Genomic DNA, 111,614 nt, shown 5'->3' on the forward strand with positions numbered 1-111,614 from the left:
GGATGTGAGCCTGCTGATACTCCAGCTCTGCAAGCAGAACGCCTAGCATGCTATTGAGTTCGTCCACATCACCAATGGCCTCGATACGAGGATGGTCCTTGCGGACGCGGCTGCCGTCTGCCAGACCTGTTTCGCCTGTGTCACCGGTTCGGGTGTAGATTTTTGACAGGCGATAGCCCATGTACAAGCTCCTTGGTATCAGTTGTTGCCTGCCTCCGGCTGATTGAGCGGCAAGCGCAGGGTAAAGCAGGTGCCTTCACCAGGTCTGGAATGGACCTCCATTTGACCCTTGTGGTTGTTGGTAATGATGAAATAAGACACGGACAAACCCAGTCCGGTCCCTTGTCCCACTTCCTTGGTGGTAAAGAAGGGTTCGAAGATCCGCTTGCAAATTGATTCCGGAATCCCGATCCCATTGTCCTCAACCTGAATTTCTGCCCAATCTCCTCGGCGGTATGTACGCAGCACCACACGGCCCGTTTCGCCTTCTTCTTCATCATCCCGTTGATGAATGGCCTGGGCCGCGTTCTTCAACAGATTGAGGAGAACCTGCTCAAGTTCATTGGCAATAACCGGTACGGGGCCTAGATCCGGGTCAAATTCACACTGGATATTGAGTGCGCGGAAGTCGAAACCTTCTGCCAGGTCAAAATCATTGCCAGCAATTTCGATGGCCTGGTCGATCAAGGAGGGCAGGTCGCAGGCGACCATCTTGCGGTTGCTTCGACGACTGAAAGCCAGCATGTGACTGACGATTTTGGCGGCACGGCTTCCTGCCTGATGAATCCCATCAAGAAGACGGGGGATTTCCCGTCCCTTCAGGTAGCAGTTCACATCCTCCAGTCCCACGCCGCATTCTGCTGCCTGATCGATATTCTTGGGAAGCTCTGGTGAAAGTCGGCGGCGGATATTCTGAACGTTATGCAGGATGGCACCGAGCGGATTATTAATTTCATGCGCCATGCCCGCAGCCAATCCACCGACCGAGAGCATTTTTTCGGACTGCACCATCAGCTCTTCCATGTTCAGGCGCTGGGTGATGTCATCGATTCGGATGACGACTCCGCGTCCGGCACCGCCCATGAGTGGATAAAAGGTCAGCGTGTAATGTCGGGGAGCGTCAATCAGCGCCCAGGTGACACGCTCTACTTTTTCCACACGCATATGTTCGGCCGCGCGACTTAGCTGGGGAAGAAACGGTTTGATTGAGGGGAAGGCCAGAAAAATAGGTTGATTCAACGCCTCATCCAGATTGGTGCCTGAGAGGTTGGTTGCCTCCTGGTTCCACTGCGTCACATAGAACTGTTCATCGACAGCAATCAGTGCCGATGGCATCGAGTCGATGATGCTGTTTAGGTAATTTTGAAAGCCGGTGAGCTTTTTCTCGATCTTGCCCCGTACCTGAACTTCCAGTTCGAGCTTTCGGTTCGAGCGACGTGTTTCTTCGGCCAGGGTTTGAGCCTGAAGCACTGCGGACTGGGCGTCATCACGGGCGCGTTTGAGCTGTTGCTCGCGGCCCTCGATGCGGGTCAGCATCGTATTGAAAGCATCTGCCAGCCGACCTATTTCGTCGTCACTACCCTTGCCAGCGCGCAGCGAGTAATTTTCCTCGCGGGTAACCTGGCGAGACAGCTCTTCCAACTGAAGGATCGGCCGGGTGATCAACAGACGAATCTGTCTGGCCACAACAAACCAGAGCAGGAGACTGAACACCAGAATGGCGATGCTGGCGGTCAGCGTTCCGGTATAGAAGGCCCCGGGTAACTCGCTGCTGGCGACCAGCAGCAAATGGCCGGAGCGGCCATCTTCTTGAGGAAGGTCGATCAGCACATTCGTACGAAACTCACGCAAGCGCCAGTTTTCAAGGCTTGTGTAATGCGTAGGCAGCTTTAGCAACGTGCCATTTTGTATTTCGGCAAGTAGATGCCCGTCCTGGTTGTAAATGGCAGCCAGGCGGAGCGGGCTGTAATTGTCGAGTCGATGCAGAAGCGCTTCAGCCCGCTCCTTGGAGCTCAGCGCCTCCTGGCTCAGCGTGGGGATTGCCAGCAGCCTGCCAACCGTTTGCAACGCCTGGGGCGTCATGTTTTCCTGGGAAATCCAGTAGGCTGCAGAGATGAAGGTAATGTTAGCTACCAGCAACACAGCGCTTAACAGTACAAGAAGCGCAGCCAACAACTTCTGGCCAACCGGAAGATTTCTGAGTCGCTCGCGCAGAATCATGGCTTACATCGCTGCAATAGGATCTGAAAGGGTAGCCTGCGCTTAGTCTACCGGCAATCCATGGGTCTCCAGATGATCGATCAAGTGGCGATGGAGTTGCTCAAGGGCGCCCAGCTTGAGTCCATGGCGCTGAGCCTCTTGCAGCGCATGGCCAAGCAAAAAACTGATTTCCGTACGACGTCCATGAGCAACGTCCTGAAGCATCGATGAGGTGTTGTCGGCAGTCGCATCAATTACAGCCAGCACCGCTTCCTGAAGGCCAGGGGCAAGGTTTCCGTGCCCGACTGCCTCCAATAACGCGTCCAGTTCAAGGGTGAGGGCTTTGATCTCGCCAGCGTAGGCGTTGAGCTCACCATTACGGCATTTATGGAGCACCGTTAAGGGGTTGATGGCACAGTTGATGGCAAGCTTGCGCCAGAGTTGCCCCATGATTTCTATTGACCACTGGACCGGTATGCCCGCCTCGTTGAGCTCATCCAGCCACTCCGGTACATGATCGGGATGAGCCGGATCACCCAGCCAAGTGTGGCCTTTCCCAGCCTGGACGATGCTGAAATCGGACTCACGGAAGGCGCCTTCCGTGCTGCTTGCAAGTATGCAGCGAGCCCGCGGTATACGCTCGACTACGCGTTCCTGGCTGCCAATGCCGTTCTGCAGCAGAACCACTTCAGCGCCAGGAATGAGGCGGGATGCCACAGCTGCGACGGCGTCCTCCGCATCGTAAGCCTTGCAGGCCACCAGCAGGCGTCGGATGGGGGAGGTCTCTTGAGGTGTTTCGGCAGGCAATGGGTAAAGGCTGTCCTGCTCACCCTCACGTAAGGAGAGCCCACCGGCTGCCCGGTATTGGGCCAGGCGCAAGCGGTCTTTGAAGATCAGGCGTACCGGGATGCCTGCGCGAAACAAGCGCGCTGCCCATAACCCTCCCAGACTTCCAGCTCCCAGAATGTGCCAGCTCATGACGTTATACCTCGTTAGCAAAAATAGAAGGAACCCATGTTTCACGTCCGGGCAGGATGGAATTCCGGGTAATCGACCACAGTCGTTATAATGGCTGCCCCTTTTTGATCGTCAAGCCAGTCGCATCAAGTCAAGCGCCTGGCCTACATGGAGATATGACATGCCTTCTTTTGATGTAGTGTCCGAACTGGATAAACATGAAGTGACCAATGCGGTTGAAAATGCCATGAAGGAACTGGATCGCCGCTATGACCTACGCGGAAAGGGCTCCTTTGAGTTCAAAGAGCTTACCGTCACGCTAACGGCGGAAGCGGATTTTCAACTTGAGCAGATGCTGGAGATCCTGAAAATGAATTTAGCCAAGCGCAAGATCGATGTGCAGTGTCTGGAAGTTAAGGATGCTTATGCCTCTGGCAAAAGTGTCAAGCAGGAAGTTGTACTGCGTGAAGGCATCGATAAGGAGCTTGCCAAGAAAATCGTTGCTACCATCAAGGACAGCAAGATCAAGGTTCAGGCCGCAATCCAGGGTGAGCAGGTCCGCGTGACTGGCAAGAAGCGCGATGAGCTTCAGGAAACCATTGCCATGTTGCGCGGCCAGGAATTGGGCATGCCGCTGCAGTTCAATAATTTCCGTGATTAGCCCTTCTGCAAGACTTGGCGTCCCGCGTGACGGGAACCTTCTTAGTACCGGTACGTCGCACTTAGCGTGACCAACTGCTATAGGCCGATCATCTTCCATTGATTTAAGGAGAATCCAACGATGGATCTAAGTGTGCAGTTCGACCGACTTCTTGCTGCTTCTGAAGCCTGGCTGCCGGTCATACTGCAGTACATAGGGCAACTGCTACTGGCTCTGATTACCCTAGCTATTGGCTGGTGGGTTATTAATAAAGTAACAGACAACATGTCCCGCCTATTAAGGGCTCGTCGCGTTGATGCCGAGCTGCTCGGTTTCGTAGGCAGCTTGGCCAATATTGTTCTCAAAGTACTGCTCGCCGTCAGTGTGGCTTCCATGATTGGCATTGCCACGACCTCCTTTGTGGCCGTGATTGGTGCTGCAGGTCTGGCTGTCGGGCTCGCGTTGCAAGGCAGCTTGGCAAATTTTGCAGGTGGTGTGCTGATCTTGATGTTCCGCCCTTACCGCGTGGGCGAATTCATTGAGGCCCAGGGTGTAATGGGAACGGTTGATTCTGTGCAGATCTTTCATACGATCCTGTTAACGGGGGACAACAAGACAGTTACGATCCCGAACGGAACACTTTCTAATGGCATCATCACTAACTACTCACGCCAGGCCAAGCGTAAGGTGATTTTTGATGTGGGCGTGGACTATGAGGCGGATCTGCAAAAAGGGCGGGAGGTTCTGCTCAAGTTAGCTGAAGATGCACGTGTCCACCGTGATCCAGCACCAGAGGTGGTTGTTTCTGCCTTGGGTGATAGTGCAATTACACTGTCTCTGCGCTTCTGGACTAACAGTGGGGATTACTGGCCGTTGATGTTCATGCTGAACGAGCAGGTCCGGGATCGACTTGGCGAAGTTGGTATCGGAATCCCTTTTCCCCAGCGTGTTCTGCATATGGTTTCAGAGAAAAAAGAGGCTGCCTAAGCGAAGCCCGCCTACTGGCGGGCTTTTTATTACGGTGGAGAAATACTTGGCTCTCCAGTGGTTGTTTGCCGACTGGACTGGCTTCGCTGCTTTAGCCAGAGCACTGCAATCAGAATCAGTGTTGGAATTCCTAATAGGGATGTGATCATGAAGAATGAAACATACCCCACATGCTCAACCATGCTTCCAGAGTATCCGCCTAGCAGGCGTGGCAATAAGAGCATAAGCGAGCTTAGAAGCGCATATTGAGTCGCAGAGAAGCGAAGGTTAGTCAGGCTCGACAGATAGGCAATAAAGGCGGAGGACGCTAACCCAGCACTGAAATTATCGCAACAGATCGCAATCACTAGCAGCATGGTGTTAGCGCCTGTTGTAGCAATCAGGGCAAACAGCAAATTGGTCAACGCTGAAGCAAGACCGCCCAGGAAAAGAATCGGAAGAATACTTATCCGCGCTGTTAATACGCCACCCGCTGCGGCGCCAAGCAGGGTCATGACTACCCCAAATACCTTGCTGACGGTGGCAATAGTCTCTTTGCTGTATCCCACATCAATATAAAATACACCCGCCATTACCCCCATAACGGTATCGGATAGGCGATAGGTCGAAATTAGACCCAGCAGCATTAGGGCCTGCCATCGATAGCGCTGTATGAACTCGCTGACCGGTGTCAGAACAGGTCCCATAAGCTTGCGTCCCGAACTGGATAAGCAAAGCGCTGCGATAAGAAGGTACATAAGGCCGCGAGGCCAATAGCCTCCAAAAAAGGATTTGCAGCCACCCGTTACGGCAATACATAACACGATCAATACGATGACCGAGACTGCTTGGTGTGCAAAGTCAAAGCGTGGCACTTCGTCTGCATTACAGGCGGTCTGATGCAGATCCATAGGTTGGCGGACTTTTTCAAGTAAATCCTTGATGGGCTCATAGATCCGACGACCCCAAGGAGATATGCAACCAATAATAAACAGGGCATAGAGCAGTGCGCGTGGCCAGGCAAAATCAATAATTGCGTTGATCATGGCCGGAATGGAAACCAGCATTACCAACACAAGGGTCACAGACAGTAACTGGTGATTAAAGCCGAATCGAGAATCAGCGAGGCCCATGGGAGCGGCCAGCGGGGGTTCTCGAATCAGAAGGCTGGTAAGCAGCCCAGGCAATACCAGTAAGGCAAACAGCATATAAGTAGTCGCCCAGGCGGACTGACTGTAATTCAAGACACTTGAGCCTAATATTTCAGCCAGGAACAAGGCGCCAGCACTTGCTAGGAGCGAGGCTATTCGGTAACCCGTCATATAACAGGCGGCCAGCGCAGCCTGATGCGAATCTTCGGCAATCTCCAGCCGATAGGCGTCTACAGCGATATCTTGCGTAGCCGAAGCGAACGCTACCATTACTGCCAGTGCAATCATGGCGCTCAAGTCATATTGAGGATTACATAAAGCCATGCCCAGTAGTCCGACTCCCACCAATGCCTGTGATAGCACAAGCCAGGAGCGTCGACGGCCCAGACTGCCAATGACCGGCAGGCGCCACTGATCGAGCATGGGCGACCATACCCATTTGAAGGCGTAGGCAAGACCGATCCAGCTGGCATACCCGATGGTTTCACGCGAGACGCCAGCCTCCCTCAACCAGACGGACAGGGTCGAGAAAACCAGCATCGTCGGAAGGCCTGCGGCAAACCCCATCAGCAGCAAGGCCAGACAGGCAGGGGACTTGTACGTGGCGAGGGCTTCTCGCCAGAAGTTTCTGATCATGCGAACCGGTATTTACAAAAACACACACTCTACTCGCAAGCTTGAAGTGGATTCCACCTGTGCCGACGCATGTCCACCCGATCATTGTGAAAAATGATGCCTTCAGCCCGTAATCGCTGTCGTTGCTCGATACCCGAAAGGGAATCGGACGGTAAGCTGATTCGACCATCTGCCCCGATCACTCGATGCCAGGGAAGGGTGGTCCCTTCCGGCAGACGGGAAAGTGTCCGTCCCACCCATCGAGCCGCACGGCCCAGGCCAGCCAGTTCAGCTAACTGACCGTAGCTGACGACCTTTCCAGGCGGTATTTCTGCCATGACGCCGAAAAGCGCTGCCTGGCGAGTCTCGGGTGTGTCTGAATGTTGGAAAAGGGAGTAAGGCATAGGACTGAACTCGACGTATTTCAAAAAACAAGCAAAGAAATGCTGGGCCAGTGGAATTTGTTAATGAAAATCAGTCATATGCGCTTGGCGTGAAAAGGTTGCTCAACCTCACCCGCGATTATTTCTGCTTTCTTAACAAGGGCCGGACAAACATAACCGGTTCATATCTCTACAACGGCGTCTTTTATGTTGTCACGAACTCTCTTTTGCCTTGCCGCTTTTTCAGCCCTTTCCAGTACCGCTTTTGCGGACACGGTATGGCTGAAAAATGGTGACCGCTTGACCGGGACGATCAAGCTTTTAGACAGCAAGAAGCTACTGTTGCAGACCGATTACGGTGGCTCCATTCCCTTGTCCTGGGACAAGGTGGCTACGCTGCAGCGCGATCAGCCCGTGCTGGTGCAGCGTGGTGAATACGAGGAGGATGTCGAGGTCAAGAGCCTCAAGCCTGCCGGCCAGGGTCAGGTCATTGTCGAAACGGCAGAGCAGGGCGCGCAGACCGTACCTCTGGCCAGCATCAGCCAGATTGTGCCACCAAAGCCGCTCCTGCATGACTTTACCTGGAAGGGCAACATCGATGCGGCATTGAATTACAAGCGTGCCGACAAGGATACAGACGACTACGACATCGACTTCAAGACCCAGGCTCGGCACGGTATGTGGCGTCACAATGCCCAGGGCAGTTACGACCGTGAAAAGAAGGACGGAGCGGTATCCACGGATAACTGGTCGCTTCAGTACGCGCTGGATCGTTTCTTCAATGAAAAGTTTTTCTGGCAGGGACGGCTGTCCTACGACAGGGACAAAGTTGAAGACATCGCTCGCCAGCGTAACGTTGGTACAGGCCCGGGCTATCAGTTCTGGGATAACGAGCTGGGATCCTTCTCCCTGACAGCGCTGCTGGATCGCGCCGACTATCAATACCGCGATGGTGACAAGGACAGCTTCTACTCCGTGTCAATGAAGTGGGACTACAACCGTTACGTATACGGACAGACGGTTCAGCTATTCACTACTGGTGAAGTAGGACGCCCGCTGGACAATACCGCGGACTTCAGCCTGGATACGGATTTAGGTCTGCGCTACAAGGTCACCAACTGGGCGTCTCTTAACCTGAAGGCGTCAAAGCAGCTGGTCAGCGGGGCCAAGGGAAGTCTCAACGAAACCCAATACAGCGCAGGTATTGGCGTAACGTGGTAACTGCTTGTGCTAGGGCGCCCTTGTGGCGCCTTATCCAGCCAGTAGTCAGCTGACTCCTCATCAATCCATACCTTGTAACACTCCTTTCTATTGCGTAGAAGCCCGTGTCGTCTGGCCTTGAGTGTCTATTGATAGCGTGATTCCACACGCAAGGGTTGAATTAATCCCTGGTCAACGCCACCTTGGAGTTTTGGTAGGTTCGGCCTTGGAGGCCCCAAAGGACACTGCGATGCGCAAATTCCTGTTTCTGTTTTTACTGTTTCCCCTGTTGGAACTGGCAGTCATGATCAAGATTGGCAGTTCCATTGGAGTCGGCTGGACGTTGATCCTGCTGGTCCTGAGTACTCTCATTGGTATTGGCATGCTTCGGGTGGCCGGCTTCACGACGCTTTGGCGGGCTCGTATACGTATTGCCATGGGTGAAGTGCCTGAGAAAGAGATCATGCAGGGACTGACGATGGCCGTCAGCGGCTCCTTGTTTGTCCTACCCGGCTTTATCAGTGATGTGCTGGCGCTGCTAGTGCTGTTACCCATTACACGCAAGTTACTGATAGGGTCTGTAATGGCGCGGATCAATGTGCGCGGAGGTGGGCAGACTTATCAGCACAGACCGGGTGATTTTCATCAAAATCATCAGCGCCCCGAGGCCCCTCGCGTGATTGAAGGTGAGTACGAACGGCGAGATGATAAGAAGCCGTTTAATCACTGAATTAGAAAAATTTTTTTGCTCTGCCCCTTGAAATGATTTTCTACAACCTCATGTAGCGGACACCGTAAGGTTCTTGCCATTGGCAGGCTGAATTCGCACCTTGCATTGCAGGGTGCACCCGGCGAAGCCGGTTAAAACAAAACAGCCGGTGGTCTTCACCGGTAATTGGAAACGCTTACATATTAGGAGATACGACTATGAAGCTTCGTCCTCTGCATGATCGCGTCGTGATCCGTCGCAGCGAAGAAGAAACCAAGACTGCTGGCGGCATCGTGCTGCCGGGCTCGGCTGCCGAAAAGCCGAATCGTGGTGAAGTCGTTGCGGTAGGAACCGGTCGCGTTCTGGATAACGGCGAAGTTCGCGCTCCAGCTGTAAAGGTTGGCGACAAAGTAGTATTTGGTCCCTATTCCGGCAGCAACGCCATCAAGGTTGATGGTGAAGAACTGCTGATCATGGCTGAGTCCGAGATCCTGGCTGTACTGGAAGGCTGATTGCCGATCCCTGTTTCCACCGAATTCGTTTAGAGGAAAAAGAACATGGCTGCTAAAGAAGTCAAATTCGGCGACTCCGCCCGCAAGAAAATGCTGGTCGGCGTAAACGTTCTGGCTGACGCTGTAAAGGCAACACTGGGCCCGAAAGGTCGTAACGTTGTTCTGGACAAGAGCTTTGGCGCTCCGACCATCACCAAAGATGGCGTTTCCGTTGCCAAAGAAATCGAGCTGAAAGACAAGTTCGAAAACATGGGTGCTCAGCTGGTCAAGGACGTTGCGTCCAAGGCTAACGATGCAGCTGGTGACGGTACTACCACTGCTACCGTTCTGGCTCAGTCCATCGTGAACGAAGGCCTGAAGGCTGTTGCTGCCGGCATGAACCCAATGGATCTGAAGCGCGGCATCGACAAGGCAACCATCGCCATCGTTGCTCAGCTGAAAGAACTGTCCAAGCCTTGCGCCGATTTCCGTGCCATCGCTCAGGTAGGTACCATTTCCGCCAACTCCGACGAATCCATTGGCAGCATCATTGCTGAAGCCATGGAAAAAGTAGGCAAGGAAGGCGTGATCACTGTTGAAGAAGGTTCCGGCCTGGAAAACGAACTGTCTGTCGTAGAAGGCATGCAGTTTGACCGTGGCTACCTGTCTCCTTACTTCATCAACAAGCCGGACACCATGTCCGCCGAGCTGGACAACCCGCTGCTGCTGTTGGTTGACAAGAAGATCTCCAACATCCGCGAAATGCTGCCGGTGCTGGAATCCGTTGCCAAGGCTGGCCGTCCGCTGCTGATCGTTGCTGAAGACGTTGAAGGCGAAGCGCTGGCTACTCTGGTCGTCAACAACATGCGTGGCATCGTCAAGGTTGCTGCTGTCAAGGCGCCTGGCTTCGGTGATCGCCGCAAGGCCATGCTGCAGGATATCGCCATCCTGACTGGCGGCACTGTGATCTCTGAAGAAGTAGGCCTGAGCCTGGAAAGCACCACTCTGGAGCACCTGGGTCAAGCCAAGCGCGTTGTTATCAACAAGGAAAACACCACTGTTATCGACGGTGCTGGCGTTCAGGTTGATATCGAAGCTCGCGTCAAGCAGATCCGTGCTCAGATCGAAGAGACTTCTTCCGATTACGACCGCGAAAAACTGCAAGAGCGTCTGGCCAAGCTGGCTGGCGGTGTTGCTGTGATCAAGGTGGGTGCGGCAACTGAAGTTGAAATGAAAGAGAAGAAGGCTCGCGTTGAAGACGCCCTGCACGCAACCCGTGCAGCCGTTGAAGAAGGCGTGGTGCCTGGCGGTGGCGTAGCCCTGGTTCGTTCCCTGCAGGCCATCGAAGGTCTGAAAGGCGACAACGAAGATCAGAACGTAGGTATCGCTCTGCTGCGTCGTGCTGTTGAAGCACCTCTGCGCCAGATCGTTGCCAACGCGGGTGGCGAGCCAAGCGTCGTAGTTGACAAGGTCAAGGCCGGTGAAGGCAACTACGGCTTCAACGCTGCGACTGGCGAATACGGCGATATGATCGAGATGGGTATTCTTGACCCGGCTAAAGTGACTCGTAGCGCCCTGCAGGCTGCTGCCTCTATTGGCGGTCTGATGGTAACTACCGAAGCCATGGTTGCTGATATCCCAGAAGACAAGGCTGCTCCGGCAATGCCTGACATGGGCGGCATGGGCGGTATGGGCGGCATGATGTAAGCCACCCAGCTACCTAGCTGAAAAAGCCCGGCCTAATGGTCGGGCTTTTTTATAGGCAATACTTAAAGCGCAGACGGGGCGGGAGCAGTCTTTTCTGGTGAGGAGGCCGGACGGTAAAGCATCAATCGGTAAAAAGCCAGGCACACCAGCCAATCAAAAAGTGCCGTCCATATGTTATGGGAAAGAAAGTGAGCCCCTTGCATCATCCGTCCGATGGAAAAGATACAGCCCAGCGCGAAGGCTGCAGCCAGCGCAGCGCGTGCCAGCCGTGCACGGCGATCGCGTAAAAAGAAGTAGAACGCAAACAAGGTAAAACCACTGGAAGCATGGCCGCCGGGCCAGCACAAATTGTTCTTGTTGGTCGCGGGACGCTCTGACAATAACGGGGAGTAAACCTGGTCACCTCCATACTGAACCAGGCTCCAGGGGCAGGGGACGTCGGTCAGCTTTTTCAGTGGCATGACAAGCGCTGTACACGTACCCATTGCAAGCACCAAGTATCCCAACGACTTGCGCCAGGGTTTCAGAGGTGTCCAGAAAAAGCTCAGGATCAAGCCTGCAATGGCAATAATACCGATCAGGATAACCAGCTGTTTGGCCCGATCATGCAGAACATCCTCAAGAAAGGCACTGTGTCGCCCAATAAACCCTGTGCCTGGATCATAGAATGCATCGGCCAGTGCAAAGTCGAGGCGTGTGGGCTCAACACTCAATAAAAGAATCATTACTGCCAAAGGCAGACCCAGAGCCCAGAAAAAGTTGAGCGGGCGAGAGTAAGCAGAAGCGTTCATGGGTATCCTAGAAGGAGAGAGGCAATTGTTTACAGGGAAGGCAGTTTCTATCTGAGCAGATGAAACAGGGCGCTCCTGTACAGTGCGCTGTGCCTTGTCATGCCCAGGTGAATGGGTAGTGAAAAAGATGTTAAACAGGCCTGCTGCGACCGCGCGAGGCTATGAGGTGAGTTCATGCGTATTCTGGTGGTTGAAGATAACCGCGATATCTTGAGTAATCTGATGGATTACTTGAGTCTCAAGGGATATACAGTCGACTGTGCCCAGGATGGGCTCTCAGGCCTGCACTTGGCGGCAACCGAGCATTATGATCTGTTGATTCTCGATATCATGTTGCCGGGAATCGATGGGTACACGTTATGCCAGCGCTTGCGTGAGGATGCCCGGCGCGATACTCCGGTTATCATGCTAACGGCGCGAGATCAGTTGGATGACCGTCTCAAGGGGTTTCGCTCTGGCGCAGACGATTACCTGATCAAGCCTTTCGCCTTGTCGGAGTTGGCTGCTCGGATCGAAGCGGTGATGCGCAGGACGCGTGGAGGAGGCAGGCGGCAGCTCCAGGTGGCTGATCTTGTTTATGATCTCGACACGCTGGAAGTTAGCCGTGGGGGTAAATCGCTCAAGCTAAATCCCATCGGTCTCAAGCTGCTTGCGGCGCTCATGCAAAAAAGTCCGCATGTGATTCGGCGAGAAGTCCTGGAAGAGACGCTTTGGGGAGATGACTGCCCTGACAGCGATAGTCTGCGCAGTCATATTCACCAGCTCCGCCAAGTTATAGACAAGCCCTTTGAAACGTCCTTGCTCCATACGGTACATGGTGTGGGCTACCGCCTGACGAACGATAGCGATGGAGTATAAGCAGAGCCTTTTACGCCGGATCATCATTGCGTTTGTGTTGATGACCGTAGTGGTGGGCAGCCTGTTCTCCTTTGGTATTGTTGAGGTTGTACACCTGGTTGAAGAACAGCTGATCTCCGAAGACATGAGCAACGAGCTGAATCGCATGTTGCGACGAGACATGCGAAACGGTGGTCAGCCGGTGCTGGATCCTGGCATGAAGCTCTACTACGCGCCGGAAAATGAGCCACAGTCATTGCCGCCGGATTTGGTGGGGCTCAAGCAGGGCTTCAGTGAGGTCAAGGAGGGCGGTCGGTACTACTATGCCTGGGTTCGGTTCCAGGATGGGCGGCACTACATCCTTTTGCAGGATCAAAGTGATTTTGAGCGACGGGAAAAGGCTCTTTACCGGGTCGTGCTCAAGGGGTTTTTGCTCAGTGTGGCGTTGTCAGGCCTTCTCGGCTGGTTGCTGGCGCGCCGAGTCATTGCTCCGGTCAGTCGTCTGGCTCGTCAGGTTCGACATCGTGACCAGATGCTGCTGATGGCTCCTCCATTGGCCCCGGATTATGCCAATGATGAAGTAGGGGAATTGGCAGCGGCGTTTGACGACGCATTAGGTCAGTTGCGTGATGCGCTTACCCGAGAGCAGTTGTTTACCAGTGATGTGAGCCATGAGTTGCGAACACCACTGATGGTGATTGCCACATCATGTGAGTTGCTGGCTGAGGATCCAGGCCTGGGCCCCAGAGGCAAGGCACAGCTGCAGCGAATGGTGAGCGCTACCGAAGAAATGCGGGATCTGGTGCAAACCTTTCTCCAGTTGGCCAGAGCACAGCGCGACGGGGCGGTCATTGCGCCTCGCAGTTCGCTCAGAACGATTGCCGATGAGCTGGTGCTGCAGTGGCAGGGAGCAATCGAGGCCAAGGGGCTAACCTTGAGGTATGAACCTGGGGGTTATGAACATCAGCAGACCTACAACGCCCCATTCCTGCGGTCTGTCATGAGTAATCTGCTGCGTAACGCACTTCATTACACGGATGCGGGTGAGATTCGCCTGACGTTGGAGGAAGCTGCTTTTACGGTAGAAGACACGGGCAGCGGCATTCCTGAAGCTCAACATGATGAGGTCTTCAAGCCCTTTGTACGAGGTAGTGCAAGACGTGGCGAGGGGTTAGGGCTTGGCCTCTCACTGGTCCATCGTATCTGCCAGTTGCAGGGATGGAAAGTTGCATTGACTAATCGTCAGCCAAACGGCTGCTGTTTCCGGGTTGAGTTGGCATTGCCTGAAAGCGGCAAAAACGATTGACGTAATTTTCACATGACCTTGACCCTGATTTAACGGTGCGCTCCATAAGGTGGCTTCATCTGACTTATGGAGTGCCGCCATGAAATCCACGATTGAGCTTCCCTTCTCCGAGAAGTATGACCGCGCGCATGCCGAGCAGTATTTCAAGAAACACCAGGATGGCATGGCTCGCCGCTTGTCTCATTGGCGAGATGAGCAACTTGCCCGCCGCGCCCTGAGGTTGGCGGGACAGCCCAATTTAGTCCTGGATCTACCATGCGGCGCCGGTCGTTTCTGGCCGCTGCTCGCGGAAAAGCAGAATCGGGTCATTATTGGCGCTGATAACTCAGCGGATATGCTGGCCGTGGCATGTGCCTCCCAGCCCAAAGAGATAGTCCAGCGTGTGCGTACCTTGCAAACATCCGCTTTTGCTATCGATCTTCCTGATAACGCAGTAGACAGTATTTTCTGCATGCGCCTGGTGCATCACATTGCTGATAGCGCAGACCGCTTGGAAATGTTCAAGGAATTCAATCGTGTAACACGCGATACGGTCATTCTGTCATTATGGGTGGACGGTAATTTCAAGGCATGGCGCCGCAAGCAGCTAGAAGCCAGGCGGCAGCTCCGCAACAAAAGTACGGGTTATCAAAATCGCATTGTTCTAAATGCCGAGCAGGTCGAGCACGAATTCGTACAGGCTGGTTTCAAAGTCGAAAAGCATCTTGATTTCTTGCCGCATTACTCAATGTGGCGTGTTTATGTTTTAAGAAAGGTTTGATTATGTCCGATATGTCTTTCCCACTGGGTACAACGTCGTCCAAGGGTACAGAGCGTTCCTTTGAAAACTGGTGGGGCATGTCGGGAGAGTGGGTCGAGGCGCCTAACGAGCGGCGGGGTGGAGAAAGCGGCGTCCAACGTATCCAGATCAATGACGGTACCATTGCCTATGCCAAACGTCAGGTAGGGCATATCTATCGAAGTCTGCGTCATCCGTTTGGGCGGCCAACGGCCCTGCGTGAGCGAGATGCCTTGACTTCTATCGCTGCGCTGGGCGTGGGCGTACCGGAGCTCTTGTTCTGCGAGGCTCGACGGGATGACCAAGGCTGGCGCGCACTGCTGGTAAGTGCCGAACTCGATGGGTATGTATCGCTGGAAGACTGGTACGCCAGCGGTGCCCAGACGCGGTATGACCAGGCGACCCGCAATATATTCCTGAAACAACTTGGCGCTATGTTGGCTCGGCTGCATAAGGCGCGCTGGCAGCATGGCTGCCTGTATGACAAGCATGTGTTCTTGCGCGTCCGTGAAACACAAGGCGAGGTTGATTTCGATGTGGCATTACTGGATCTCGAAAAATGCCGCCGTCGTTTCTCAGCGCGTCGCGCCGCTCGGCGGGATCTTCTGCAACTTAAGCGCCATTCGTCGCTCAGTCATGCGGACTGGCAGACCTTGGTCTACGGTTACCAAGCAGTATTTGGCAGGGTCATCAAAGGGTTGCAGCCATGAACTTAACAATCACAAGAACTTTGCTTTTAGTGGGTGCCCTCGGCGTTACAACAGTGGCGTTTTCGGCCTGGCACGAGCCGGGTGCAATGGTAGTCCAAGGACATGAAGGAATCTCTTATTGCCAGACTCCGGCCAACGCACGAATGGTTAAAGCGGTTCCGTCCGATGAAAACCTCATGCTGTTCTTGTATGGGATGACCCAGCGCGCGGCAGGCGCTCATTGATATTTAACGCTGCGAAGTACGGGAAAAGGGTTTTTATTCATTCAGAGCTCGGGCATGCTGTGGATGTTTGATTTGATTACCTCGAGCGAAACCTATGGCTGATGGTATTTTTTCCCGGTGCAGCGTTCAAAGCCTTCTGGATACGGACTTTTATAAGCTCACTATGATGCAGGCTGTCCTGCATAACTATCCCAATGCGGAAGTCGAGTGGGCATTTAAATGTCGAAACAATGAAGATCTTCGACCCTACGAGGCCGAGATTCGCGCCGAGATCGAACGGCTTGCCGATATCAGTATCAGTGATGAGCAGTTGGCGTTCCTCGAGCGTATCCCTTTCATCAAGCCCGACTTTATCCGCTTTCTTCGCCTGTTCCGCTTCAATCCGCGCTATGTGCATATTGGTGTTGAGAACGGTGCGTTCAGCCTGCGCCTGCGAGGCCCGTGGCTGCATCTGATCCTTTTTGAAGTGCCGATCCTTGCGTTGATAAGCGAGGTGCGCAACCGCAATCGCTACCCTGAGCAGACCTTGGAGCAAGCCCGTGAGCAGCTCTATCGTAAATTTGAGTGGCTGAAGCAGGAAGCCAGTCCGGCCGAGTTGGCCGATTTCAAAATGGCGGACTTCGGGACGCGCAGACGCTTCTCGTTTCCGGTTCAGGAGATGGTGGTCAAGGCGCTGCGAGATGATTTTCCCGGGCGTTTCGTAGGGACCAGCAACGTGCATCTGGCCCTTAGCCTGGGCGTAACCCCCCTGGGTACCATGGCGCATGAGTGGTTCATGGCACACCAGCAACTAGGGCCAAGACTGATCGACAGTCAGATCTCTGCACTGGACTGCTGGGTGCGTGAATATCGTGGACTTCTGGGTATTGCCCTGACCGACACTGTGACCATGGATGCCTTCCTTCGCGATTTCGATCTGTATTTTGCGAAGCTGTTCGACGGCCTGCGCCACGACTCTGGTGATCCACTGACATGGGCCGAAAAAGCGATCAGGCATTACGAAAGCCTGGGCATCGACCCGATGAACAAGACCTTAGTGTTCTCCGACTCGTTAAACTTGGAAAAGGCGCTGAATCTTTACCGAGCCTTGAAGGGCCGAATCAAGGTGAGCTTTGGTATCGGCACCAATTTTACGTGTGATTTGCCGGGCGTTGCGCCAATGAATATTGTGCTCAAAATGACATCCTGCAATGGTCAGCCCGTCGCCAAGATCTCTGATGTGCCTGGCAAGACCCAAAGTGAAGATCAGGATTTTGTTTATTACCTGAAGCACGTTTTTCGGGTTGCTTCCTGAGTGAAAGGCTTGATGGGTACGCAGTACCCATCAATGCAACAGCAAATGGTTATCCCACAGGCCGGAAGGCAGTTCGAGTGGCTTCATCACGATCTGTGTCTGTCTGCAGTCATAATGGCGGCAGCGGCCCTGACCTGAAGTCACGACAAACCCGCTTGCCGCTGCGCCTACGCCTGCACAATCTGGTAGAGGTGCGTCCAGCCGCAGCATGCCACTGTCCAGGTCCCAGATAAAAAAACGATTGCCTCGAGGGGCTGTCAGGGCAACCAGTCTCAATTCGTCATGTACTGCTACGCTTGCCGTGTATTGGACCATGGATTGACGCTGCGTCTCTGCCACCGGAAAGGCTTTGAAGGCTTCTCCGGGACGCTTGATTCCGAGCATGGCGGCTGCGTCGGTGGCTGCGCCCATATATTGCTGACAGGCCAGAATGGTGCCGTCCTTTGCAATGGCCAAGTGGCGAACGCTGTTCATCTGCAGGTCCAACGTCTCCTTGGAAAGGAGCTCACCTGAGCGGCTCATCAAGACCAGGCTGGGTTCCATGGCATCCAGGTTCATTTCTACCCGGCTTTCAGCCTCGGTGCGAATTCCCCCGTTGGCAACAACAAACGTCTCTCCATCCGGCATCCAGGCTACTTCATGGGGGCCCAGACCATGGGTGCTTAGCTCATGGGAGCGAATCAGGGCTCCATCACTGAAGCGATAGGCACTTAGCAGGCCACGGCCAGGGTCCGTCGTGTCGTTCTCGGTAACGTAGAACCACGTGCCCTCTGCGTGGAAAACCCCGTGCCCATAGAAATGACGATTTGCAGGCGAGTCGAGCGTCTGGACAAGTTTTCCATCGCGCAGGTCGATTACATAGCTCTGCGTACCTGGGCGGCGAGCCACGAAGACAGCAAAGGGCTCGCTGGGGTGCGTGACGATGGCATGGCATCGTTGCGCAACCTCGGTGACGAAAACAGCCTTACCGGTGAGGCGATAGCCCACAGCAAAGTGGCGGCCATCTACATCGTCCCGGGCAGAAAGCAGCAAGGGTTGCTGGGACCCTGACGTAAACGTCCAGCGACCCAGGCGTTGCAGGTTATGGAACAGACTACTCAACAGAGTGGACATGACGGATACCCAATGTCGTTACTCAATCACCATCGTTGGCGTTGAACCCTAACTGGATGCCAAGGGCCTTAGCCAGCTCGCCTTCATGCAGACGATGTACGGTATTGAGGCTGTCATAAAAAGCGTTCAGTTTGGCGACGCCCGCCTCGTTACTGAGCCAGGACTTCAGCGGCTGTTGTTGCAGCTCTGCCAGCTGTTTGCTGCTCTCGGCATAAGCGGTATCGATTTTATCAGCCAAGGGTTTTTGTTCCTTGGGCAACAAGACACGTAGCCCTTTACCGTCTACGCCATTCCACAGCGCCTGAGCGCCAGCAAGGCTCGCGGCAATACTGAGAAGCGACGATTCGCTACGCCAGGCTTCAGCCTGGTACGGCTGTGGAATACCTTTGCTTTGTCTACCCAGCGGAACGCCCAGCTTTTTCTTCAGGCTGTCTAGCGCTGTGACCTGTACCCGCAAAAGGTCAGCAATAGCTTCCTGAGCATCGGCATAGCGTTGATTCGGGAATTTGGAGAGCTGTGCCAGCATGCCATCCGTTTCCTTCCACCGGGTAAGGATACGCTGTGCCAGCTCCTGCTGGTGCTCGGCAATGGCTGTCAGAAGCGGACAGTAGCGTGCCCTCTGTTCTGCATTAGCTAGTTCGATATTGCTGTCGAACAGAATGTATTCATACGCCGTCAGACCCTGGACGACAACGCTGGCTTTGTCCAAGGTGGCCTTATCAACCTGAGGATTACTCTTGAGCAGCTGTTCCACTTGGCGGGCGACCAGGTTTTTCTTGTCGGGGTAGAACTGCACTTGCCAAGCCGTATTATTTTCGGCCAGCGGGCCGATCAACAGCGGTTGCAGTTCGGCCCAAGCCTTTTGTGCGTTGAAAAAGGCTTCACGAGCCTTGCCAAGTTCTTCCTTGCCGGAGCAGAAGGCTACGGCGCTGCTCGCCAATGCCCGATCGGTCTCCACCCAGCGAGCGTATGCCGGTAGCAGGACCTGCTCGGCCAGGGCGGCGCTGGTCTGGGCCTGTTGATTCTGTGGCGAGCAGGCACCGAGTGCCAGGGCAAGCCCGGTTAGCAAAAGCCGAGGGCGGAACATGCAACGCTCCTTATAGCGAATTCAGAAACTCAAGCAGGGCAGCACGCTCTTCGGCGTTGAGCCCCAATACGTTTTGCTTGGCCGCCTCGGCTTCTCCGCCATGCCAGAGAATGGCTTCAAGCAGGTTGCGAGCACGACCATCATGTAAAAATTGCGTATGACCACTGACTTTTTGTGTCAGGCCTATTCCCCACAAGGGGGGAGTACGCCACTCACGACCACTGGCCAGAAATTCGGAGCGATTGTCGGCGAGTCCTTCGCCCATGTCATGCAATAAAAGATCGCTGTAGGGGTGAATGGTCTGATTGGCCAGTTCAGGGACCGTAGCGTTGGCAGCCGTCTGGAAGGTGGGTATGTGACAGGCAGGACATCCCGATGCGTAAAACAGGGTCTTGCCTTGCAGCACGGATGGTTTGTCGACTCCACGTCTGACGGGAACTGCAAGGTTGCGCGTATAAAAGAGCACCATGCGGCGAATATTGTCGCTGACTTCCGGATCACCCCCATTAGGTGCATGCTTGCAGGCTGTCTGAGCCTCTGTGCAATCGTCATTGGGGACCAGGCTGGTCGTCAGACCCATGTCGCCGGAAAACGCCGTGGCGTTCTGTTGGTCAAGTGTGGGCTGGCCTGCCTTCCAGCCGAAGCGGCCCAGCATGGTCTTCTGTTCAGCAAAGCTCCAGACCCAGTTGGCTCGTCCAGAAATACCATCCCTGTTGTCATCATTGGGGGCGGCATTCTTGAGGATGTCACTTTCCGATATGGCTTCCAGAAGGCCCAGACCAATCATGGGTGGCGCTACACGTGCGGAGAACTGGGCTTGTGGATGAAACGGACCGTACCCGAGACTTTCTATGCGCAGCGTAGGCTTTCGCAGGGTGATGACGGTGCCATCCTTAAATGTGACCGGTACGTCCGCGTAATCGAACCTGATCTTGCCCTCTGGCGGTACGCCAGGAATGGCATTGTCCTGTAGCTGTCCGCCATAGGTGGGTTCGGGTACAACGCCCAGTCTTTTCAGGGTCTCCTGATCCTGCGGTCCGCCGGGTATGGATAGTCTGACCAACATGGTGAAGGCATTGGTTGCGTGCGGGCCCGGGGGATGACCACGTCCGTCGCTCAGGTGGCAGCTCTGACAGGCGTTGATATTGAACAATGGACCTAGACCATCTCGCGCTGTTGTGGAGGAGGGCGCGATGACCCAGGGATTGCGAAAAAAACTGTTACCTACGCTGAAATCCAGACGCTGAGCGGGCGTCAGGTTGTTGGAGGGAAACGAAAAGGCATTGGCGCTCTGGTCATTGACGCTGGTTGTACCCGCCGACAAGGCCTCGCCCGGTTCTGCGTGGGTAAAGTGCGGTGAGTCATCACAGGCACTGAGGAACGAGACGAGAAGCGCCAGGGGGGCCAAACGAAGGGGAGCTAGTGTCATCAGAGCCAAACGGTATCGTTAAATGATCGACCTGAACGTATCGAAGCCACGGCAGGTAGGGCCTGCCGTGGCTTCGTAAAAACGCCGTGCCCTTGGGGCGGATCAGAATTCGTGATCGGCGTTATCGGGCTTCAGGTCTTGGATGCCCAGCTTGGCCGCGGCCTGTTCGATGGCTCCGGTCTGCTTGACCAGGGCCTGAATGGCGTCACGGATCTTTTGCTGGTCGGCGGTGTTATCCGGAGCGATCATCTGGTCGTAATGAACACCGTCCTTCTCTGCACGATCAACAATGGCCTGCATCTTGGCCTGGGTATCGTCGAGATCAGCCTTGAGCGTGGCATCGGCTTGCGGGTCAGCCTTGGCAACCAGTTCGGAAAGGCTTGGGCCTTTCACCTCTGTACCGTCGATACGCTTGTACTGGCCCAGATAAACATTGCGAATGCCCAGTGCATCGTAATAAAGGGTGTGATGGGTATCGTCGCTGAAGCAGTCATGCTCGTCTTCAGTCGAGTTGGCTTCCAGAGATACCTTCATACGCTCGCCGGCCAGTTCTCCCAGCGACAGACTGCCCATGCCGAACAGCATCTTGCGGATTCCAGAATCTGCACTTTCCTGCTCCAGCGTCGCGCGGTAGTTATCAGGTACGCCCGGTTTCCACTGACCAGCCATGTACTCAAGGTCGCTAACCAGGAGATCAGTTACCGCTTTCAGGTACGCGCGACGGCGATCGCAGTGACCACCCGTGCAGCCATCCCCTGCAAGATAATCCGTTGCGGGGCGGTTGCCTGCACCGGGGCCTGTCCCGTTAAGGTCCTGACCCCACAGCAGAAATTCGATTGCATGGTAACCCGTCGCCACGTTGGCTTCCGAGCCGGCCAGCTCATTCAGACTGGCCAGCTTTTCACCAGTAATGTCCTTGACGTCAACCTTGTCTTCACCAATCTGAATCTCTTCGTTGGCAATGATGTTGGCAGTAGCAGCCGGGTTACCGGTCGCATGTTGATAATCGGATGCAACATAGTCGATCAGGCCTTCATCCAGAGGCCATGCGTTGAGCTGACCTTCCCAGTCATCCACAACAGGGTTGCCAAAGCGGAAGGCTTCTGACTGGGAATAGGGCGTGCGCGCTGCCATCCAGGCCTCTCGAGCCGCCTTTAGTGTGGCGTCGGAAGGGGAGGCCAGGAAGGCATCGACGGCTTTCTGCAGATTCTGACCCGCTGTAAAGGCGTCGCTGAACACAGCCTCGGCAATGTCAGCGTAATTCTTGATCACGGCCTTGGCCGCGGCTTCATCCGGTTTCGCCGCCTGTGACGTTGTCGCTGAGGTGGCTGCAGGGGCTGCTGCTTGATTGGCGGGTGCCTGTTCTTTCTTGTCGTCACCACAGCCTGCCAGGGAAATGGCGATAGCGAGGAGGCTTACGCTCGCCCAATGCATACGGGTCATTCCGGAATCCTTTTCTAAAATAGGGTGCTCATTACATGAGTCAGGAGAAAAGCCGGATAATAATGCGAAAGATTTTCATTTTTGAAAACCCTTTTCGCCAAGGGTCAGTGCTTTACTGGCATAACCCGTGAAATGGGCAGGCCTTGAATACGCGCCTCGATAAACGCGGGGATCTGATCGGCGGGAATTGGCCTGCTGTAGAAGTAACCCTGACCCTCGTCACAGCCTTGCTCCACAATGTAGGCCTCCTGCAGGTCGGTTTCCACACCTTCGGCGATAAGCTCTTTGTTGAGGCTTTTGCCCAGTTGGATGATGGCGCGTACTAGGGGAGCGTCGTCTTTTTCGTCGCTCAGATCCTGCACGAAACTCTTGTCGATCTTGATTTTGTCCAGAGGCAGTCGCTTCAGATAAGCCAGAGAGCTATAACCGGTGCCGAAATCATCCAGTGCTATCAGCGCGCCGACTTCCCTGAGACGACGCAGCGTTTGCACGGCAGTGTCCACATCTTCCATCAGTGCCGTTTCAGTAACCTCAAGCTCCAGCCGCTTAGGCGGAATCCCGTGGCGTAACAGGAGCGATTGTATAAACGCAGGCAGATTTTCCTGTTGTAGCTGCACAGCTGACAGGTTGATGGCCATGCGTAGGGAGGTGTAACCGCTTGCGTACCAGGTATGCAGTTGACTGCAGGCCTGCTCAAGCACCCATTCTCCGAGAGCTACGATGCTGCCAGTGCGCTCGGCCAGGGGAATGAATACATCGGGTGGAATGAATCCGTGGATAGGATGATTCCAGCGCAATAGGGCTTCCACTCCACTAATCCGTTGGCTCGCATAGTCAATCTGAGGTTGGTAGACCAGATAAAACTCCTGGCGTCTCAGGGCTTCACGAAGGTCCTTTGCCAAACCGCGCCTGAAGCGGATGTCCTGATCCACACTGGCCACGTAGAACTTGTAGCCGCTATGACCCTGGGTTTTTACCAGGGCCATCGTCTGCTCGGCGCGCTGCATCAACTGGTCGGCGGTCTGGCCATCCTCCGGGTATAGCGTGATGCCGATCGAAGCGCTCAGGTGGGCTTGATACTGTTCGACACTGAATGGCGAATCGAGCGCATCCATAACAGCATGGGCCAATTCAGCGGCTTCGTCGGGTTGCTTGATCAGCTTGATGAGCGCAAAGCGATCCCCCCCAAGCCGCCCAAAACCGTCTACTCCCGGGCAGCCCGCCCGCAGTCGGGTTACCAGTTTGAGCAGAAGCCTGTCACCCACCTGATAGCCGTATTGCTCGTTAATGCTTTTGAAATCATCAAGGCCCAGGCATAGCACGGCTACGCTCAGGTTTTGTCGATCCGCCTCGGAAAGGGTCCACTCAAGCTGACCATGAAAGGCTTGTCGATTGGAAAGGCCGGTCAGCAGGTCATGCTGACTGATCCGTTGAAGGTTGCTGATGGCCTCTTCACGAAGCGCAGTGTTTTGCTCGATCGAGGCAAGTAGCTGGTTGGCAGTGTTTATCCAGCGGCCTAGCTCGTTCTGCTCATGTCCTTTGAGGAGGGGGAGAGGTTTGTGGCCTGGCAGACCGGGTTTGATCGCCGCCAGATGGTTGAGCAGTCGGGAAAGGGGGCGCGTCAGAACCCAGTGATAGACCAGATAAAGCGCCAGCACCAGAATCAGGACGCGAACCAGTAACGAGACGAGGATAAAGGCTGAGTTCTTTAAAAATTTCTGCCCGTAAGGGGCTGTGTCTACAGTGATACGCAAGTCGCCATAATACTCCTCAACCGGTGGCTCGCCTGTAAGACGGATGCTGAAGCGTTGCTCTTTGCCAAAGAGCCTATCAGTAAGCAGGTGTGTCGAGCCGCTGAGCAGTGGGCGAGCGTGCTCTGATAAGGGCTGCTCGCCGGGAGCGCCAATGTAAGCCTCACGAATGGAGGGATGCTTGAACAAGCCACGGGTAACGTGTTCGGCCATGGTGTCATCCAGGCGATACATGGCCTGGGTGGCAGGGTCCCTGAACATGGACAGCGTCTGGCGTGCATCCGTCTGGATCTGATCACGTACCTGTCTGGCCTCATAGGCGATCTGTACGATGCCCAACAGCAGTCCGACGAGCAAGGCCGTTGGTAATGCTACAAGCAGCAGCTTCAACGACAGGCTATGCCGAATGCTCAGTTTCACTCCGTGCTCCTTTCCATGGATGGCTTTGCCATCCTATGTCTACTACAGGATAAAATGTGTAATAACCGAGTCTAGCTGTCTCTTCGCAAAAGTAGGCATGACTTAAAAACAAAACCCGGCGAAAAGCCGGGTTTTGTCGAGAGATACCAGGATCAGGCGGCGAAGTTTTTCGCTACGAAGTCCCAGTTCACCGTGTTCCAGAAGGACTCGAGGTACTTTGGACGCAGGTTGCGATAATCGATGTAGTAGGCATGTTCCCACACGTCGATGGTCAGCAAGGGCTTATCACCCGAAGTGATGGGGTTGCCAGCACCGATGGTGCTGGCCAGCGCCAGGGAACCATCCGCCTTCTTGACCAGCCAGGCCCAGCCGGAACCAAATGTGCCGATGGCCGTCTTGGTCAGCTCTTCCTTGAATTTGTCAAAGGAACCAAATGCCGTTGCGATGGCATCTGCCAGGGCACCCGTAGGCTGGCCGCCACCGTTAGGCGCCATGCAGTTCCAGTAGAACGTGTGGTTCCATACCTGGGCAGCGTTGTTGAAGATGGCGCCAGAGGACGTCTTGATGATGTCTTCCAGGCTTTTGCCTTCGTACTCAGTGCCGGGCACCAGGTTGTTCAGTGCGGTGACATAGGTCTGGTGGTGCTTGCCGTGATGGAATTCCAGCGTCTCGGCGGAAATATGCGGCTCGAGGGCGTTCTTCTCATAGGGCAGCGGCGGCAATTCGAAAGCCATGGTTATCTCTCCATAATGTTTCGTCAGGGCATTGCACGGCAATGGTCGACCGATCAGGCGCCGGTCTAACCTGCGGTAAGGCCTTAGGCTCAATACCGCGGCGGGGGATCATAGCACTCGCTTCGTTAGCTCGCCATGTAACAAACCCGACAGAAAGTCTTATGGCTTGTAAAGGATGAGCTGTATGGCCGTGATCAGCATGACGGTTCCAATCGCCATATCGATCATGCGCCATACGCGCGGTCGGGTCAGGTAGGGTGCCAGCTGCGCCGAGCCGATTGCCAATGTGAAGAACCAGAGAGCAGACGCGCAGCCTGCACCGACCGTAAAAGCCAGTGGTGCCGGTTGCTGGTTGCCTAATGCTCCGAGAACCAGAACGGTATCCAGATAAACATGAGGATTCAGGAGCGTAACGGCCAGTGCAATGCCTAGCGTCTTACCCAATGAGCGGGGTGCCGCCGCTGCGCTATGCAGTGACTGTGACGTAAGTGCTCGTCTGTAGGCACAGATGCTGTAATAGAGCAAAAAGATAATACCAGCCCATTTGAAGACGCCCATCAGCCAGGCATTCCCGGCAAGTAAAGTGGCCAGGCCAAACACGCCAATGGTTACCAGGCTGATATCGAAGAACAGACAAAGCGCGGCCACAGGCAGGTGATGTTCCCTGCGCAATCCTTGGGCAAGGATGAATGTGTTCTGCGCACCGATGGCTATGATCAGACCGCCCATGGTCATGAGTCCTGTCAGATAGCTCTGCCACATCTTATTGGCCCGCCAGCGTGAGTAGGGCAGCCATGGCGCGTGCTTGGTCCGCCTCTGCGACGAAGAGGTGATCATGGTAAAAGCCGGCGACTACATTGCAGCTGATGCCCTGCTGTGCCAAGGCGTTCGAAAACGCGGCAGTCAAACCAACAGCCTCCAGTGCGGAGTGAACGTTCAGGGTGATCCAGGCAGCTACGTAGGTATAGGAGAGCGCCAGGCGGTCAGCATCTTGCCTGGTCAGGACAACGGTCAGGCCTTCCTGCTCCCTGAAGGTTGCCAAGGGGATTACGTCCTGAGGCAACGTCTGTTCATGTAACGAACAAAACACGTATTGGCCTGGATTGAGCACAGGCTGCATTTGGCTCAGCAAAAGCGAAAGATCATGAATGGCGTGAGACATCGGTGTTCTCCAGAAAGGGATGGCCAGTCTGGAGAGAAAGCCTGTATAAGAAAAACAAATAGTGCTGATCAGTCATTAGGAAAACTGATGTTTGATTATAAACTTTTGGCTGCGCTCGCCGCTGTCGTAGAGCAGGGCGGTTTTGAGCGCGCGGCACATGTACTGGGATTGTCCCAATCTGCCGTCTCACAGCGAATCAAGCTGCTGGAAGCCCGCATTGGGCAGCCTGTCATTGTGCGTACATCGCCACCCACCTCTACTGATGTAGGGCAAAGGCTTCTAAACCATGTTCAGCAGGTGCGATTGCTTGAACGCGACCTCCATAGTCAGGTGCCGGGGCTTGATGAAGCCAGGACGGTGGAGCGTTTGCGGGTCGCCATCAATGCCGACAGTCTGGCTACTTGGTGGGCGGCCAGTATCGGCCCCTTCTGTACCAGACAGGGGATCCTGCTGGATCTGGTTGTCGAGGATCAGGAGGTGGGACTCAAGCGTATGCAGGCCGGGGAGGTAGCCGCCTGCGTCTGTGCCAGTGCACGTCCGGTCGCCGGTGCCCGGGCGGTATTGCTGGGCGCCATGCGTTACCGGGCAGTCGCCAGCCCCGCCTTTCATGCACATTACTTGTCCGAGGACGTAACGGCTGAGCGCCTCGCTCAGGTGCCTGCAGTCGTCTATGGGCCGGATGATCAGCTTCAGCATCATTTCCTGGCACGGCTGGGCTTTACTGGTCATTTCGATCATCATCTATGTCCTTCTTCGGAGGGCTTCGTGAAAATGGTCGCCAACGGGCTTGGCTGGGGGTTGCTTCCCGAGCTGCAAACCCAGGCGGAGCGCGAGCGAGGCGAATTAATTGATCTGGTGCCGGGGCAGGTGATCGATGTGCCGCTGTACTGGCATTCCTGGCGTAACGGTGGTGATTTGCTGACGGCCTTGACTCGACATCTGGAGAGCCAGGCAGCCTGTTGGCTGGTAGCGACTTGACGGGGAGATCTGATGCGAATTCTGGTGACGGGCGCGAGTGACTACATTGGTGCACGCCTCGCCCTGGATCTATTGGCGGACAAGCATTTGGTGCGTATTCACGGTCAGCCGGGAGCTATGCTCGATGCCTTGGTAAAGCAGGGCGCTGAATATATCCCGGGGACCCTGACCGACACGGAGCAGGCGCGGCGCCTGTGTGATGATATCGATGCCGTTGCACATTGTACCGATGGCGTAGGCGATCTTTCGGCGCAGGCCATGGACGCCAGTTTTTCCTTTATCGAGGCCTGCCTGCATATGCGGGTCTCGCGCCTGGTCTATCTATCTTCCAGCCATGTTTACGAAGCGGGAGGGGAGGCGCTCAAGGAGGATGCCGTACCTGCCAAGCCGCGGACAGTCGAGGCGCAGCGGCGCTTGCAGATCGAGCGCCTGGTTTTTACAGCAGCAGAGTTCGGGTTGGACGTCATTGTGTTGCGCCCTGCGCAGATTATTGGGCTGCCCGATAACGCTTGGGCGCCAAAGCTTGTTCAGCTCAACCGTCAAAAACGTTTGCGTCAATTGGGTAACGGTCTCAATCGCTGGGACTTCACTAGCATGAACAGCCTTTGCACAGCCTTGGGTGTTGCACTTATGACCGAGCACCCAGACGCGCTGAACAAGGCTTTCAACTTGAGCGAGGGGCAATCTCAGCCGGTATGGGACGTGGTGAATTATCTGATGCGCCGTCTGAAGCTTCCGGTTCTGGGGCAGGCCACGGCTCGCATTCAGCCAAAGGTTCTGCTGCAAGATATGCTTGCTGCAATCAAATCCGCCAGAAAAGAACGTGAACCCGATCCTCTGCACCTGATGGATCGCAATTTTACACTGGATATCAATCGGGCCCGCGATATCCTGGGTTTTCAACCCCAGACCACGGTCTGGAAAGCTTTGGATGAATATATTGAAAACCGCTCCGCAAGGCGATAACGCCAGACTGCCAGCGCTGTGATGGCATTTGTATACTAGCTTTTTGAGAGCAAGCCCCGTGCCTGTCGGCTCATGCTTTTTTCACCAATGAAGGTCCGCCATGCGAAACGATTCATTTGATGAACTCGACAATGTACCCAGCCTGACGCCTGACAAGGACCTTAGCGAAGACTTTGGGCGTGCCAGCCACGGTCGGCATCATCGCCATGCGCCTGTGGAACAGGGGCGGGAAGTCGAGGCCCATGTCGCGGCTAATCCCCAAGAGCCATTACGGGCTTCGCGTGGAGCCAAACCGGTCCGCGTTCCGAGCACAGGTCCTCTATGGGCATTGATTGCGGCCATGATCATTGCGTTGGCGGGGCTGGGTTGGTGGAGCCATCAGCAAATTCAGCTCATGCAGGAGCAGGTCGTCGCGACCCAGGAGAACTTTGCACGAATCAGTGAAGAGGCTGCCGGTCGGCTTCAGGATATCTCGGGCAAGCTGGTTGCCAGCGAGTCAAGCGGGACGTCCAGTCGAGAGTCCTTGTTGTTGCGGCTGAAAAATATCGAGACCAAGGTGGCAGACGTGGCCCGCCAGCAACAGGCAGCGGTGGATGCGCAAAGTGCCCTGGACAAGCGAATCGACCAGCTGGCTGCTGACTTCAAGACGCAGCAGGGCAACGCCTCGGATCTGAATGGCCGCGTAGCGGCGTTGGCTGATGAGCAGGCTGGCCTGAAAGCGGCGCAAGGGGATTTGAAACGCTTCAGTGATCAGATCGATTCGCTCACGGCGCAAAACAAGAGTTTGCAGACAGATATCGCCGCGCTCAAGAAACGGGGCGACCCTTCTGGCGCTATCGAAAACCTGCAGCAGGATCTTCTTGTACTGCGCAGTGAGCTGGACTCACGTAGTAACAACAGTGGACCGGATTCCGCTTCGTTCGATGCGTTCAGGGCCCAGACCGTGCGCAATATAAGTACGATTCAGACCCAGCTGCAGAACCTTCAGCAGCAGATTAACACTCGCCGCTGACATTCTTCAGACATGAAAAGCCCCGCCAGAGCGGGGCTTTTTTTATTACAGCCGGGGGTAGTCGATATAACCTACAGGGCCAGGTACGTAAAAGGTTTCCGGGTGAGGCTCGTTCAACATGGCCTGACGGGCAAAGCGCTCCGGCAGGTCAGGGTTGGCTATAAACGGAACACCAAACGCCACAGCGTCGGCGGTTCCACTTTCCAACCAGGCATTGGCGCTGTCATGGGTGAAGCGTTCATTGGCGATAAAAACGCCGCCAAAAGCGTCCTTAAGTTGTGGACTAAGGCTGTCATCAGCTTCAGCCTCACGGGCGCAGATAAAGGCAATGCCGCGCTTGCCCAGCTCACGGGCCAGATAACCGAAGGTCTCGGCCGGATTTTCGTCGCCCATGTCATGCAGGTCACACCGAGGCGAAAGGTGAACGCCTACACGATCGGCGCCCCAGACATCGATACAGGCATCGGTCACTTCAAGCATCAGGCGAGCCCGGTTTTCAATGGAGCCACCATATTGATCGGTACGCTGGTTGGTGCTGGTTTGCAGGAACTGGTCCAGCAGATAACCATTGGCCCCGTGAACTTCTACGCCATCGAAACCCGCTTTTCTGGCGTTCTCGGCACCCTTGCGGTAAGCCTCGACGATACTGGCAATCTCTTCGGTTTCCAAGGCACGCGGGATGACGTATTCCTGCTTGGGACGGACCAGGCTCACATGACCTTTGGCGGCGATGGCGCTTGGAGCCACCGGCTTTTCGCCCTGGAGGTAAAGCGGTGCGGAAATACGACCTACGTGCCAGAGTTGCAGCATGATGCGCCCGCCTGACTTGTGCACGGCTGAAGTGATCTTTTTCCAGCCCTCCACTTGTTCGTCGGACCAGATGCCCGGGGTATTTGGATAACCCACGCCCATTGGGTCGACGGAGGTGGCCTCGCTTAAAATCAGACCAGCCGACGCACGCTGCGCGTAGTACTCGGCCATAAGGTCGGTAGGGACGCGATTATCATCTGCGCGACAACGAGTCAGCGGTGCCATGACGAAGCGGTTCGGCAATTCCAGTGCGCCGATTTTGATCGGATCAAACAGGTTGGGCATGGTAACGACTCCGTAGGTGAATCATTGGCTGACAGCCAAGCCGCTTTTCCGGGCATGGCTAAAGGTCAGTAGGGTCAGAATCAAGGCAATCAGGGCCAGTCCCCCGGCAGCCAGCGGAACGCTGGTCAGGCCCAGTCCATGGGCGATAACGCTTCCTCCTACCCAGGCGCCCAGCGCGTTGCCAACGTTGAAAGCGCCAATGTTCAAGGTAGAAACGAGGTTGGGTGCGTCCTTGCCAAAGGTGACCACGTTGATTTGAAGTGCGGGAACCGCTGCAAAGGCGCAGGCTGCCCATAGGAACAGGATGATCTCGGCAGCGACCATGCTATGACTGGTCCAGGCCAAAAGGGATGACACGACGGCCATCGCGATGAAAATACCTATGAGCGTTGTGGACAGACGCCAGTCTGCAAGGCGTCCACCCAGGATGTTGCCGAAGGTAAGGCCTACACCGATCAATAGCAGCGTGCTGGTTACACCGTACTCTGACAGACCTGTTACATCAGTAAGCAGCGGTGTGATGTAGGTGAAGAGGGCAAACATCGAGGCAGAGAACATCACTGTCATCGAGAGGGACAGCCAGAAACCGGCCCCCTTCAGCGCCGCCATTTCACGGCGCAGGTCGGTTTTTTCCTGTGGCGCCTTGCTGGGCAGAACGAACCAGAGACCTGCCAGCGCAAGGACACCAATGAGGGAGACGGCCGCAAAGGTTGAACGCCAACCGGTTGCCTGTCCTAGTGCTGTGCCCAGCGGTACGCCAAGAACGTTCGCCAGCGTAAGGCCTGTGAACATGAGAGCGACGGCAGAGGCCCGGCGGTTCGCTGGCACCAGACTGGCCGCTACCACCGAGCCGATACCAAAGAAGGCGCCGTGGCAGAGTGCCGTGATGACGCGAGCCAGCATCAGGACGTTGTAGTCTCCGGCTAAGGCGCAGAGCACATTGCCAATGATAAAGATGCCCATCAGAACGAGCAGGGCCATCTTGCGTGGCCAATTAGCCGTCACCATCGCCATGAAGGGCGCACCGATTGCAACACCCAATGCATACCCGCTGACGAGCCAGCCGGCAGACGGGATGCTGACATGAAGGTCATTGGCTACATTGGGCAGAAGCCCCATGATCACAAACTCGGTGGTGCCGATGGCAAAGGCGCTAAGCGCCAGCACTAACAATGAAGCGGGCATCGCATCTCTCTATGTTAAGGCGGAAAAATCAGAGCTCTCGGCCCAGCTGCTCGACGAAGGCATTGATCACTGCTTCGTTACGCTTGTAGAAGACCCATTGGCCAACACGCCGGGTTGTAACGAGGCCGGTACGCTGAAGCGTGGCCAGATGAGCCGAGACTGTGGATTGGGAAAGTCCCGTTTTCTGATCGATAAGGCCTGCGCACACGCCAATCTCCAACGGGTGGTCCTGTTGGATGAAGTGTTTTTCCGGTTCACGCAGCCAGGCCAGAATGTCTCGTCGGACGGGGTTGGCTATCGCCTTGATCAGATCATCGATATCCATAATGTTCGTATATCGGTTTATCGGAATAAGACGAACCTTATATCGAAATGACACGATATACAATGTTGTTTAGCTACCTAATGTCTGATGCAGATACGCTGATTGTTCAAGAAGGTGCGTCGGCATCTGGTCGTACACTACCGTTTAGCGGTTTCGTCCAGAGAGGGGCACGTTTATCGACTAGTCTTGTGCGGTCGTTCAGCCGTTTCGCTGAAGCGAATTGATTATTCGTCCTGATACCGGTAAACCGCTCTTTCGCCATGGGTTCATTAGGACTTTCATGCGAAAGCATGACTGCTCATGGCTAGTCTTTCTGTGAAAAGAGCAGTTTTCACAGGTCCGTTAGAAGTTGGAGAAGTTCATGGCGTCTATGAAGCGTCCTTTGATTCTGGCACTGGCCGGTGCGCTACTTGCAGGGTGTGCATCCAGTAATCCTTACGAAAACCAGGGCGGTAGTGGCGGATCCCGTACCGCGACCTATGGCGGCCTGGGCGCATTGGCGGGTGCTGTCGCCGGCGCAGCCATTGATCATAACCATCGCGGCAAGGGCGCTTTGATTGGCGCAGCGGCGGTAGGCGCAGCGGCAGCGGGCTATGGTTACTATGCGGATCGTCAGGAAGCCGAGCTGCGTCGTCAAATGCAGAACACTGGCGTAGAAGTACAGCGCCAGGGTGATGACATCAAGCTGATCATGCCGGGCAACATCACGTTTGCAACGGATTCGGCCGATATCGCTGGCAATTTCTACAAGCCGTTGAACGATCTGGCGACATCCTTTAAGCAGTTCGATCAGAACAGTGTCGAAATTGTGGGCTATACCGATAGTACAGGTAGCCGTGCTCACAACATGGATCTGTCCAATCGACGTGCCCAGAGTGTAGCGAACTACCTCGTCGCTCAGGGTGTCGATGCTTCACGTGTTAGTACGCGTGGTGCCGGGCCGGATCAACCGATCGCGACCAATGCGACCGCTGATGGTCGTGCTCAGAACCGTCGTGTCGAGGTCAATCTAAGGCCGTTGCCTGGTGCAGTGACCCAGTAAATGCACCCTCCGTGATGCTACCGTTTAGCGGAATCTGGTAGCGTCACGGTTTGGTCAAGAAAATGGCGCTGTATTTTTGTTGTTCTGGATAATAACCTTATCGCCAAACCTCGGTTCTATTAGTGGCATGCAGTAGAGCCTTGCCGAGTGCTCGAAGGGAGGAGTTGTATTCAGTGCAGTACGAACTGAAAGGAGGCGACACGGAAAGTCCAGTTCCTAGTATCAATCAGGGGCCTGTACTGCTCGTTGTCGATGACCGGGTAGAAAACCTCATGGCCATGCAGGCGCTGCTTGAAATAGAGGACTGGCGTGTCTTGACCGCCAACTCGGGTGAGCGTGCCTTGAGATACTTGCTCGATGAGCCTATAGATCTCGTACTGCTGGATGTGCAAATGCCCATCATGGACGGCTTCGAAGTCGCTCGGATGATACGCGGCAATCTGCGCACCCGCTTTACACCAATCATATTCGTCTCTGCCGAGGCTCACTCTTACGAGGCTGTTCTACGAGGCTATGCTACCGGTGCGGTGGATTACCTGCTCAAGCCGGTCGATCCCAACATTCTGCGGCACAAGGTGCGCTCCCTGCTCGAACATGAGCGCAATCGTCGCGAACTCCTGCAGCTGAGTCAGCAGCTGGAGCTTGCCAAGGCATTCAGTGACTCCCTGCTCGATAATGCGGCAGAAGGCATTCTGGTCGTTAATGAGCATGGCCTGATCACATTTGCCAATGCGGCGATTGCCCGCATGCTCAAGCGTCATATCAGCGATCTCGTGAATTCCGAGTTCATGGCTCACTTGAGCAATCCTGATTTAGGGGATAGCTGGGCCGACTCGACGTTCATGGAGCACTATGAAAGACGTGAAACCTATCGCCTGCATGATGCCAGTCTGTGCACATCCCGAGGCGGCATATTGCCGGTGACTCTTTCCTGTGCGCCTCTGCCGCGGATGCAGCGCGCCATGGTGATGATTGCACTCGACATGTCCATGATGCGCGAACTGCAGGATCAACTGGAATCGCAGGCGGTTACCGATGCCTTGACCGGTTTGCTCAACCGGCGGGGCTTCAACCAGACCCTGGAGGCAGCACTGGCTCGTACGGGGCGTAACGGCAAGCGCATGGCCGTTCTCTACATTGATCTGGATGGCTTCAAGAAGGTGAACGACTCGCTTGGTCATGAGGCTGGCGACCGTGTGTTGTGCATGATTGCCGAACAGCTCAAAACCTGTATGCGTCCTTACGATGTACTGGCGCGTATGGGCGGTGACGAATTCACCGCGTTGCTTGATACCTTGGATCATCCCGAGGATGCCGCCCGGGTCGCCGAAAAGCTGCTTGAGCTGATGACCAAAACGCACACTGTTGACGGTGTAGAGGTCAGCTTGGGCGCAAGCATTGGGATCGCGAGCTATCCCGAGTGTGGTCATAGTGTCGACGGATTGCTGCGCTCGGCCGATATCGCCATGTATGAAGCCAAGCGAGGTGGCCGCCAGCAATACCGCTTTTTCTCACCGGAGATGAATGGCCGTGCACGCTCGCGCCTTATGCTGGAGGAGAGCGTCCGCAATGCCATCGATAACAAGGATTTCGTGCTGGCTTATCAGCCTCAGGTATACCTGAAAAACGGCAAGCTGCGCGGCTTTGAGGCCTTGTTGCGGTGGGAGCACAACGTGGCGGGCAAGGTTTCACCGAACGTCTTTATCCCGCTGCTGGAAGAGACTCGGCTGATCAATCGCATCGGTGATTGGATCTTTCGCGAAGGCGCTATGAAGCTGCAAAGCCTGTCCGAAGTCTACGGCAACGGGCTTTTGCTGAGCATCAATTTGAGTCCTGTCCAGTTCGGCATGCCGCAGTTGGCTGAAAGCCTTCGGCAGATCATCGACAGTTATGGTTTGCGACCCGATCAGCTCGAGATTGAGGTAACCGAGACGGCTCTGATGCATGACATTGATTATACCCGCGCTCAACTGGCACAACTGCGCGCGCTTGGTGTTCGAACAGCCGTGGATGATTTTGGTACGGGGTATTCTTCACTGGCCTACCTGCGTCACTTCGAACTCGATACCTTGAAGATCGACCAGTTGTTCATTGCCAATATGCTCGACTCGCCACGCGATGCTGCGATCGTCAGCACTATTCTTGAGCTGGGACGTAACTTGGGGCTTGAGGTCGTGGCAGAGGGTGTCGAAACACTGGAACAGCGGGAGTGGTTGCTTGAGCACGGTTGCGAGATCATGCAGGGCTTTCTGGTTTCCAAGCCGCTCAATTCCGATGTGACCCAGCATTTTCCTGATCGCGTGGACTGGAGCAGTCGTCGTCCCGACTACTCGCTATAGAAGTGTCCTTGCTCACACTCCTCATGTGGGCAGGGAACTCGCCGTTGTGATGGGTGCCGTATAAGCCATACCGTGATTGGATCAGGTCCGGTCGGGTCTATCGCTGCTCAGTCTTTTGGATAGAAGGCGCTCGCAAGAGGCTCATGTCAATACTGTGCGGCAAGGTCCTGGTGAGCCGGACAAACTCTCAGGAGAGCTCATGCGCGCATTTATCCTAGCCCTCACAGTGGCCTTCAGTCCTTTTGTCTTCGCGGATTGGCAGGTTGAGTCAAGCTACTCTCGTGTCAGCTTTGTAACCGTGAAGCGCGGCAACATGGCTGACGTTCAATTTTTTTCCACCGTAACGGGCGTGATCGATCAGCATGGTAGTGCTCGATTGGCGCTTCCATACGAGTCACTGGACAACACCCTGGCGCTACAAACCGAGCGGATGAGAGAAACTCTGTTCAAGGCAGATCAGTATCCGGAAGCGGTCATTACCAGTCAGATCGATCTGCCTACCTGGGAGCAAATGCCGGTAGGAAGCATTCGCCAGGAAAAGCTGGACTTCGAGCTTGAAATCAACGGCCAGAAGCAGCGCTTGAAAGCGGATGTTTCGGTTACCCGAATCGGGGAGACACTGGTTCAGGTCAGTACTTTGCAGCCGGTATTGATCAAGGCGATTGACTTCAGTCTGATGGAAGGACTGGACAAGCTCAAGGAAATTGCCAGCGTCCCCTCGATTACACCTGAGGTGCCCGTTTCTGTGCTGTTAACCCTTCGCCACGTGCCTACCCCTACCTGAGTAGCGGGCTTTCCAGGAGCGTCATCATGCCAGGTGCGGTGTATCCATGGCGCGAACAAAATGAATATGAGCTGCTGGTTGATGGCGGGTGTTTTTTTCCTGCCATGCTGGAAGCCATATCCAAAGCCCGGTATAGCATCGACATCGAACTCTATCTGGTAGAAAAGGGCTCGTGTGCAACTGCCCTGATGGAGGCCTTGATTGAGGCGGCGCATCGGGGAATACAGGTGCGTTGTCTTTTCGATGGTTTTGGTACGCTCAAGATGGACGACATGCACCGGACCCAGTTGAGCGAAGCGGGCGGTCAGGTGCGTATCTATAATCCGGTAGGTCTCTGGCGTGGCTGGCGCAACCTGTACCGTGACCATCGCAAGCTCCTGATTGTGGACGAGTCGCAGGCCTTTGTGGGTGGAAGCGGGGCAACCAATGACTTCTGGACGCCAGGGGAGGAGCTTTGCCAGTGGCATGAAGTGATGGTGAGCATGCGCGGGCCGTTGGTGTCCGACTGGATGAGCCTGTTCCAGCGCCAATGGCAAGCCTGCCATCAGCGGCATGCTTGGAAGCCTGAGGCCAGCCGTGGTCGTATTCTGGTTCCAAGACCGCCGCAGGCAACTTCGGGTCTTGGGCGGGTGGCCTATGCTGATGCTCGCCAGCATCGGGACATTGTACTGTCCCTGGTTCGAGCCCTGATTGTTGCCAAGAAGCGTATCTGGTTTGCTACGCCATATTTTCTACCGTCCTGGCGGGTCAGGCGAGCCTTGCGCAAGGCTGCTCAGCGAGGCGTCGACGTGCGCCTGATTCTGACGGGCCGGCATACGGATAATCCTCCCGTCCGTTTTGCCGGGCAGCGCTATTATCCGCGCCTGCTCCGGGCGGGCGTGAAGATCTATGAATATCAGCCGCGGTTTTCCCACCTCAAGATGGTTCAGGTCGATGACTGGGTCAGCGTAGGCTCATGCAATTTCGATTACTGGAATCTTCGGTTCAACCTTGACGCTAACCTGGAAGCCATTGACCCGACGCTGAGCCAGGCCGTCAGCGAGTGCTTTCTAGCGGACTTCCAGCAAAGCCGCGAAATCACGCTACAGGATTGGCGCAACCGTCCTTGGTGGAAACGCTTGCGTGAACGTCTGTGGGGCACGCTGGACCGTCTGGTGCTGACCGTTCTGAGCAAGCGTAAGTCTTGAGTAAAGCAAGCCTTGCATTTTTTTAAGGCGATACACTACGCGCCTTGCAGTAAGGAGTGAGCGTAATGCTCAAAATAGAAAAACAACGATTCATTGGGCTTGAGTGGCTTCGCTTCCTGATGGGTCTTTATGTGGTCATCTACCACACCATTCATTTTTATCCCGAACGCAAAACCGTTCCGTTGCTGGACGAACTGACCAGTATGGGTTTTTTTGCGACCAGTACCTTCTTTGTTCTGTCCGGGTTCTTGCTGGCGCACGTCTATCTCACTGATAACCAGATGCGAGAGCCTGCCAAGAGTTTCTGGGTTAAGCGATTCTCCAATTTGTATCCGATTCATATATTCGCGCTGCTGTTTTCCATAGTCGTCGTAACCTGGATCGGCTTCATGGACATACCGCCTGATGGAGCCAAGGCCAGCGTCCGGTTCGTGGTTTACGACACCAACGAGGTGCTGGCCCGAACCAATCCGGAACTGTTCCAGCACTACATGACCAATCTGGAGCTTGCATTCAATGGGCTGCTGCAGATTACGATGCTGCAGGCCTGGAATCCCTACTACCTCACCTTCAATGCGCCGCTCTGGTCCATTTCGGCGTTATTCTTTTTCTATCTGGTCTTTCCCTATGCGGCGCCGCGCCTGATGCGTGCGCGCAACAAATGGGGTGTGCTTGCCATCATAGGCCTGTGCTACCTGATTCCTCCTGTTCTGGTGATCTGGAGCCAGGATTACGGCATGCCGTATACCGGTTTGCTGCAACGAGTCCCATTGCTGCGCCTGCCGGAGTTTCTGGCTGGCATCGTGGCGTATGGCCTCTTCCGTCAGCAAAGTGAGCGAGGCGCGCAGCCAAGCCGGGCCATCCGCCTGGTGATGACCGGCTATCTGCTATTGAGTTTTGCAGTGGCCACCGCGCTGTTTACCCATGGTCCCAAACTCTGGTACTTCCTTCTTCATAACGGTCTGTTACTGCCGTCTCAATTGATACTGGTCTATCTCAGCGCATTGGCGCAGGAACCAAAGAGCGAATGGCTTAAACACTGGTCGCCCCGGCTGGGTGCGGCGTCATTGTCCATGTTCGCACTGCATGTGCCATTGTCAGGACTGTTCATGACGCTCGAGAAATGGATTATGGGTGACTTCCCGTTGTGCTTTAGCAACTGGAGCGCGTGTATCGAGGCTGCCGGTCACGTAGAGAACGCCATTGAGGTTTACGGACTCTTCCTGCTGTTTGTGATTTTCATCTGTGTGATTTTCCAGGAGCAGGCCGTGGCACCTACCCGGCGATGGTTGATCAGGCATTTGTTGCCCAAGGTAGAAAAGACCAGGCAACTGCCTACATAGCGCACAGGAAATTTTCAGGCGCCGGGTCTGCCAGGGAACTGCAGGTGGACCCTCTGCTCGAAGAACAGTCGAACCCACCTTTGGAAGGAGACTGCTATGGCGGCAAAGAAAATTCTCATGCTGGTAGGTGACTTCATCGAAGACTATGAAGTGATGGTGCCTTTCCAGGCGCTACAGATTGCCGGACACCAGGTGGATGCTGTCTGTCCAGGCAAGGCATCCGGCGATACTGTGCAAACCGCCATTCATGACTTCACAGGTGAGCAGACCTACAGTGAAAAGCCGGGCCATCGCTTTACGCTCAATGGAGACTTTGCCAAGGCACGTGTAGACGACTATGACGCTCTGGTCATTCCTGGAGGGCGGGCACCCGAGTATTTGCGCGTCAACGAACAGGTGCTTGAGCTGGTAAGGGGATTTTTCAAGGCTGACAAGCCCGTTGCTGCACTGTGTCATGGTCCCCTGATCCTGGCAGCGGCCGGCGTGCTCAGGGATGGCGTTGAGTGCAATGCCTATCCGGCGTGTGCGCCTGATGTCAAAGGGGGCGGTGGAACCTATATTGAATTACCCATGGACGGTGCTCATGTCAGCGGCAAGCTGGTAACCGGTCCGGTGTGGACCGCTCATGTGGAGTGGTTGCGCAAGTTTCTGGAGGTGCTCGGTACACGTATCGAGCCTTGAGTCAGTGGTGCAGATGCAATAAAGCCCGGCTGTACCGGGCTTTATTGTTCATCCTACAGGCTTAGGAAACTTCAACCGCCAGACTTTCAGCGATTTTCTTCTGCCAGATTTGCGGGCCGGTGTTATGCACGGACTCACCATTGCTATCGACCGCAACGGTGACCGGCATGTCCTTGACCTCGAACTCATAGATCGCTTCCATGCCCAGCTCCGGGAAGGCCAGGGTCTTGGAGGCCTTGATCGCCTGGGCCACCAGATACGCTGCACCGCCTACGGCCATGAGGTAAACCGCCTTGTTGTCCTTGATCGCTTCAATGGCGATCGGGCCGCGCTCGGATTTGCCGATCATGCCGAGTAGACCCGTTTGCTCAAGAATCTGACGGGTGAACTTGTCCATGCGGGTAGCCGTGGTGGGGCCTGCCGGACCTACGACTTCGTCGCCAACCGGGTCGACCGGGCCAACGTAGTAAATGAAGCGACCCTTGAGGTCTACGGGGAGCGTCTCGCCCTTGTTCAACATATCGACCATGCGCTTATGCGCAGCATCGCGGCCGGTCAGCATCTTGCCGTTGAGCAACAGGGTCTCGCCTGGTTTCCAGGTCAATACTTCTTCAGGGGTTACCGTATCCAGGTTGACGCGACGTGCAGAAGGGCCGGCTTCCCAGACAATTTCCGGATAGGCATCCAGCGGCGGAGCTTCCAGGGCAGCGGGGCCAGAGCCATCCAGAATGAAATGGGCATGGCGTGTCGCTGCACAGTTCGGAATCATGCACACCGGCAGCGAGGCCGCGTGAGTCGGATAGTCCTTGATCTTGACGTCCAGGACTGTGGTCAAGCCGCCCAGGCCCTGAGCGCCAATACCCAGCTGGTTGACCTTTTCGAATAGCTCCAGGCGCAGCTCTTCGATACGGTTCTGCGGGCCGCGGGCTTTCAGTTCATGGATATCGATTTCCTCCATGAGCGATTCCTTGGCCAGAACCGCTGCCTTTTCGGCCGTACCACCGATGCCGATACCCAGCATGCCGGGCGGGCACCAGCCTGCACCCATGGTCGGAACGGTTTTCAAAACCCAGTCGACGATAGAGTCGGACGGGTTGAGCATGGCCATCTTGGATTTATTTTCGGAGCCGCCGCCCTTGGCTGCAACATCAACCTCAACCTTGTCACCAGGAACGATGCTGTAGTGGATGACAGCCGGGGTGTTGTCCTTGGTGTTTTTGCGCGCACCGGCCGGGTCGGCCAGGATGGATGCACGCAGGACGTTTTCCGGCAGGTTATAGGCGCGGCGAACGCCTTCGTTGATCATGTCGTCCAGGCTCATTGTGGCGCCGTCCCAGCGCACGTCCATGCCAACCTTGACGAATACGGTCACGATACCCGTGTCCTGGCAGATCGGACGGTGGCCGGTCGCACACATGCGCGAGTTGATCAGGATCTGGGCCATGGAGTCGCGTGCGGCAGGGGATTCCTCACGCAGGTAGGCCTCGTGCATGGCCTGGATGAAATCCACGGGATGGTAATAGGAGATGAACTGCAGGGCATCAGCAACGCTCTGGATCAGGTCATCCTGCTTGATCACGGTCATGTACGCGCTCCTTATTAGGCTATCAGTACTGCGCGGTTCTCGTGTCTCGTCCGTGGCGTCGTTTTGGAAGCAGGCGAAAGTCGTCTGATCACGAAAAGCAGCGTCCGGGCGCGCAGGTCCGGCTTCCAACACTGAGAAAAGAAGTCCAGACACCACGTCTAGGGTGTAGCCGACACGACAAAGGCGGGGCAGTATAGCGCTATGAGACGCTTGAGCGAAGCCGACCAGCTGATAAGGAAATACGTCACAGAAACAGGGTAAACTGCTGGCTAATTGCTATGCCATGGATCAGGTGTCGTCACCATGCGGGATCTTACTGTCACGCGCAGCATCAATGCGTCTGCCATCGGTCATCAGGTATTGCCTCTAACCGTGGTTGTGCTGGCATTGCTCCCATTGCTGCTGTCTACGGCTGTGGGGTTCTATTCATCTTCCATCGCCTCGTTTTTTGCCGACACGCTAGGCTTTCTGGCGGGGGTCGCCGTAATGACGGGAGTGATTGTCTGGGGCGGTGGCAAGCATCTGAAGGCCTTACCGCTTGAGCCCTATATTATCGTCTCGATTCTGTTTCTGACGTATTCCCTGACCCATATCGTGCATTTGCGCGGTACCTTTCTGGTGTCTTATGTACTCGTATTGATGCTGGGTATATTTCAGATACGACTGGCGGCGTTTGTACGCTGTGCGCTGCTGGCCTACGGTGCCTATGTAGGGTTGTGCCTATGGATAAACCTTGAGCCACAGGACAGCCGGACCGTCAGAATGATGATTGTCCAGAGCATCATATTAGCCATTGTTCTGGTTTCCATGGTGCTGTTTGCTCGCTACCACCACCGTATCCGCTACCAGCTCAACGCTCGGCGGGACGATCTGGAGCGGCATCAGGACAACCTGCGCCATGTGATGCGTCAGTTGGAAGCTCAGGTGATTACGGACGAGCTGACGGGGCTGCGTAATCGCCGTTATTTTCTGCAAATAGCCAGTGAGGCGCTTCATCGGTTGGGGCATGGCCGAATGCACGGGCTGGCATTGATCGACATGGATTTTTTCAAGCAGATCAATGATCAGTTTGGGCACGGAATAGGCGATCTGGTGCTTAAAACGTTTGCCGAGGTAGGCGAGGCCTGCTTGCGAGAGCAGGACGTCCTGGCGCGTTATGGCGGAGAAGAGTTCGTCCTCCTGCTGCCCTTTAGCGATCCGCAGCAGCTGGTAGTCTGCTGTGAGCGTTTACGTGAAGCCTTTTCAAGGACGGTTTTCGAGCACGCTGATCTGGGCACCTTGACCGTTTCGATCGGCATGAGCCTCATCATGACTGGACGTACCCTTGAGGAGTCGTTACTGCTGGCTGATCAGGCGTTGTATCGTGCCAAGCGTAATGGGCGTAATCGCTGTGAAGTTTCATGGGAGAGCTGACGTGCCTAAGCTTGAGGTAGGAGCATCGGTCTGGACAGTCGAGTCGGATCGCACTCTGCTCGACAGCCTGCTCGACGTAGGCCTGGCGGTACCTTTCAGCTGTCGGGCGGGCAGTTGTCACGCATGTCTGGTTCGGTGCCTTGAGGGGCATGTTGCAGACGCGCAGCCGGAAGCGCTGCCTCCTGAACGGCGAGCCGAAGGATGGCGGCTGGCCTGCCAGTGCCGCATTGTAGGTAATATTCGAGTATCGATTTTCAACCCTGAGGAAGATGGGATTCCTGCGACGCTGACGGCTGTCGATTGGCTAGGTGCAGATGTGGTTCGCTTACGTATGCAGCCGGAGCGTTCCGTACGTTATCGACCGGGGCAGTCCGTAGTGCTCTGGCTCAACGGTATTGCTCGCTCCTATTCCATAGCCAGTTTGCCTGGCAAGGCACCTTGGCTTGAGTTTCACATCGACTGCAGCCGTCCGGGCCAATTCAGCACTGCCGCACGCCGAATGAAACCAGGTGATCAATTGTGCCTGGGGGCATTGAATGTCAGTGCGCTGCACTATCCGGCAGAACAACCCGATTCTCCGTTGCTGCTGCTGGGTTCTGGCTCAGGATTGGCGCCGCTTTGGGGCATTCTTCGTGAAGCGCTGGATCAGGAGCATGCTGGGCCAATCACGGTAGTACACCGCGCGCGCGAGGCGTCTGGGCATTACCTAAGGCCAGCATTGGATAGATTGGCCGCCGAGCAACGCACTCTAAGTGTCGAGTACCTGGATGAAAAGGGGTGGGGGCCGTGGCTCAAGACTTTGCGGCTATCCAGTCGGCGTACGGTCGCGTTGGCTTGTGGCAGTCCCGCATTTGTTGAGGCTGTGTCCCGTCGATTATTCATGGCAGGGCTTCCGCGGGGACAATTGCTGGCAGAGACCTTTGCATCCAAGGCTCTCTAGCATTAAAAAAGCCGCCCGAAGGCGGCTTTTTTGTGAGCAATAATCAGACGAGCAGATCACCGACACGGTACATCTTCATGGTGTTGGTGCCGTCACGCTTGGTGTAGCTATCGCCCTTGGTCAGGATGACCCAATCGCCACGCTCCACGATGCCGCGCTTGAGCAGTTCGTCTACGGCATTCTGGCTGACTTTGTCGGCCGGCATTGACTTGGGATCGAACGGAATGGTGTAGACGTTGCGGAATAGTACAGTGCGCGCCTGTGTTATGCGGGATGAAGCAAACGAGAAAATCGGAACGGAGGATCGTAGGCGAGACATGATCAACGGGGTATAACCGCTGTCGGTCAGGCTGATGATGGCCTTCACGCCCGGGAAGTGGTTAGCCACATAGATGGACGCCAGTGCGATACTTTCGTCCCAACGGGTAAAGGTTTGCCCCAGGCGATGGCTGGACAGCTTGCTGGTAGGCTGCTTTTCAGCACCGATACAGATGCGGGCCATCGCCTTGACGGCCTCAACCGGGTACGCACCGGCAGCCGTCTCGGCGGACAGCATCACGGCGTCGGTGTTGTCGAGTACGGCGTTGGCAACGTCAGACACTTCGGCGCGTGTCGGCATCGGGTTGGTAATCATCGACTCCATCATTTGCGTAGCCGTGATAACCGCTTTGTTGAAGCGGCGCGCATGGGAAATGATGCGTTTCTGGATGCCTACGAGTTCGGCATCGCCGATCTCGACGCCCAGGTCACCACGGGCCACCATGACTGCGTCACTGGCCTGAATCAGACCGTCCAGTGCTTCGTCATTGGCTACAGCTTCGGCGCGCTCGATCTTGGCCACCAGCCAGGCCTTGCCACCGGCTTCTTCCAGCAGGCGACGGGCTTCATGCATATCTGCCGCATCACGTGGGAAGGACACCGCCAGATAGTCCACTTCCATGGAGCTGGCAAGCTTGATGTCTTCGCGATCCTTGTCGGTCAGGGCCGGTGCGGTCAGACCGCCGCCGCGACGGTTGATGCCCTTGTGGTCCGACAGCGGGCCGCCGATCAAAACGACGGTATGCAGTTCATTGGCCGTTACGCCTTCGACGCGTAGTACCACGCGGCCGTCATCGAGCAGCAGCTCATCGCCGACATGGCAATCGGTCACGAGGCCCGGATAGTCGATACCAACGACCTCCTGGGTACCGGCATCACGTGGATGGGCCGTGGACAGACGGAAGGTGTCGCCTTCCTTGAGCTGGATGCGCTTGTCAGTGAATTTGGCGATACGGATCTTGGGCCCCTGAAGATCGCCCAGCAAGGCCACATGGCGGCCATGCTTGGCAGCCAGTTCGCGTACCAGCTGACCCCGTGCACGGTGTTCATCCGGGGTTCCGTGAGAAAAGTTCAGGCGGGCCACATCGATACCGGCAATGATGAGCTGCTCGAGCACCTCAGGCGAATTGCTGGCTGGGCCAAGGGTGGCAACGATTTTGGTACGGCGATAAATCATTCAGGTTTTCCTTTCAGATGGTTTCAACCGTGATCGGCAATGAAACGGGCCGAATCTGACGTTTGGCTTCAAAGGCTACTGTGCATTGTAGCCTTGCTGAGCGTCCAGGCACATGAAAGGTTTCATCTCCGTGCAGCAATCCTGAAAAAGTAATGCTTGAATTAACCGGTGAGCTGCGCTTCAGGCCTGGACGAGCCTGCCGATAACCCGGCAACGGAGGATCAATCATGCGTCATATCTTATTTTCGCTCGTCGTCGTGTCGCTGGCCGGCTGTACGGGTGCGTCCATGAATCGTCATATGGACAAGGCTTACGATGCCTATACTGAAGGTGACTGCGATCAGGTCATGCTGGAGCTGTCCCAGGCCGAACGCAAGAGCCGGGCTCGCCCGTGGGTTCAGCCGGAGATTTCCATGCTGCGTGGTCAATGCCTTGAGCGGCAGCGTTTGTATGTCGATGCGGTGGAAACCTATCGCTTCATCGAGAGGCGTTACCCCAGCAGCGAGTATGCGTACCGGGCTCGGGCCAGAATCGATACGCTCACCCAGCTGGGGCTCGATGGTTCCAGACCGGTAATCGTTCAGCCGCAGCCGCTCAAGCCGGTGCTGGCCAAGTAAAGATGCCCTTTCGCATGCTTCTGGTTATGCTTGTGGTCTGATGGGTGCCGACTGGAGCGGCATCAGACTGCAGTGACTTCCGGGATGGGTCCATGAAACAGAATCGTCATATCGAGCGCCATCAGTTACCGTACTTTCTGAAGGTGTTCAATCGTTTCACTGACAGGCCCATGGGCTATCTGGGTAATATTTCCCTGGACGGGATGTTGCTCATTAGCCAGCTACCGCTGCTGGTTGGGGCCAGATTCGAATTGCGTTTGAAGGTGCCGGGTCAGGACGGGCAGTTGCACTTCATTGACTTCGATGCCAACTGTCAGTGGAGCCGGGAAGACGTAACGCCAGGATATTACGATTCAGGCTTCTCGATCTCGGCGCCACCGCATGAGTTCACCGAGCTGGTGGAATCGCTGCGTAACTATTTCAGCTTTCACCCCATGCAGCAGTCCGTTTAGGCAGACGAACGCTGCAAGGCTTAGTCAGAGGGTTCCGGCACGTTTCCAGGTGAGATACTGATTGACCAGTTCAGGGCCTAGGGCGGCCGGACGTGTATCGATGAGCGCAACACCTTGGGCCGACAGGCGCTCGTGCAGCGACTCCCTGGCCTGGCGGTAATCCATGGCCCCACAATATTCCAGCGCATCCTCGTAGGTTTCTATCACCTGCTGCATCTTCGTATCCAGGATATCTTCACGCAGGCTGGCAATCAGCATGCGGTGCTGGCGACCGAGATGGCCAAGGGCAAGCCTTAGATCATCGTCATCTTCATCACGCAGGTTGGTGACCAGAACGATCAGTGCACGGCGACGCTGGCGGCTGAGAAGCTGCTGGGCGGCTGAACTGTAATCGGCAGGGGTCAGTGTAGGCTTGAGGTCATAGACGGCATTGAGCAGTCGGCCCAGCTGCCCATGGCCTTTGGCAGGCGCCACGTGCCGTGGTTGCTCATGAGCAAAGGTGCTGATACCTACGGCATCGCCCTGGCGAAGGGCAACGTGGGCCAGAAGCAGGCACGCATCCAGAGCCTGGTCGAAATGCGACAGCTCACCGTCCTGGCTACGCATACGCCTGCCGCAGTCCAGGAGCAGCAGGATCTGCTGGTCCCGTTCCTCCTGATATTCGCGGGCGATGGGCATTTTCTTGCGTGCCGTGGCTTTCCAGTCCATCTGCCGCAACGTATCGCCCTGGCGAAACTCTCGCAGCTGATGAAACTCGAGCCCCAGGCCTCGTCGAGGTTTCTGCCTGACACCCAGTTGACCCAGCCATTGCTCGCCTGCCAGAGGCGATGAGCTATAAAGGCGGGCAAAGTCCGGGTAGACCCGTGCGTCTCCAGGGTGCTCCAGCCGGTAACGGCGCTGCCAGAATCCCAGTGGGCTGGGCAGGATACAATCACAGGCCGGAAAGCGGATATGCCCTCGCTCCAGAGGCCTGATCCGGTAGTGCGCCTCGGTCTGCTGGCCGGGCTTTAGAGTCATCTCCAACGGTAGATGCTCGTGGGCCATGGAGGCGGGGATATGGTCGAACAGCGTGACGCAGCATTCGCGGGGATAGGAATGATGCAGCGTAAGCTGAACGTCGCTCCAGCGTCCCAATGATAACTGCCCGGGTAGCGTACGCTTCAGAATGGGAGGGGCTCGTCGATAGGCACTGACAGCATCGCCCCCGGCTATCAGCAAAAGCGCCAGCAAAGCGCCCCACCAGACAGCATGTAGCGTGTCAGCCACGGAGAGGCCCAGCGCCTCGAGCGTACCGAGGAACAGTGCTATCCCAAGCAGTCCGGTCAGGATCAGCAGAAAACGTCTGGAGGGCTTCATAAAGGCGCGAATCAGAGGCGAGGGGCTGGGGATTGATCAATGATCTGCCGCAGCACCTGATCAACTGTAATGCCGTCGATTTCAAGTTCTGCCGACAGTCTAATCCGGTGGCGCAAAACGGGCAGGGCACACTGCTTCACGTCATCGGGCAGAACGAACTCGCCACCCCGCAGCAGGGCTCGCGCACGCGCGCCGCGGAGCAGGGCGATAGAGGCACGAGGCCCGGCGCCCAGCATGATGCCGGGCCAGTTACGGGTTGAGCGTGCCAGCCGCACGGCATAATCCAGCACTTGATCGTCCACCGGCAGGTCCGCTGCAATTTTTTGCATGGCCATGATTTCCTTGGCTTGCAGTATTGGGCGCAGAGGCGTGACATCCAGCATGTCGCTGCGTGTGGAGCGAGTGACCTGTCTGACCAGGGCACGTTCGTCTTCTTCGCCGGGATAGTCGATATAGAGCTTGAACATGAAACGGTCCAGTTCCGCCTCTGGCAGCGGATAAGTGCCTTCCTGCTCTATCGGGTTTTGGGTGGCTAATACCATGAAGGGTTGAGGAACCGGCAGCGCTCGGCCTTCCAATGTAATTTGCCGCTCCTGCATGACTTCCAGCAGTGCCGCCTGGGTTTTTGCTGGCGCACGGTTGATCTCGTCGGCCAGCAAAAGGTTGGTAAAGGCAGGTCCCTTGCGTAGCTTGAACTGCTCCGTCGCCAGGTCATAGATGGCATGACCTGTGATGTCGCTGGGCATGAGGTCCGGTGTGAACTGAATACGTGCAAAACTGCCTTCGAAACAGCGAGCCAGCGCGCGAACCAGCAGGGTTTTGCCCAGTCCGGGTGCACCCTCGATCAAGACATGTCCTCCAGCCAGCAGGGCGGTCAGAACATCATCAATTACTGTGCTCTGGCCTATCAATGCCTTGTTGAGGGCTTGCCGCAGCGATTGAGCGAGGCTGCTGGCGCGTTGACGCTGTGCCGTATGATCAGGGGGCGTGGGAGTCGCAGTAGGCTCGGTCATGGCGTATTTCCTTGAGTAGGCCGCGAGGGGAGTGCACCGCGAGTCATAGTGCCTTCCTAATGCGTTGCAAATGTGCAACGCGGCGCGTGAAGTCGATTGGAGACAGTTTCTCTGATGTCAGCGGACGCATGCTCTGGCTGATCTCATGCGCAGACAAACGAGCCAGGCGGCCTAGAAGCTGCCATTGCTCGGCAACAGGGAGGCGTTCGAAGCCGGGATGACGGCGTCGGGCGTGCTGCTGAATATCTTTCTGCAGCAACGTGATCAGGCTGGCCAGCCCAGCATGTCGGCGAATGAATTCGGCGCTGGCCCGCAGGTGCTCACTCAGCTGACGGCGCCCGGTGGCGGGACTTGGTAGCAGGGGTCCCAGGCGCTGCGCTGACTGCCATAGCCAGAGCGCCAGAAGCAGGGCTGCGGCGGCCAGCGTTTCAGGAAAGTAGCGTGCCATGAGCGTAACAAGGCTTTCCTTGTCGGCGCGGTATAGCAGCGTGACGTCACTGTCCTGGGTGATATACCAGAGCAGCCAGGCATTGTCATATTCGCCTATATGGGCGTTTTGCCAGATCCAGGGGTCCGTCATGACGGTAATCAAACCGTTGCCCCATGGCAGCTGCATCATGTGCGTAGCGGCTTCGCTGTTGGCCCAGGACTGGGCCAGATTCCTGGAGTCGTACAGATGAAACTCATCATCGAAACCGATATAGGCTGGCTCCTTTTCGTTTTCCAGATAAAGCTTGGTCAACGGAGCCCATTTTTCGGCAGGAGCGGGTTCAGCGTCCTGCTGATCCGTCTCCTCATCCTCCAGGTCGCGCGTCAGCAACTGCTGCACACCGATGGCGTCAAGCAGGAAGTCGCCGCTTTTTTTGCTCTGCTCATCCCACAGCTGCTCGGCTACGAAAACGACATGTCCACCTCGGCTGGCCCAGTCCAGGACCTGCTGACTCTGGGCGGGTGACATACGGTCTCGTTCTGCAAGCAGCAGCAACGTATGGCCTATCGAAGGCAGCCCATTCAGCACCGTAAAAGAGTCACTGTGTTGAATGGTAATGGACCGCTCCTTCAGAAAGCGCTCGGCAGCCAGATAGGGGTTGTTCCGGGCCTCTGGACTGGGCCCTGCATCTTTCAGCGTCTCTGTCAGGGTGATGTACTTCCAGGCCCACAACCCGGTCAGCAGCAGGACGGCCACCATCAGAATAATCCACAGCGAATGCCGACGCGTCATGCAGACACCTGCGGACCAAACAGATGACGCCATTGGTGACAGAGCGCCTGAAGCGTTTCCTGGGAAGGCATGCGATGGCCATAGGCAAGCGCCTGCCATTGGGTCGTCACACCGTGCAGATAACCGACCACATCGGCGTTGGGTATTGATCTGCCAAGTTCAAGGATTTCGCCTTCGGTATGCGCCTCCTTCAAGGGCAGATGAAAGTCATGCAAAAGACGGCTCAGCAGGCCGCGATAAAGCAACCCCAGTGCGCTGCGAGGGTCGTGTTGCCAGAGACGCTCGGCTTCGCCAGGGATATCGGAAGGTAAACTGGTCGGGGCGACTTCCAGACCAAACAGCTGACGAGGCGTGTCGACAGGTCTGGCAGGTTTGGTGGCGATTCGCCGGGTAAAGAGGGTTAGCCAGACGCGGTAACGCCAGAGCAGCACGCCAAGCCCTGCAATCAGTAACGTCCATAACAGGATCTCAATGAAGCGGGCCGCATGGGCAATAAGTGTTTCGAGGTCCCGCCAGTGGAGGCCATTGGATGACGTCACCGAGGCCTTGTTTTTGTCCTGCTGGCCGACGTGCCATTCCAACTGGGTGCGCTCATTCCTGAAGGGCGGGCTCGCCAGTATGACGCCGATGTGCTGCCGGGCAACCTGACTGTTCAAGGGCTGGTTCAGCAGGCGAGGCGCATCCGGGCCGGCTGCTTCCTGAGGTGGCAGTGGGCAGATCGCTGCAGCTGACGGCTCATCTGCCAGGACGGGCGGCGGCGAAAGCAAAGCGCTCATGGCTCCGATCACAAGCAGCATGGGTATCGCACCTGTCAGGCGCTGGCGCAGGCGTCGAAAGGCCAGCTCAATGTCCCAGGCTTCCAGCGCTGTACGCCGGTTCAGATAAAGACTGAAGCCGCACGCCACATACACGGGCTCCCATACAAGCAGAACCAGTGCATATAGCAAATTTGTAAGGTGCTCCACCCAGAGCAGGCCATGAGCCTCGACATCGATCAGTTTGAACCAATCGAGTTGCTCGACGATCTGCGAGGGAATGAAGAGATAAATCAGGCCCAGAAGACCGAGATAAAGGGCCATTTCAATGTGCGCACCGGTAAGGGTCAACCAGAAGGCGGCCTGTGTATCTTGTTGCGTCAGGACCCGAACACGAGCCTGACGTGATGCGCCGGACAGGCCTTCAAGCTGCTGTACGGGTAATAGAAAGCTGCGCTTGGGCGTAAAACGTCTCCATAGAAGGCTGGGCAACAGCTGTACGCTCAGCAACCGTGGATAAGCCATCAGCGCTTGTCTGGCCGTAATCGTTTCGCCAAAGAGCGCTCGGGACAAAATATGCAGGGGTAGCCGCTCGAACAGTGGCTTCAACCACCAGAAAACCAGCATGGCGATGGAAGGATAATTCCAGAGGGCGGCGCTCAACAGGGCCAGAACAGGAAGGGTGAGCAGTGCCCAGCTGGTCATCAAGATATGCAGGTGTTCACGGGCGAGTCTCACGCCAAGATCCAGAGCTTCCCAAGGGCTACGGGGGCGGATAACCGCCTGGCTTTCACTCAGGCGCATGTCGATTTCTTCCTGCCAGCCCGAAATAACCTCCAACGGCCAGCCACAACAGCGCACCTGCGCTGTACTTGAGAGTAGGGCTGAGTGCAGCGCTTGAGGACCAATAGGCCTCGACAAAGGCGGCCAGCGTTAACAGTACAAAGACACCGGCAATCATGCCAACACAGGGTTTGGCGGCATGTCGCAGGGCATCGCTGCGGCGCAGCCGGCCCGGCGCCACCAGCGCCCAGCCCAGCTTCAGGCCTGCCGAGCCGGCCAGCGTAATCGCTGTCAGCTCAAATGCGCCGTGCCCTACCACGAAGGGCCAGAAGGTAGAGCCTGAGCCCAGTTGCGTCAGGTAACCTGCCACCGCACCGATGTTAAGCCCATTGAACAGCAGAAAGAACAGTGTCCCCAGGCCATACAGCAACCCGCCTGCAAATGTCTGAAAGGCGATTCCTATATTGTTGCGAATGTAATAGCCGAACATTTGCCAGTCCTGACTGCTGGCCCGCTCGGGCAAGGCTCCTATGCGCTCGGCATCCGGCCTGTACATACTTTCCATGTTGGCAACCTGGGCGGGGTCCAGCAGGCTGTAGACTAGATCAGGTATGTAATAGACCAGTAAACCCATTATGAGAAGGCTGCCATAGAAGAGGGCGCTTGCTACAGCGACCAGGCGCCATTCTGCCCGGACCAGTCGAGGAAAATCTGCCAGCAGGAAGCCGAGCAATCGCTGCCGAATATTGCCCGGATGGCGATAGATGAGCTGGTGGCCACGCAACGTCAATTGGTGCAGGTGCCCAATCAGCTGGGGGCTGTAGCCACGTGCCTGAGCAAGTGCCAAGTGCTGGCACAGACGACGGTAGCTAGCAACAAATGCCTTGCTGTGTTCGAGCGTTGAAGTCGGGGTGCGTTTTTCCAGCGCAGACAACTGCTCACTGAAGCGAGCCCACTCAGCCTGGTAGCGCTGTTCGAAAGGCGCCTGCCTCATACGTGAGCCCCTAGCAGGGCTTGTGCAATTCGGTTCAGGCGCTCAGTGGCTTCGCTGCGGTTTACCCCCAGAGGCTCTGCCAGTAGTGCAGCCAGCTCGTCTCGACGGGATAGAGATAGCCCGTTCTGACGCTCGGCAAACGAGAGAATGGCCTGCTGCTCTATTAACCCCAGCGCAAACGGGGGAGACAATGGAATGAAGTCCTGTAAGGTAAAGCGCTCGTGTGGTTGCTCTTGGTGAACGACCAGGGTGCCTGCCACCAGATCTCCCAAGCGTTTGAAGCTGGGATGTAACAGGCTGCTCAGGATACCCATGGCATAGCCGAAGGGGAGAAGATCCACGACGCGCAAAAGATTGCGTAGCAGCGAGCCGGACCAGCCCACCGGGGTGCCATCATCATTCAAAACGCGCAGTTTCATGAGCTGCTTGCCTGGTGAGCGGCCCTGGTTGAGCACTTCAAACAGCACCATGTACCACCAGCTGATCAGAAATGTCAGCAGCGCGATCAAGCCAACCCCGACATGGCCCAGAAAGCCGAGCACAAGGTAGGCAAGCGCCATGATAGCGCCTCGAATAGCCAGGTCGATGGCATACGCCAGGGCGCGAGGTATGACGCTGGCAGGACGCAACATCAGGTCGATGGCTTCCGGGGTTTCGACGCGTAACAGCGTATCGAGTGGAAGTGGCATGGGTACAGGTGAGCCTTCTCTAGTGTGGGTCGGCACAAGAGGTTGCTCGGTGTTCACACAGTGTCATTGGATGAGAACCCCTACGCAGACTGGAACGACAAAAATAACCAGTCGGCAGGCAAGCGCTTCAGCACATTATCACTCCTTTGATAAGGTCATCACCCACGCCTGGTGCGTCTGTGCACGTTAACGCAGCTTGGCTATCCTGACGCACGGCTTGGAATCCATGGGTATCATGAATTCAATGACATACATACGGTCGCAGCCTGCGACATGATAAGCCTAGCGACCCATCAGGCGTATAGGCAACTGAAAAATCCAGAGTGCTCGACTCGAGGCGCTGATAGCTAGGAGAGCTTTGTCGTGAGCCGCACCATATTCTGGTATGACTTCGAAACCACAGGAACCAATCCACGCTGCGATCGCCCACTACAGGTGGCCGGCTTGCGAACGGATGAGGACCTTAACATTGTTGGCGAGCCGCTCAACCTGTATTGCCGCTTGGGCGACGATATCCTGCCGCATCCGGCTGCCTGCCTGATTACCGGCATTACGCCTGAGCGCCTCGAACGCGAGGGGCTTCCCGAGGCCACCTTTATGGCCCACCTGCATGCTCATATAAGCCAGCCGGGTACATGTACGGCTGGTTACAACACGCTGCGCTTTGATGATGAAGTGACACGGCATAGCCTGTATCGAAATTTCTACGATCCGTATGCGCGGGAATGGCAGGGCGGCAATACCCGCTGGGATCTGATCGATTTGCTACGTGCGGCCTATGCCTTGCGGCCGGAGGGCATCGAGTGGCCTCAGGATGAGGGGCGGGTGACCTTGAAGCTTGAGCGTCTTTCCCAGGCCAACGACTTAGAGCATGGTCAGGCACATGATGCTCTGTCGGATGTACACGCTACGATACAGCTCGCTCGGCTGGTACGTGACCGGCAGCCACGGCTGTATCATTTCTTGTATCAGCTCAGACACAAACGTTCAGTGTTGGAGCACATTACGCTACTTAAACCGCTAGTCCACGTTTCGGGACGGTTTTCAGCCGAGCGTAATTTTCTTTCCATTGTATTGCCGCTTTGCTGGCATCCTCATAACCGTAATGCCTTAGTTGTCTGTGATCTTCACTTTGACCCAAACCCTATATTAGAGCTGGACGTTCAAACGCTACATCAAAAACTTTATACCCGGCGTGAGGACTTGTTGGCCAATGACGAACTGCCAGTACCGCTTAAACTTATCCAGATAAACCGATGCCCGGTGTTGGCACCTTTGGCTGTTCTAAGAGAGCAGGATCAGGAAAGACTGCAAATAAATATGCAGATGTACAAGCAACGTGCAGCTCTTTTACAAAGTAAGGCAAAAATATGGCGAGACAAATTGTCGCAGCTTTATCAAATAAAGGCTGAGAATGCAGTCTTTGATCCTGAACAGCAGCTGTACAATGGCTTTATATGTGAGAGCGATAGACGCTTATGTGATGAGATTCGAAGCTGTGACCCTATTAAGTTGGTAGATAAAAGGTGGTTATTCACAGACGAACGTTTGCCTGAACTTTACTTCCGTTATCGGGCCCGAAACTTTTCCCATACTTTGACGGCTGAGGAGCAAGGGCGTTGGCATTCATTCTGCCGTGATCGTTTGATCAATAGTGAATTGGGCGCACCCAATACACTGTCCTCTTTTGAGGAAGCCTTGCATGCACTGGTGCAGACTGCCAGCGAATCACAGCAAGCCCTGCTCAATACATGGCGGGTACATGCGCAGCAGTTGAGAACTCGGTTCGGAGTTTAAAACCTTTTAAACACCTATAAAAAACGCCAGCATTGCTGGCGTTTTTTATCTAACTGACGGATATCAGTCGAGCAGGGTGGCCCAGCTCTCGACATCATCGGCGCCCCACTTGCCTTTCCACTCTTTCAGAGTCTTGTGGTTGCCGCCTTTGGTTTCGATAACTTCACCCGTATGCGGGTTCTTGTATTGCTTTACTTTGCGTGCACGTTTGGTGCCGCTGCCTTGAGTGCTCTTGGCATTACTGCGAGTGCCACGAGTGTTTTTGGCATCAGTGTCAAGAATAGCAATGATGTCACGCAGGGACTTGGAGTATTCACCCATCAATGCGCGCAGCTTTTCTTCGAATTCCAGTTCTTTTTTCAGTTTATCGTCTTGGGAAAGATTACGCAGGCGCTCCTGCAGCTCTTTAATAGCTTCTTCAGTGGCACGGTATTCATTGATAAGGGACATACATTTACCTGCAATGCAAGGGCTGGTCTTTTTTTAATGATAGTGTTGGCGTAACAACAAGTAAACCTACTATTAACTTTTTGCAAGCATAAAACAAGTTAATAAGCTTGATAAGCTTCAACTAACATTAAAACTCAGGCGCGATATTCATCGCCGCAAGTCGATGAAAGCTGAAGTTTTCCGTGCGCAAGGCTAGAATGGCGGCCTCCGTTTTTTCGAGGTTGTTCTATGCGCACTTTTCGTCTGGTGATTGCCTGCCCGGACGGCGTAGGTATAGTGGCCAAGGTAAGTAACTTCCTGGCGACTTACAATGGTTGGATTAGTGAAGCCAGCCACCACTCCGATACCGAGAGTGGCTGGTTCTTTATGCGTCACGAAATACGCGCCGATTCTTTACCCTTCGATTTAAAGGGTTTTTATCAGGCGTTTGCGCCAATAGCCAAAGAGTTCTCCATGCAGTGGCGCATTACTGACTCTGCAGTTAAAAAGCGTGTAGTACTTATGGCTAGCCGCGAATCCCATTGTTTAGCGGACTTGCTTCATCGCTGGCACAGTGGCGAACTTGATTGTGAAATTCCCTGTGTTATTTCCAATCATGATGCATTGCGCAGCATGGTCGAATGGCATGGTATTCCTTATTTCCATGTGCCGGTCGACCCGACTGACAAGCAGCCCGCCTTTGCCGAGGTCTCCCGGCTGATCGATGAGCATCAGGCCGATACTGTGGTGCTGGCGCGTTACATGCAGATCCTGCCGCCGGATCTGTGCCAGCGCTATGCGCATCAGGTCATCAATATCCATCACAGCTTTCTACCGTCCTTCGTGGGGGCCAAGCCTTACCACCAAGCCGCCAAGCGGGGCGTAAAACTGATCGGGGCAACCTGTCACTTCGTGACCGAGGAGCTGGATGCTGGTCCGATCATCGAGCAGGATGTGGTGCGTATCACCCATCGTGACAATGTCGAGGACATGGTGCGTCTGGGCAAGGATGTTGAAAAGATGGTGCTGTCGCGTGGTCTGCGCTATCACCTGGAAGACCGTGTGCTGGTACATGGCAACAAGACGGTCGTCTTCAACTGATAGGTCCTGAGGTCTTATGAGCGATCCTTTCGAGCGTGCAGTGGCTTTTCCTCCTCCCGTCCTGGGGGAGGGATGTACGCAGCGCTACGACCCGGATGCGCTCAACGAAGACAGCGGCACCGATTTTCCGGGTGCCGCTGAGCTCTGGCAGAATCTCTTGGCTGGCTCTACGCCTGGCGAAAGCGAATCAGGCGATTAAGCAAGGGACGTCCCGCCAGGTGAATGAACACCGGGGCGCCTGCTATGAGATAGAAGTAGTACGTCACTGCTCGCCAGATCAGAATAGCTGCCGCTGCTGTCGACTTGCCCACCATGGGTGTAAGCAGCGCACCTGATGCCAACTCTGCACCTCCAGCGCCGCCGGGCAGCAGGCTTGCCTGTCCAGCGGTCAGGGCCAGCATCTGTATCAGAAAGGTCCACGCCCAAGGAATGACGGCTCCCAGACCGACCAGCGTGATATACAAGATGCTGTTACGTAGCAACCAATGCAGGGCTGTCAGGCCAAACACCGCCGCCAGAGTGGAGTGAGGCATCCGCAAGCTTTCCTTCAAGGCATTGCGGAAGCGCAGTACCTTGCGTCCCCAGCGCAGGCGTCGTGACTGTTTTACGCCCAGGCGCTTCATGATTCGTCCATTGCTGCGCAAAACGGCGCGATGAAAGCGTGCCAATCCGAACAGCAGGACGATAATTCCTGTCATCAGGGCAGCCGTGCCTCCCAGCAGCAAACCTACGTGGGGATTCAGCGCATGGAAGAGGGCATAAATCAGGATGCCGATCAGCGCACAGACGAAAAACAGCAGATCGCTGATATGGTCCACTGCAAAGACTGCGGTGGCTTGTGCCGGTCGTACGCCGCGGCGTGCAAGAAGCGCCATCATGGTAAACGGACCGCCTGCACCGCCAGGCGTGGCGCAAATGGCAAATTCGGTTGCCATCACAATGCCCAGGGAGCGAAGGTGAGTGGTGCGATGCAGGCGTCTGAGTAGCAGGCGCAGGCGAACCGCATTGACGTTCCAGCACAGCACTATCATGCCCAGCATGAGCAGCAGCAGATCAAGTGGAAAGTCCCGTAGCTTGCCTAGTAGCCCGGTGCCGCCTAATAGGAGGGGAATGAGTGCTGCTGCCAGCAATGCACTGAGCAGCAGCCATACACCACGGCTCATGCCGCGAGACGCTCGTTGAAATAATGCCGCTTGAGCCAGTCGATTTTATTGATGGGGGTGCGTCCTTCTGCCATCAGGCGTTTAAGTAGCCCCAGCCAGTAGTCCCTGGAAAATTCATGTCGCATATCGACAGGGTGTAGGCCCAGGCGGAGCAGGGGCGCTGACCGATGACGGCGAGCGGCTTGCTCGCTCATAAGCCAGGACATACCTCTTCGCCATGGGCTTCTGGCACTCCATACCAACCCAGGCGCTTCTACCTGGCGATGGTCAGGCAGCAGATAAAAATGCTGAGGATCGCTGGTATACCGTAAGTCGGTCTGGCTCAGGGCACGACGTGTTCCTTCGCTCATCAACCAGGCTGGCGCCACAAACCCATGCAGAGACCAGCCAAAGCGCTCAAACAGCGCAATGCCTTTCTCAAGACGCTCACGGGCCTGTGCTTCATCGAGGGTGTAGAACTCACCCTCGTAGGTGTAAACCCTGCGCATGAACCAGTCACGCGGATTCGTGGGCGCTGGGGCATCATCACAGTGGAAGTGGCCATGAAGTGCCAGTTCATCGCCGCGAGCCAGACGCTGATCCATGACTTTGATGAAGGCTGGATGCTGATCGATCGGGTTACGATGATGGAAATCGGGAACGACCAACAGCGTCATGGGCACATTGCCCAGTGCGTCTACCGCCTCCACAAAGGGCTGATAATCTTTCCAGGTTTCTGGTGCCACATCATGTAGCACCAGCATGACATTGCGTTCAACCATGTGCAGCTACCGGCATTTCAGACGTACCCAGCACGGCATGATAGTGAGAGAGCAGACCCGCGACTACTGCATCCCAAGCATGGTGCGCCTCTACATGTTGGCGGGCCTGACGGCCCACGAGACGGGCATCGTCCTCGAAGAGCTCGCGTACGGTGGCCGCCATGGAAACCGGATCATGGGGTTGGCAAAGGCGTCCGGTATTGAAGGGAACGATTTCCGCCAGGGCGCCTGCCTTGACGGCAACAACCGGAATACCGCAGGCCATGGCCTCGAGCGCTACCAAGCCAAACGTCTCCTGATGCCCTGCATGCAGCAGCACGTCGCAACTGGCGACCAGGCGTGCAACTTCGGATGCCGGGCGAAAGCCATTCATGACCGTAACGTTGTCCGGTACATGGCTGGGCATATTTGAGCCCACTAACAGTAGGTGATAGGGCTTGCCCAATTGACGAGCAGTTTCCAGCAGGATGGGCAGATTCTTTTCCCGTGAACCGCGACCGGCAAACACCATCAGACGAGTAGACTCATCCAATCCGAGCTCGCGCTTGAGATGTGGATCTCGCAAGGATGGATGGAACGTTTCAAGATCCACCCCTAACGGCTGCACATATACATTGCTCACGCCCATGCGCTCAAGCTTTTCGACCATGACCTTGCTCGGTGCCAGGACACGATCAAAGCTGCGGTACAGGCGCGCGATGTAGGTGCTCATGTTGCTGCCGAACCAGGTGCCGAGCCGGTTGCTGGCCAGAAGCGGAAGGTCGGAGTGATAGAAACCGATAACGGGCACGTCCAGCCGGCGACCTGCGTCCAGTGCTGCCCAGGCTGTCATATAGGGGTCGCCCACTTCAATCAGATCAGGCTGCAGCTCGTGCAGTACGTTGCGCCACGGACCGCGTCGGACTGGAAAGCGGTAGCCCTTTCCAAAGGGTAGGGGGGGCGATGGAATCTCATAGATTCCGCCGTTTTGTCGATAGCTTTCTCCTGGAACAAGCACACTGTGCTGAACCCCAGGATAACGACGTAGACGGCGGTGTTTGGCATCAATATATGTGCGCACACCGCCGCTGGCAGGTGCATAAAACATGGTCATATCAGCAATATGCACGATGGAGCTTCCTCCGTTCGGCTTCTTATAAGAACTGTCTGAAACCACCGACATGAGCATTGTGGGTAAAAAGGATAATGCAGGCTCATGCGTTCAGATGTTCTCTCCCTGTGCCCATGAATGGACCATTACAGTAAAAAGACGTTCGCTAAGACCTTGTTCTAGAGCGAAAGCTTTCGCTTCGTTAGCTAAAGAACAAACACGACAGGGTCTCCCTGCGGCGCTACCGCAGGGAGACCTGAGCCAGGAAATAGAACGCGACGTCTTTCGAAGCGCCAAATATCAGTACGCGCTGGCGTGATCCAGCGTGCTGATATCCTCGGCACTCAACTGAAGGCGGGTGGCCTCTGCCAATTCCTTGAGCTGGTCAAGCGAGGTGGCGCTGGCAATGGGGGCCGTGACGCTGGAACGTGCCATAAGCCAGGCAAGGGCCACACGAGCTGGGGTCGCATCATACTCCTCGGCCACTTCGTCCAGAGCTGACAGAATCGTAACGCCTCGCTCGGTCATGTATTTCTTCACGGAATCGCTGCGGGCACCCTTGATATCATCCTTGGTGCGGTACTTGCCGGTCAGAAAGCCGCTGGCCAATGAGTAGTAGCTGATCACACCCAGCCCCAATTCCTGTACCACAGGCTCAAGATTCTTTTCATAGTCCTCGCGCTCGTAGAGGTTGTAGTGAGGCTGAAGGCTGATGTAGCCCGGAACCCCAAGATGCTGGGCAATTTGATGCGCTTCGCGTAGGCGCTCGGCACTGTAGTTGGATGCGCCGATAGCGCGGACCTTACCTTGCTCGACCAATTTGGCCAAGGCCTGCAGGGTTTCTTCCAGAGGCGTATCAGAATCGTCGATATGGGCTTGATACAGGTCGATATGATCGGTTTGCAGGCGCTTGAGGGAGTCCTCTACGGCCCGCTGAATATACTCGGCGCGTAAACCTTTCTTACCGTTCCCCATATCCATACCGACCTTGGTAGCCAGAACGATCTGGTCGCGTTTACCGCTCTTCTTCAACCAGTTGCCAATGATGGTTTCCGACTCACCGCCCTGATTGCCGGGTACCCAGCGCTCGTAGACGTCAGCCGTATCGATGAAGTTGAGCCCGTGGTCGACCAGCCCATCAAGTAGACTGAACGACTTGGCTTCATCAAGCGTCCAGCCGAATACGTTCCCACCCAAGGCAAGTGGAGAAACGTGCAGGCCGGATTGACCGAGTTGACGTGTGCTCATGGTGTTCTCCTTTTAACGACTATAGGACCGTCCGCTGCCAAGCGGCGAACAGACCTCAAAGGAGGTGTGACTAGAGTGAGCAGGGATCGTTCTGGAAGCGGGCATAAGGAAGGAGGAGCGAAAGGTTGGGGCCCCGGTCATTGACCGGGGCCAAAGGCGCTACTGTGTCTGGGAGACGGCACGGTTGAGGGCACTAAAGAGGGCGCGGAAGCTGGCGGTTGTCAGGTTTTCGTCGATGCCGATGCCATGCAACGGGCGGCCACCGTCCAGGCGAACCTCGATATAAGCCGCCGCCTTGGCATTAGCGCCTGCACCAATAGCGTGCTCATGATAATCCATGACTTCGATCTGGACCGGTAGAGCTGACACCAGCGCCTCCAGTGAGCCATTGCCGGTGCCTTGCCAATGCTGGGTTTCACCCTTGGCCATGACTTCAACGTTGACCGCGCTGATACCGTTCTCTTCCTGCAAACGGTGACGCTTGAGCTGGTAAGGCGAAACGGCCTTCAGATACTCGTTATCAAGCAAGTCGTAAATCTGCTGTGCCGTCATTTCCAGCCCCAGGCGATCGGTTTCCTTCTGAACGACCTGGCTGAATTCGATCTGCATCCGACGCGGCAAGGTAATGCCATATTCCTGCTCAAGCAGATAGGTGATACCACCCTTGCCGGACTGGCTGTTAACCCGGATGACCGCCTCGTAGCTGCGACCAATGTCGGCGGGGTCGATCGGCAGGTAGGGCACTTCCCATAGGGTGTCCGGCTTCTGCTGGACGAAACCTTTGCGGATGGCATCCTGGTGTGAGCCCGAAAACGCGGTGTGCACCAGATCACCCACGTAGGGATGGCGGGGATGAACCGGCAACTGATTGCATTCCTCGACCACCTTGCGTACGGCATCGATGTCGGAGAAATCCAGTTTGGGATCGACTCCCTGGGTATAAAGATTCAAAGCCAGTGTCACAAGGTCCACGTTGCCGGTGCGCTCGCCATTGCCGAACAGGCAGCCCTCGACACGATCAGCGCCTGCCATCAGGCCCAGCTCGCTGGCTGCAACGCCAGTACCGCGGTCGTTATGAGTATGGAGGCTGACAAGCACGCTGTCGCGACGATTGACATGACGGCAGAACCACTCGATCTGATCCGCATAGACATTTGGCGTGGCCGCCTCGATGGTGGCGGGCAGGTTGAGGATCAGGCGGTTCTGTGGGGTCGGCTGGAAAACGTCGATCACGGCATTGCATACTTCGACGGCAAAATCCGTTTCCGTGGAGCTGAATACCTCAGGTGAGTACTCGAAACGCCATTGCGTCTGCGGATTGGCATCAGCTAGGCGCTTGATGACACGACCAGCATTGACGGCAATCGCCTTGACGCCTTCCTTGTCCTGGTTGAAGACGATGCGACGGAAGCTGGGCGCGCAGGCATTGTAGTAGTGCACGATTGCCTGCTTGGCACCTTTCAACGACTCGAAGGTGCGCTCGATCAAGTCCTCCCGCGCCTGGGTCAATACCTGAATGGTAACGTCATCCGGAATGTGGCCGTTTTCGATCAGCTCACGGACAAAATCAAAATCGGTCTGCGAGGCTGATGGGAAGCCTACCTCGATTTCCTTTACGCCTACCTGCACCAGCGTCTTGAAGAAACGCATTTTCTTCTCGCTGTCCATTGGCTCGATCAGAGACTGGTTTCCATCACGCAGGTCCGAACTTAGCCAGATGGGCGCTTCGGTAATGGTCTTGGACGGCCAGGTGCGGTTGGGCAGGTCGATAGTGGGAAATGCACGGTATTTCTTGGACGGATCTTTGAGCATGGCCATGAGAATAATCCTTTAGTTCTTGTTTCTTTCCGCGACCGTAAGAGCGGCGCCATAGTTGAATTGCCGGTCATGGCGCTAGAAAGCACTGCGGCAAGTGAATTCGATGTGTGTCGAGTTCAGGGTCGCAGTCGCGGACTGACCAGACGCAGGCAGGCGTGTTGCCGTAGCAGGATGAGGGTATGTGAAGTAGTCATACCCTCAACACTAGTGAGGAATGCCTTGAATGGCAAGCATGTTTAAAAAATTGGTATAAATCATCGTCAGACGCTTTTTAAAGCAATAAAAATTTAAAAAATAGAGGTTTGTTGGATTATTTTTTGAAGCGCGTAAAGGGTGTCCGAGCGATGGTTCGGATGTCTGGTCGCTTGGGAATATCAAACATGCGACCATAAGGACTCACTGAGACTGGAAGCTGATACGTGATACCGCAGAGGCGCCCGCGACGTTTTGCCTGGCTTGGCTTGTTTGCCATGGCCATGGCCTTTGTCGCACCGGTGGTGTCCCAGGCTCTGGCAGCCCATCACGTCCACAGACATGAGCATCATCACGATGGCATGACCCATTCTCTGGACAAGCAGCCGTCTGTATCGAATACCTTGCAGATTACACAGACACCACACTGGGTGTATGTCTGGGAGAAATGCGGCTATTGCGATCTGCTGTTCAATAATCCGCCGCTTTCATCTGAATTCGTCATGCGTCCGCCACGCACACTGTATGACAGCCCGGTGTACCTGGGCCTGGCTGCACGGGGCTTTGCGCGGCTGCCCGTTTTTATAGGGGCCATGACCCGGGCGCCGCCTGCAGGTGTTTGAGCAACTCGATATTTTAGGTGCCTCGACGGCACGGTAATTCTGTTTGTTCACGCTGGCGTCTGACGCCTGTAAGGTATTTTTATGCGTATTTTGTTGAGTCTTGTTGCTGCACTGCTTCTCACGCCCTATGCCATGGCACATGAGTATGAAATGGGTCAGCTGCATATTGATCATCCTTGGTCACGCGCTACGCCTCCCGGGGTGCCCACCGGAGCGGTTTACTTTGTCGTGCACAATCATGGTAAGCAGGCGGATCGGCTGTTAAGCGCTGATTCGCCTGTCGCGGCTAGTGCTGAACTGCACACCACTATCAACAAGGATGGGATGATGGGTATGCGCCATATGGAGCAGGGGGCCGAGATCGTGTCCGGTGCCGAGTTGCGCCTGGAGCCTCAGGGTAATCACCTGATGTTGGTCGGGCTCAAGCAGCCTCTGGTTGCAGGGCAGCGTTTTCCGCTGACGCTGCATTTCGAGAAGGCAGGTAATGTTGAAGTGCAGGTAGCTGTTCAGGATGACGCGCCTGACGCCCATGAGCATCATCATCAGCACTGATTCTTTTCCTTCGAGTCTGCCTGGATAGCCCTGATAGGGAGTTCAGGCGGGTTAAAGGAAATAGAAATAGGTCGAGTAGCCGTCAGCTCCATTGGCGTGTCGGCAAAGGGATCAGTGTGAAGGCAGTGACAAAAGAGGCATGACAATGCCTCTTTTGTCATTAAGTGAGGTGATCACCTGACGGTGAGCGCCTTCGTAGTCTTGGTAGACAACAGGTGCCGGTCAGGCTTCCTGTTCGTGAACGTCCTGCTCGGAATGAGCTTTTTGTTCAGCGATCTTCTGCACTTCCGCTTCGTAGACCTTGTCCATGACGCTGGGACGTTTCCGCCAGGGTTTACGGTCAGGAGTCGATTGAGCCGCGTATGTGGTGATTTCACCACCATAGATGTTTTGAAAGCGCTGGGCCTGGCGTTCCAGTTCGGCGCGAAGTTCTTCTTTCGTCACTTTATTTAAATCTTCACTATTTGTTGTAGTCAAGGCGGTTGATACAAGCTCAGGGCGAGCGTGTATTGCTACTGACCGCACGAGTCGATGGCCAAGTTGAAAAGATTACTGAACGGCCATCAGGCTAAGCCCTATTTATATAAGGCCTAAACGGTCTTGTCACCTATTCTTAATGTATTGCGTTATTTGTCAGCCCCAATGAGTGGGGCCTTTCGAAACACTTTCCAAGTATGGAAACGCTCCGAAACAGGGCCTTCCCGTCTGATCATGCCTGAAAGTGGTGCGCATCATCAGAGGAAGCAAGCGGTTAGAGCGCGAGCTAGAGCCCTTGTTCCCTGGTAGATGGAGAGTTGGCATTATTTTTTCTTGTCTATTTCACAAAGCATGGCGATGTGCCTGTAAGCCTTGACTCTTTATGCGCCCCGATGCGCCCGGGTAACGAAGCCTGAACACGTGTTTCACGACACCTGTTCGGGCTTTTTTTTGGAGCGAAAAAATGCACGGTAAGGTGGTATCGATTGGCGCTTTATTCTCTACCGACGGCACTTACCGGCGTATGGGCCGGAATGCCCTAGCGGGTGCAGAGCATGCCATTGCCGAGCTTAATGGAAGCGGTCACCTGGACTTTGAGCTTCGCCTGCATCATTTCAACCCCGAAGGTAGACCAGAGCGCTACAGTGAAGGGCTGGCTGAGCTGCATGCACAGGGAGTTCGGCACATTTTCGGGCCTATCACTTCGGCCAGCCGTAAGGACATCATCCCTGATCTTGAGCAGCGCAACAGTCTGCTCTGGTTTCCATGCCCTTATGAAGGGTTCGAAAGCAGTGAAAATGTCTTATACCTTGGGGGCTGTCCTAACCAGACGTTGATTCCCCTGCTGCGTTTTGCCATCGAGGCATTTGGTGACCGAGCCATGCTGATTGGCTCCAATTACGTATGGGGCTGGGAAAGCAACCGTATTGCCCGCGAGATCATGGAGGCAGCGGGTGGCGTCACTTGCGGTGAGAAGTATTTCCACTTGGGCATCACTGCGTTCGGCGAGGTGATCGAGAGTTTACTCACCAGTCGGCCAACGTTCGTACTGAACAACTTGGTTGGCGAATCTTCTTATGCCTTTTTGCAGCAGCTGGACCAGGTGTGCGTCGAGCGTGATATGCGCCTGCCGGTGCTCAGCTGCAACTTTACCGAAGGGGAGCTGGCCGAGCTCGGACGCATGCAGGCCTTGCGGCTGTTTTCCTGCGGTCCTTACTTCGAGGCAGTGGACCCGGTGTTCAGCTTGCGCCAACGCCGTCGGCATGGGCCGCACCCTTATTCACACTATTACGCCTGTACCTACGCCGGAGTGTATCTGCTGGCGGAGGCCTGCCAGAGAGGCGGCAACGATAAACCAGCCGAAGTCTGTAAAGCCCTGTATGCCGCACCGGTGAAAACAGCGTTGGGCGACCTACAGGTATCGCCCCGCAATAACCACACCAGTCTGCCGTGCTACATCGCCGAGCTTGAAGACGAGCGATTCGTGATCCGGCATGTCGAGCCCGCATTGTGTGAGGCGGACCCGTACCTGACGGCGACTGACCTCAGCGTATTTCGTACCCGGCGGCATGCCGTACCGTCCCGCCATTTGAGGATCGTCAAATGACTCTGCTTAAGCGTCCCGATTTCGAGAATACCCGTTTGCTGCTGGTGGATTGTGATGAACGCGCCCAGGCGAGTCTGCAAAAAAGCCTGCAGCGTCTGGGTGTTGCGGCATCGGTCGTGGCGCAGGATGCCGAAACCGGCCTGAATGATGTATTGGCGCTGGTCGTGGAACTGGATCAGTTCGCCAGCCCCGTGCTGTTGGCCGAGGCGAATAGGCGCGCTCTGCCGATCATCGCACTGACCCAGCACGAGACGCTGTCACAAATTCAGCGTGCGCTGGAGTTAGGCGCAACTGCCATGTTGAACAAGCCCATCACGCAGGGCTCGGTTTACACCACGCTGATGATGGCCATCGGGCTGCGCGACCGGCTGCGTGATGAGCAGCAGAAAGTCGTAGGTCTGCAAGACAAGGTGGACAGCCGCCCCCTCGTGGCTCAGGCGCTGGCCTGGCTGATGGTCGAGCTGGACGTCACGGAAACGCAGGCCTACGAGCGTATCCGTCACCTTTCGATGCAAACCAACCGGAGCCTGGAAGAGATCTGCCTGGATCTGACCCAGGCGCATCGGCAGGATGCAAGGGAGGCTCGCTCATGACGGGCGTAGCCACCTTGTATCGTAGGCCCTCCGTCGTGATCGCATTGCTGTTCATTGTGGCAATCGTGTTGCTGGCTGTACTGGCGCCCTGGGTGGCGCCCTATGATCCTTCCGAGCAGTTCATCGAGGGGCTGACCTTGGAAGGTGCGCCATTACCGCCGGACGCGACGTATCACCTGGGAACGGATCTGCTGGGCCGTGATCTGCTGTCGCGTCTGCTCTATGGCGCACGAACCTCGTTATTCATCGGCGTGCTGGCCAATGGACTCGCCGTATTGATCGGTACGCTGGTTGGCCTTGCGGCGGGCTTCATACGCGGTTGGCTCGGAACGACCCTGATGCGGTTTACCGACCTCATGATGGCCTTTCCAGCGTTACTGCTGGCCATCGCCTTGGCGGCCATCTTTCAGCCCAGCGTGTGGATTGTGGCGCTGGTCATCGCCATGGTGAACTGGGTGCAGATCGCCCGGGTGATCTATTCGGAAACCGTGGCGCTGTCGGCGCGGGATTTCGTTGAGGTCGAGCGTACCCTGGGTGCAAGCTCCATGCGCATTCTGTTTTCCCACCTATTGCCACATCTGGTACCTACGATTCTGGTCTGGGCCACGCTGGGCATCTCCACTACCGTATTGCTGGAAGCTACGTTGTCGTTTCTGGGGGTGGGGGTTCAACCGCCAACACCCAGTTGGGGCAACATCATTTTTGAAAGCCAGACCTACTTTACGTCAGCGCCCTGGCTGGTGCTGTTTCCCGGGGCGGCCATCGTACTGCTGTCGCTGTCGTTCAATCTGGTCGGTGACGCGTTGCGCGATGCCCTTGATCCGACGCTGAAGGGGAGAGGCTGATGTTGACCTTCATAACCCGCCGAGTAGCGTACGCATTGCTGATCCTGCTAGGGGTTACGCTGATTACCTATCTGCTCCTGTTCATGCTGCCGGCCGATCCGGCGCGACAGATCGCCGGGCGCAGCGCGACACCCGAGGTGGTCGAGAACATTCGCCATCAGTTGGGGCTGGATCTACCGTTCTACCAACAATACTTCAACTACCTGAAAGGGCTGTTACACGGCGACCTGGGGCGCTCCTTTATCCAGCGCTCGGAGGTCTCTGAGCTGATTGGCTCACGTCTTGTGCCTTCGCTGCAGCTCATGGGGATGGGCATCCTGTTCGAGCTGATCATCGGGATCGGCCTGGGCGTTATCGCCGCGCTCAAGCGGGATTCGTTTGCCGACCGCCTGCTCATGGCCTTTTCCTTCATAGGCGTGTCGTCCCCCCAGTTCATCGCCGCCATGCTTTTTCTGTACTTCTTTGCTGTAAAGCTTGGCTGGTTTCCCATGGGCGGGTATGGCGAGTTTCGCCATATTCTGTTGCCTGCTCTGACACTGGGGCTCCTGGGGAGCGGCTGGTACTCGCGGATGGTGCGCTCTTCCATGATCGAGGCCTTGCATCAGGACTTTATCCGGACGGCGCGGGCCAAGGGGCTGAGTCGTCTGCGTGTGGTGTTCCGCCATGTGCTCCCTAATGCCATCGTTCCAATCATTCCGATGATCGGAATCGATATCGGCATTTTTATGGGTGGGCTGGTGGTCGTGGAGTCAGTGTTCGGCTGGCCTGGCATCGGTCAGCTCGCCTGGCAGGCCATTCAGCAAGTGGACATTCCCGTCATTGTTGGCGTTACGACCGTCTCGGCCGTGGCGATTGTCATGGGCAATCTGCTGGCTGATCTGGTGATTCCGCTGGTTGATCCGCGTATCGATGTGAAAAAGCACTAACGACATCTAAAAAGAGGCAGGAGCATGAGAAGGAACGCTTTATCCCTGGCCATTGCGGCTACGCTGTTCGCTGGCAACCTGCTGGCGGCCGAACCCAAGACGGGCGGCGAGGCGGTCATCACCTATCAGAACGATGTGGCGACGCTGGATCCGGCCATTGGCTACGACTGGCAGAACTGGTCCATGATCAAAAGCCTGTTTGACAGGCTCGTCGACTACAAGCCCGGCACGACGGAGCTGGTCCCGTCACTGGCTGAACAGTACACCGTCTCCGATGACGGCACCGAATACACCTTTACGCTGAAGAAAGGTGTCAAATTCCATAATGGCCGCGAGTTGAAGGCCAGCGACGTGAAATATTCCCTGGAGCGGGCCGTCAACCCGAAAACCCAGAGTCCGGGAGCAGGATTCTTCTCGTCTATTCAGGGTTATGAGGACATGACTTCTGGCAAGAGCCAGACGCTGAACGGGGTCACGACGCCTGATGAATACACCGTCAAGATCAGGCTCAATCAGCCCAACGCTACCTTTCTGCACATCATGGCGATCAACTTCGCCTCGGTCGTTCCGAAGGAAGCGGTCGAACAGTGGGGCGCTGATTTCGGCAAACATCCGGTAGGTTCCGGCGCCTTCGAGCTGGCGGAGTGGAAGCTGGGCCAGCAGCTGGTCTTCAAGAAGAACCCGAACTACTTCCATGCTGGCGTACCGTATCTGGATAGCATCAAGTTCGAGATCGGCCAGGACCCGACGGTCTCCCTGATGCGTCTGCAAAAGGGTGAAGTGGACATCGCCGGGGATGGTGTGCCCCCCGCGCAATTCCTGCAATTCAAGAACAACCCGCAGCAGAAGGAGCTGATGGTCATCGGTGACCAGTTGCAAACGGGATACCTCACGCTGAAGACCACGCTGCCTCCGTTCGACAAACTTGAGGTTCGAAAGGCCGTAAACATGGCGATCAGCAAGGACCGGATCGTTCGCATTATCAATGGTCGCGCCAAGCCGGCTAACCAGCCACTGCCGCCTGCCATGCCCGGGTATGACGCTGCGTTCAAGGGCTATGCTTACGATGTAGAGGGCGCCAAGAAGCTTCTGGCCGATGCAGGCTTTCCCAACGGTTTCGATACCGAGCTGTATGTGATGAATACCGACCCGCAGCCACGTATCGCCCAGTCCATCCAACAGGACCTGGCCAAGGTGGGTATTCGTGCACAGATCAAGTCGCTGGCGCAGGCCAACGTGATTGCGGCAGGTAGCGAGAAAGACAAGGCACCTATGGTGTGGTCGGGCGGTATGGCCTGGATCGCCGACTTCCCCGATCCATCGAATTTCTACGGCCCGATCCTGGGGTGCGAGGGGGCGGTAGCGGGTGGCTGGAACTGGGCCTTGTACTGCAACAAGGCGCTGGATGCCGAAGCGAAAAGGGCTGATTCGATGGCCAAACCCGAGCAGCAGGCCGAGCGGATTGCCTTATGGAAAAAGATCTTTACCGATGTCATGGCCGATGCGCCGTGGGTACCGATCTTCAACGAGCAGCGCTTTACCGTGCGATCTGCTCGCATGGGAGGTGACGATGCGCTGTATGTCGACCCTGTCCACGTCCCCGTCAACTACGACTACATCTGGGTGAAGTGAATGTGCCAGAACTGCTTGGTTAAAACGATCCATAGCATCAACAGCCATTTTGGCTGGGACAACAGCTTCGAGCCAACGGCTCGGGTAGCGCCCGGAACCGAACTGGAGTTTCAGTGCCATGACTCCTCTAACGGTTATTTCAACGCACATTCGGTCGTCGCCGACGTGTCCACGATGCCATTCGACAAGATTAATCCGGTTACCGGGCCGATTTTTGTCGAAGGGGCTCAGCCAGGTGATGTGCTCAAGGTGACGATCGACAGCTTCAAGCCTTGCGGCTTTGGCTGGACTGCGAATATTCCAGGCTTTGGCCTGTTGGCCGATCAGTTCAAGGAACCGGCGTTGGCCTTGTGGCATTACGATAAGGAGAGCCTGGCACCCGCCGCGTTCGGACAGTTCGGCAAGGTCCCGCTCAAGCCGTTTGCAGGCACCCTTGGCGTTGCTCCGGCTGCGCCAGGGCCGCATTCGATCGTCCCGCCCCGTCGCGTGGGAGGTAACCTGGACATCCGCGATCTGGCCGCCGGCACTACCCTGTACCTGCCCGTGGAAGTGGAGGGGGCGTTGTTTTCAATAGGGGATACCCATGCAGCCCAAGGTGACGGTGAGGTCTGCGGGACGGCCATCGAGAGCGCCATGGACGTGGTGGTGAAGCTGGACCTTATCAAGTCCACTCCCTTGGCCGCACCGCGCTTCAGTACGCCAGGGCCGGTAACCCGTCACCTGGATGCCATGGGGTACGAGGCCTTTACTGGTGTCGCGTCTGACCTGATGGATGCGGCTCGCCAGGCGGTGAGTAGCACAATCGACTGGCTCTGCCGTGAACACGGCATGCCGGCCGAGCAAGCCTACATGCTGTGCTCGGTCTGCGGTGATCTGCGAATCAGTGAAGTGGTGGACATGCCGAACTGGGTGGTCTCGTTCTACTTCCCCAAAGTAGTCTTCAACTGAGGTAATGCCATGACTGCCGAGACACCCCGGCCTTTGCTGTCGGTCGAGCACCTGTCCATCGAGTTTGGCAGCAGGCGCGTCGTGAATGACCTCAGCTTTGCCCTGCACAGTGGCAAGACCCTGTGTATCGCCGGAGAGTCCGGCAGTGGTAAATCCCTCACCTCGCTGGCCATCATGGGGTTGCTGCCCAAGATGGCGCGATTGCCCAGCGGCGTTATCCTTTTCGAGGGACAGAATCTGCTGGATCTGCCCGAGCGGCAGATGCAGGCGCTCCGGGGTAAGGACATCGGCATGATCTTTCAGGAGCCCATGACGTCGCTCAACCCATTGATGACCGTCGGCCAGCAACTGGAGGAGACGGTACGTCGGCACGAGGCGGTGAGTCGTGGTCAGGCGCGGCAGCGTGCCCGTGAAATGCTCGACGCGGTGCGTGTACCCCAGGTGGAAAAGCGCCTTACGCAATATCCCCACGAGTTGTCCGGCGGGATGCGGCAACGGGTAATGATCGCCATGGCGATGCTCTGCCGTCCGCGGGTGCTGATTGCTGATGAGCCTACCACAGCCCTGGACGTCACCATTCAGGCCCAGATCCTTGAACTCATGCGCGAGTTACAGGACGAGTTTGGCACCACGCTGTTAATGATCACCCATGACATGGGCGTGGTGGCGGAAATGGCCGATGAGGTCGTGGTGATGAATCAGGGCGTGATGGAGGAGCGGGCACCGGTACGCGAGCTTTTCAGGACGCCCAAGGCGGCGTATACGCAAAAGCTTCTGGCGGCCGTGCCGGTACTGGGCACAGCCGCCAAACCTGAATCGCGAGCAACGCAGCCAGTAGTGCTGGAGGTTCAAGACCTCACCGTGCGTTTTCCGCTGCGGGGCGGCTGGTTCGAGGAAGCTCGCAACGTTCACGCGGTGGAAAACGTAAGCTTCAATCTGCACCAGGGCGAAACCTTGGGAATCGTAGGGGAGAGCGGCTGCGGCAAGTCCACGACCGGCAGAGCGCTCATGAACATGCTGAGTTACGAGGGCAGCGTGAAGCTCATGGGGCGGGAGTTGAATGGGCTTGTCGGCAATGCGCTCAAGCCGGTGCGGCAAGATATCCAGATGATCTTTCAGGATCCGTACGCCTCCCTCAATCCGCGCAAGACAATCCTGGATCTCGTAGGCGAGCCTTTGCTTATTCATGGACAAGGCGATCTTGCGGCCCGTAAGAGGCGTGTCGCCCAATTGCTGGATCAGGTTGGCTTACCGGCTGAGGCAATGGAGCGCTACCCGCATATGTTTTCGGGCGGACAGCGGCAGCGTATCTGTATTGCCCGTGCGCTGGCGCTCAACCCCAAGGTCATCATTGCGGATGAGTCCGTATCGGCGCTCGATGTGTCCGTACAAGCACAGGTGCTCGATCTGCTGGAGCGCTTGCAGAGGGAATATCAGCTGAGCTACGTCTTTATTTCCCACGACATGGCAGTGGTCGAGCGTATCTGTCATCGTGTGGCGGTCATGTTTTGCGGTCAGATCGTTGAAATCGGTCAGCGTGATCAGGTGCTTGGAAATCCGCAACATGCTTATACGCGGCGGCTATTGGCTGCTGTGCCCATGCCGGATGTGGATCACCGCAAGGACTTTAAAAGCCTGCTCAAGGAAGTCGAAACGCCTGACCCTATCAAGCCACATGGTTATCAGGCTCCCTTGCAACGTTATCGCGCGGTAGATCTGGATCATTGGGTTGCGGTTTAAGTCTTTGATTGACCTGAGGTTGCTGCTCTGGTATCTGTACGCATATACAGTTATCTGGGTCATCAGGTATGTCGATTACCGTACTAGGGCGAAGCGAGCGGCTTCGCCATTTATTGCCCGAGGCGGACTCTCTGCGGATCAGCGGCTTTCAGTCTGCGGCGGGTCAATGGGAAGAAAACGCCATCTCGCTGGATAGGCTGGTGGGGTTGGGCGAGTCACCAATCTGGGTGGTGATGGTGGATGATGAAAGCCTGCTTGAGTTCGGGATCTATCCGGGAGATCGGCTAATTATCGATCGGGCAGTAGAATGCCGACCGGGGCATCTGGTTATCATGGATGTGAACGGCCAGTATGAAATACGCCGACTCACGCATGATAACCAGGGCGGTCGCCTGCTGTTGGGTGGGCATCGTCAGGCGCGCCCAATCAATTACGGTCGCGATGAGCCTCTGGATGCGTGTGGCGTCGTAACCTTTGTGCTTAGCTATGTGGCACAACCGGCAACGTAATCAGCGTCGGCGCTGCCGTTAATCCACTGCTTCAACGCGCCAGCCACTTTTCCAGTTCTGCCACATCGTTTCCGGCGCCGGCTGCCCGGTTTTCGGCCAGGCGCCAATAGAGTTGTGCCATGGCAAGGTACAGTGCCTCGCTGGGACGGTCTTTTTGCGCAAAGGCAGCGATCTCTTCCATTTCTGCTACCCAACGGTAGGCTTTGGGGTACATGTCGGGCAGTTTCTCGTTAGCCCACTCGTAAAGCATCGGCTGGCTGCATTTGAGTTCATCGCGCAATGCCTGGCCGGAACCACTGCGCTCGGCAGCCTGCACCATGGCAGCGATAAGGCCGGTCAGCCCCTTGGTAATACCGGCATAACTCATCTTAAGTCCTGACGCGGCACCGATGGGTGCTTCCAGTATCTTCACCGGAAGGCCATAGTCGTTGAGCTGGGCAAATCGCGCGGCATGCTCGCCTGAGGCATAGAACGAGGGGCACGTTCGTTCAGGCGAAGGAGGCGTGCCAAAGATGGCCGCATCGACGAAGGCGCATCCTGCATCGGTAAGGGTCTGACCGACCTGCTCGACGGTGGCTGGAGCAATAGCGTTACAGTCTACATAAACGGTCTTTTTCATGCGGCCCAGAATGGGGGCCAGCTCTTGCGCCAGCGGTAAGGCTTCGGACGGCGGCACAATGGAGAGTAGAATGTCGGCTTCACCCAGCTGTTCCTGTTCGACCTCCCGCAACCCTGCCGCTGCGGCGCGCTCGCGGGTAGCCACGCTGCGGCCAGCCAGGGTGGTGCAGACATCCAGGCCGTGATCGCGCAAATAGCGGCCCACAGCAGCGCCCATGGAGCCTGGGGCGATCAGGGCAACGGTCAGCGTCATGGTTCATCCTCGTGGGTTGTTGTTTTCATTCCTAGCTGATCGGCCAGATCCTGCAAGTCACTGGCAACCAGATCCCAGCCGTCGGCTGGCTGTTCGATCGGACCTTTTGGTCCTTTTTCCAGAGGGCGCTGAATAAAGGCCGTCCGCAGACCCAGCTCACTGGCTGCCTGAAGGTCATTGTTATGGGCCGCACACAGCATGACTCGTTCAGGTTCAAGGCCCAGCAGGGTGCAGGCGCCGAGGTAACATTCGGCATCAGGCTTGTAGTGATTGAACAGATCCGCGCCGAATACCATATCCCAGGGAAGGCCGGCGTGGCGTGCCATATTGACCAGCATGGCAACGTTGCCATTGGACAAGGCGCTGATGCTATAGCCCTGCTTGAGTCGAGTCAGACCGGGAACGGCATCCGGCCAGGGATTGAGGTGATGCCAGAGGCGATGAATCCAGTCCACTTCAGCCTTGGTCAGGCCAACCAGTCCGTATTGGGGCAGCAGTTCCTCAAGCGCCACACGGTGCAGGTCGTCAAGCGGCGTCCAGGGTAGCGTTCGCTCGCGAATCTCATCCATCAGCGGGCCGTAGGCCTCAGCTCGCCAGGCATCGACAAGGGCAGGCCAGTCGGCTTTAAGGCCGTTTTTCTCCCCAAAGGACTCAAGTGAGGCGATCAAACTGCCCCGCCAGTCGACTACGGTGCCGAACACATCGAACAAAAGTGCGTGTACTGTCGTCTTCATTGCGAACTCATCGCCTGCGTAAGAAGTACCTACTGTCTTGACGGAAAGAGGTGCGGCGCAGTTCCCCAATCTCTGACTTAGGAAGACCATGAACCTTTGTGACTACACCCATTGGGTATTTGATATGGACGGTACCTTGACGGTTGCCGTACATGATTTCGCAGCCATTCGGCGTGCCCTGGAGATACCACCTGAGGCTGATATCCTCCATTACCTGGCCGCCTTGCCCGAGGCGGACAGCAAGGCCAAGCATGCCTGGCTGCTCGAGCATGAGCGGGAGCTGGCTATGGGTTCCAAGCCTGCCCCGGGGGCGGTTGAGCTGATCAGGGCGTTATGCGCGCGCAACTGCCGGATCGGTATCCTGACCCGTAATGCTCAGGAGCTGGCCTACGTAACGCTGGAAGCTATTGGTATTGCCGAGTGTTTCAATCGGGCGGAAGTGCTTGGGCGAGACGAGGCGCCACCCAAGCCGCATCCAGGTGGGCTGCAGCATTTTATCGAGCGCTGGCAGGTGCAGCCGAGCGACGTGGTCATGGTCGGCGATCATCGAATTGATCTGGAGTGTGGCCGCGCAGCCGGTACGCGTACGGTATTGGTCAACGCACCGGAGAATACCTGGCCAGAGCTGGCTGATGATCATGCCGTGGACTGTTTCGCACTGGCGCAGCGCATCGCGCGGGCTTGAGAGAGGGGTACCGATCCGATCGATCGGGTGCCCGCCTTTGCAAGGTTATAAACGAGACGCTGTAAACGTATCGCAGCGCTCTACCGCACCATTGTCGAATCCGGTCCTGAACCAGCGGGCCCGTTGTTCGGAGGTGCCGTGGGTAAACGAGTCGGGAACGGCGCGCCCTTGAGCCTGCTCCTGGAGACGGTTGTCACCAATGGCATGGGCTGCGTTGATGGCTTCTTCAAGATCACCGGGCTCCAGCCAGTGTAGGCGTTTCTGGGCATGATTTGCCCAAACGCCGGCGTAACAGTCGGCTTGCAGTTCCAGGCGAACGGATAACCCCTGCGCACCTTGGGCAGGCATGCCACGGCGCTCAGCAGCCTGCATTTTTTCCGTAGTGCCGACCAGGTCCTGCACGTGGTGACCGATTTCATGGGCAATGACATAGGCACGGGCGAAATCCCCGGCTGCCGAGAAGCGGCGCTCCATCTCATCGAAGAAGGAAAGGTCCAGATAAACCTGCTGGTCAGCCGGACAATAGAACGGGCCGGTTGCGGCACTGGCGGAGCCGCAGGCCGATTGCACATGACCGTTGAAAAGAATCAGCTTGGGCTGTTGATAGTGTTCTCCATGGGCTGCAAAGATTTCGCCCCATGTGTCTTCGGTGTCGCCCAGGATGGCGCGGACAAAATCCACCTGTTTGGAGTTGGCGTCCGGCGCCTGGGTTTGCTGGGCTACCTGCGCCCCGCCGCCTGAACCTGTCACCATGCTCAGTACCTGGAGCGGGTCCTGGCCTGTCACCAGGCTGAACACCACGACCAGCAGAACCCCGCCAACACCGAGGCCACCGCCGATTTGCAGCCCACGGCCACCACCGGTGGCCTGTTCAACGTTGTCGCTACGCCGCCCTTTACCCCAATCCATCTCATCGCCTCGCTTGAACGCTTTGTGGGTGAGACCACGGGCGTCTGGCAGAGTGCGCCAAAATGTTACGAAACGTGGTGACTCGAGCCCTCAGCCGTTTGGCGATCGCGCAGTTCGACCACACACTCGGAGCGAGACAGCAGGTGAACATGTCCACCTACCCGTACGGCACCTTGTTCATCTACAGAGACATCCATCTGGCTGGGGCGCCCGGTGAAACCGCCTTGATGAATAACGAAGGGCTTTCCAGTGCCTTGGCAGCCGTGGCGGACCAGATAGGCCGCTGCTGCACCCGCTGCGCTACCTGTCGCAATGTCTTCTACCAGGCCGGCATTATCCCAGCTGCGACCTTCGCTACGTTCTACATCCAGCACATATACGAATGCCGCGCCAATACCGTGCAAACGCGCCTCCAGATCCTGCGCTGCGATCCGCGCACGGCCCAGTTGGCTACCTTTGACCGGCAGGATCAGATAGGGAAGCCCGGTACTGACAACCATGGGCGGGTAATCAGCATCAAGGTCTCGCAGTCGTAGTGAAAAGGCGTGAGCAAACCACTGGCTCTGCGCCTGATCCAACGGGCATCCCCACTGGACAAGGCCTTGGTCCATCTCGGCGTAATAGCCTGTTGCGGCGCGGTGAGTCATCAGGGTAACCGTTTTTTCCGAAAGCTCGATCCGCCAGGTCTCCTGCTCGGCCTGCCCGTGCTGATGGTGGAGCAGGGCGGCGGCCCCAACCAGCGGATGGCCGGCAAAAGGCAGCTCTTCCTCCATCGTGAAAATACGTGCACCAAAGGTATTTGCCTGCGCCCGTGGCTCAAGAAAGATGGATTCATACTGGCGCAGCTCCTGGGTCAGTTTCTGCTGCGTACTGACAGGCAGGCCCGAGGCATCCGGGAAGATGGCTAGCCCATTACCCGCGAGCGGACGATTCGCAAAAACATCCACATGCCAGTAAACCAATGGCGACATAGGGGCTCCTAACAAGGGTTGGTGAGTCCACAAGGCTACGTGTACGCAACGGCTCATGCCAAGCCGGTAATCGGCGCGACTCATCTTTGTTTCATGCGGATGCCCGGCATCCCCATTGTGGAGAATATTCATGTTGAAAGGTACAGCGCTCATTGTTGGTGTGACAGGGATTTCCGGCTACAACCTGGCCAATGTGTTGATATCCAGTGGCTGGACGGTGTATGGCCTGGCTCGCAAGCCCTCAAACCAGGAAGGTGTCATTCCTGTGACCGGTGATCTGCTGGATGAGCAGTCGCTGACCGCCGCGTTGAAGGATCTCCCCATTACCCATGCCTTCTTCTGTACATGGACCCGCCGCGACACCGAGAAAGAGAATGTCGAGGCCAACGGTGCCATGATGCGCAACCTCTGCAAGGCGTTGGAAAACGCGCCTCTTCAGCATGTGGCGCTGGTAACAGGAACCAAGCACTACCTGGGCCCATTCGAAAGCTATGGTCAGAATGCCGCCGAGACGCCATTCCGCGAGGAGCATCCCCGTCTGCCGGGTGAGAACTTTTATTACACGCTGGAAGACATCCTTTTTGAACATGCCGAGCGCCGCGGCTTCAGCTGGAGCGTGCACCGTTCTCACAGCATGATCGGCATGGCGCGTGGCAGTAATGCCATGAACATGGGCGTGACCCTGGCTATCTATGCAAGCATCTGCAAAGAGACCGGACGTCCCTTCGTATTCCCAGGCTCGAAGGTGCAATGGAATGGCCTGACGGATATCACCGATGCCGGCCTTTTGGCGCGCCAGATGGAGTGGGCAGCGTTGTCGCCCAGCGGACAGAACCAGGCGCTCAATACCGTCAATGGCGATGTATTCCGCTGGCGCTGGATGTGGACACAGATCGCGGACTTTTTCGGGCTGGAGGCCGCGCTCTGCCCGGACGAGCGTCAACCGCTGGAAGAGCAGATGAAGGACATTGGACCGGTATGGGAGGAGATGGCGCGTCGCTATGAGCTCGTTGAGTCCGACGTAGGCAAGTTGGCTTCCTGGTGGCACAGCGATGCAGACCTGGGACGTGAAATCGAGTGCCTGAACGACATGACCAAGAGCCGAGATTTGGGCTTCCTGGGATACCACGACAGCCGAGCATCCTTCATCGACCTGTTCAATCGCCTGCGGGCCGAGCGGATCATTCCCTGACCGCTGGTCGCTGCACTTGCACCTCCCGAGTCTCCTAGTGCCAAACCCTAGGCACACACATACAAGAGCCAGGAGGTGCCCGATGAACAAGAAACTCGCTATAGCAGCGTTGGCAGGTCTGCTTTCCACATCTGCCTTTGCTCAAACCGGCCCGACCGATCCGACATCCCCGACCGAGCCGGTAACACCCGGCCCCAGCGTGAATAGCAATGATGTGACACCAGGTGCCGACTCAGGCAGTTCACCCAACAATGGCAAAGGCGCGAGGACCACAACACCGGATGGCATGAATAACAGCACCGGTTCGAAGACAGGGCCTGACACCATGGATCATGGCACGCACCGTAGCCAGGGCAGCCATACCGGCACCGGAGCGGGCATGGGAATGGACAGCAACACTAACGGCACAGGTGCAGGCTCAACACCGGGCATGGGGCCGGCTGCCAACACGGGCAAAAATCCCTGATGATAGCGTTGCGCCGATAAAGCCCGCCTGATGCGGGCTTTATCATAAGAGGGCTCAGGTGGTCAGGCGTATCGCCTCAAAGTGCTCGCTTGGGGACATGATCTGATCGCGTGCTGCGATCAAGGGCAGGTCGCGGCTACCCGGTATAGTGCGGGCCACCAGGGCATAAAGCGTACTAACGGCATTGGCCACGGCTTCAGGCGTACTGACCCCACCCAGCAGATGCCCCAGCAGTACGGACGAAAACACATCGCCCATGCCATTAGGCAGTGGCTGCAGCTCAACGTAGGGGGTCTGTACCATCCATGCACTTCGAGCGGTCACCGCCAGTGTGCTGAGCTTGTCGAGTGGAAGATCCGGCGTTCGCAGACTCGTTATAACAATGGTGTCCGGGCCTGGGCATTCAGGCGTGCCGAGTAACTCGCGAGCGGCCTGGATAGCATGTTCTGTCGACGCCAGCGATGATCCATACAGCAGCTCGAACTCGTAATGGTTGGGTGTAATCAGGCTGGCCTGCTCAATGGCCCGTCGACGCAAAAACTCAGGAATCCCCGGTCGTACGAAGACGCCGCGGCCTACGTCGCCCATCACCGGATCGCAAAGGTAGTGCACGCCCGGCTTGTTCTTTCGGATCTCCTGTACCACGGACAGGATGACCTCACCAATAGCGGCGTCGCCCAGATAGCCTGACAGGACCGCATCACAGCGCGCGAGAATGCCGCGTGCTCTCAGCCCGTCAAGCACATCATGGATATGCTCAGGGGGAAAGACCTGTCCCTTGAACTCGCCATACCCCGTATGGTTGGAAAACTGCACGGTGTTGACGACGACCGGTTGAATGCCGAGCAATTGTAGCGGCAGGGTTGCCGCCGCATTGCCCACATGGCCATAGGCAACATGGGACTGGATGGAAAGTACCAGAGGAGGAGAGCCGAGCGTCTCGGAAGCCATAGGGTTGCAGATCCTTATCCAATAAAGGAGGCGTTGTACTGTTTATGAAAGGGACATGGGCCGTTAGTGCCGTGACACCACTTCATCCTTGCCATCCGTGTTGAGCCCCAGCACTTCATAGGCGTCCTTCCGATTACCCATCTCCATACCGGGAGAACCCAGGGGCATGCCGGGTACGGCTACGCCAAGCAGTTCAGGGCGCTGGCGAAGAGTCAGAATGTCGTGGGCTGGTACGTGTCCTTCAACAAACTTTCCGTCGATCACACCAGTATGGCAGGACGAAAATCGTGGCGGTACACCCAGCCGGGCCTTGAGTTCGCTCATGTTGGGTTCCATGTGATCGTGAACGGCAAAGCCGTTTGCCTCCAGATGCTTGATCCACTGGCTACAGCAGCCACAGTTGGGATCGCGGTATACGTCAATCGTCAAGGGTTCGGCTGCGTGAACTGTGCTGCCGAGCAAAGCGGCGAGTAGAACTAGGCGGCGCATGTAAAGGTCTCTTTCGGGTTGGCATACAGGCAGCATAAACTCACGGCCGCTCGAAGAGCAGGAGGCATTGGGTCTTTCGCTGTGCAAAGTGCTTCCACTTGTTAAGGACTGTTCAAAAGGCTCGTTGCTCTCTGGCTTTTTGAATGGATCTGTCTGGTTTGGCCCATGCGGCTACACCCCAAGGGAGAACAGGGGATGTTTTATACGCGTTTTGCTCGTGCGGTTCTGATCGCTCAGACACTGGTCTGGGCGGGTCTGGCGCTGGCCTATTGGTTCAGGCCCTATGAAATGACCAATGCCAGCGGAGTGCTGCTCATGGACTCCGCCTCGGTTACCGAAACCCAGGTCTTCTATGGCGGCCTGCAATTCGGTCTGGCATTGTTCACCGGTTTTGCAGTGTTCCGCCCTCAACTGGTACGGGCTGCCTTGCTGTTAATCGTCTTTTTGCAGTTGTCGACTGCCAGCGTTCGGCTTATTGGCGCCCTGTTGGCAGATGCGGGCGAGGCCAACTTCGACTGGTACAGCCAGCTTTACAAGATTGTCATCGCCATCCTGGCGATTGTAGCGCTGCGCCTTTTGGATCGCTGGAATCGCATGCTGGACGAGCGCTACGGAGATTACGAAGACGATTGAAACTCAGCTGGCGGAAGGCTGCGTTGCGGCCTGAGGGGCTGGTTGCAGCATCAGCCCTCCGGCCACGATCAGTCCGGCACCCGCCATCCAGAGTGCCGGGCCAAGCCCACCACTGAAATGGCTGCTGACAGCCGCCAGCAGAGGGCCCAATAGTTGGCCGCCTGCGAACGCAGCGGTTAGTAGACCGGCATTGCGGTGAGGCGTTTCTGGAGCCAGCTCACGGCTATGCTGCATCACCAGTTGCATGGAGGCCAGGAACGGTCCCCCACACAGCAGCACACCCAGAAACAGTGCGCTCATGCCGGGCAGCAGGCATAGCAAGACGCCAGCGGCCTGCAGCCACAGAGTCGCGATGAGCCAACGTCTTGTGGCACCGGGCCGCTGGCGACGAAAGCTGGCCAGCACCACACCCAGTGCGGCCGCCAAACCGAAGGCAGGCCAGAACAGATCAGCTACCCATTCGCCGTGGAAGCGCGCCGTAGCCATCTGGGAAAGAAATGTAGCCGGAACGATATAGCCCATGCCAACCAGAGCATAGGCGGCTGTCAGGCGGACCATGCGTGGCGAGATCGGCTTGGTTGATGTAACTGCATGAGCAGTAGTCGCCCGCGGCAGGGCTGGCAGTACAGCGATGGTCATCACCAGCGCCACCGCTGCATAGATCAGCCACAGGGTTGCCGAACCCTGGCCGTTCAGATTGGTGACCAGGGCCAGCAGGCCGCTCAGTACGATCCCTACGCCAGGACCAGCAAAAACCAGTGCGCCCAGTTTCGGCATGTTTGCCTGTGCCGCTACGCCCTGGCTGAGCCCGGTAACCATCACCAGCACCCAGGCACTGGCCAGGCCCGCGCCAAAGCGGAGCAGGGCGTGGGGCCAGAACCCTTCGGCCCACACCGAGAGAAGGGTCAGCCCTACACATAACCATAGGCCGGCAACGAGCCGAAAGCGGGTCTGGCGAGCAAAGAAGGCGTCCAATGCACCTACCAGATAACCCAGGTAATTGGCAGCAGCCAGCAGGCCTGCGGCTGTCAGGTCTATCTGGCCTTCCGCAATCAAGTGCGGAAGCTGAGGCGTCAATGCGAAGCGGCCAATGCCCATCGCAACGGACAGGGCGACCAGGCAGGCAAGCAGGCGGTGCAGGGCGGTCATGAGTGGTCCCTATGTAGGTTCTTGATTGATGTATATAGGGTAGGGCTTGTTAAGGTTCTCTAAAACTGAATAAATAAGAATAGGTTGTTCACTTAAAGAGAATGGTTATGGAACTGGCTGAACTGCGCATTTTTCAGGCGGTGGCTGAAACAGGATCCATTGCCCGTGCAGCGGAGCTGTTAAATCGGGTGCCTTCCAATCTGTCGACGCGCCTGCGTCAGCTTGAAGACAAGCTGGGCGTGGATTTGTTTGAGCGCGAGCGTCAGCGGCTGCATTTGTCTCCGGCAGGTACGGTGCTGTTGGGATACAGCCAGCGATTATTCGCCTTGGCGGACGAGGCCCGAGCGGCCGTGCAGGATGGTGCACCGGCGGGCGCCTTTGTGTTGGGGTCGATGTACAGTACTGCCGCTATTCATCTTCCGGCCATGATTGCGGCCTACCATCAGCAGTATCCCAGTGTAGAGCTGCAACTGCAGACGGGTCCCAGCGGCGAGCTCATCGATGGATTGCTGCAAGGACGGCTGGATGCTGCGTTGGTTGATGGGCCTGCCCGGCATGACGGCCTGGAAGGCGTTCCGCTGTTCGAGGAGCCCATGGTGCTCGTGACCGGAGCTGATCATCCTCCGGTACATTCAGCAGCCGATGTGGCAGGGCGTCCTGTATTTACGTTCCGAACCGGTTGCTCTTACCGGTTGAGGCTGGAGGCCTGGTTTGCGGCGACAGGCGGTGCCATGGGGCCTATCATGGAAATCGAGTCCTATCACAGCATGCTGGCCTGCGTGATTGCCGGTGGCGTTGCCATGATGCCCAAGGCCATGCTGGATAGCTTGCCCGGGCGCGACCGCGTTGCGTGCCATCCGCTCGAGGCCCGTTTCGCCACGGCCACTACATGGCTCATGTGGCGCAAGGGGCGCCAGGGTGCAAATCTCAAAGCGTGGATTGCCTTGCAGAGTAACGTGTCAAATGTGGCGGTTAAGTCTTTTGGTGCTTGAAATTCGTATGACGAATGCGAAACTGCACAGGCCGTGAACAAGAATAAAGGCGCGCTTTCTCATGCGCTTTGAAAAAAGGATTGAGAAAATCATATGATCAAAATCGCCATCGTCGGATTCGGCAAGATTGCCCAGGATCAACACCTGCCAGCCTTGCAAAAAAATCCTGACTATCAGCTCGTTGCTGTCGCCAGCCGTAATGCTTCTCTTGATGGCGTAGCTCACTACAAGACCCTTGAAGAGCTGCTCGACGCCGTGCCGTATTTGGACGCAGTCTCCCTCTGCGCACCGCCAGCCGTACGCTATGCACAGGCTCAACTGGCCCTTGCCCATGGCAAGCATGTATTTCTTGAAAAGCCGCCTGGGGCAACCCTCAGTGAGGTCGAGGCACTGTCGGAGCAGGCCAAGGCCGCGGGCAAGACCCTGTTTGCCAGCTGGCACTCCCGTTATGCTCAAGGAGTGGCTCCGGCCAAAGCCTGGCTGGCCGATAAAACCATCAAAGCCGTGCAGGTCAACTGGAAAGAAGATGTACGCGTCTGGCACCCGGGGCAAACCTGGATCTGGGAGCCGGGTGGTATGGGCATTTTTGACCCGGCCATCAATGCCTTGTCCATCGTGACCGAAATCCTGCCCAAGCCGTTTTTTCTCAAGCAGGCAGCGTTGCAGGTTCCGGAGAATTGCCAGACGCCGATTCGTGCGCAGCTGGAATTCAGTTATGAGCGCGGTGCAGCCATTCAGGCCGACCTGGACTTCCTGCAAACGGGACCGCAGACATGGGACATTCATGTCGAGACCGATCAAGGCAAACTGACCCTGTCCAAGGGCGGCAGCCAACTCTACATCGATGATCAGCTTGAAAAAGAAGGTCCGGATGAAGAGTATCCCGGCCTGTATGCTCGCTTTGCCGAGCTGGTCAAAAACGGTCAGTCCGATGTGGACGTCGCGCCGTTGCGGCATGTGGCGGATGCGTTCATGTACGGCCGACGTGAGACCATCGAGCCGTTCCACGAAGATAAGCAGTGATAGTGATCGGGCGGAATAGCCGCCCGGTCAGACCTTAGCGGCGCTCAAGCAGGACGCCGCTTTCCATGTGGTGCGTCCAGGGAAATTGATCGAACAGGGCGCAACGCACAATACGGTGAGTATCCTGTAGCTGGGCGATGTTCTGAGCCAGCGTTTCCGGATTGCAGGAGATATAGAGGATACGGTCGAAGCGACGTGTTAGCTCGCAGGTGTCCGGGTCCATCCCCGCACGAGGCGGATCTACAAACACGCTTCCAAAGGTGTAGCTTTTAAGATCAACACCCGCCAAGCGACGGAACGGACGCACCTCATTGAGGGCCTGGGTCAGCTCTTCGGCAGACAGGCGCACCAGGGTCACGTTGTCGATGCCATTATCTGCCAAGTTTGCCAGTGCAGCATTCACCGATGACTTGCTGATCTCGGTGGCCAGTACTTTGCGAACGCGGGTAGACAGCGGCAGGGTGAAGTTACCGTTCCCACAGTACAGCTCAAGCAGATCATCGTCCCGCTCGCCAAGTACATCGTAGGCCCAGCCCAGCATCTTCTGATTCACCGTCCCATTGGGTTGAGTGAAGGCACCCTCTGGCTGGCGATAGTGATATTCGCGACCTGCAATAGTCAGCGTTTCGTTGACGTAATCCCGCCCGACCACGATCCGTTTGCCACGGGAACGCCCGACGATATTGACGTTCAGCTCGGCGGCCAGGCATTCCGCAGCAGTTTCCCAGGCATCGTCCAATGGCCGATGGTAGGCCAGGGTGATGAGCGCCTCCCCGGACAGAGTAGTCAGGAACTCCACCTGAAACAGCTTGAACGACAACGTCTCGCTCGCCTGCCAGGCAGCCTTAAGGCGTGGCATAAGCTCATTGATGAGCGGGCTTGCGATAGGGAAGTTTTCAATCAGGATAGGCGTGTGCTTGTCGCCCTGTTCGAACATGGCGTAGTGCCGTTCGCCTTCTTCACGCCATAAACGAAACTCGGCGCGCAGTCGGTAATTCGCAAGGGGCGAGTCGAATACTTCAGGTTCAGGTGCATCGAATGGAGCCAGCAGCTCGATGAGGCGATTCTTTTTCGCCATTAACTGCGTTGCGTAATCCGCAGGCTCGAAGGAGGGAACATTCATGGTCAGCTCAGTGAACGTAGTGGGCTTTTCAGCTAGGGTGGAGGCAAGGCTGCTATTCAGCCAATGCCATTAGTCTGAGAATTTTCTCGGGCCGAAACCATAGGGAAAAATCCTAGGGCAACGGCTTGTCGCTACGCATCGTCCAGACTGATCAGGCAGTACCACTGCCTCACAGCGTAAAAAAGGGTGGGCCAGGCCCACCCTCATGCTCAACATCAGGCGTTGAACCAGCCTAATTTGATGACGAAGAGAATGGATAGGATGACCAAGGCAATGTTCAGGTCACGTGTGCGACCCGACAATAGCTTGATAACTGTCCAGGAGATGAAGCCGAACGCGATGCCATTGGCAATGGAATACGTTAGTGGCATGGCCAGCGCCGTGATCAGAACGGGCGCAGCAGTGGTCAGATCATCCCACTCAATCTCGGCCAACCCCGAGGCCATCAGCACGGCGATGAAGAACAGCGCTGGTGCAGTCGCAAAGGCCGGAACGCTGCCTGCCAGCGGTGCAAAGAACAGGGCGAGCAGGAACAGACCGGCTACCACGACCGCCGTTAGACCTGTACGACCGCCAGCGCTGACGCCTGCAGCCGATTCGATATAGCTGGTTGTCGTAGAGGTGCCCAGCAACGAGCCAAACATGGCTGCGCTGCTGTCCGCGATCAGAGCGCGACCCATCTTGGGCAGATGACCGTCCGGGCCCATTAGACCGGCGCGCTTGGCCACTCCGATCAAGGTGCCGGAGTTGTCAAACAAGTCTACGAACAGGAAGGCGAATATCACGCTCACCAGACCGATATCCAGCGCGCCCTTGATATCCAGCTGTAGGAAGGTTGGCGCCAGCGAGGGCGGCATGGACAGCACGCCGCCAAACGGCGTCGCACCAATACCGATAGCCACGAGCGTGACGGCCAGAATACCGATCAGGACGGCACCTGTGACCCCACGGGCTTCCAGCGCCACGATCAGGAAGAAGCCCAGGATCGCCAGGATCGGACCGGGTTTCGTCAGATCACCCAGGCCTACCAGGGTGGCAGGGTTATCTACAACGATACCCGCACCTTGAAGGGCGATCAGTGCCAGGAACAGGCCAATACCGGCTGCAATTCCTGAGCGTAGCGCCAGTGGGATGCTGTTGATGATCCATTCGCGGATGCGAAAGACCGACAGGATGAAAAACATCAGTGCAGACAGGAATACCGCCCCCAGTGCTGCCTGCCAGGTATGCCCCATGTGAAGCACGACGGTATAGGTAAAAAAGGCGTTGAGGCCCATCCCTGGCGCCAGCGCAATGGGGTAGTTGGCAATCATGCCCATGATGGCCGAGCCAATGGCGGCTGCTAGGCAGGTCGCAACAAATACCGCGCCTTTATCCATGCCGGTCTCGCCGAGGATGCTCGGGTTGACGAACAGGATATAGGCCATGGCTAGAAAGGTCGTAACCCCTGCCAGCAATTCCGTACGCACATTCGTGCCATGGGCCTTGAGTTGGAAGAGTTTTTCCAGCATGGGAAAAGGCTCCGAATAAGTTGAAGTCAGCGAAGGGCGCGCATGATAGCAGGTCCCCAAGCCGATGTTTCCGTTCGTAATCTTCTAAAAGTAATAAGCAGACGAAGCCGCACTGGCATGAGCGCCTGATAATTATTATCATTTCACGAAATTTTGACATTTGTGAAAATAACGTGAAAAGGGCTCGTCATGCGAGAAAGAGATACTTCGGTAATTGGCCTTCCCTACAAGACGTCCATTGGCTTGGCCCTGGCGTCCTTATCGGGGCTGACTCATGGACAAACCGCAGAGCAGGCACCGCAGGAGCTGGACAGTCTGACCGTCACAGCTGATGCTGAAGGGGAGTACCAGACGCAAACGCTGTCCTCCGACAAGTACACGCAACCCTTGCGTGACGTCCCACAAAGCATCACGGTCGTGCCGCAGGCGGTTATCGAGCAGCAGAACGCCCAAACGCTTGAGCAGGTGCTCTCCAATGTGCCTGGTATTACGTTCAGCTCCGGTGAAGGCGCAGGTGGCGTAGGGGACAGCATCAATATCCGCGGCTTCAATAGCGGCAACTACGGTGGGTCGAACGTCTATCTGGATGGCGTGCGTGACTCTGCCTTTTACACCCGCTCCGAAATGTTCAATACCGAGCAGGTTGAAGTCGTCAAGGGCTCCAGCTCCTCGGCCTGGGGCGCGGGCGTCATTGGGGGCGCGATCAACATGGTCACCAAGACCCCTAGCCTTCATGAGTTCAACCGCGTAACGGCGGGTGTTGGAACAGCGGATTACAAGCGGCTTACCCTAGATACCAACCATGTACTCGACGAGGAGAGCGGCACTGCGTTCCGGTTGAATCTGGTTGGGCATGAGTCAGGTATCAACGGGCGTGACTGGATCGAGCGGGATCGGTGGGGGATTGCACCTTCGCTTGCTTTTGGTCTCAATACCGACACGCGCAATATCTTCACGTATGAACATCTGGAAGACACCGGTAATTACGATTACGGAATTCCAACGCTGCACGACGGAAAGAGCCCCCGGCAGAGTGGCGGTCACCCAAGCCGGGTTCCGGGCGTCAAGTGGGATGGATATTTTGGCTACCGCAACCTGGATAAGGAAGACAACCGCATCGATCGCGCGACCTGGCGGTTCGAGCATGACATCAACAGCAACGTCTCCTTCAGTAACCAGCTCTCGTTCAACCAGCTCCAGCGTAGCTACGTGGTAACGACTCCAGGAGGCGACCTATCGCTTCAAGCTGGCGGAAATGGCTCCCTGCGTCGTTTGCGCGGTCCGGCGCGGCATACCGACAACCAGACACTGAGTGACCAGGCGAACGTGACTTGGCGCTTCGATACGGCGGGTATCGAGCATACTCTGGTCACAGGCCTGGAATACACGCGGGAAGACCTTCGGTACAAGACGGGCAGCCTGCGCTATGGTGCCCAGGGCAACACCTTTGCCGTTGATCCGGCCAACCCGCCGTCCAAGTTCGTTGGTTCTCGTGAGGTCGCCTACACCGGCGAGATCAACGCCGAGTCGGAAACCAAAGCCTATTACCTGATTGATACCCTGAAGTTCTCACCGCAATGGCAGTTGGATGTTTCGGCCCGTCAGGATCACTGGAAGGCACGTACCACGCGTGACCGCACTCGCACCCTGAACACGACTACCGGTACGCTGAGCAACTGGACGGACGCAGCAAACGTCAGCCAGAAGGAAAAGCTTTTCAGCTACCGTGGCGCTCTGAGCTACAAGCCCGTGGATAACGGGACGTTCTACGTCAGCTATGGCAATGCCAAGCAGCCCGGTTCTATTCAGATTGCCACAACTGGAAGCTTGGGAGAGGAGGGGCTTTCACCTACCAAGGGCAAGACGTATGAGGTAGGGACCAAGTGGGATCTGATGCACGAGCGATTGTCACTGACGGCCGCCCTGTTCCGTACGGATCTGGAAAGCACGCAATATGACAGTGACGACGAGCTGGGTAATGTCTTCAGCTCAAAATATCGCGTTGATGGTCTTGAGCTGGGTGCTTCCGGCAACATCACGGACAAGTGGTCGGTGTTCGGTGGATACGCGTATATGAAGAGCAAGATCCGCAGCTACAGCTCGGTTAACAGTAGCACCGACTTTGCCAACCCCAACGCCAGTGAGGAGGGAATTTCGCTGCCCAACACGCCGCGCCATTCAGCCAGCCTCTGGACCAGCTATGCTCTGCCGCATGACGTGACGGTCAGCTATGGCGTCAACTATGTAGGGGAGCGCTACATTGCCTTGGGCCGTGCGCAGGCGATTACCAGCGAACAGCGTGTAAAGGTGCCGGATTATGTGGTGCATAACGCGGCGGTGGACTGGCAGGCGACCTCTGATCTGGCCCTGCGCCTCAACATCGTCAACCTGTTCGACAAGCACTACTGGCGTCAGTACAACGGCCGTGGCTTCGGTGTTCCAGGGGAAGGACGCGGTGCTCAGTTAACAGCCGAGTACAGCTTTTGACAGGGCGGCACCCCTCATTGGGCACTGACTCCCTGCTGCGTTACGGGCTGGAGGATCCGCGGCGACTTGCTCGGTTCCTCCTGCAGGGGGCCGAACGTGGTTTGCCCGAGGCGCAGGCGCGTCTCGGGCAGATCCTGCTTGATGGTAACGGCATTCAGCGCGACCAGGCGTTGGCGTTGCGGTGGTTCCGTATTGCAGCCCACCATGGTCATGCGGATGCCATGAACATGGTGGGGCGTTGTCTGGAAAATGGCTGGGGGACGGCTGTAGATCTGGCAGCTGCCGCACGGGCGTATGCCCAAGCCGCGCAGCTTGGGCTCGACTGGGGATTCTACAATTATGCCAACCTGCTGGCGCAGGGGCATGGTGTACCCAGGGATCGCGCCGCCGCATTGGAGCTGTACCGCCAGGCAGCCAGACAAGGCCACGCCAAATCAATGAACCTGGTGGGACGCTTTTATGAAGAAGGCTGGGGCGTACCCGTGGACATGGAAGAGGCTGCACGCTGGTATCTGTCTGCCGCACAGGCTGGCGACTTTCGAGGACAGTGCAGTCATGCAGCCCTACTGACCCGACAGGGGCGGGTGGATGAAGCGGTATCGTGGCTAAGGCAGGCCATGCGAACTGCCACACCCGGCTTTCTACAAAAAATAGCCGAGGCACTGGCGGTCTCCGACAGTGAGCCATTGCGTGCGCTGGCAGCTGAAATCAATAGCCGCTACGCCCGAATGCAGGAACCTTTGCCAGCGATGTCTTCCGGCAAGGAAGGCTTTTCATCGTCACTTTCGCTGTGTCCTGACACCTAAAGGAAACGTTTATGCTCGTACATATCCCCGGCGTATTTTCGCCCGAAGAGGCATGTGACATCGAACATGTGTTGCGGCAGGCGAAATGGGGAGACGGAAAGGTAACGGCAGGCCATCAGTCCGCTAAAGCCAAGCACAATATTCAATTACCCGAGGATGACCCGGTCTCTATCGAGCTGGGCAATCAGATCGTTCAGCGTCTGAGCCACCACCCTGTTTTCGTGTCGGCAGTCTTGCCACGAAAGGTGTTTCCGCCGTTGTTCAACTGTTATAGAGAAGGCGGGTCTTTCGGATTTCATATCGATAACGCCATCCGCGCATTGAAAGGGCATCCTGAGCGGGTCCGCACGGATGTCTCTGCGACACTTTTCTTCTCTTCGCCCGATACCTACGATGGCGGTGAGCTGATTATTCAGGACACCTATGGCGAGCAGCAGGTCAAGCTTCCTGCAGGTGACATGGTCATCTATCCTGCTACGAGTCTTCATCGGGTTGCGCCGGTGACACGCGGCGCACGTATCGCCAGTTTTTTCTGGACTCAAAGCCTAGTGCGTGATGATGGTCATCGCCGCTTGTTGTATGACCTGGATCAGGCCATACAGCGTCTTACCCGCGATGTGCCTGATCATGAGGCTCTGCTTGCACTGACCGGAACCTATCACAACCTGCTCCGGCAATGGGCCGACGTCTAACGCCTGTTCAGCGGACGTGGCGTGGTTGATGTCCCGTAACGGCATCCCCTGCATTGCGGGCCAGTCCAAGGCTGTCTATCACGCTTAACAAGCCTATTACGCCAATGACGATGAAGGCCGTGTGGAAATCGGTAAGCTGCGCTGTGGCATGATCGTTCCACTCCATGGAGGCCCTGAGCGCCAATGCGCCAATAGCCACACCAATACCGGTCGAGAGTTGAAATACCGTACTGAACAGGGTGGAGGCGTCGCTCATCCTGGGCTTGGGGACGTCGGCAAAGGCAAGTGTATTATTGGCGGTAAATTGCAGTGAGCGCGCCATGCCGCTTACGAATAGCAGGAGCAGAATAGCGGGCAGGGGCCAGCGCTCGGACAGCAGAGCGCAGAGCAGAAGCGTCACGGCGCAAACCAGACCGTTGACGATCAGGGTTCGCCGCAGACCGAACAGACGCATGACCGGTGTGGTAAATACCTTCATGAAAAGGTTTCCGGCAAACAGCGCTAGTAGAATCAGGCCAGCATGAAACGCATTGAAGCCAAAGCACAGCTGGAACATCAATGGCAGCAGAAAGGGTGCGGTGTTGATGCTGATACGAAACAGAGTGCCGCCATACAGCGACACGCGGTAGGTCTGAATGCCGAGGTTCGAAAGGTCGATCAGTGGATGTTCCTGCTGGCGCATATGCCAGACGGCCAATCCACCCAGCATGAGGCCTGCCAGTATCCATACCAGATTACTGCCCAGCGTATCGTGACCTTGACCGATTTGCTCCATGCCGAACATAAGCGTAAGGCAGGCACCGCTTACTAATAGAAAGCCAAACCAATCAAGTGGTGCCCGGCGCGTTTCGGTGCCGGTCGGAATCATTCGTAGAGCCAGAATAAGGGCGATCAGCCCCAGGGGCAGGTTAAGGTAGAAAATCCAGCGCCAAGACGTATAGGTGGTAATCAGTCCACCTAGCGGAGGACCTAGTACAGGTGCGATCAAGCCAGGCCAGGTAATAAAGGCAATGGCTCTGACCAGATCTTTCTTTTCAGTGATGCGCAACACTACCAGACGGCCTACGGGCACCATCATGGCACCGCCAATGCCTTGCAACACCCGGGCGGCAATGAATTGCTCAAGTGTCTGAGCAATTCCGCATAGCAGCGAGGCCAGTGTGAAGAAGCCTATAGCGCTCGCAAAGACACGGCGGGCACCAAAGCGGTCTGCAATCCATCCGCTGATAGGAATGAACACAGCAAGCGCCAGAATGTAGGCACTGATCCCAACGTTAAGATCGACAGCCGAACGCCGAAAGGACTCTCCCATTTGTGGAAGTGCCGTTGCGATCACGGTAGCGTCCAGGTTTTCCATGAAAAAGGTGGCAGCTACCAGTAGGGCTACAGAAGTCGACTGGCGTTTGGAATAAGACATGAGAGAAACATCAGGAAATGGATCAACAGCATCCTACAGATATCGTTAAGGGTGGGGTATAGCCAATAAGGTTGGAAAAGAAGAGAAAATGATTAATTTCAGCGAAGCGGCTGATAAATGCTAATGAAATTCCGAGAAAATATAGCTATCTGCTTGATTTCAAATGCCTCTTTTTCGGTTTGTTTGCTCGTTCAGTCAACTGGGGTTGCCAGGAGGGCTGGAGGCCGCGCCATTGCTGAGGTTTTGCCCTTCAAAAACAGGTGCATTTGGTCGGGTTTTGATTTGTCAAGGAGGAGTTTTGAGTTACTGTATGCGTGTACAGTATCAAGGGTGTTCGTAATGCAGAATGATCTTTTCCACTCTGATGAAATCCTGCTTGAACTGAACCTGCGCCAGGAAAATGAACTGCTGCGTAAAGAGCTTGAGCAGCAGAAGCACACTATCGAAGGACTGAACGAGTCATACGCTGAGGCGCTGGCACGTATCGAGCAACTTCAGGCGCGTCTGGGGCTATGGTCGCCCAGCTTGCGTGGTCGTAAAACATCCAGAACGCTGCATCAAGCCGGCGTTTAAGTGACCTTGTAACCTACAGGGTCACCATAAATAACCAACCTACCTGTTGAGCTGGGGCGTCACGGCAGAGCCTGCGACGCCTTTTCTCTTAAAACAAAGTAATACCAGCCCAAAATATTAAGGCACAATGATATTTACAAACTTTGCTTATGACAGGCGAGCAGGAAGGAGTATGTCGTTGCAGTGGGCCGACTTATCTTGCGAGTAGTACAAACAAGGCTCGACTTTTGCCGGACGCTCTGGAATGGCGAGTTTAGCTGCATTATGAATGGCAGCGATTGATTCTATTCCTGCCGATCTCCTCAACGAAGGTAACAAACTGAACCGTTTGTTGTTTTTAGAACCTATGCTTTGCACTAAGGTATGCGTGTCTGACAGCAGGAGGTTCCATGATTCGCGCTTTGCTTGCCGTTGCGGACGGTAATGAGGATATCGAAACCGTTACGCTGATCGATGTACTGCGTCGTGCTGGCATCGAGGTACTGGTAACCAGTATCGAGGCGCGTCGCCAGATTACGCTGGCCAGAGGTACCCGCTTGATGAGCGATGTGACCTTACTGGAAGTGCAGGCCATGAGCTTTGATCTTATTGTCTTGCCTGGCGGCATGCCAGGCGCTCAACGGTTGGCCGATTGCACGGCGCTGCGCCATTTCATGCGACGGCATGTAGAACAGGGCAGGCTCTACGGAGCGATTTGCGCTGCGCCTGCTGTCATTCTCGAACCCTGGGGGTTGGTCGAGGGTAAGCGTATAACCTGCTACCCAAGCTTTATCGAGCAACTCGAGCAAGGGCAATATGTCAACGAGCCCGTCGTAGTGGATGGCCGTTGTGTCACTAGCCAAGGCCCCGGTACAGCCCAGCTGTTTGCTCTTGAGCTGGTCAATCAGCTTGTGGGTAAGGAACAGCGCGACACCGTTGCAGAGGCGTTGCTGACACCCTTTTGATAGCACGTTCCGTGCGCCGTCGTGGGTCAACGGCGCACCTAGGCAGTGCCATCGGAAGCCGCACCTTGCCGGCCAATTGATGGCGTAAGTGCCTGATCATTGGCCGGCTCCGAAAGCGCTTTCATCACCGAAATTCCTTGGCCTGCGTCAATGGCCAGCCCAAACCGTATGGTGTCGATTACGCGCTGAACCCTTGCCGGGTCTGCCAGTTGTTCCGCTGTGATGATTCGGCGGATTTTCGAGCCTTTCTGGTCGGTCAGTACCAGCGTGACGCTGCCTTCCAGATTTTCGATCAGAAAATTGATACTGAAACCCGCCTCGAACGCTTGTGCAATGGATTGCAAGGGACTCATTGCCATAGTGCTTTTCCTCACTGCCTTCACGTACCGCTCAAACACCATGAAGGCTGTGCAAAAACCGAGCCTTCAGGCGAAGCCTTTTATATCTGTAGTGAATAACGGTTTCTGGTCGAGCATCGCACTGAGTCCTCCATCACATCTTGCCATGGGTTTGTGCTGAACCCTTGACGGAAGCTTTCAGTCGTATTCCTGAAATAGACATCCAATCGATGCCTTTCATGAAAAAAAGAGTGACTTCAGATCACTCCCCTTTACGACCGTGAGGCCTTTATGAATGCGACTCCTGCTCGCCAGCTTCGGCCCGACGCCGGTGCTGATACCCATACGATTTCCCTGATCATCAATGGTAAACAGCATGAGCTGACCGTCGAGCCCTGGACGACATTGCTTGATCTGCTACGCGAACACCTGGACATGACCGGTACGAAGAAAGGATGCGACCATGGACAGTGTGGTGCCTGTACCGTGTTGGTCAACGGAACCCGCATCAACTCCTGCCTGAGTCTGGCCGTCATGCAGGACGGCGCTGAAATCACAACTATCGAAGGCCTGGCCAACGGCGATGAGTTACACCCCATGCAGGCAGCCTTCGTTGAGCAAGATGCCTTCCAGTGCGGTTATTGCACACCGGGGCAGATCTGTTCTGCCATTGGCATGATCAAGGAAGGCAAGGCGCAGACGCGTGATGAGATTCGTGAGCAAATGAGCGGAAACCTGTGCCGTTGCGGTGCTTACAACAACATTCTGGCGGCTATCGAGCAGGCCATGCCTGCCTGCAAGGGAGGGCCACGGGAATGAATCGCTTCAGTTATTCAAAACCCCAGCAAGTCACCGATGCCATCCAGCAGTTAAGTGACACGGGGCGGTTCATCGCCGGTGGGACCAACCTGCTCGACCTGATGAAGGAAAACGTGGCACGCCCCGACCAGCTGGTCGATATCAATGCGTTGCCCTTGCGCGAGATCGAAACGACGCAGGCCGGGGGCTTGCATATCGGGGCATTGGTCAAGAACTCGACGGTTGCCTACCATCCTGATGTCGAGCGGGTGTATCCCTTGCTTTCTCAAGCCATTCTGGCGGGTGCCTCGGCCCAGCTGCGCAACATGGCGTCCACCGGAGGCAATCTGCTCCAGCGCACGCGTTGTTATTACTTCTACGATATCGGCACGCCCTGCAATAAGCGCGAGCCGGGCTCAGGCTGCGGGGCGCTCAATGGCCAGAACCGCATCCATGCCGTTTTGGGGCATAGCGATCAGTGTATCGCCGTCCATCCATCCGACATGGCCGTTGCGTTGGCTGCGTTGGAGGCCTTGGTTCATGTGTCAGGGCCTGAGGGTGACCGCGTGATTCCGATGAGCGAGTTTCACCGTCTGCCTGGTGATACACCACATCTGGACACCAATCTGGGACAGCATGAACTCATTACTGCTGTTGAGCTGCCTCCCAGAGGATTTGCCGAGAACTACGCCTACGTCAAGATCCGTGACCGAGCGTCCTATGCTTTTGCGCTTGTCTCGGTTGCCGCGGCGCTGGAGCTCAACAGCGACAACATAGGCACAGCCCGTATTGCCTTGGGAGGTGTGGCCCATAAACCCTGGCGTAAACCTGAGGCTGAAGCATTGCTGGCAGGCAAGCCGGCTACCGAAGAGAACTTTCGGGCAGCTGCAGAATTGCTCATGCAGGGAGCCCAGGGGTTCGAGCACAACAGCTTCAAGATTGAACTGGCCAAGCGCGCCATTGTGCGTGCCTTGAGCGAGGCTGCTTCAGGAGTAAATGCCAAATGACAGCTTATCTAGGAAAGGCCGTTTCTCGGGTCGATGGGCCACTCAAGGTAACTGGCAAAGCCCTTTATGCCGGTGAGTTCGGTACAGCCGACCTCTGCACCGGTTATGTCGTCAACAGCTCGGTAGCCAAGGGCCGCATCCTGAGCATCGATACCCAGGCAGCGCTCAGTGTTCCGGGTGTTCTGGATGTCATTACCTATGAAAACCGTCCCGAGGTGGCATCGTATAACGAAAGCTACACCGATATGGACGCCGCAGATGGCAAGCACTTTCGTCCTCTCTATAACGACCGAGTCCTGTTCAACATGCAGCCGGTTGCGCTGGTGGTGGCAGAAAGCTTCGAAGCTGCTCGCTATGCGGCTTCGCTGATTCGAGTGGATTACGAAACCGAGCCGCATCAGGCTGACATCTACGCTCAGCGTGGCAATGCCCATAAGGCGCCTACGCCCATGCCGCCAGATCGCGGCGATGCCGATAGCGCCTGGGCGAGTGCACCAGTCAAGATCGAGGCGGAATACCATTCGGCCGCCGAGTTTCATAATCCGATGGAGATGCATGCCTCTACGGTCATTTACAACACGGATGGCAAGTTGACCGTCCATGACAAGACGCAGGGCGTGCAGAACAGCGCTCAGTTCATTTCCAACATCTTCGGCCTGCCTGATGGAGATGTACGTGTCGTAACACCCTTTGTAGGTGGCGCCTTTGGTTCTGGTCTGCGCCCACAGTATCAACTGGTACTGGCGACCATGGCGGCGCTTAAGCTCAAGCGTTCCGTTCGAGTAGTGCTGTCCCGCGAGCAAATGTTCTCGTTCGGTCATCGCCCGGAAACCATCCAGCATTTCCGGCTGGCGTGTGATCAGGAAGGCAAGCTGGTTTCGACTATCCACGAAGTAGTAGGCGAGACTTCAAGCTTTGAAGACTTCACCGAGATGGTCGTGGTCTGGTCCGCTTCGCTCTATGGATGCCCCAACGTGCGGCTGGATTACAAGCTGGCTCCCCTTGACCTCTATACACCGCTGGACATGCGTGCACCGGGCGCTGTGCTAGGTGTCTATGGCCTTGAATCCGCGATGGACGAGCTGGCCTACGCGGCCAACATTGATCCATTGGAGTTTCGTATCCGCAACTTCACGGATGTCGATCCTGCCTCCAACAAGCCTTACTCAAGCAAGGAGTTGCTCGAATGCTACCGCCAGGGTGCCGAACGGTTTGGCTGGTCCAAGCGTAGTCACGAACCACGCTCAATGCGCGATGGCAAGCAGCTGGTAGGGTGGGGAATGGCAACCGGTGTCTGGGAGGCCATGCAGAATCCCGCCAGTGCCAAGGCAGTGATCAACATCGACGGTAGCTTGGTCGTCTCCAGCGCTACAGCTGATATCGGTACGGGTACCTATACCGTCATGACCCAGATCGCAGCGGAAATCTTCGGTCTGCCTCTGGAAAAGGTCACATTCAGATTGGGTGACTCGACTTTGCCCAAGGCGCCTCTGGAAGGGGGATCGTTTACCGTTTCTTCTGTTGGCTCCGCCGTTAAGCAGGCATGCGAAACCCTTCAACAGCAACTGCTTGATCAAGCCAAGGAAGAGGACCAATCGCCCTTCAGCAACCTTGAGTTGACCGACGTCGTTTTCGAAAATGGTGAAATTTGCATCAAGGCCGCACCTGCCGAGCGAATCAAGATCACCGATCTCTTAAAAAAGGGGGGGACGCCAAGCATGGAGGCTTCCGCCAGTGCCTCGCCTAAGAAGGAGCGGGACGATTACACAACGGCTACCCACTCTGCAGTGTTTGTGGAGGTCAAGGTCGACGAAGACTTCGGTACGATTCAGGTCAGCCGGATGGTCAGTGCCATTGCAGCGGGGCGCGTCTTGAGTCTCAAGCCAGGACGAAACCAGATCCTGGGCGGAATGGTCTGGGGGATTGGCATGGCTATGCAGGAAGAGGGGATGCTTGATAAGGATCTGGCCCGCTGGATGAACCACAACATTGCCGAATACCATTTTCCGGTAAACGCCGATGTGCATGATCTGGATGTCATCTTTGTCGAAGAGCACGACGAGATCGTCAATCCGCTCGGTGCAAAGGGGATAGGCGAGATCGGTATCGTAGGGGTTGCGGCGGCTATCGCCAACGCGGTCTATCACGCAACAGGCAAGCGTATTCGCGATCTGCCAATTACCCTGGATAAGGTTTTCGAATAAAACGACTGATCAAAAAAGCCCGCCTCTAACAGGCGGGCTTTTTTATGGATACTGCTTTAAATCAACACTGACTTTCTTCTTCGATCTGCGCTTTATACGCGACCGCATCGGCCTCGGAATGATAAATACCGACTAAATGGCCTTCCTGGTGAACGTCCCAGACAGATAAACCCAATGAACGGGCTTCTTGAGACATATGGTTTTCGTCGCGTTCAGTCACTGTAACGGTCATTGTCTTTCTCCTTGGTTAAAAGGGCACGCAAGGCAGCTAACAACTCGATCATTGATCAATCAGGAAAAGAGACCAAGCTGATTGTTTGCAATAATCTGTTACATTTATAGCGACAATATGTCGCAGGTTCAACAGGCGGCACGTCCTTTTGCAAAAACACAGGCAATAAAAAACGCGTCTTACCTCTCGATAAGACGCGTTTTTAGAGGTACCAGGCGATTTAGCCTTGCTGACCTTTTACCGGCTTGCCATCAACAGAGCCGTCTTCCAGCATGATCTGGTATTCCTTGCCATCGGTTTCCATCTGATACAGGCGGACCAGCAGGTAATCCCAGTTCTTCGCAAACCACAGTTCAGTCTTACGGTTGCTCTTGGTGGGATCTCGAACGCGCTCGACCTTGATGGCATCAACCAGACCCACCTTGGTGCGCACGCGCTCCTCGCCAATTACGCGAAAGTCGTAAGTATCGATCTCATCACCATCGACCACCTGGTAGCTCATGCTTTTCTTGCCGTCTGCCACATCATGCTGCAAGAGCAGCTGGTAAGTGGATTTGTCCACCAGACCACGGTCCAGCGGCAGGTTGACCGAGTCGCCTTTTTCAGTGCCGGTGACTTTCTTCGCGGTCCAGTCAAAGGTCAGCTTGCTTTCACGGCTTTTACCCAGGCCATGGCGTGAATAGCTATAGCTCGTGGGCAGGAACGTGTCGCCTTCATAGCGGAACGTACTGGCTTCGGTCAGGCCCGCCACCAGCATGGAGGCACTGAATTCAAGTTTCCAATTGCCATCCTGCTGTTTTGTCAGGTGCCGCTCAGCTGAGCCACTCATGGGCATCTGCTTCCAGTCGGCGGTATAGCTGGCATCAAAGGGTTTAAGGTCGAACGCATGGGCGGGCAGGGCCAGCGCAAATGCGATCAGGCACAACAATCGTCGCATGGGATATTTCTCCTAGGATCGAATGACATGTCCAGTAGCCGGCAACGGCTGGGCATCCAGTTCAGCGCCTCGCTCAGTCAGCCGTAAGCGCCCTTGGGCGAACCAGCTGACAGCCAGAGGATAAATTACGTGTTCCTGTCCGTGAACGCGCTGGGCCAGGGTTTCCGCTGTGTCGCCAGGATGAATGGGAACGACGGCCTGTACAACAACCGGGCCGCCATCAAGCTCTTCCGTAACAAAGTGAACACTGCAGCCATGCTCCAGATCGCCTGCATCCAGCGCACGTTGATGCGTACGCAGACCGGTATAGCGTGGCAACAGGGAAGGGTGAATATTGAGCAGCCGGCCTCGGTAATGGGTCACGAAGCGCTCCGTCAGGATACGCATGAAGCCGGCCAGGACCAAGAGGTCCGGTTCAAAGCGATCAACCAGCTCGACGAGGGCAGCGTCGAACGCCTCCCGATCAGCGAACTGTGTATGGTCAAGAACCTGCGCCTCGATGCCCGCTTGGCGAGCACGCTCCAATCCGTAGGCATCCGCACGGTTGGAAACCACCGCGCGGATCTGGATGGGCGCCTCCGGGCTGGTCGAGGCATCGATCAGTGCCTGCAAGTTGCTACCGGCACCTGAGATCAATATCACGACATTACAACGTGCAGGCATCAATGCGTCTTCAGGTTGTTCAGTACAACGCGAGGAGCGCTTTCATCGCAGGCGGCGATCTGACCGATTACCCAAGGCTGTTCACCCGCATCGCGCAACGTGCTCAGCGCTTTATCAACGTGCTCCTGCGCGACGCAGATGACCATGCCAACACCGCAATTCAGCACGCGATGCATTTCTGTCTCGTCAACGTTGCCCTGCTGTTGCAGCCAGTCGAATACAGCCGGACGTGTCCAGCTCTCCACGTCGATGACTGCCTGCGCGTTTTCAGGCAGAACGCGCGGAATGTTTTCGAGCAGGCCGCCACCAGTAATGTGGGCCATCGCTTTCACGGCGCCGGTGTCCTTGATCAGCTTGAGCAGGGGTTTGACGTAGATACGCGTCGGCGCCATCAGAAGGTCGGTCAAAGGTTTGCCGTCGAGCTGGATGCTTTCGATATCCGCGCCTGCAACCTCGATGATCTTGCGGATCAGGGAGTAACCATTGGAGTGCGGGCCGGAGGAGGGCAGCGCGATCAGCGCATCGCCGGTCGCTACCTTGGAGCCGTCGATGATCTCGGCCTTTTCCACCACGCCTACGCAGAAACCAGCCAGATCGTAGTCTTCGCCCTCGTACATGCCGGGCATTTCGGCGGTCTCACCCCCTACCAGCGAGCATCCGGCCTGCTCACAGCCTTCGCCGATACCGGTCACTACCTGAGCCGCGACATCAACGTTCAGTTTGCCGGTGGCATAGTAGTCCAGGAAGAAGAGTGGCTCGGCGCCACAGACAACCAGGTCATTTACACACATAGCAACAAGGTCGATACCAATGCTGTCATGCTTTTTCAGATTCATTGCCAGACGAAGCTTGGTGCCGACACCGTCCGTACCTGAAACCAGAACCGGCTGCTTGTAACCGGCCGGGATTTCACAGAGGGCGCCAAAACCACCGAGGCCGCCCATGACTTCCGGGCGGGCAGTACGCTTGGCGACGCCTTTGATACGTTCAACCAGGGCTTCGCCTGCGTCGATATCCACTCCGGCGTCCTTGTAGCTCAACGAGGGTTGCTTGCTCATGAATCCAGGCCTTTTAAAAATGCTGCGAAACAGGCTATGCCGCGGGCACAGCTTTTGAGAGGCGGCGATTTTACCAGAAGCAATCGGGAAACGGCGCTTCCTGACGAGGCACTGTTGGTCATCGAATGGCCTTGTCAGGCTTATTCAGCTTTTATTCAGTCATAAAGGAGCCTTTTGGCATAAAGCGCGGTCTGATTTCACCGTGATGCTGCACATAACCTGCCCTCAGGCTTGCCGCCGGGCAGGGCGCCTTTTAAGGTATGCCTCTTCGTTCCTGCTTGCCGAGACTCTACATGCGTCGTTTTGCCTTTCTGCTTACGCTCTGCCTACCCTTGCTGAGCCAGTCTGCTTCAGCAGCCTTGGTGGAAGGCCTTTATCAGGTGCGCGAGCCCGTTGCCTCCCAGCAGCCCTCAGAGCGCGACGCTGCGCTGGGGCGTGCCCTGCAGGATCTGGTGGTTCGTTTGACTGGCGATGCGAATGCCGCTCAGAGCCCTGCCTTATCCGAGTCGGTAAAAAGCCCTCAGCAACTGATTACCCAGTACAGTTACGATGCCGGCCCGCCAGCCGTGCTGGTCGTCAATTTCGATCCTGCATCCGTCAACCGTACCCTAACGCAGGCGGGGCTGCCTATCTGGGGAGCCAATCGCCCCTCCGTGATGACGTGGTGGTTGAATGATTCTGATGGCGGTAGTGCCCTGGTGGGTGACAGCCAGCCAGCGGCAGCTCCTTTGCAAAGGGCCGCTCAGGACAGTGGCCTGCCGCTCGTCCTGCCCTTGGCAGACCTCAGTGAACAGCTGGTCGGTACTGCCGAAAATATTGATTCCGGTAAGCCAGACGCTCTGCGTGAGGCTTCCAAGCGTTATAGCAGTGATGTATTGCTGGCGGTTCATGCCAGGCAATCGGGTGGTTCCTGGCAGGCTCAATGGCGGATGTGGCAGGGGACCAATTCGGCACAGGGCAATGCGCAGGGAGCCGATCTGGATGCCCTGGCCAATACTATCATGCATGAGCTAAGTACACGTCTGGCCAAGCAGTTCATTACCAAGCCAGGTTCTACACAAGCACTGACACTAGTAGTGGGTGGGGCCAATTTCGAGCGCTACTCTCAGCTGCAAAAGCTGCTGGAACCCATGGGTGCTCGGTTGCTCAAGGCAGAGAATGGACAGCTTCGCTATCAGCTGACCGCTAACCCGGATCAACTTCATGCACAGTTAGGTCTGGCCGATCTGGAGCAATCTTCTGCACCGGTCGATGCCACCGCGCCCGTTGCGGCACCGGACACCCAAGCTGCACCAGGCGCTTCACAGCCGCCCGCACCTGCGCCAGCACAACAGGTACTCTATTATCGCTGGCGTTGATCGGGTCCGCTAAAGAGAGACCTTACCGCAGGCCGATCATCAGACACTCCCAAGCCGCCTGGCCTTCGCCTAGCGGCTTTCTTTATGCACAAATTATTTAGCGAGAAACGAACATGACGACACGCCGCTGGTATGTCATTGGCGGACTGGCCGTTTTGCTGTGGCTGCTGCACTCGGTGCAGCCTATTCTGTCTCCCTTTCTGGTCAGCATGTTACTGGCCTACCTGGGTGATCCATTGGTAGATCGGCTGGAGCGGCTGGGGCTCTCCCGCACATTGGCCGTGCTTACGGTATATCTGGCCTTCCTGCTGGTTCTGCTGGGCATGCTGCTTGTCATCGTGCCCATGCTGGTCAGGCAGTTCATCCGTCTCTACGAGTTGATGCCTGCCATACTCGACTGGCTCCAGTTCACCGCATTGCCATGGATTCAAATCAAATTCGGTCTTGCAGACAGCTTCTGGCGCTTCGATCGTATCAAGGCGGTACTAGCCAGCCATCTGGATCGTACCGGTGATATCGTCGGTATCGTTCTCGCCCAGGCAACGTCTTCCAGTCTTGCTTTACTGGCCTGGATCGGAAACACGTTGTTGATCCCGGTCGTAAGCTTTTATCTGTTACGTGACTGGGATGTCATGGTTGGCAAGCTCAGAGGCCTGCTCCCACGTCGACACGAAGGCTTGGTGACTCGGCTGCTGGGTGACTGTCATGAGGTACTGGGCGCCTTCCTGCGCGGGCAGCTGATGGTCATGCTTGGCCTTGGAATCATCTATGCCGGTGGGCTGATGCTGGTAGGGCTTGAGCTGGGCCTGTTGATTGGTCTGCTGGCGGGACTGGCCAGCATTGTCCCGTATATGGGATTTGCGGTTGGCATCACGGCAGCCATGGCTGCTGGATTCTTCCAGTTTGGCCTTGATTGGTATCCGCTGCTGGGCATTCTCGTGGTATTTGTCTTCGGACAAATGATCGAAGGCATGGTGCTGACACCGCTTCTGGTGGGTGATCGTATTGGCCTACATCCCGTTGCGGTCATCTTTGCCGTTCTGGCGGGTGGTCAACTGTTTGGTTTCAGCGGTATTCTTCTCGCATTACCCGTAGCCGCCGTCTTGATGGTTCTGCTGCGTCATATCCATGATTTGTATAAACTTTCCGACCTTTACTCCAAACCCGGTCGACCTGAATCCAGCGAGCCGCCAGACACGGCATGAAACCGATACAGTTACCCTTGGGTGTGCGTCTACGCGATGACGCTACCTTTGCCAATTATTATCCCGGCGCAAATGCGGCGGCGCTGGGTTATGTCGAGCGCCTATGCGAGCTGGACGCAGGTTGGGCTGAAAGCCTTATCTACCTCTGGGGAACGGAAGGCGCCGGGCGTAGCCATTTGATGCAGGCTGCCTGCCTGCGGTTTTATCAGATGGGTGAGCAAGCCGTTTATCTGCCAATGGCCGAGCTTTCCGGGTATGGAACCGCGCTGTTTGAAAATCTCGAACAGTGCGAGCTGGTTTGCCTGGACGATCTGGATGCCCTGGCAGGCAAGCGAGAATGGGAAGAGGCGATGTTTCATCTCTTCAATCGTGTGCGGGATGCCGGAAAGCGGCTCTTGCTGTCTGGCTCCAAGCCTCCACGGTCATTGCCTATCAAGCTTCCGGATCTCAAATCACGGCTTACCATGGCATTAGTCTTCCAGCTTCAGCCGCTGTCTGATGAAGACAAGCTGCGTGCGCTGCAGCTGCGCGCCTCTCGACGGGGTCTGCATCTGAACGAAGAGGTGGGACGCTATATCCTGACGCGTGGCTCACGGAGCATGAACTCCTTGTTTGATGTGCTTGAGCGCCTGGATCATGCCTCTCTGCAGGCGCGGCGCAAGCTCACCATTCCGTTCGTCAAGGAAATCATGGATTGGTGAGCCGCTACCTGTTTACGGCGCTGTAGCTAAGCACTTCAGCGGCGCGACTCCAGTTGCAGGGCTGTGGTTGCAAGGCGCTTGCCTAGCGCACGGCACAGCGTGATCTCATGTTCATCCAAGGCCCGCTTGCCATCGGTTCCGGCAAAGTGGCTGGCACCATAAGGTGTGCCGCCACCTTTGGTTTCAAGCAGGGCGCTTTCGCTGTACGGCAATCCGGTTACCAGCATGCCGTGATGGAGCAGAGGCAGCAGCATGGAGAGCAGCGTGCTTTCCTGACCACCGTGCAGACTTGCAGTGGAAGTAAAGACCGCGGCCGGCTTTCCTACCAATTCGCCTGTCAGCCACAAGCTATTCGTGCCATCCAAAAAGTATTTCAGCGCCGCTGCCATGTTGCCATACCGCGTAGGGCTGCCCAAAGCCAGTCCGCTACAATGCCGCAGATCATCAAGGCTGGCATATAGCGCACCTTCCTTTGGAATTTCCGGTGCGGTTGCTTCACATACTGTCGACACACCCGGAACGGTCCTGATACGTGCCTCCAGGCCACCCATTTCCACACCGCGGGCAATCTGCTGAGCCATCTGGGCTGTAGCACCATGTCGGCTGTAATAAAGCACCAGGATATAGGAAGCACTCATGGCAGTATCTCCAGAACCTTTTCTGGCGGACGGCCAATGACCGCCTTGTCGCCTACGATGAAAATGGGGCGTTCAATCAGTTTCGGATGACTCGCCATGGCTTCAATCAGTCTGTCTTCAGAAAGAGTTTCATCCGCCAGGCCTAGCGCTTTGTATTCCTCTTCGCCGGTACGCAGAAGCTGACGAGCCGGGATGCCCAGTTTAAGCAGAATACCCTTGAGGTCTGCGGCGGTAGGGGGCGTTTCAAGGTAGCGAACCACATGCAGGTCCAGTTTTTTTTCCTGCAGCAATTCGAGTGCGCTGCGGGACTTGGAGCAACGAGGATTGTGGAAGAGTATCGATTCGCTCATTGAAAAGGTCGCATCGTTGTGGAGGTGACAGCTATTCTAACGGGCCTCCGGTGGTCTGAACGAGCATTGTGCCGGGTAATTGGATTCAAGACGATTCACGCATGGTTGAGGAAATAGAATGCGTCAGCGCCTGAGCGACACATTTGAATGGGGCCGTTTCCTGGTCAAACGCTTTCTTGGCGATCGAGCGCCCAACAACGCGGCGGCCTTGACCTACACCACCCTGTTTGCCGTCGTTCCCATCATGACGGTGACCTTTGCCATGCTCTCTGCCATTCCCGCCTTTCAGGGAACAGAAGAGCAGATTCAGATATTCATCTTTCATAACTTCGTCCCTTCGACCGGCGAGACCTTGGAGGAGCACCTGCGTGGATTTATCGAGCAGGCCCGCCACTTGACATGGCTGGGTGTTGCGCTTTTGGCGGTAACGTCCCTTACCATGCTGGTGACCATTGAAAAAACCTTCAATGACATCTGGCGGGTTTCCCAACCTCGTCGAGGCATGTCCAGTTTTCTCCTGTATTGGGCAATCCTCAGTCTGGGGCCTCTTTTGCTAGGCGCAGGCTTTGCGATCAGCACCTATATCGCGTCGCTGTCCATGATGTCAGGTCGATACGCAGTCATGGGAACAGCCGTGCTGCTCAAGTTCATGCCATTATTCTTCAGTATGGCTGCCTTCACCTTGCTCTATGCCGCGGTACCAAACACGCGTGTTCCGCTCAAGCATGCATTGGTTGGAGGCATCTTTACGTCAGTGCTATTCGAAGCGGCCAAGTCACTGTTTGGCTTGTATGTCATGTTTTTTCCGGGCTACAAGCTGATCTATGGGGCTTTTGCGACCATTCCGCTTTTTCTGGTCTGGATTTACGTCTCCTGGCTGATCGTTCTTTTTGGCGCTGAGTTGGTGTGCAACCTTTCTTCCTCCAAGCAGTGGCGCCGACAGCCAATCCCTACGTTTCTTGTCTTGCTGGGCGTACTTCGTGTCTTTCTGGATCGGCAACAGACAGGCGCCTCGCTCGATCTTGTCGAGCTCCAGAAAAGCGGCTGGAAGTTGCCTGAGGATCAATGGCAACCCATTCTGGACTTTCTCAAGAAAGAAAAACTGGTGTGCCACACCAGTAGTGGAAGATGGGTGCTCTGCCGGGATCTCAACACATTCACCCTGACGCAATTGATGGAAAAGAGCCCATGGCATCTACCAGAGATCGATCGCCTTCCTGAGGTCGAGCGCTGTACAGGTGACTGGTATCCTCCTCTGATTGAAGCGCTTAAAGAGCTTCATGAGCAACGTGAGCAACTTCTGGGCGGCAGTCTCGCCAAGTGGCTGAAACCTGAAGCCAAACCAGTATCTTCCATGGAGTCAACATGATTACTAAAGCGTTACGTGGCGGCCTGCTTGCCGTCAGTTTCTTGTTGGCAGCCTGTACGCCGGATTACGGAAATGACCAGTATGGCCATAAAATCGATAACGCTCAGCTGGACGGGCGGTGGTTGGTCATTAACTATTGGGCAGAGTGGTGCGGGCCCTGTCACAAGGAAATCCCCCAGCTCAATGCCTTGGCCAAAGCTAATGCTGAGATAAGGGTGCTAGGTGTTAACTACGATCACCAGCAGGACGATGCACTGCATAAGAGTGCAGAAACGATGGGTATTCAATACACCGTTTTCCAAAAGGATCCTGCCAAGCATTTCGATCTGCCGGTCAGCAACGTCCTGCCAGCCACCTATCTTGTTGACCCCCAAGGCCGTTTCAGGGAAAAGCTTGTAGGGGAGCAAACGGCTGCGGTCATACAGGCACGTATCGCTGAGCTGGAGAAGCAGTCATCATGAGCAGTCAGGCAAGGCATATCCACGTCGACGGACGGGTACAGGGCGTCCGTTATCGAGAAAGTGCCCGGGAAGGGGCAGAGCGCCTAGGTATCACAGGGTGGGTAAGAAACCTGGACGATGGGCGTGTCGAGATAAAATGTGAAGGCGAGCCAGAAGCGGTAGAGCAGTTTCTGGCATGGCTTCGTCATGGCCCCGCACAGGCGAATGTCAATCAAGTCCTGGTTCAGGATCATGCGCTATTGGGGCTTGGTAACTTTACAGTATGGCGCTAACAACCATATAGATGCTTACTGGCTGATGGTCTTGGGTGTTCCGGTTGCTTTGGCTAATGCAGTGATAAACTCATTTTGCAGCTCCGGATCATTGTGGGTCAGCTCGATTAGGTTCTGTTCCAGTTCGCTGGATTCTTCTTCCAGGCCTAGTTCAGACAAGCGCTTTACACGATGAACCCAGCGAGTCACATCGTCCTCTTCAAGATCATCGTAAATAAGCTCATGGGCCTCCAGAAGTTTGCTACGCAGGCTGCGGCTTACCGTTAACGTGCGCTCGGCTTTGGTCTGGTCTTCAGGGTCGATAACCGTGATGTCCAGCTTGCCAATGCCGCTGATGTCATGACCTGCAAAAGGGTCTTCCAGCAGGTTCAGACGCAAAAAGCCGTTTTGGTCGGTCAGCAGCTCATGTCGAGCCTTGCCCGCCTTGACTTCAACGGGGCGCTCAGCCCAGGGAAGGCTGGTGTATTCGACGCGTTTATCGAGCTGCTTTTCATCAATGCTGGCCAGGTTCTGCTCGGAGCGCCCATTGGACGCCACGTTCATGAACGGGTTAAGGCCGTCCAGCCCATAGACGACCAGTCCATGTGTTGCGCTTTCAGGAAGACTGCCAAGAAGAGGCACATTGAGAATATTGGCGCCTATGCCTGCCACGAGTGTTACAGCTCCCAGCGGAACCTCATAAAGCTCCCGCCAGGGCTGATAAGGCGTATACCGATCGTAATGACGTGTTACTTCGAAATCAGTCACTTCATAACGATGTTGATCGAGTACCTTGATTCGTCGCTGTGGCAGTTCGAGCACTTCTTTTTCGCCAGCATTGATCTGCAGGCTGTGTTCGATCAATTTGCGATCGACGCGCTCCTCGTGCTCGCTGCGCTGCGGTAAGTGATTGGCGCACCCAGAAAGCACCGTCACGCTGGCAAGCGTGACGGAAAGGAGAAAAGAAGGGCTTCTTACAGGCATGGCTTGGCTCAACGATTAATGCGTGCTTCCAAAAATGGCAGCAATTCATTGATCGGCACATTCTGGTTGTCCTGCTCGCGGCGTCCTTTGTACTCGTAAGTACCTTCAGCAAGGCCGCGATCACCTACTACGATCCGGTGAGGAATGCCGATCAACTCCATATCTGCAAATTTGACGCCGGGACTTGTCTTTTTGTCACGATCATCCAACAGGACTTCATAACCGGCAGCAGTTAGCGCCTGATACAGTTGATCCGTTGCTTCCCGTACGCGCTCGTTTTCATACTTCAGAGGAACCAGCGCAATGTGGAAGGGAGTAAGCGCATCGGGCCACAGGATGCCGCGTTCATCATGATTTTGCTCGATGGCTGCCGCGACGACACGAGACACGCCGATGCCATAGCAGCCCATGGTAAGTTTGACGGGCTTTCCTTGCTCGCTCAGGACGGTCAGGTTCATTGCTTCGCTGTACTTGGTGCCAAGCTGGAAAATATGACCGACCTCGATGCCACGTTTGATGACCAGGTTGCCCTTGCCGTCGGGGCTGGGATCGCCTGCCACCACATTGCGCAGATCAGCGACCTCAGGCAGCGGCAGGTCACGCTCCCAATTCACTCCAAAATAGTGTTTGTCATCAATATTTGCACCTGCTGCGAAGTCGCTCATCATGGCAACCGAGCGATCGATGACGCAAGGCATCGGAAGGTTCAGCGGGCCTAGGGAGCCAGGGCCTGCGCCAATGGCTGCACGAACTTCCGCCTCAGTAGCAAATTCGAGAGGGGAGGCAACAAGTTCGAGATTGGAGGCCTTGATTTCGTTCAGCTCATGATCGCCACGAATGATGAGCGCAACGAGCGTGCCTTCTTCCACGCCATGTACGATCAATGTCTTGATCGTCTTCTCAATCGGCAGATTGAAGTTCTCTACCAGCGCCGCGATGGTTTTGGTGTCTGGTGTATCAACTAGGCGAAGCTCTTCAGTAGCCGCGCCGCGTGAAGTTTCACGGGGTAGCGCCTCAGCCTTTTCAATATTGGCTGCGTAATCGGAGCTGTCACTGAATACGATATCGTCTTCGCCGGAGCTGGCCAGTACATGGAATTCATGGGAGCCACTTCCGCCAATGGAGCCGTTATCAGCCTGAACAGGACGGAAGTTCAACCCGAGTCGGGTGAATACGTTGCAGTAGGCTTGATACATCCGATCATAGGTCTCCTGCAGCGATTCCTGAGTCATATGAAAGGAGTAGGCATCCTTCATGACGAACTCACGTCCACGCATCAGGCCAAAGCGAGGGCGAATTTCATCGCGAAACTTGGTCTGGATTTGGTACATGTTGATCGGAAGCTGCTTATAGCTGTTGAGCTCGTTGCGCGCCAGATCTGTAATCACTTCCTCATGGGTTGGGCCTACGCAAAAGTCGCGCTCATGTCGATCCTTGAGGCGGAGCAGCTCGGGGCCATATTGTTCCCAGCGGCCTGATTCCTGCCACAGCTCGGCGGGCTGAATGGCTGGCATGAGTACTTCCAGAGCGCCGGCCGCATTCATCTCTTCGCGTACAACAGTCTCGACCTTGCGTAATACACGCAGGCCCAGCGGCAGCCAGGTATAGAGGCCGGACGCCAGCTTGCGGATCATGCCGGCGCGTAACAGGAGTTGATGACTGATGACAGTGGCATCAGAAGGCGTTTCTTTCAGGGTAGAGAGAAGATACTGACTAGTACGCATGAGGGCAGGTCTTTTCTGATCAGCGAAAACTGCATTGTACGGTGGGCTTTCCTAGCCGTACAGGCGAGAGGGGCAAGCACTAGAGAGAAGTGGGTGTGACAGGAAAAGTAAAATGCCCGGCATGGCCGGGCATTTTAGGTATTGCTAATGAGTTCTGTATTACAGAATGCTCAGCGGGTACTCCACCATCAGGCGGAACTGGTTGGTATCACGATCGGCATAGTCGCTGTTTGCTCGGTGGAAGGCTTGGCGTGCACGGATGGAAAGGTCTTTGGCGGGACCGCTCTGAACAACATATTTAGCTTCCAGATCCCACTCGTGGTGCTTACCGTCGCTTCCGTACAGAGAGGCGCCATCATCATCAACATAGCCACTGGTATTTACGTCAATCCTAGAGCCATTTGAGTCCCAGCCTTTGACATAACGTGTCATGAAGCTCAAACCCGGTACGCCAAAACTCGCCATGTTCAAGTCGTAGCGAGCCTGCCAAGATTTCTCGCCAGGACCGTTAAAGTCAGAAACATGAATCGAGTTTGCTAGGAAAATCGAGTCACCGCCGCTGTTCTCTTCGCCAACACCTACATAGTCAAATGGGGTGTCGCCATGTACCTTTTGATAGGCCAGCGTAAACGTGTGAGCGTCTAGTGAATAGGCTGCAGCCAAAGACCATGTAGTGTTATTAATGTTACCTGCTTTCTTGCTTCCTTCATCAAGCGTGCGGTAGATGTTGAAGTCGAAAGTAACAGCCTGTTGATCAGTCAGGGGTAGCGCATAGTTAACATTGCCGTAGTACTGACGCCAGATATCCTTGAACTCAGATCCATACAGGCTAAGGCTTAACCCTTCAGCCAAGTCATAGCTGCCTCCGAGGTAGTCAACGTCCTTGGCATCAATGCCTGTGTAAGCGGTTCTTAATGGCTCACGGTTGCTTTGGCCAGTAGGGCCTGTTCCGGATGTAAAATGCCCTGCCTCAAGTTTAAGACCTTCAATCTCGCTGCTCAGCAGGTTAAAGCCCGTGGCTGTTTGCGGGAAAATCCGGGAGCCGCCAATTGCAAATACCGGAGCGGTAGGTGCCATCTGGCCATATTTCAATACAGTGTTGGATACACGCAGCTTAACCGCCCCGCCTACGTGCTCCCAATCGTCAGGTGATTTGCCGTCGTCGTGAACCGGAACGTTACCAGCTCCACCGTAACGTTTATCGAGTTTCAGACCGATATTGGCGAAGAGATCGACACCAAAGCCAACTGTGCCCTGCGTAAAGCCGGACTGAAAGTTAGTTAGCAGTGCATGCGACCAGTCACGACCATCGTCCCTACCGTCTTTGTTGTCATGATTGAAGTAGTAGTTGCGGTTGGTCAGCGTCAGGCTGCTGTCTTCAATAAAGCCTTTGGATTCAGACTGCTGACTGGCGAATGCCATCTGGGTCGTCCCTGCCGCTACGGCGAGGGCGATGACGCTCCACTTCATCACTTGCATTATGATTGCTCCTTTGGATTGAAATATCAGTCATCGTTAAACGTGACTGGTTGTTCTTGTTGGTGCCAACTTATAGCACTCTAGTGTCAGGCTTGAAAGTTCCCATCGAATTTTTATGGGCGCTTTCTATAATTTTTTAGAATCAGAAAGATGCCTTATCAACCTCATCCGGATTGATAAGAGTTCCTCCTGATAAGATGCTCGAACGCTAAGCAAAGAGTGTGCACAAAGTGCCATCAGCACGTTATCAAGTAGATAATCAATGACTTGCACTCGGTGCATGCACACTTTTGAGGCGCACTCTTTCAGATGAAAGGCGTAGCTGAACTGCTTTGGTGCAAGGACGTCAATGTCCGTCCCGTTTTTAGTTAGGAAGGTAACTATGTTTGATCTTGATGAGCGCCTTGGGGCGGATACTGTAGAGGTAAGCGATTTACCGTTGTGCAAGTTGCTTTTAATGAAGGATGCCAACTATCCATGGCTGATCCTTGTACCCCGGCGATCTAATATCAGCGAAGTATTTGAGTTGTCGTTAGAGGATCAGATGCAACTGATGAAGGAGTCGTCATACGTTGCACAGCGTTTAAAAGACTACACCCAGGCGGCAAAGATAAATGTCGCCACATTGGGAAACATAGTTAAGCAACTTCATATTCATATAGTGGCTCGTTTTGAAGAGGATTTAGCGTGGCCGGGCCCTGTATGGGGTAAAAGGCCTGCAAAAGCCTATAGTGAAAGCGAGCTTGAAAAATGCCTGAACGACCTCAAGTCCCTTTTTGCCGAAAAGTGGGAGGGTGACAAGCATGACGGCTGAAGAGCGAATCAACGAGTTGGAAATGCG

General features: G+C 55.9%; 111 protein-coding genes (2 of these 111 only partly in view). 59 read left to right on the forward strand and 52 right to left on the reverse strand.

Annotated features, from left to right (window positions below):
• The 3 genes in view from JQR86_RS05235 to JQR86_RS05245 are tightly spaced (at most 42 nt apart) and all read right to left on the reverse strand, a layout consistent with a single transcriptional unit that may run on beyond the window.
• Positions 1–181: the beginning of a cob(I)yrinic acid a,c-diamide adenosyltransferase gene (locus JQR86_RS05235; protein ID WP_434154445.1), read on the reverse strand. 410 nt of this gene lie to the left of the window's left edge; 181 of the gene's 591 nt are visible here — the first part of the coding sequence; the start codon lies at positions 179–181; its stop codon lies beyond the left edge, outside the window.
• Positions 182–198: 17 nt separating this feature from the next.
• The gene (locus JQR86_RS05240) at positions 199–2,220 is read right to left on the reverse strand and encodes a sensor histidine kinase (RefSeq protein ID WP_434154446.1); all 2,022 of its coding nucleotides are present in this window, start codon (positions 2,218–2,220) and stop codon (positions 199–201) included.
• A 42-nt stretch (positions 2,221–2,262) separates the two neighbouring features.
• Positions 2,263–3,177 (reverse strand): putative 2-dehydropantoate 2-reductase, encoded by a 915-nt coding sequence (locus tag JQR86_RS05245; protein WP_434154447.1) that lies wholly within the window; start codon positions 3,175–3,177, stop codon positions 2,263–2,265.
• A 160-nt stretch (positions 3,178–3,337) separates the two neighbouring features.
• Here JQR86_RS05245 and JQR86_RS05250 point away from each other — a divergent pair, with 160 nt between their 5' ends.
• Complete coding sequence (locus tag JQR86_RS05250) at positions 3,338–3,817, forward strand: YajQ family cyclic di-GMP-binding protein (protein ID WP_010795300.1); 480 nt, start codon at positions 3,338–3,340, stop codon at positions 3,815–3,817.
• 120 nt (positions 3,818–3,937) lie between these two features.
• Positions 3,938–4,783 carry a mechanosensitive ion channel family protein gene (locus JQR86_RS05255; protein WP_019366761.1) on the forward strand — a complete coding sequence of 282 codons (846 nt, stop codon included), beginning with the start codon at positions 3,938–3,940 and terminating at the stop codon, positions 4,781–4,783.
• A 29-nt stretch (positions 4,784–4,812) separates the two neighbouring features.
• Here JQR86_RS05255 and JQR86_RS05260 read toward each other — a convergent pair whose 3' ends face one another.
• A complete protein-coding gene (locus tag JQR86_RS05260; RefSeq protein WP_312508773.1) occupies positions 4,813–6,549 on the reverse strand; it encodes an AmpG family muropeptide MFS transporter in 1,737 nt (578 codons plus the stop codon).
• 29 nt (positions 6,550–6,578) lie between these two features.
• Entirely contained in the window at positions 6,579–6,932 is a 354-nt protein-coding gene (locus JQR86_RS05265; protein WP_312271318.1) for an MGMT family protein, read from the reverse strand.
• A gap of 186 nt (positions 6,933–7,118) precedes the next feature.
• Between JQR86_RS05265 and JQR86_RS05270 the strand changes: the two genes are divergently transcribed.
• From JQR86_RS05270 to groL, 4 genes are all read left to right on the forward strand, one after another.
• Complete coding sequence (locus tag JQR86_RS05270; RefSeq protein WP_073449434.1) at positions 7,119–8,132, forward strand: DUF481 domain-containing protein; 1,014 nt, start codon at positions 7,119–7,121, stop codon at positions 8,130–8,132.
• A 229-nt stretch (positions 8,133–8,361) separates the two neighbouring features.
• Complete coding sequence (locus tag JQR86_RS05275; RefSeq protein WP_010795295.1) at positions 8,362–8,841, forward strand: FxsA family protein; 480 nt, start codon at positions 8,362–8,364, stop codon at positions 8,839–8,841.
• Positions 8,842–9,038: 197 nt separating this feature from the next.
• Positions 9,039–9,332, forward strand: coding sequence for a co-chaperone GroES (locus JQR86_RS05280; RefSeq protein WP_010795294.1), 294 nt, complete (start codon positions 9,039–9,041; stop codon positions 9,330–9,332).
• 45 nt (positions 9,333–9,377) lie between these two features.
• Entirely contained in the window at positions 9,378–11,018 is a 1,641-nt protein-coding gene (gene groL, locus JQR86_RS05285) for a chaperonin GroEL (protein ID WP_010795293.1), read from the forward strand.
• Between the two features lie 62 nt (positions 11,019–11,080).
• Here groL and JQR86_RS05290 read toward each other — a convergent pair whose 3' ends face one another.
• A complete protein-coding gene (locus JQR86_RS05290) occupies positions 11,081–11,809 on the reverse strand; it encodes a phosphatase PAP2 family protein (protein ID WP_407362151.1) in 729 nt (242 codons plus the stop codon).
• 174 nt (positions 11,810–11,983) lie between these two features.
• On the opposite strand from JQR86_RS05290, the gene JQR86_RS05295 reads away from it, so the two are divergent.
• The 5 genes from JQR86_RS05295 (at position 11,984) to pncB (ending at position 16,958) form a co-directional block, all read left to right on the forward strand.
• The gene (locus tag JQR86_RS05295; RefSeq protein WP_122041947.1) at positions 11,984–12,667 is read left to right on the forward strand and encodes a response regulator transcription factor; all 684 of its coding nucleotides are present in this window, start codon (positions 11,984–11,986) and stop codon (positions 12,665–12,667) included.
• Complete coding sequence (locus JQR86_RS05300) at positions 12,657–13,952, forward strand: sensor histidine kinase (protein WP_407362150.1); 1,296 nt, start codon at positions 12,657–12,659, stop codon at positions 13,950–13,952. The genes JQR86_RS05295 and JQR86_RS05300 overlap by 11 nt, the downstream gene beginning before the upstream one ends.
• Before the next feature lie 79 nt (positions 13,953–14,031).
• Complete coding sequence (locus JQR86_RS05305; RefSeq protein ID WP_407362149.1) at positions 14,032–14,712, forward strand: class I SAM-dependent methyltransferase; 681 nt, start codon at positions 14,032–14,034, stop codon at positions 14,710–14,712.
• A gap of 2 nt (positions 14,713–14,714) precedes the next feature.
• On the forward strand, positions 14,715–15,440 hold the full coding sequence (locus tag JQR86_RS05310; protein ID WP_407362148.1) for a lipopolysaccharide kinase InaA family protein: 726 nt from the start codon (positions 14,715–14,717) through the stop codon (positions 15,438–15,440).
• 318 nt (positions 15,441–15,758) lie between these two features.
• Positions 15,759–16,958 carry a nicotinate phosphoribosyltransferase gene (gene pncB / locus JQR86_RS05315; RefSeq protein WP_407362147.1) on the forward strand — a complete coding sequence of 400 codons (1,200 nt, stop codon included), beginning with the start codon at positions 15,759–15,761 and terminating at the stop codon, positions 16,956–16,958.
• Positions 16,959–16,988: 30 nt separating this feature from the next.
• Here the strand turns inward: pncB and JQR86_RS05320 are convergent, their stop codons facing one another.
• The 8 genes from JQR86_RS05320 to JQR86_RS05355 form a co-directional block, all read right to left on the reverse strand.
• A complete protein-coding gene (locus JQR86_RS05320) occupies positions 16,989–18,071 on the reverse strand; it encodes a DUF1513 domain-containing protein (protein WP_407362146.1) in 1,083 nt (360 codons plus the stop codon).
• 22 nt (positions 18,072–18,093) lie between these two features.
• Positions 18,094–19,158: an imelysin family protein gene (locus JQR86_RS05325; RefSeq protein ID WP_407362145.1), complete on the reverse strand. Its 1,065-nt coding sequence runs from the start codon at positions 19,156–19,158 to the stop codon at positions 18,094–18,096.
• Positions 19,159–19,168: 10 nt separating this feature from the next.
• A complete protein-coding gene (locus JQR86_RS05330) occupies positions 19,169–20,587 on the reverse strand; it encodes a di-heme oxidoredictase family protein (RefSeq protein WP_407362144.1) in 1,419 nt (472 codons plus the stop codon).
• A 102-nt stretch (positions 20,588–20,689) separates the two neighbouring features.
• Positions 20,690–22,030, reverse strand: coding sequence for an imelysin family protein (locus tag JQR86_RS05335; RefSeq protein ID WP_074824748.1), 1,341 nt, complete (start codon positions 22,028–22,030; stop codon positions 20,690–20,692).
• A gap of 104 nt (positions 22,031–22,134) precedes the next feature.
• Positions 22,135–24,201, reverse strand: a complete 2,067-nt coding sequence (locus tag JQR86_RS05340; RefSeq protein WP_434154449.1) for a putative bifunctional diguanylate cyclase/phosphodiesterase — start codon at positions 24,199–24,201, stop codon at positions 22,135–22,137.
• A 152-nt stretch (positions 24,202–24,353) separates the two neighbouring features.
• Positions 24,354–24,935, reverse strand: coding sequence for a superoxide dismutase (locus JQR86_RS05345; protein ID WP_019366744.1), 582 nt, complete (start codon positions 24,933–24,935; stop codon positions 24,354–24,356).
• Between the two features lie 159 nt (positions 24,936–25,094).
• Positions 25,095–25,697 (reverse strand): LysE/ArgO family amino acid transporter, encoded by a 603-nt coding sequence (locus JQR86_RS05350; RefSeq protein ID WP_122041957.1) that lies wholly within the window; start codon positions 25,695–25,697, stop codon positions 25,095–25,097.
• Position 25,698: 1 nt separating this feature from the next.
• Entirely contained in the window at positions 25,699–26,097 is a 399-nt protein-coding gene (locus JQR86_RS05355) for an ACT domain-containing protein (protein ID WP_074824740.1), read from the reverse strand.
• Between the two features lie 87 nt (positions 26,098–26,184).
• Between JQR86_RS05355 and JQR86_RS05360 the strand changes: the two genes are divergently transcribed.
• The 3 genes from JQR86_RS05360 (at position 26,185) to JQR86_RS05370 (ending at position 29,053) form a co-directional block, all read left to right on the forward strand.
• Entirely contained in the window at positions 26,185–27,075 is an 891-nt protein-coding gene (locus tag JQR86_RS05360) for a LysR family transcriptional regulator ArgP (RefSeq protein ID WP_074824738.1), read from the forward strand.
• A 12-nt stretch (positions 27,076–27,087) separates the two neighbouring features.
• On the forward strand, positions 27,088–28,041 hold the full coding sequence (locus tag JQR86_RS05365) for an NAD-dependent epimerase/dehydratase family protein (protein WP_125887701.1): 954 nt from the start codon (positions 27,088–27,090) through the stop codon (positions 28,039–28,041).
• A 100-nt stretch (positions 28,042–28,141) separates the two neighbouring features.
• Positions 28,142–29,053, forward strand: coding sequence for an ATPase (locus tag JQR86_RS05370; protein WP_434154450.1), 912 nt, complete (start codon positions 28,142–28,144; stop codon positions 29,051–29,053).
• Between the two features lie 45 nt (positions 29,054–29,098).
• Here the strand turns inward: JQR86_RS05370 and JQR86_RS05375 are convergent, their stop codons facing one another.
• From JQR86_RS05375 to JQR86_RS05385, 3 genes are read right to left on the reverse strand one after another with little or no spacing between them, the layout of a single operon-like run.
• On the reverse strand, positions 29,099–30,148 hold the full coding sequence (locus JQR86_RS05375) for an alkene reductase (protein WP_019366738.1): 1,050 nt from the start codon (positions 30,146–30,148) through the stop codon (positions 29,099–29,101).
• 21 nt (positions 30,149–30,169) lie between these two features.
• A complete protein-coding gene (locus JQR86_RS05380) occupies positions 30,170–31,333 on the reverse strand; it encodes an MFS transporter (RefSeq protein WP_434154451.1) in 1,164 nt (387 codons plus the stop codon).
• A 28-nt stretch (positions 31,334–31,361) separates the two neighbouring features.
• Entirely contained in the window at positions 31,362–31,658 is a 297-nt protein-coding gene (locus JQR86_RS05385) for an ArsR/SmtB family transcription factor (protein ID WP_286787476.1), read from the reverse strand.
• 361 nt (positions 31,659–32,019) lie between these two features.
• Here JQR86_RS05385 and JQR86_RS05390 point away from each other — a divergent pair, with 361 nt between their 5' ends.
• The 6 genes from JQR86_RS05390 (at position 32,020) to JQR86_RS05415 (ending at position 39,034) form a co-directional block, all read left to right on the forward strand.
• Positions 32,020–32,700, forward strand: coding sequence for an OmpA family protein (locus JQR86_RS05390; RefSeq protein ID WP_010795270.1), 681 nt, complete (start codon positions 32,020–32,022; stop codon positions 32,698–32,700).
• Positions 32,701–32,972: 272 nt separating this feature from the next.
• On the forward strand, positions 32,973–35,039 hold the full coding sequence (locus tag JQR86_RS05395; protein ID WP_051001242.1) for a putative bifunctional diguanylate cyclase/phosphodiesterase: 2,067 nt from the start codon (positions 32,973–32,975) through the stop codon (positions 35,037–35,039).
• Positions 35,040–35,238: 199 nt separating this feature from the next.
• On the forward strand, positions 35,239–35,823 hold the full coding sequence (locus JQR86_RS05400) for a YceI family protein (protein WP_434154452.1): 585 nt from the start codon (positions 35,239–35,241) through the stop codon (positions 35,821–35,823).
• Positions 35,824–35,849: 26 nt separating this feature from the next.
• On the forward strand, positions 35,850–37,010 hold the full coding sequence (locus tag JQR86_RS05405) for a phospholipase D-like domain-containing protein (RefSeq protein ID WP_434154453.1): 1,161 nt from the start codon (positions 35,850–35,852) through the stop codon (positions 37,008–37,010).
• A gap of 65 nt (positions 37,011–37,075) precedes the next feature.
• Complete coding sequence (locus JQR86_RS05410) at positions 37,076–38,353, forward strand: acyltransferase family protein (RefSeq protein ID WP_434154454.1); 1,278 nt, start codon at positions 37,076–37,078, stop codon at positions 38,351–38,353.
• A gap of 96 nt (positions 38,354–38,449) precedes the next feature.
• On the forward strand, positions 38,450–39,034 hold the full coding sequence (locus JQR86_RS05415; protein ID WP_150346873.1) for a DJ-1/PfpI family protein: 585 nt from the start codon (positions 38,450–38,452) through the stop codon (positions 39,032–39,034).
• A gap of 61 nt (positions 39,035–39,095) precedes the next feature.
• On the opposite strand, the gene JQR86_RS05420 is transcribed toward JQR86_RS05415, so the two are convergent.
• Positions 39,096–40,619 carry a fumarate hydratase gene (locus JQR86_RS05420; protein ID WP_010795264.1) on the reverse strand — a complete coding sequence of 508 codons (1,524 nt, stop codon included), beginning with the start codon at positions 40,617–40,619 and terminating at the stop codon, positions 39,096–39,098.
• Positions 40,620–40,922: 303 nt separating this feature from the next.
• Here JQR86_RS05420 and JQR86_RS05425 point away from each other — a divergent pair, with 303 nt between their 5' ends.
• Together JQR86_RS05425 and JQR86_RS05430 are read left to right on the forward strand one after the other, a co-directional pair.
• Positions 40,923–42,032: a GGDEF domain-containing protein gene (locus tag JQR86_RS05425; protein WP_407362134.1), complete on the forward strand. Its 1,110-nt coding sequence runs from the start codon at positions 40,923–40,925 to the stop codon at positions 42,030–42,032.
• 1 nt (position 42,033) lies between these two features.
• Positions 42,034–42,972: an iron-sulfur-binding ferredoxin reductase gene (locus tag JQR86_RS05430; protein WP_407362133.1), complete on the forward strand. Its 939-nt coding sequence runs from the start codon at positions 42,034–42,036 to the stop codon at positions 42,970–42,972.
• A gap of 43 nt (positions 42,973–43,015) precedes the next feature.
• Here JQR86_RS05430 and pyk read toward each other — a convergent pair whose 3' ends face one another.
• Positions 43,016–44,467: a pyruvate kinase gene (pyk, locus tag JQR86_RS05435; RefSeq protein WP_010795261.1), complete on the reverse strand. Its 1,452-nt coding sequence runs from the start codon at positions 44,465–44,467 to the stop codon at positions 43,016–43,018.
• A 227-nt stretch (positions 44,468–44,694) separates the two neighbouring features.
• Here pyk and JQR86_RS05440 point away from each other — a divergent pair, with 227 nt between their 5' ends.
• Positions 44,695–45,084, forward strand: a complete 390-nt coding sequence (locus tag JQR86_RS05440; protein WP_010795260.1) for a tetratricopeptide repeat protein — start codon at positions 44,695–44,697, stop codon at positions 45,082–45,084.
• 92 nt (positions 45,085–45,176) lie between these two features.
• Positions 45,177–45,536: a PilZ domain-containing protein gene (locus tag JQR86_RS05445; RefSeq protein WP_010795259.1), complete on the forward strand. Its 360-nt coding sequence runs from the start codon at positions 45,177–45,179 to the stop codon at positions 45,534–45,536.
• A 24-nt stretch (positions 45,537–45,560) separates the two neighbouring features.
• Here the strand turns inward: JQR86_RS05445 and JQR86_RS05450 are convergent, their stop codons facing one another.
• Genes JQR86_RS05450 through JQR86_RS05475 form a run of 6 tightly spaced genes read right to left on the reverse strand, consistent with a single transcriptional unit; the run spans position 45,561 to position 52,348 of the window.
• On the reverse strand, positions 45,561–46,892 hold the full coding sequence (locus JQR86_RS05450) for a DUF58 domain-containing protein (protein ID WP_074824707.1): 1,332 nt from the start codon (positions 46,890–46,892) through the stop codon (positions 45,561–45,563).
• Between the two features lie 11 nt (positions 46,893–46,903).
• Positions 46,904–47,905 carry an AAA family ATPase gene (locus tag JQR86_RS05455; protein WP_010795257.1) on the reverse strand — a complete coding sequence of 334 codons (1,002 nt, stop codon included), beginning with the start codon at positions 47,903–47,905 and terminating at the stop codon, positions 46,904–46,906.
• A gap of 43 nt (positions 47,906–47,948) precedes the next feature.
• Positions 47,949–49,127: a DUF4350 domain-containing protein gene (locus JQR86_RS05460; protein ID WP_074824704.1), complete on the reverse strand. Its 1,179-nt coding sequence runs from the start codon at positions 49,125–49,127 to the stop codon at positions 47,949–47,951.
• On the reverse strand, positions 49,124–50,686 hold the full coding sequence (locus tag JQR86_RS05465; protein ID WP_434154455.1) for a DUF4129 domain-containing protein: 1,563 nt from the start codon (positions 50,684–50,686) through the stop codon (positions 49,124–49,126). The genes JQR86_RS05460 and JQR86_RS05465 overlap by 4 nt, the downstream gene beginning before the upstream one ends.
• Positions 50,673–51,659 (reverse strand): stage II sporulation protein M, encoded by a 987-nt coding sequence (locus JQR86_RS05470; RefSeq protein WP_434154456.1) that lies wholly within the window; start codon positions 51,657–51,659, stop codon positions 50,673–50,675. The genes JQR86_RS05465 and JQR86_RS05470 overlap by 14 nt, the downstream gene beginning before the upstream one ends.
• Positions 51,656–52,348 (reverse strand): RDD family protein, encoded by a 693-nt coding sequence (locus JQR86_RS05475; RefSeq protein ID WP_434154457.1) that lies wholly within the window; start codon positions 52,346–52,348, stop codon positions 51,656–51,658. The genes JQR86_RS05470 and JQR86_RS05475 overlap by 4 nt, the downstream gene beginning before the upstream one ends.
• A 363-nt stretch (positions 52,349–52,711) precedes the next feature.
• Between JQR86_RS05475 and sbcB the strand changes: the two genes are divergently transcribed.
• Positions 52,712–54,145 carry an exodeoxyribonuclease I gene (gene sbcB, locus JQR86_RS05480; RefSeq protein ID WP_122041978.1) on the forward strand — a complete coding sequence of 478 codons (1,434 nt, stop codon included), beginning with the start codon at positions 52,712–52,714 and terminating at the stop codon, positions 54,143–54,145.
• Between the two features lie 63 nt (positions 54,146–54,208).
• Here the strand turns inward: sbcB and mvaT are convergent, their stop codons facing one another.
• A complete protein-coding gene (gene mvaT, locus JQR86_RS05485) occupies positions 54,209–54,595 on the reverse strand; it encodes a histone-like nucleoid-structuring protein MvaT (RefSeq protein WP_125887683.1) in 387 nt (128 codons plus the stop codon).
• Between the two features lie 228 nt (positions 54,596–54,823).
• On the opposite strand from mvaT, the gene purU reads away from it, so the two are divergent.
• Positions 54,824–55,675, forward strand: coding sequence for a formyltetrahydrofolate deformylase (gene purU / locus JQR86_RS05490; protein WP_010795250.1), 852 nt, complete (start codon positions 54,824–54,826; stop codon positions 55,673–55,675).
• 16 nt (positions 55,676–55,691) lie between these two features.
• Positions 55,692–55,874, forward strand: a complete 183-nt coding sequence (locus JQR86_RS05495) for a hypothetical protein (protein ID WP_125887681.1) — start codon at positions 55,692–55,694, stop codon at positions 55,872–55,874.
• On the opposite strand, the gene JQR86_RS05500 is transcribed toward JQR86_RS05495, so the two are convergent.
• The 5 genes from JQR86_RS05500 to leuA form a co-directional block, all read right to left on the reverse strand.
• On the reverse strand, positions 55,843–56,838 hold the full coding sequence (locus JQR86_RS05500; RefSeq protein WP_125887680.1) for a lysylphosphatidylglycerol synthase transmembrane domain-containing protein: 996 nt from the start codon (positions 56,836–56,838) through the stop codon (positions 55,843–55,845). The genes JQR86_RS05495 and JQR86_RS05500 overlap by 32 nt on opposite strands.
• Complete coding sequence (locus tag JQR86_RS05505; protein WP_434154459.1) at positions 56,835–57,599, reverse strand: DUF2334 domain-containing protein; 765 nt, start codon at positions 57,597–57,599, stop codon at positions 56,835–56,837. The genes JQR86_RS05500 and JQR86_RS05505 overlap by 4 nt, the downstream gene beginning before the upstream one ends.
• Entirely contained in the window at positions 57,592–58,707 is a 1,116-nt protein-coding gene (locus JQR86_RS05510; RefSeq protein WP_407362127.1) for a glycosyltransferase family 4 protein, read from the reverse strand. The genes JQR86_RS05505 and JQR86_RS05510 overlap by 8 nt, the downstream gene beginning before the upstream one ends.
• Positions 58,708–58,989: 282 nt before the next feature.
• Complete coding sequence (locus tag JQR86_RS05515) at positions 58,990–59,937, reverse strand: aldo/keto reductase (protein WP_407362126.1); 948 nt, start codon at positions 59,935–59,937, stop codon at positions 58,990–58,992.
• A gap of 159 nt (positions 59,938–60,096) precedes the next feature.
• A complete protein-coding gene (gene leuA / locus JQR86_RS05520; RefSeq protein WP_010795244.1) occupies positions 60,097–61,755 on the reverse strand; it encodes a 2-isopropylmalate synthase in 1,659 nt (552 codons plus the stop codon).
• 419 nt (positions 61,756–62,174) lie between these two features.
• On the opposite strand from leuA, the gene JQR86_RS05525 reads away from it, so the two are divergent.
• Positions 62,175–62,570, forward strand: a complete 396-nt coding sequence (locus JQR86_RS05525; protein WP_010795243.1) for a DUF2946 domain-containing protein — start codon at positions 62,175–62,177, stop codon at positions 62,568–62,570.
• Positions 62,571–62,651: 81 nt separating this feature from the next.
• The gene (locus JQR86_RS05530) at positions 62,652–63,122 is read left to right on the forward strand and encodes a copper chaperone PCu(A)C (RefSeq protein WP_404624991.1); all 471 of its coding nucleotides are present in this window, start codon (positions 62,652–62,654) and stop codon (positions 63,120–63,122) included.
• 222 nt (positions 63,123–63,344) lie between these two features.
• Here JQR86_RS05530 and JQR86_RS05535 read toward each other — a convergent pair whose 3' ends face one another.
• Positions 63,345–63,566, reverse strand: coding sequence for a hypothetical protein (locus tag JQR86_RS05535; RefSeq protein WP_037029664.1), 222 nt, complete (start codon positions 63,564–63,566; stop codon positions 63,345–63,347).
• A gap of 496 nt (positions 63,567–64,062) precedes the next feature.
• Between JQR86_RS05535 and JQR86_RS05540 the strand changes: the two genes are divergently transcribed.
• From JQR86_RS05540 to JQR86_RS05575, 8 genes are all read left to right on the forward strand, one after another.
• Complete coding sequence (locus JQR86_RS05540; protein ID WP_074824670.1) at positions 64,063–65,205, forward strand: transporter substrate-binding protein; 1,143 nt, start codon at positions 64,063–64,065, stop codon at positions 65,203–65,205.
• Positions 65,202–65,798 carry an ANTAR domain-containing response regulator gene (locus tag JQR86_RS05545; protein ID WP_239381272.1) on the forward strand — a complete coding sequence of 199 codons (597 nt, stop codon included), beginning with the start codon at positions 65,202–65,204 and terminating at the stop codon, positions 65,796–65,798. Before JQR86_RS05540 ends, JQR86_RS05545 begins: the two co-directional genes overlap by 4 nt.
• Complete coding sequence (locus tag JQR86_RS05550) at positions 65,795–66,643, forward strand: ABC transporter permease (protein ID WP_286787492.1); 849 nt, start codon at positions 65,795–65,797, stop codon at positions 66,641–66,643. Before JQR86_RS05545 ends, JQR86_RS05550 begins: the two co-directional genes overlap by 4 nt.
• The gene (locus JQR86_RS05555) at positions 66,643–67,569 is read left to right on the forward strand and encodes an ABC transporter permease (RefSeq protein ID WP_434154460.1); all 927 of its coding nucleotides are present in this window, start codon (positions 66,643–66,645) and stop codon (positions 67,567–67,569) included. Before JQR86_RS05550 ends, JQR86_RS05555 begins: the two co-directional genes overlap by 1 nt.
• Positions 67,570–67,593: 24 nt before the next feature.
• On the forward strand, positions 67,594–69,201 hold the full coding sequence (locus tag JQR86_RS05560; protein ID WP_434154461.1) for an ABC transporter substrate-binding protein: 1,608 nt from the start codon (positions 67,594–67,596) through the stop codon (positions 69,199–69,201).
• Positions 69,202–70,149 (forward strand): acetamidase/formamidase family protein, encoded by a 948-nt coding sequence (locus tag JQR86_RS05565; protein ID WP_434154462.1) that lies wholly within the window; start codon positions 69,202–69,204, stop codon positions 70,147–70,149.
• Between the two features lie 9 nt (positions 70,150–70,158).
• Positions 70,159–71,889: an ABC transporter ATP-binding protein gene (locus JQR86_RS05570; RefSeq protein ID WP_434154463.1), complete on the forward strand. Its 1,731-nt coding sequence runs from the start codon at positions 70,159–70,161 to the stop codon at positions 71,887–71,889.
• A 68-nt stretch (positions 71,890–71,957) separates the two neighbouring features.
• Positions 71,958–72,398, forward strand: a complete 441-nt coding sequence (locus JQR86_RS05575; RefSeq protein WP_010795233.1) for a S24 family peptidase — start codon at positions 71,958–71,960, stop codon at positions 72,396–72,398.
• A gap of 31 nt (positions 72,399–72,429) precedes the next feature.
• Here the strand turns inward: JQR86_RS05575 and JQR86_RS05580 are convergent, their stop codons facing one another.
• On the reverse strand, positions 72,430–73,269 hold the full coding sequence (locus tag JQR86_RS05580) for a DUF1932 domain-containing protein (RefSeq protein ID WP_434154464.1): 840 nt from the start codon (positions 73,267–73,269) through the stop codon (positions 72,430–72,432).
• Positions 73,266–74,003 carry a haloacid dehalogenase type II gene (locus tag JQR86_RS05585; RefSeq protein ID WP_197871027.1) on the reverse strand — a complete coding sequence of 246 codons (738 nt, stop codon included), beginning with the start codon at positions 74,001–74,003 and terminating at the stop codon, positions 73,266–73,268. The genes JQR86_RS05580 and JQR86_RS05585 overlap by 4 nt, the downstream gene beginning before the upstream one ends.
• Positions 74,004–74,091: 88 nt before the next feature.
• Here JQR86_RS05585 and JQR86_RS05590 point away from each other — a divergent pair, with 88 nt between their 5' ends.
• Positions 74,092–74,688 carry an HAD family hydrolase gene (locus JQR86_RS05590; protein WP_010795230.1) on the forward strand — a complete coding sequence of 199 codons (597 nt, stop codon included), beginning with the start codon at positions 74,092–74,094 and terminating at the stop codon, positions 74,686–74,688.
• Between the two features lie 45 nt (positions 74,689–74,733).
• On the opposite strand, the gene ypfJ is transcribed toward JQR86_RS05590, so the two are convergent.
• Together ypfJ and JQR86_RS05600 are read right to left on the reverse strand one after the other, a co-directional pair.
• Positions 74,734–75,597, reverse strand: coding sequence for a KPN_02809 family neutral zinc metallopeptidase (gene ypfJ / locus JQR86_RS05595; protein ID WP_434154465.1), 864 nt, complete (start codon positions 75,595–75,597; stop codon positions 74,734–74,736).
• A gap of 65 nt (positions 75,598–75,662) precedes the next feature.
• Positions 75,663–76,568, reverse strand: coding sequence for a PhzF family phenazine biosynthesis protein (locus tag JQR86_RS05600; protein ID WP_407362116.1), 906 nt, complete (start codon positions 76,566–76,568; stop codon positions 75,663–75,665).
• Positions 76,569–76,701: 133 nt separating this feature from the next.
• On the opposite strand from JQR86_RS05600, the gene JQR86_RS05605 reads away from it, so the two are divergent.
• Positions 76,702–77,760 carry an SDR family oxidoreductase gene (locus JQR86_RS05605; protein WP_407363399.1) on the forward strand — a complete coding sequence of 353 codons (1,059 nt, stop codon included), beginning with the start codon at positions 76,702–76,704 and terminating at the stop codon, positions 77,758–77,760.
• Positions 77,761–77,842: 82 nt separating this feature from the next.
• Entirely contained in the window at positions 77,843–78,226 is a 384-nt protein-coding gene (locus JQR86_RS05610; RefSeq protein WP_219652620.1) for a hypothetical protein, read from the forward strand.
• Between the two features lie 54 nt (positions 78,227–78,280).
• Here the strand turns inward: JQR86_RS05610 and pdxY are convergent, their stop codons facing one another.
• On the reverse strand, positions 78,281–79,177 hold the full coding sequence (gene pdxY, locus JQR86_RS05615) for a pyridoxal kinase PdxY (protein ID WP_407362115.1): 897 nt from the start codon (positions 79,175–79,177) through the stop codon (positions 78,281–78,283).
• A gap of 63 nt (positions 79,178–79,240) precedes the next feature.
• Positions 79,241–79,666: a DUF411 domain-containing protein gene (locus JQR86_RS05620; RefSeq protein WP_407362114.1), complete on the reverse strand. Its 426-nt coding sequence runs from the start codon at positions 79,664–79,666 to the stop codon at positions 79,241–79,243.
• Positions 79,667–79,861: 195 nt separating this feature from the next.
• Between JQR86_RS05620 and JQR86_RS05625 the strand changes: the two genes are divergently transcribed.
• Positions 79,862–80,299, forward strand: a complete 438-nt coding sequence (locus tag JQR86_RS05625; RefSeq protein WP_407362113.1) for a DUF4345 family protein — start codon at positions 79,862–79,864, stop codon at positions 80,297–80,299.
• Positions 80,300–80,302: 3 nt separating this feature from the next.
• On the opposite strand, the gene JQR86_RS05630 is transcribed toward JQR86_RS05625, so the two are convergent.
• The gene (locus JQR86_RS05630) at positions 80,303–81,448 is read right to left on the reverse strand and encodes a YbfB/YjiJ family MFS transporter (RefSeq protein ID WP_074824637.1); all 1,146 of its coding nucleotides are present in this window, start codon (positions 81,446–81,448) and stop codon (positions 80,303–80,305) included.
• 107 nt (positions 81,449–81,555) lie between these two features.
• Between JQR86_RS05630 and ptrR the strand changes: the two genes are divergently transcribed.
• Complete coding sequence (gene ptrR, locus JQR86_RS05635; protein ID WP_434154466.1) at positions 81,556–82,440, forward strand: putrescine utilization regulator PtrR; 885 nt, start codon at positions 81,556–81,558, stop codon at positions 82,438–82,440.
• A 93-nt stretch (positions 82,441–82,533) separates the two neighbouring features.
• The gene (locus JQR86_RS05640) at positions 82,534–83,463 is read left to right on the forward strand and encodes a Gfo/Idh/MocA family protein (protein WP_434154467.1); all 930 of its coding nucleotides are present in this window, start codon (positions 82,534–82,536) and stop codon (positions 83,461–83,463) included.
• 34 nt (positions 83,464–83,497) lie between these two features.
• Here JQR86_RS05640 and trmA read toward each other — a convergent pair whose 3' ends face one another.
• The gene (gene trmA, locus JQR86_RS05645; RefSeq protein WP_434154468.1) at positions 83,498–84,586 is read right to left on the reverse strand and encodes a tRNA (uridine(54)-C5)-methyltransferase TrmA; all 1,089 of its coding nucleotides are present in this window, start codon (positions 84,584–84,586) and stop codon (positions 83,498–83,500) included.
• 215 nt (positions 84,587–84,801) lie between these two features.
• Entirely contained in the window at positions 84,802–86,097 is a 1,296-nt protein-coding gene (locus JQR86_RS05650) for an NCS2 family permease (protein WP_122044747.1), read from the reverse strand.
• A gap of 189 nt (positions 86,098–86,286) precedes the next feature.
• Here JQR86_RS05650 and JQR86_RS05655 point away from each other — a divergent pair, with 189 nt between their 5' ends.
• The 3 genes from JQR86_RS05655 to JQR86_RS05665 are packed head-to-tail and all read left to right on the forward strand — an operon-like array spanning position 86,287 to position 90,082.
• Entirely contained in the window at positions 86,287–88,584 is a 2,298-nt protein-coding gene (locus JQR86_RS05655) for a TonB-dependent receptor (RefSeq protein WP_434154469.1), read from the forward strand.
• Between the two features lie 17 nt (positions 88,585–88,601).
• On the forward strand, positions 88,602–89,390 hold the full coding sequence (locus tag JQR86_RS05660) for a tetratricopeptide repeat protein (RefSeq protein ID WP_286787503.1): 789 nt from the start codon (positions 88,602–88,604) through the stop codon (positions 89,388–89,390).
• An 11-nt stretch (positions 89,391–89,401) separates the two neighbouring features.
• A complete protein-coding gene (locus JQR86_RS05665; RefSeq protein ID WP_407362109.1) occupies positions 89,402–90,082 on the forward strand; it encodes a Fe2+-dependent dioxygenase in 681 nt (226 codons plus the stop codon).
• Positions 90,083–90,089: 7 nt separating this feature from the next.
• Here JQR86_RS05665 and JQR86_RS05670 read toward each other — a convergent pair whose 3' ends face one another.
• A complete protein-coding gene (locus tag JQR86_RS05670; protein ID WP_407362108.1) occupies positions 90,090–91,499 on the reverse strand; it encodes a DHA2 family efflux MFS transporter permease subunit in 1,410 nt (469 codons plus the stop codon).
• Positions 91,500–91,838: 339 nt separating this feature from the next.
• Here JQR86_RS05670 and JQR86_RS05675 point away from each other — a divergent pair, with 339 nt between their 5' ends.
• Positions 91,839–92,072, forward strand: coding sequence for a hypothetical protein (locus tag JQR86_RS05675; RefSeq protein ID WP_010795213.1), 234 nt, complete (start codon positions 91,839–91,841; stop codon positions 92,070–92,072).
• A gap of 389 nt (positions 92,073–92,461) precedes the next feature.
• Positions 92,462–93,016, forward strand: coding sequence for a DJ-1 family glyoxalase III (locus JQR86_RS05680; protein WP_019366336.1), 555 nt, complete (start codon positions 92,462–92,464; stop codon positions 93,014–93,016).
• Positions 93,017–93,054: 38 nt separating this feature from the next.
• Here the strand turns inward: JQR86_RS05680 and JQR86_RS05685 are convergent, their stop codons facing one another.
• Entirely contained in the window at positions 93,055–93,375 is a 321-nt protein-coding gene (locus tag JQR86_RS05685; RefSeq protein WP_434154471.1) for a DUF3509 domain-containing protein, read from the reverse strand.
• 270 nt (positions 93,376–93,645) lie between these two features.
• Here JQR86_RS05685 and JQR86_RS05690 point away from each other — a divergent pair, with 270 nt between their 5' ends.
• The 3 genes from JQR86_RS05690 to JQR86_RS05700 are packed head-to-tail and all read left to right on the forward strand — an operon-like array spanning position 93,646 to position 97,363.
• Entirely contained in the window at positions 93,646–94,173 is a 528-nt protein-coding gene (locus JQR86_RS05690; RefSeq protein WP_434140071.1) for a (2Fe-2S)-binding protein, read from the forward strand.
• Positions 94,170–95,159 (forward strand): FAD binding domain-containing protein, encoded by a 990-nt coding sequence (locus JQR86_RS05695; protein WP_150346910.1) that lies wholly within the window; start codon positions 94,170–94,172, stop codon positions 95,157–95,159. Before JQR86_RS05690 ends, JQR86_RS05695 begins: the two co-directional genes overlap by 4 nt.
• Positions 95,156–97,363 (forward strand): xanthine dehydrogenase family protein molybdopterin-binding subunit, encoded by a 2,208-nt coding sequence (locus tag JQR86_RS05700; protein WP_434154472.1) that lies wholly within the window; start codon positions 95,156–95,158, stop codon positions 97,361–97,363. Before JQR86_RS05695 ends, JQR86_RS05700 begins: the two co-directional genes overlap by 4 nt.
• Positions 97,364–97,424: 61 nt before the next feature.
• On the opposite strand, the gene JQR86_RS05705 is transcribed toward JQR86_RS05700, so the two are convergent.
• The 4 genes from JQR86_RS05705 to purM all read right to left on the reverse strand — a co-directional run bounded on the left by JQR86_RS05705 (position 97,425) and on the right by purM (position 100,253).
• Positions 97,425–97,595, reverse strand: coding sequence for a hypothetical protein (locus JQR86_RS05705; protein WP_434154473.1), 171 nt, complete (start codon positions 97,593–97,595; stop codon positions 97,425–97,427).
• A gap of 220 nt (positions 97,596–97,815) precedes the next feature.
• Entirely contained in the window at positions 97,816–98,532 is a 717-nt protein-coding gene (locus tag JQR86_RS05710) for a DUF3108 domain-containing protein (RefSeq protein WP_010795206.1), read from the reverse strand.
• A 12-nt stretch (positions 98,533–98,544) separates the two neighbouring features.
• Entirely contained in the window at positions 98,545–99,195 is a 651-nt protein-coding gene (gene purN, locus JQR86_RS05715) for a phosphoribosylglycinamide formyltransferase (protein ID WP_407362105.1), read from the reverse strand.
• Positions 99,195–100,253, reverse strand: coding sequence for a phosphoribosylformylglycinamidine cyclo-ligase (gene purM / locus JQR86_RS05720; protein WP_019366330.1), 1,059 nt, complete (start codon positions 100,251–100,253; stop codon positions 99,195–99,197). Before purM ends, purN begins: the two co-directional genes overlap by 1 nt.
• Positions 100,254–100,546: 293 nt before the next feature.
• Here purM and JQR86_RS05725 point away from each other — a divergent pair, with 293 nt between their 5' ends.
• From JQR86_RS05725 to hda, 3 genes are all read left to right on the forward strand, one after another.
• Entirely contained in the window at positions 100,547–101,611 is a 1,065-nt protein-coding gene (locus JQR86_RS05725) for a DUF2066 domain-containing protein (protein WP_407362104.1), read from the forward strand.
• 113 nt (positions 101,612–101,724) lie between these two features.
• Positions 101,725–102,816, forward strand: a complete 1,092-nt coding sequence (locus JQR86_RS05730; RefSeq protein ID WP_407362103.1) for an AI-2E family transporter — start codon at positions 101,725–101,727, stop codon at positions 102,814–102,816.
• Positions 102,813–103,517, forward strand: coding sequence for a DnaA regulatory inactivator Hda (hda, locus tag JQR86_RS05735; protein WP_010795201.1), 705 nt, complete (start codon positions 102,813–102,815; stop codon positions 103,515–103,517). The genes JQR86_RS05730 and hda overlap by 4 nt, the downstream gene beginning before the upstream one ends.
• A gap of 35 nt (positions 103,518–103,552) precedes the next feature.
• Here hda and wrbA read toward each other — a convergent pair whose 3' ends face one another.
• Both wrbA and arsC read right to left on the reverse strand, forming a co-directional pair.
• Positions 103,553–104,155 (reverse strand): NAD(P)H:quinone oxidoreductase, encoded by a 603-nt coding sequence (gene wrbA / locus JQR86_RS05740; RefSeq protein ID WP_407362102.1) that lies wholly within the window; start codon positions 104,153–104,155, stop codon positions 103,553–103,555.
• Positions 104,152–104,505 carry an arsenate reductase (glutaredoxin) gene (gene arsC, locus JQR86_RS05745; protein WP_407362101.1) on the reverse strand — a complete coding sequence of 118 codons (354 nt, stop codon included), beginning with the start codon at positions 104,503–104,505 and terminating at the stop codon, positions 104,152–104,154. Before arsC ends, wrbA begins: the two co-directional genes overlap by 4 nt.
• Positions 104,506–104,623: 118 nt before the next feature.
• On the opposite strand from arsC, the gene JQR86_RS05750 reads away from it, so the two are divergent.
• From JQR86_RS05750 to JQR86_RS05760, 3 genes are read left to right on the forward strand one after another with little or no spacing between them, the layout of a single operon-like run.
• Positions 104,624–105,874 (forward strand): YihY family inner membrane protein, encoded by a 1,251-nt coding sequence (locus tag JQR86_RS05750; protein WP_407362100.1) that lies wholly within the window; start codon positions 104,624–104,626, stop codon positions 105,872–105,874.
• Positions 105,871–106,335, forward strand: a complete 465-nt coding sequence (locus JQR86_RS05755; RefSeq protein WP_407362099.1) for a TlpA family protein disulfide reductase — start codon at positions 105,871–105,873, stop codon at positions 106,333–106,335. Before JQR86_RS05750 ends, JQR86_RS05755 begins: the two co-directional genes overlap by 4 nt.
• Entirely contained in the window at positions 106,332–106,607 is a 276-nt protein-coding gene (locus JQR86_RS05760; RefSeq protein ID WP_407362098.1) for an acylphosphatase, read from the forward strand. The genes JQR86_RS05755 and JQR86_RS05760 overlap by 4 nt, the downstream gene beginning before the upstream one ends.
• Before the next feature lie 15 nt (positions 106,608–106,622).
• Here JQR86_RS05760 and JQR86_RS05765 read toward each other — a convergent pair whose 3' ends face one another.
• From JQR86_RS05765 to JQR86_RS05775, 3 genes are all read right to left on the reverse strand, one after another.
• Positions 106,623–107,570: a hypothetical protein gene (locus tag JQR86_RS05765; protein WP_407362097.1), complete on the reverse strand. Its 948-nt coding sequence runs from the start codon at positions 107,568–107,570 to the stop codon at positions 106,623–106,625.
• Between the two features lie 8 nt (positions 107,571–107,578).
• Positions 107,579–109,294, reverse strand: coding sequence for a proline--tRNA ligase (locus JQR86_RS05770; RefSeq protein ID WP_407362096.1), 1,716 nt, complete (start codon positions 109,292–109,294; stop codon positions 107,579–107,581).
• A gap of 159 nt (positions 109,295–109,453) precedes the next feature.
• On the reverse strand, positions 109,454–110,773 hold the full coding sequence (locus JQR86_RS05775; RefSeq protein WP_407362095.1) for an OprD family porin: 1,320 nt from the start codon (positions 110,771–110,773) through the stop codon (positions 109,454–109,456).
• A 382-nt stretch (positions 110,774–111,155) separates the two neighbouring features.
• On the opposite strand from JQR86_RS05775, the gene JQR86_RS05780 reads away from it, so the two are divergent.
• On the forward strand, positions 111,156–111,587 hold the full coding sequence (locus JQR86_RS05780; protein WP_434154475.1) for an HIT domain-containing protein: 432 nt from the start codon (positions 111,156–111,158) through the stop codon (positions 111,585–111,587).
• Positions 111,577–111,614: the start of a SlyX family protein gene (locus tag JQR86_RS05785; RefSeq protein WP_434154476.1), read on the forward strand. 169 nt of this gene lie beyond the right edge of the window; only the first 38 of its 207 coding nucleotides appear in the window; the start codon lies at positions 111,577–111,579; its stop codon lies beyond the right edge, outside the window. Before JQR86_RS05780 ends, JQR86_RS05785 begins: the two co-directional genes overlap by 11 nt.

The organism is Pseudomonas sp. JZ134, from assembly GCF_051027695.1.
Lineage (GTDB): Bacteria > Pseudomonadota > Gammaproteobacteria > Pseudomonadales > Pseudomonadaceae > Chryseomonas > Chryseomonas luteola.

Excerpts from the sequence above, each read along its gene's own strand:
- JQR86_RS05240 (WP_434154446.1), bottom strand. The coding sequence starts at position 2,220 with ATGATTCTGCGCGAGCGACTCAGAAATCTTCCGGTTGGCCAGAAGTTG.
- JQR86_RS05245 (WP_434154447.1), bottom strand. The coding sequence starts at position 3,177 with ATGAGCTGGCACATTCTGGGAGCTGGAAGTCTGGGAGGGTTATGGGCA.
- JQR86_RS05250 (WP_010795300.1), top strand. The coding sequence starts at position 3,338 with ATGCCTTCTTTTGATGTAGTGTCCGAACTGGATAAACATGAAGTGACC.
- JQR86_RS05255 (WP_019366761.1), top strand. The coding sequence starts at position 3,938 with ATGGATCTAAGTGTGCAGTTCGACCGACTTCTTGCTGCTTCTGAAGCC.
- JQR86_RS05260 (WP_312508773.1), bottom strand. The coding sequence starts at position 6,549 with ATGATCAGAAACTTCTGGCGAGAAGCCCTCGCCACGTACAAGTCCCCT.
- JQR86_RS05265 (WP_312271318.1), bottom strand. The coding sequence starts at position 6,932 with ATGCCTTACTCCCTTTTCCAACATTCAGACACACCCGAGACTCGCCAG.
- JQR86_RS05270 (WP_073449434.1), top strand. The coding sequence starts at position 7,119 with ATGTTGTCACGAACTCTCTTTTGCCTTGCCGCTTTTTCAGCCCTTTCC.
- JQR86_RS05275 (WP_010795295.1), top strand. The coding sequence starts at position 8,362 with ATGCGCAAATTCCTGTTTCTGTTTTTACTGTTTCCCCTGTTGGAACTG.
- JQR86_RS05280 (WP_010795294.1), top strand. The coding sequence starts at position 9,039 with ATGAAGCTTCGTCCTCTGCATGATCGCGTCGTGATCCGTCGCAGCGAA.
- groL (WP_010795293.1), top strand. The coding sequence starts at position 9,378 with ATGGCTGCTAAAGAAGTCAAATTCGGCGACTCCGCCCGCAAGAAAATG.
- JQR86_RS05290 (WP_407362151.1), bottom strand. The coding sequence starts at position 11,809 with ATGAACGCTTCTGCTTACTCTCGCCCGCTCAACTTTTTCTGGGCTCTG.
- JQR86_RS05295 (WP_122041947.1), top strand. The coding sequence starts at position 11,984 with ATGCGTATTCTGGTGGTTGAAGATAACCGCGATATCTTGAGTAATCTG.
- JQR86_RS05300 (WP_407362150.1), top strand. The coding sequence starts at position 12,657 with ATGGAGTATAAGCAGAGCCTTTTACGCCGGATCATCATTGCGTTTGTG.
- JQR86_RS05305 (WP_407362149.1), top strand. The coding sequence starts at position 14,032 with ATGAAATCCACGATTGAGCTTCCCTTCTCCGAGAAGTATGACCGCGCG.
- JQR86_RS05310 (WP_407362148.1), top strand. The coding sequence starts at position 14,715 with ATGTCCGATATGTCTTTCCCACTGGGTACAACGTCGTCCAAGGGTACA.
- pncB (WP_407362147.1), top strand. The coding sequence starts at position 15,759 with ATGGCTGATGGTATTTTTTCCCGGTGCAGCGTTCAAAGCCTTCTGGAT.
- JQR86_RS05320 (WP_407362146.1), bottom strand. The coding sequence starts at position 18,071 with ATGTCCACTCTGTTGAGTAGTCTGTTCCATAACCTGCAACGCCTGGGT.
- JQR86_RS05325 (WP_407362145.1), bottom strand. The coding sequence starts at position 19,158 with ATGTTCCGCCCTCGGCTTTTGCTAACCGGGCTTGCCCTGGCACTCGGT.
- JQR86_RS05330 (WP_407362144.1), bottom strand. The coding sequence starts at position 20,587 with ATGACACTAGCTCCCCTTCGTTTGGCCCCCCTGGCGCTTCTCGTCTCG.
- JQR86_RS05335 (WP_074824748.1), bottom strand. The coding sequence starts at position 22,030 with ATGACCCGTATGCATTGGGCGAGCGTAAGCCTCCTCGCTATCGCCATT.
- JQR86_RS05345 (WP_019366744.1), bottom strand. The coding sequence starts at position 24,935 with ATGGCTTTCGAATTGCCGCCGCTGCCCTATGAGAAGAACGCCCTCGAG.
- JQR86_RS05350 (WP_122041957.1), bottom strand. The coding sequence starts at position 25,697 with ATGTGGCAGAGCTATCTGACAGGACTCATGACCATGGGCGGTCTGATC.
- JQR86_RS05355 (WP_074824740.1), bottom strand. The coding sequence starts at position 26,097 with ATGTCTCACGCCATTCATGATCTTTCGCTTTTGCTGAGCCAAATGCAG.
- JQR86_RS05360 (WP_074824738.1), top strand. The coding sequence starts at position 26,185 with ATGTTTGATTATAAACTTTTGGCTGCGCTCGCCGCTGTCGTAGAGCAG.
- JQR86_RS05365 (WP_125887701.1), top strand. The coding sequence starts at position 27,088 with ATGCGAATTCTGGTGACGGGCGCGAGTGACTACATTGGTGCACGCCTC.
- JQR86_RS05370 (WP_434154450.1), top strand. The coding sequence starts at position 28,142 with ATGCGAAACGATTCATTTGATGAACTCGACAATGTACCCAGCCTGACG.
- JQR86_RS05375 (WP_019366738.1), bottom strand. The coding sequence starts at position 30,148 with ATGCCCAACCTGTTTGATCCGATCAAAATCGGCGCACTGGAATTGCCG.
- JQR86_RS05380 (WP_434154451.1), bottom strand. The coding sequence starts at position 31,333 with ATGCCCGCTTCATTGTTAGTGCTGGCGCTTAGCGCCTTTGCCATCGGC.
- JQR86_RS05385 (WP_286787476.1), bottom strand. The coding sequence starts at position 31,658 with ATGGATATCGATGATCTGATCAAGGCGATAGCCAACCCCGTCCGACGA.
- JQR86_RS05390 (WP_010795270.1), top strand. The coding sequence starts at position 32,020 with ATGGCGTCTATGAAGCGTCCTTTGATTCTGGCACTGGCCGGTGCGCTA.
- JQR86_RS05395 (WP_051001242.1), top strand. The coding sequence starts at position 32,973 with ATGGCCATGCAGGCGCTGCTTGAAATAGAGGACTGGCGTGTCTTGACC.
- JQR86_RS05400 (WP_434154452.1), top strand. The coding sequence starts at position 35,239 with ATGCGCGCATTTATCCTAGCCCTCACAGTGGCCTTCAGTCCTTTTGTC.
- JQR86_RS05405 (WP_434154453.1), top strand. The coding sequence starts at position 35,850 with ATGCCAGGTGCGGTGTATCCATGGCGCGAACAAAATGAATATGAGCTG.
- JQR86_RS05410 (WP_434154454.1), top strand. The coding sequence starts at position 37,076 with ATGCTCAAAATAGAAAAACAACGATTCATTGGGCTTGAGTGGCTTCGC.
- JQR86_RS05415 (WP_150346873.1), top strand. The coding sequence starts at position 38,450 with ATGGCGGCAAAGAAAATTCTCATGCTGGTAGGTGACTTCATCGAAGAC.
- JQR86_RS05420 (WP_010795264.1), bottom strand. The coding sequence starts at position 40,619 with ATGACCGTGATCAAGCAGGATGACCTGATCCAGAGCGTTGCTGATGCC.
- JQR86_RS05425 (WP_407362134.1), top strand. The coding sequence starts at position 40,923 with ATGCGGGATCTTACTGTCACGCGCAGCATCAATGCGTCTGCCATCGGT.
- pyk (WP_010795261.1), bottom strand. The coding sequence starts at position 44,467 with ATGATTTATCGCCGTACCAAAATCGTTGCCACCCTTGGCCCAGCCAGC.
- JQR86_RS05440 (WP_010795260.1), top strand. The coding sequence starts at position 44,695 with ATGCGTCATATCTTATTTTCGCTCGTCGTCGTGTCGCTGGCCGGCTGT.
- JQR86_RS05445 (WP_010795259.1), top strand. The coding sequence starts at position 45,177 with ATGAAACAGAATCGTCATATCGAGCGCCATCAGTTACCGTACTTTCTG.
- JQR86_RS05450 (WP_074824707.1), bottom strand. The coding sequence starts at position 46,892 with ATGAAGCCCTCCAGACGTTTTCTGCTGATCCTGACCGGACTGCTTGGG.
- JQR86_RS05455 (WP_010795257.1), bottom strand. The coding sequence starts at position 47,905 with ATGACCGAGCCTACTGCGACTCCCACGCCCCCTGATCATACGGCACAG.
- JQR86_RS05460 (WP_074824704.1), bottom strand. The coding sequence starts at position 49,127 with ATGACGCGTCGGCATTCGCTGTGGATTATTCTGATGGTGGCCGTCCTG.
- JQR86_RS05465 (WP_434154455.1), bottom strand. The coding sequence starts at position 50,686 with ATGCGCCTGAGTGAAAGCCAGGCGGTTATCCGCCCCCGTAGCCCTTGG.
- JQR86_RS05470 (WP_434154456.1), bottom strand. The coding sequence starts at position 51,659 with ATGAGGCAGGCGCCTTTCGAACAGCGCTACCAGGCTGAGTGGGCTCGC.
- JQR86_RS05475 (WP_434154457.1), bottom strand. The coding sequence starts at position 52,348 with ATGCCACTTCCACTCGATACGCTGTTACGCGTCGAAACCCCGGAAGCC.
- mvaT (WP_125887683.1), bottom strand. The coding sequence starts at position 54,595 with ATGTCCCTTATCAATGAATACCGTGCCACTGAAGAAGCTATTAAAGAG.
- purU (WP_010795250.1), top strand. The coding sequence starts at position 54,824 with ATGCGCACTTTTCGTCTGGTGATTGCCTGCCCGGACGGCGTAGGTATA.
- JQR86_RS05495 (WP_125887681.1), top strand. The coding sequence starts at position 55,692 with ATGAGCGATCCTTTCGAGCGTGCAGTGGCTTTTCCTCCTCCCGTCCTG.
- JQR86_RS05500 (WP_125887680.1), bottom strand. The coding sequence starts at position 56,838 with ATGAGCCGTGGTGTATGGCTGCTGCTCAGTGCATTGCTGGCAGCAGCA.
- JQR86_RS05505 (WP_434154459.1), bottom strand. The coding sequence starts at position 57,599 with ATGGTTGAACGCAATGTCATGCTGGTGCTACATGATGTGGCACCAGAA.
- JQR86_RS05515 (WP_407362126.1), bottom strand. The coding sequence starts at position 59,937 with ATGAGCACACGTCAACTCGGTCAATCCGGCCTGCACGTTTCTCCACTT.
- leuA (WP_010795244.1), bottom strand. The coding sequence starts at position 61,755 with ATGGCCATGCTCAAAGATCCGTCCAAGAAATACCGTGCATTTCCCACT.
- JQR86_RS05530 (WP_404624991.1), top strand. The coding sequence starts at position 62,652 with ATGCGTATTTTGTTGAGTCTTGTTGCTGCACTGCTTCTCACGCCCTAT.
- JQR86_RS05540 (WP_074824670.1), top strand. The coding sequence starts at position 64,063 with ATGCACGGTAAGGTGGTATCGATTGGCGCTTTATTCTCTACCGACGGC.
- JQR86_RS05545 (WP_239381272.1), top strand. The coding sequence starts at position 65,202 with ATGACTCTGCTTAAGCGTCCCGATTTCGAGAATACCCGTTTGCTGCTG.
- JQR86_RS05550 (WP_286787492.1), top strand. The coding sequence starts at position 65,795 with ATGACGGGCGTAGCCACCTTGTATCGTAGGCCCTCCGTCGTGATCGCA.
- JQR86_RS05555 (WP_434154460.1), top strand. The coding sequence starts at position 66,643 with ATGTTGACCTTCATAACCCGCCGAGTAGCGTACGCATTGCTGATCCTG.
- JQR86_RS05560 (WP_434154461.1), top strand. The coding sequence starts at position 67,594 with ATGAGAAGGAACGCTTTATCCCTGGCCATTGCGGCTACGCTGTTCGCT.
- JQR86_RS05565 (WP_434154462.1), top strand. The coding sequence starts at position 69,202 with ATGTGCCAGAACTGCTTGGTTAAAACGATCCATAGCATCAACAGCCAT.
- JQR86_RS05570 (WP_434154463.1), top strand. The coding sequence starts at position 70,159 with ATGACTGCCGAGACACCCCGGCCTTTGCTGTCGGTCGAGCACCTGTCC.
- JQR86_RS05575 (WP_010795233.1), top strand. The coding sequence starts at position 71,958 with ATGTCGATTACCGTACTAGGGCGAAGCGAGCGGCTTCGCCATTTATTG.
- JQR86_RS05580 (WP_434154464.1), bottom strand. The coding sequence starts at position 73,269 with ATGACGCTGACCGTTGCCCTGATCGCCCCAGGCTCCATGGGCGCTGCT.
- JQR86_RS05585 (WP_197871027.1), bottom strand. The coding sequence starts at position 74,003 with ATGAAGACGACAGTACACGCACTTTTGTTCGATGTGTTCGGCACCGTA.
- JQR86_RS05590 (WP_010795230.1), top strand. The coding sequence starts at position 74,092 with ATGAACCTTTGTGACTACACCCATTGGGTATTTGATATGGACGGTACC.
- ypfJ (WP_434154465.1), bottom strand. The coding sequence starts at position 75,597 with ATGGATTGGGGTAAAGGGCGGCGTAGCGACAACGTTGAACAGGCCACC.
- JQR86_RS05600 (WP_407362116.1), bottom strand. The coding sequence starts at position 76,568 with ATGTCGCCATTGGTTTACTGGCATGTGGATGTTTTTGCGAATCGTCCG.
- JQR86_RS05610 (WP_219652620.1), top strand. The coding sequence starts at position 77,843 with ATGAACAAGAAACTCGCTATAGCAGCGTTGGCAGGTCTGCTTTCCACA.
- pdxY (WP_407362115.1), bottom strand. The coding sequence starts at position 79,177 with ATGGCTTCCGAGACGCTCGGCTCTCCTCCTCTGGTACTTTCCATCCAG.
- JQR86_RS05620 (WP_407362114.1), bottom strand. The coding sequence starts at position 79,666 with ATGCGCCGCCTAGTTCTACTCGCCGCTTTGCTCGGCAGCACAGTTCAC.
- JQR86_RS05625 (WP_407362113.1), top strand. The coding sequence starts at position 79,862 with ATGTTTTATACGCGTTTTGCTCGTGCGGTTCTGATCGCTCAGACACTG.
- JQR86_RS05630 (WP_074824637.1), bottom strand. The coding sequence starts at position 81,448 with ATGACCGCCCTGCACCGCCTGCTTGCCTGCCTGGTCGCCCTGTCCGTT.
- ptrR (WP_434154466.1), top strand. The coding sequence starts at position 81,556 with ATGGAACTGGCTGAACTGCGCATTTTTCAGGCGGTGGCTGAAACAGGA.
- JQR86_RS05640 (WP_434154467.1), top strand. The coding sequence starts at position 82,534 with ATGATCAAAATCGCCATCGTCGGATTCGGCAAGATTGCCCAGGATCAA.
- trmA (WP_434154468.1), bottom strand. The coding sequence starts at position 84,586 with ATGAATGTTCCCTCCTTCGAGCCTGCGGATTACGCAACGCAGTTAATG.
- JQR86_RS05650 (WP_122044747.1), bottom strand. The coding sequence starts at position 86,097 with ATGCTGGAAAAACTCTTCCAACTCAAGGCCCATGGCACGAATGTGCGT.
- JQR86_RS05655 (WP_434154469.1), top strand. The coding sequence starts at position 86,287 with ATGCGAGAAAGAGATACTTCGGTAATTGGCCTTCCCTACAAGACGTCC.
- JQR86_RS05665 (WP_407362109.1), top strand. The coding sequence starts at position 89,402 with ATGCTCGTACATATCCCCGGCGTATTTTCGCCCGAAGAGGCATGTGAC.
- JQR86_RS05670 (WP_407362108.1), bottom strand. The coding sequence starts at position 91,499 with ATGTCTTATTCCAAACGCCAGTCGACTTCTGTAGCCCTACTGGTAGCT.
- JQR86_RS05675 (WP_010795213.1), top strand. The coding sequence starts at position 91,839 with ATGCAGAATGATCTTTTCCACTCTGATGAAATCCTGCTTGAACTGAAC.
- JQR86_RS05680 (WP_019366336.1), top strand. The coding sequence starts at position 92,462 with ATGATTCGCGCTTTGCTTGCCGTTGCGGACGGTAATGAGGATATCGAA.
- JQR86_RS05685 (WP_434154471.1), bottom strand. The coding sequence starts at position 93,375 with ATGGCAATGAGTCCCTTGCAATCCATTGCACAAGCGTTCGAGGCGGGT.
- JQR86_RS05690 (WP_434140071.1), top strand. The coding sequence starts at position 93,646 with ATGAATGCGACTCCTGCTCGCCAGCTTCGGCCCGACGCCGGTGCTGAT.
- JQR86_RS05695 (WP_150346910.1), top strand. The coding sequence starts at position 94,170 with ATGAATCGCTTCAGTTATTCAAAACCCCAGCAAGTCACCGATGCCATC.
- JQR86_RS05700 (WP_434154472.1), top strand. The coding sequence starts at position 95,156 with ATGACAGCTTATCTAGGAAAGGCCGTTTCTCGGGTCGATGGGCCACTC.
- JQR86_RS05705 (WP_434154473.1), bottom strand. The coding sequence starts at position 97,595 with ATGACCGTTACAGTGACTGAACGCGACGAAAACCATATGTCTCAAGAA.
- JQR86_RS05710 (WP_010795206.1), bottom strand. The coding sequence starts at position 98,532 with ATGCGACGATTGTTGTGCCTGATCGCATTTGCGCTGGCCCTGCCCGCC.
- purN (WP_407362105.1), bottom strand. The coding sequence starts at position 99,195 with ATGCCTGCACGTTGTAATGTCGTGATATTGATCTCAGGTGCCGGTAGC.
- purM (WP_019366330.1), bottom strand. The coding sequence starts at position 100,253 with ATGAGCAAGCAACCCTCGTTGAGCTACAAGGACGCCGGAGTGGATATC.
- JQR86_RS05725 (WP_407362104.1), top strand. The coding sequence starts at position 100,547 with ATGCGTCGTTTTGCCTTTCTGCTTACGCTCTGCCTACCCTTGCTGAGC.
- JQR86_RS05730 (WP_407362103.1), top strand. The coding sequence starts at position 101,725 with ATGACGACACGCCGCTGGTATGTCATTGGCGGACTGGCCGTTTTGCTG.
- hda (WP_010795201.1), top strand. The coding sequence starts at position 102,813 with ATGAAACCGATACAGTTACCCTTGGGTGTGCGTCTACGCGATGACGCT.
- wrbA (WP_407362102.1), bottom strand. The coding sequence starts at position 104,155 with ATGAGTGCTTCCTATATCCTGGTGCTTTATTACAGCCGACATGGTGCT.
- arsC (WP_407362101.1), bottom strand. The coding sequence starts at position 104,505 with ATGAGCGAATCGATACTCTTCCACAATCCTCGTTGCTCCAAGTCCCGC.
- JQR86_RS05750 (WP_407362100.1), top strand. The coding sequence starts at position 104,624 with ATGCGTCAGCGCCTGAGCGACACATTTGAATGGGGCCGTTTCCTGGTC.
- JQR86_RS05755 (WP_407362099.1), top strand. The coding sequence starts at position 105,871 with ATGATTACTAAAGCGTTACGTGGCGGCCTGCTTGCCGTCAGTTTCTTG.
- JQR86_RS05760 (WP_407362098.1), top strand. The coding sequence starts at position 106,332 with ATGAGCAGTCAGGCAAGGCATATCCACGTCGACGGACGGGTACAGGGC.
- JQR86_RS05765 (WP_407362097.1), bottom strand. The coding sequence starts at position 107,570 with ATGCCTGTAAGAAGCCCTTCTTTTCTCCTTTCCGTCACGCTTGCCAGC.
- JQR86_RS05770 (WP_407362096.1), bottom strand. The coding sequence starts at position 109,294 with ATGCGTACTAGTCAGTATCTTCTCTCTACCCTGAAAGAAACGCCTTCT.
- JQR86_RS05775 (WP_407362095.1), bottom strand. The coding sequence starts at position 110,773 with ATGCAAGTGATGAAGTGGAGCGTCATCGCCCTCGCCGTAGCGGCAGGG.
- JQR86_RS05780 (WP_434154475.1), top strand. The coding sequence starts at position 111,156 with ATGTTTGATCTTGATGAGCGCCTTGGGGCGGATACTGTAGAGGTAAGC.